This window comes from Butyrivibrio sp. INlla18 (genome assembly GCF_900103635.1).
GTDB lineage: Bacteria > Bacillota > Clostridia > Lachnospirales > Lachnospiraceae > Butyrivibrio.
In genome coordinates this window covers 173,015-288,357 of sequence record NZ_FMXK01000003.1, presented here as the reverse complement: position 1 = coordinate 288,357, position 115,343 = coordinate 173,015, and the positions used below count along the sequence as shown (strand labels likewise).

Here is a 115,343-nt window from a genome sequence, read left to right as displayed (position 1 = left end):
CTCGTTACCATAAGCGTAGTAGCCGCCGATATCATTGATCTCTTCTCTGGCGTACTGAGCCATCTTGGTAACCTTCTCGAAACTGTTATATCCGTTAAGTGCAAGGTTACGTCTGGAAATATCCAAGCTTCCAAGTAAGAGGTAACTAGCACTTGTAGTCTGAGTAAGGTTTACAATCCTACTGATGTAACCAATGTTAGCATCTGGTCCACACAGAAGGATTGAACTCTGAGTAAGACTTCCGCCTGACTTGTGCATACTGATGGCTGCCATATCTGCTCCAGCTGCCATAGCATTAAGTGGAAGGTGTGGTCCAAAGTAAAGGTGTGTACCGTGTGCTTCATCAACAAGAGCCTTCATGCCATGCTCATGAGCAAGCTCCACGATAGCCTTAAGGTCTGAGCAGATACCGTAATATGAAGGGTTATTGATGAGAATAGCCTTAGCATCTGGGTTTTCTTCTACAGCCTTACGAACATCTGCTATCTCCATTCCAAGAGGAATACCAAGCTTGGTATCAACCTTTGGATCTATATAAACTGGAACTGCGCCGCATAGAATAAGGGCGTTTATAGCACTCTTATGGACGTTTCTAGGCATGATGATCTTCTCACCCATTTTTACATGAGAAAGAACCATTGCCTGTACAGCACTGGTGGTACCATTAACCATCATAAAAGCATGAGCTGCTCCAAAAGCATCAGCCATAAGCTCCTCTGCCTCTTTGATAACAGAAACAGGATGGCAGAGATTATCAAGTGGCTTCATAGAATTAACATCTATTCCCACACATCTATCACCAAGAAAACTTACAAGCTCAGCGTTACCGCGTCCTCTTTTGTGTCCAGGAACATCAAATGGTACTACTCGCTGCTTTCTAAATTTCTCTAAAGCCTCATAAATTGGCGCTCTTTTTTGTCTCTCAAGATCCAATTATTCATACCCTCCAAAATTACACTAAACATACGAAAAGGAGTAGCACGCCAACAAACGTGCAACCCCTTATAATATCTAATTTACACAGTAAAGTTATAATACTATAAAACTTAATAATATTAAAGAAGTTTTTTAGTATAAGAAAAAGCTCCCAATGATTTTCCATTAGGAGCTTCTAAAATAACTTACTAGTTACCTTGGTGATAACTCTCAAGCTTTTTTTCGAGTTCCGCTATTCTTATATCTTTCAGACTAAGTTCCTTTGCCTTTTCACTTAGCTCCTTATCCTTTTCACTTATTTCTTTATCTTTTTCACTTATTTCTTTGTCTTTTTCATTTATTTCTTTGTCTTTTTCACTTAATTCACTTGTTTGCTTATCAATCTTTTCTTGAAGCTCATCTATCATGTAAATGACTGTATTTCTATCCATCATCTGCAGTTCTTTTGAAAACATATTCATCACTCCTTCTACATTGAGGCACATGTCATAAAGATGTGAATACAATGGCTCAAATTCATTTACCCATTATACTCTGGATCAACTAGCTCTCTTATAAGCTGCTTTTGATATTCTCTATCATTAGTAGCTTTCTTCAGATCTTCAACCCTACCTGCTACAAGGAGCTTATTATTAAGATCATTGATTACATCAGCTTCAATTTCTCTACCTTCTTCTCTACCTTCTTCTCTACCTTCAATTCTTCCCTCTTCTTTAAAAAGTTCCATAGCCTCAGCTTCGTTGTATTCTGTATCTAGCATTCCCTGTACCTCCTGCTTGTGGATTATGAGAAATTTCTTAATTTCAAATTCATCTGGCATTGAATCTATGGCTTTTTCTGCAGCAGCCGAAATTGTATATTCATCTTTTTGATACAGCTTAATCTCATTTATCAACCATGCATACTCTTTTAGTGGCTGGCATTTGTCCATGAGAAGCTTATTCTTGCCATAGTTTACGTTTATCATTCGTACTTTAACTTCTATATCTGATTTTTCTCTACTTTCTTCTGAGAAAGAATCTGATAGATTTAGCATTGTTTCATCACATTTATCCAACAATCCATTATAGAATGTTACTAGTTTTGGTGTAGGAAGATTGATAAGTTTTTTTCCATATTTGTTATACTTATTTTTCTCAATATAACCTGCATATAAATCTCCAACATATTGGAGCATTCTTAGTGGCATATTGGGATTGAAAGTAGATTGATGCTCATAGACACTCATTATGTCTGAAATCAAAAATGAAGTATCATTCTTCATTCCCATAAAAAGTACATCTTTTAAAGTATTAAACTCTATAAGCATAGGATCATCATAGTCTGAACCATTCACTGCGTTATATAAGCTCAGTGTCCACTTTCTATTTTCATCACTTCCAAAGATGAAATTAAAAAGTCTGTCCTTGTACTTTTGATTAGTTGTCGTGTTGCTTTGTGTCATTAATAAATTCTCCTTAAATTATAGTTTTTCCGACTAGGCCTTTCAAGTCTGTAGTGTGAAAAATGCGTGGCATGAATCTAGTGACGTATGGACACGTCTTATGCCGCAGCATATGCTTCGAATGAAGCAAGACTATGTAAGGATATCAAAATAGAAAAGATATGTAAAGGAGAAAAATAGATTACTTATCGCTCATATAGCGAAATCGCAAGCGATTTCCCTATCGTCCGTTGTCGTCAAGCTCAAAATGGCAATAAATGCGTGCTGACGCACTCTACGTAATAGAAAAACCACGGATTACCAAGTAAACTTGGATCCGTGGTTTTATCTATTACTACCGCTTCGCGGCATTTATTGTCATTTTGAGTTTGACTCGTTATCGCTCACATGCCCATTCCCATGCCTGGGCCACCTGCTGGCATTGGAGGAACTGGCTCTTTTACTGTTGCTACAGCAGCTTCTGTTGTAAGGAAGCTTGATGCAACAGATGTAGCATTCTGAAGAGCTGATCTTGTAACCTTGGCTGGATCGATGATTCCATCCTTAACCATGTCTACATACTCTTCTGAGTAAGCATTGAAACCGATACCCTGCTTAGACTCTTTTACCTTGTTTACGATAACTGATCCGTCAAGACCTGCATTGTTTGCGATGTGGAATAATGGAGCCTCAAGAGCCTTGAGAACTACCTTAGCACCTGTCTTCTCATCACCTTCAAGAGTATCAGCAAGCTTAGCAACTTCTTTAGATGCGTGGATATATGCGCTACCACCACCAAAGATGATACCTTCCTCAACGGCAGCTCTTGTAGCGTTGAGAGCGTCTTCCATTCTGTACTTAGCTTCCTTCATCTCTGTCTCTGTAGCAGCACCAACTCTGATTACTGCAACACCACCAGCGAGCTTAGCAAGTCTCTCCTGGAGCTTTTCTTTATCGAAATCTGATGTTGTCTCTTCAATCTGCTTCTTGATCTGAGATACTCTAGCCTCAATCTCTTTCTTTGCACCAAGGCCATCAACGATTGTTGTCTTCTCTTTCTCAACTTTGATGCTCTTAGCTCTACCAAGATCATCCATTGTTGTATCCTTAAGCTCAAGGCCAAGGTCTGAAGAAATAACCTTACCACCTGTAAGGATTGCGATATCTTCGAGCATAGCCTTTCTGCGGTCACCATAACCAGGAGCTTTAACAGCTACTACGTTAAATGTTCCACGGAGCTTGTTAACGATAAGAGTTGTAAGAGCCTCACCATCAACATCCTCAGCGATGATAAGGAGCTTAGAACCAGTCTTAACGATCTGCTCAAGAAGTGGAAGGATATCCTGGATGTTTGAAATCTTCTTGTCTGTGATAAGGATGAATGGATCCTCAAGGTTAGCTTCCATCTTGTCCATATCTGTAGCCATGTATGCTGAAATGTATCCTCTGTCGAACTGCATTCCTTCTACAAGGTCAAGCTCTGTCTGCATTGTCTTGGACTCTTCGATTGTGATAACACCATCGTTAGAAACCTTCTCCATAGCATCAGCAATCATCTGACCAACTTCATCATCTCCTGATGAAACTGCTGCTACTCTCATGATCTGCTCTTTGCCCTTAACCTTTGTAGCCATCTTGCCGATTGATGCAACTGCTGCATCAGTAGCCTTCTTCATACCTTTTCTAAGTACGATTGGGTTAGCACCTGCTGCAAGGTTCTTAACACCTTCGTTGATCATAGCCTGAGCAAGAACTGTAGCTGTTGTTGTACCATCACCAGCAACATCGTTTGTCTTTGTAGCAACTTCTTTTACAAGCTGAGCGCCCATGTTCTCATAGGCATCCTCAAGCTCGATCTCTTTTGCAATAGTAACACCATCGTTTGTGATTGTAGGAGCACCATAGCTCTTATCAAGAACTACGTTTCTACCCTTAGGTCCGATTGTTACTCTAACTGTATCTGCAAGTTTATTAACGCCCTCTACCATAGCTGTGCGGGCATCTGCACCATACTTAATTGTCTTTGCCATTTTGATCGCCTCCGAAAAAATTTAATAATTATAACTGATCACTACATCACTTTATAATTGCAAGAATGTCGTTCTGCTTAACGATGATATATGTTGTATCCTCAAGCTTAACTTCTGTTCCAGCATATTTTGAATAGATGACATTGTCACCTTTCTTGACCTGCATCTTAACTTCCTTGCCATCAACTATTCCGCCAGGTCCTACTGCGATAACCTCTGCCTGCTGTGGCTTCTCCTTTTCTGCGCCTGGAAGAACGATACCTGATTTTGTAGTCTCTTCTGCCTCAAGCTGCTTAAGAACAACTCTGTCTGATAATGGTTCTAACTTCATTGTAACTGCCTCCTTATATAATCATTTGATTATGTACTTTTTTCATTTGTTAGCACTCATTTATATTGAGTGCTAACTACTAGAACATATATTAGTTTTTTCTAGTATGATATGCAAGTTGTATATTTCTGTTTATTCTTATAAAATCACCATTTTTCTACATTTTTCTTTTATATACTCATTTTTTCTATCTTTTGATAATAATGTAGTCATATTTCCTACTATTTAAGCCATTTATCAAAATCATCCATCCCTCTTTTTCAAAGAAATTATTATTTTATAGATTTTTTATCTTCAAAAAATTGCAAAATCCAGGCTTTTTTGCCATAATATAAGGGCCAAAAGAATGTGAAGTTTTCCCCGTGACATGGAGGTCTATCGGGCTAATATCAAGGAGGTGAATGCTATGAGTGCTAATATCTTTAGCAGCCTTTCCGGATCATATAATTACGTCAATGATATGAGTAGTCTCATTGGTGATTATTCCACTATTAAGAGCGGAGCATATGGTTCACTGGTTAAGGCATATGTCAAAAAAGTTGGTAATCAGAATGCGCTTAATGCATATCGTGAGACCGGTTCTACAACCACTGCTGTTGAATCAGTAACTACCAAAAAAGCCACAGCTACAACCAAGAAATCAAACTTTGTAGACAGTCTTGGAAGAGCAGGTGCAGATAATACTACAAAGACAGATAATACTAAAAAGACTGATACATCAACTGTAACTGCTGACAAATACGCCAAGTACAAATCATCCTGGCTTGATGATCAGTTAAAGCAGTATGACAAGGATGCAAACAAGACAACAGCTGCTGATACTTCAGTTGCTCTTGATACTACAATTTAATGAGCAAAATTTAAGAGGATGCCATCAAGCATCCTCTTTTTTTAGTATCGGGATTTCCTTTCCGTAAAGGTCTATATTGTTTTCCTTTAGAGCAATAGCCCAGTACTTCTCAGGAATATCTGGCCACTTTACATAACCTCTTTCCTGCTCGCATAGTCTCATAGCTCTTAGGAGCACGGTCTGATTAAGGTCTACACCTGTTCTGATGGTGTGCATAGTAACTGCAGCCCAAGCAGGAGCATAGGTGCAAAGGTCAGAAGCCTTAAATTCCCTTATGATCTCTTTTCTATTATATTCAAGCTGAACGTACTCTTCTTCCCAAAACTTACCATCCCCATGAATTATGCTAAACTGCGTCTTGCCATCATACCCCCAGGGAATACCGATGGATCCGGGATTCACAGCTTTTTTGCCCCTATATGTATATGAGCCCTGAATGTGGTTGTGCCCATGAAGGAGCATACCAGTCTTTAAGTGAGTTAGTACCTTCTTGGTATTTCTCTTTTCTTTAAATAAAAGCTCGCTGGTATTAGTTGGTGAACCATGACAATACTCAAATCCAGGAAGTCCCTTTTTCTGGAATATTCCATAGTTTGGAAGAGAATCAAAAAAGTTAAAGTCTTTATCCGTAAGATTCTCATAGGTATAAAGAAGTGATCCGCTGGCGGAGCCTTTTTTCCATCTTCCTTCACCTGTCTTTTTGTAGTTTAAAAGATATTCCTCCCTGTTTCCACGGATTATATAAGTGTTAAAGTACTGCTTGAGTACATAGATAAGCTCCATGGTCTTTTGAGGATTGGGGCAATCTGTTACATAATCGCCCAATAAGACAAAATTAGTGATACCCTTTCCTACAGCGTAATCTATTGAAGCCTGTAGGGCTGAGTGATTGCCGTGAATATCACTAAATACTGCCACATCCATCATATTAAGTTACTCCCCTACAGCTGTGTTAATGCTCATTTCAGCAAATTGTCTGGTAAAGAGCTCATGATAATAGCCTTTTGCTTCCATGAGCTGTTTGTGCGTACCTCTTTCAATTATTTTACCATCTTGTACAACTAATATAATATCCGCATCTACGATAGTTGACAATCTATGAGCTATAACAAAAGAGGTTCTGCCCTTAGTCACTGTAATGATGGCATCCTGGATGGCTTTTTCAGTCACAGTATCAATAGAAGCTGTTGCCTCATCAAGGACAAGGATCTTGGGATCAGCAAGGATAGCTCTAGCAAAAGATAGAAGTTGCTTTTCACCAGTTGATAACATATCTCCGTCTTCACCAACATCACTATCAAGACCTTTTTCCATTCTCTTAACGATTCCATCAGCAGATACAAGCTTAAGAGCGCTCCAGATCTCTTCTTCTGTAGCGTCAGGCTTACCATATTTTAAGTTATCCCTTACAGTACCTGAAAAAAGGTGTGGTGTCTGCAGAACATATCCGATATTACTGTGAAGCCATAACTGAGATCTATCTGCAGCATCTCTGCCATCTATCAGGATCTTACCTGCAGTTGGCTTAAAGAATCTGCACACGAGATTTACAAGTGTGGACTTACCAGCACCTGTCTCACCTACGATGGCTACATTTGTGCCCTGAGGAACATCAAGGTTAAAGTGCTCAAGGACGTACTCATCGCCGTCTGGATACATAAAGGACACGTCTTCAAATTTGATATCACCGTGAAGTGGTTCCCAGTTCTCTTTCTTTGGGTTAAAGGTATCACCGTATTTCTCAATAACTTCAGGCGTATCTGCAACGTCAGATTCTGTCCCAAGCAGCTTAAAGAATCTCTCAACATTTACCTGGACAGATATAAGCTCTGATATAGTCACGATAACGTTCTGAACAGGTTCCAAAAGTCCAAGGGCATAAGAAAGGAACACTGAAAGAGTTCCTATCTCAATGATGCCTTCCTGCTTCATATTACCGCCTCGCCACAGCACTACTGCAAGGGCAATTGATGACATCAAGGTAATCGCCGATGTAAAAAAAGCTGAATAGTGAGTTGCGTGTACAGAAGTCTTGTACATCTTCGTTGTATTTTTTTCAAAATCACCCTGAATCTTATCTTCTACTACCAAAGTCTTGATGGCCTTGGCACCTGTGATACCTTCATTGAAGTTACTTGTTATCTTGGAGTTTATCTCTCTTATCTTCCTGTTTAAGACAACAAGTTTCTTTTGAAAGTATGTGGTAAGAATCGCAGCAATAGGCACCAACACTATAACAAATAGCGCAAGCTTAATATTCAAGATGAGCATCATCAAAAGAACAAACACAATATATGAGCCGTTCCAAATAATATCCATCATTCTCCAGGACACCATTACGCCTATCTTACCTGTATCACTCATGACTCTGGCATGGATGTAACCTACATTATTCTGATTAAAATAAGCAAATGAAAGCTCCTGCAAATGGTTGAAGGATGCATTTCGAAGATCTCTGTCCATTGACATCTCGACCTGACCGCACATATAACAAGCTGCATAGTTATCAATAACCTGTAAAAGAAGTATTACAAGATAAAGGATCACAAAAACAGAAAGTCCATTAAGGGTCCCTTTTCCCACAAAGTTATTGAGAGCATATCTGTTAAAGATCGGATATATTGAGTCAACCAATGAACTTAATATTCCTAGGATCACCATAACTACTATCTTGGGTAAATATGGCTTTATGAAGGGATACAGCTTTGGTATCCCAAATAGTTTTAGTTTTATATTTTTCTCTGTATTCATGTTCCCTGCATCTGAATATCAAATATTCTCTTATAGATTCCGTTGTTATTAAGTAACTCTTCGTGACTACCTATCTCAGAAGTCTTGCCATGATCAAGGACTAATATATTATCAGCTTGCATAAGGGTTGTGATCCTGTGTGAGATAATGATAACTGTGCTATTTCCCTTATTTTCTGAAAGAGCCTTTCTGATCTTGGCATCCGTCTGTGTATCTACAGCTGACAGTGAATCATCAAATACCATGATAGGTGGGTTTGACACCAGCATCTGCGCAATGGCAGTTCTTTGCTTCTGTCCGCCAGATAGTGTCACGCCTCTTTCGCCCACGTAGGTCTCATATCCCTGACCAAAGCTTTCTATGGTCTCATCAAGGGCTGCAATCTTCGCTGCTTCACGTATTTCTTTTTCATTTTTCTCTTTCTGTGTAATACCAATATTCTCAGAAAGAGTTCTTGAAAAGAGAAATGGCTCCTGTAGAACAAAGCCTACATTTTCACGAAGATGTGATCTATTTATTTCTTTTATATCTGTGTCTCCAATAAGGATCCTTCCGCCATCTTCTGGAAGATCATAGAGCCTATCCATGAGATACATAAGTGTGGATTTACCAGAGCCTGTTCCGCCTAGAATTCCAAAGGTAGTGCCTGCTTTTATCTTAAAGCTAACATTATCAAGAACTTCCTCTGAACCGTTGTCATAGACAAAAGACACGTTTTCAAAGGTAATGTCCTGATCCATAGGAGGTTCTTTGGCATCAGCTACGTCTTCTTCCACTTCAGAATTCATGATGTATCTAAGCCTATCAATAGACACTCCTGCTTTACTCATCTCAGAGATGATCCTTCCAAGAGCTCTTACAGGCCATGTAAGCATGGAATTATAGAAAACAAAGGCAATGTATTCACCAACTGTGATAACACCATTTACGCAATAAACTGCACCAAGAACAGTTATGAGCATAACCTGAAATCCTGATATAAAGTCATTGGAAGCCCAGAAAGCAGCCAGTGTCTTCATAAGAGAGATCCAAAGATTTGTATACTCATAGTTTTGATTTTCAAATCTTTCTCTCTCGTAAGCTTCTCTACCAAATGCTCTTACTACTCGAACTCCTGTTAAATTCTCCTGAGCAGTGGCAGAAAGTCTACCCTCTTCGTTATCAGCTTTTTCAAAGCCTGTACTGATCCTGTTGTGGAAAAAGCATGAATATAGCACGATTATCGGAATAAATACAGCTGAAGCTATTGTAAGCTCACCGTTTATCCTGATCATGAAATGCATAGCTACTGCGATCCTGATAATTATCCTAAAAAGTGAAAGAAGCTGCTCAGAAATGAACATCTTGATGGTATCTACATCAGAAGTACACCGCTGAATAATATCACCAGTGTGATTCTCGCCGTGCCAGGTAAATGGCAGATGCATGATATGCTCAAAGAGCTTGTCTCTCATTCTTTTTATAAGTTTTTCTGCTGCAATTGAATTGATAACCCTGAACAGGTATCTGAAAATGGCAGTTAAAATAGCAATAACCGCTACTAACAACGCCACCAGATAAAGATGAGTGCCAAGATATTCCTTGCCACCTAACCTTTCCATTAAAAACAAAATGTAATCAGGAACGCTGCCGCTATTTGTAGCGGCAGCACCTGAAATACAATTATCAATGGTATACTGGACAATCTTGGGACCAATGAGTTCCAAAAATGTCACACAAAATGATACCAATATGGCCAGGATAAAAAATATAGCACTTCCCTTTAGAAAATATAAAACGATACTACTTTTATTTTTAAACCTAGTCTTTTTCATAACTAACCTTATGGTCAATTGGCCATACGAAGGTTATAAAAAGGCATTACTTGATAACTTCTTTGATTGACTGTGCAAGACCAGCAATTCCCTGAATGTTTGAAGGAACGATGATCTTTGTAGCCTGTCCGTTTGACGCCTTCTCAAATGCTTCAAGACTCTTAAGTGTAAGAACTGACTCATCAGCTCCTGCCTCTTTGAGCATTCGGATACCTTCTGCATTAGCCTGCTGAATATTCTTGATAGCTTCAGCCTGACCTTCTGCCTCTCTTATTCTCTTTTCTCTTTCAGCTTCAGCTCTAAGGATTGTAGCCTGCTTATCAGCTTCAGCCTGTAAGATCTTACTCTGCTTCTCACCTTCTGCAACAGTGATCTGTGACTGCTTCTCACCTTCTGCAAAAAGAATCTTTTCTCTCTTTTCTCTTTCAGCCTTCATCTGCTTCTCCATGGCATCACGGATCTGCTCTGGAGGATTGATGTTCTTTAATTCTACTCTTGTGATCTTGATACCCCAAGGGTCTGTTGCAATGTCAAGTGCATCCTGCATCTGAGCATTGATCTGATCTCTTGATGTAAGTGTCTCATCCAGTGTAAGTGAACCGATGACGTTACGAAGTGTTGTAGCTGTAAGATTCTCGATAGCTCCGATAGGATTTCTAACACCGTATGCATAAGCCATTGGGTCAGAGATTCTAAAGAATACGATAGAGTCGATCTGCATAGTAACATTATCCTGTGTGATAACAGGCTGAGGTGGGAAGTCGCAGTACTGCTCCTTAAGATCCACCTGTCTAGCTACTCTATCGATGAATGGAACCTTGAAGTGAAGACCTACATCCCAAGTCTCCTTATAAGCTCCAAGTCTCTCTACTACATATGAATGTGCCTGTGGCACGATCTTGATATTAAACGCAAGTAATATAAGTATCAAGAATATTAAAACTAAAACTGCATAAGCTCCCATGATCATTTAACCTCCCTTTCAACAACTAATTTTGCACCATGAACCTCTTTGATAACAACCTCTTCTCCTTCTTTGATGATCTCATCAGAAGTGGAAGTTGCAAGCCATGTAGAACCGTCAAGCTCTACCTTTCCTGTACCATGGATGTTATCAATATCTGTTTTTACAATAGTCTTCCTACCAACAAGAGCATCTACATTGGTCTTTTTGGTCTTGTTGTTAAGATGTGCTGCAGCCCAAGGCCTCACCACCAGCATTGCACAGATAGATACGATAAGGAATACCGTAAACTGAGCAATGAACGGAACATCAAGAAAGCTTATGAGCATAGCAACTACTGCACCAACTGCAAACCATATCGTGAGAAGTCCCATGGTTGCAAGCTCGATTACTGCTAATACTATAGTAATAATGAGCCAAAAAAACACATAACTGATCTCCATTCTTTTCCCCTCCTTTTAATAAGCGTTAAGATGCGCAGTTTCCCGCATCATCATTAAGAGATATTATACAACAAGTCTAGATTTCTAGGAAGTATATACAACTAAGAAAAACAATATTTATTTAATACTATTTTCATAAAATACTAAACCATATACTGTATTTTTTTTAACTTAATATGATATTATAGAATAGTACAGGTATAAATGTATGTTAGCTTAAAAAAAGCATTGTCGGAGGCTTCTTTTTATGGCAGATAAAACTTATGAGCAATTCAAAATGTTAGTTAATCTGTGCGATATGCCTTGTTGCGTACTATCAGTCAAAAAAAATCCTGATGGAAGCTGCGGTGAGATCTGCATGTTTGCTACCAACGAACAATTCAGCATGACTGGGGAAGATGTTGAAGGGAAGGCATACACATACAAGCTACCAAGGGATCCAAAAATGGAAAAGACCTGGTTTGATGCAGCTTGGAACAACAAAAGTTATCATGGCTACATCGATACAACAAGGTTATATGGTTATTGGACAGATAATTTCATCGTTCCATTAAAACATGATGAAGGTTCAGATACCGGCTACTGTCAGCTTCTATATACTCTTACAAAAGAGATGGATGCTGGTAAGTACTCTACTATCTCTCCTGAAGTAGCAAGCTTTGTTATCAGAACATGCTTGAACCTCAGAAAAGAGGAAGATTTTTATTCCAGCATGGATCTCGTAACTAGAGACCTCAGGAAATTCACAGGTTCATACTCATCCTGCATTATGACCATCTCTCCAGACGCTTACAAATACGAGATCATTAGTGAAAGTGTCAGAAATGACGAAAAGAGCCTTCGAGATATATTCGCAATGATTCCTTACGAAGTCGTTGACTGCTGGGAAGCACTAGTTGCTGAAACCGACTGTATCATCATCACAAATGAAGAAGACTTGAAATACTACGAGCAGAAAGCTCCTGAATGGACCGTAACTCTTAGAGATAATGATGTTCACAGCCTTTGCCTGGTACCATTCATTCATCAGAACACAGTCATTGGATATTTGTACATCACAAACTTTGACACCGATGATACAGCTAAATTAAAAGATACCATCGAGCTTGTATCGTTCTTCTTATCCACAGAAGCTGCTCATCACCTCTTTGTAGACAGACTCAAAAACTTGAGCGCTATGGATACCAGAACCGGCGTACTTAACAGAAACGCCATGAACAACAAGGTCGATGAACTTGCAGCTCAGTTAAGATATGAACCAGCTCCATTTAGCGTAGCATTTTGCTATCTTAACACTTTAAAGACCATCAATATTAAGCAGGGGCACGACGCAGGTAATAACCTGTTAAAAGACGCTGGTAAGCTCCTAAGAGATGTCTTTAAGGGCGACTATATATACAGATCATCTGGTGATGAATTTGCTATCATCTCAATGAACTGTACTGCTCAGGAATTTAAAGAAAAGATCGAACTACTTAAATCTAAGGCCAATGATCCTAACTGGATATACTTTACTGTAGGTTATTACAGTGATTCATCTGAAGGTGAATTACATAGCGCTATGCATTTTGCAAACGAGTATGAACACGAATTCAATGAGGAATTTTACAATTCTTATCCTGATATGGTGAAGTGATTATGGCAAAGATTACTTATGAGTCAATGAAAATAATAGCAAATACCGCTAGCATCCCCTGTACTGTAATGTCAGTCGAAAAAAAGCCTGACGGAAGCTGCGGAGAAGTTAAGTTTTTTGCTATAAATGACATGTTCAAAAAAAGTTATTACGATCTTTTTGCTGAAAACGAATCTGGTGAAAAGCCTTCTTTTGATGACTTTGAAAAGCACATCGAAGGCCAGCTCTACACTGCTCATCTTCCAAAAGAGCCTAATTTTGAAGATGAATGTTTTAAGGCAGCCTGGAACAAAGAGTACATAAACACTTATGTAGATACAACTAAAATGTATGGCTTTTGGACTCAGAATATTCTCCTTCCAGTATGCGGAGAATCTGATGATCCTAACATAGCTTATTGCCAGTTCCTGTACACCCTTAGTAAGGATATGGACAGTGGCAAATACGCTGCTGTTTCACCTGATATCGCAAGCTTTGTAATAAAGACCTGTCTTGAACTTAGAAATGAAAAAGAATTCAGATCAAGTCTTTTCACAGTAACAAAAGATATTCGTGAGTACACAAATGCCACAGCCGCAGCAGTCATGACAATTGACCAGGATCTTAAGGAATATAAGATATTAAGCGGTGATGCCATCGGAGATGCAACAGATCCAGAAAAGGCATTCTCTACTATCTCATATGATATTGTAGCTAGTTGGAATAATTTGTTAAAAGAGACTAACTCCATCATAATCAAAGATGAAAACGATATGGCTGAGATGGAAAAGAAAAACCCAGCCTGGGTTGAGACTCTTAAGCAGTACAAGGTAACAAGTGTATGCCTTTTCCCATTTATTCACCAGCAGGAAATAACCGGCTACCTTTTTATAACGAATTTTGATACCAAGAACGTCATAAGAGTAAAAGAAACAATTGAACTTGTTTCATTTTTCCTTTCATCAGAAATAGCAAATCACTTATTCCTCCAAAGGCTGGAATATTTGAGTAATGTTGACATGTTAACAGGTGTATTTAACCGTAATTGTATGAATGTCAACGTAGATGAACTGGCTCTTAAATTAGAGTTTGATCCAAAACCATTTAACGTCGCTTTCTGTGACCTTAACGGACTAAAGACCATCAATGATACCGGAGGTCATGATAAAGGTGATAAACTCCTTGTAAATGCTGCTGAAGTATTAAAAGAAATCTTTAATGATGATAAGATATACAGAGCAGGCGGCGATGAGTTTACTATTATCTCCTTTAGTTCCAAGTCAGCATTTGAAGACAAGATCAAAAAGTTAAGAGAAAAAGCAAGTGATCCTGATTGGCTTCATTTCGCTATAGGTTATTACCATGATGAAAGCTCAGGAAATCTGAGATTAGCCATGAGATATGCTGATGAAGAAATGTACAAGGATAAAGATAAGTTCTATCAGGAACATCCCGAAAAAAGAAGATAAAAAAGCGAGCGCCTAAGCGCTCGCTTTTGTACTATAACAGTAATAAGGAAGTTCGACTCTCGCTAACGCTCGATCGAACGACCATGCTCACTAGACTCGAAAAAACCTCGTCAAGTGATCAAGGTCAAAACTTTCCAGCCTTTGCAGCCTCTTCGATAGAAACGGCTGTTGAAACTGTCATACCAACCATAGGGTTGTTACCAGCTCCGATAAGTCCCATCATCTCTACGTGAGCAGGAACTGATGAAGATCCAGCGAACTGTGCATCTGAGTGCATACGTCCCATTGTATCTGTCATACCGTATGAAGCAGGACCAGCTGCCATATTATCTGGGTGAAGTGTACGACCTGTACCACCACCTGAAGCAACTGAGAAGTACTTCTTACCAGCTTCTACACGCTCTTTCTTGTAAGTACCTGCAACTGGGTGCTGGAATCTTGTAGGGTTAGTTGAGTTACCTGTGATAGATACGTCAACGTTCTCCTTCCACATGATTGCTACACCTTCCTGTACATCGTTAGCGCCGTAGCAGTTAACCTTTGCACGTGGTGAATTAGCATCCTTTGAGTAGCACTTTCTGAATACTTCCTTAACCTCACCTGTGTAGTAGTCATACTGAGTCTCTACATAAGTGAAACCATTGATACGTGAAATGATCTGAGCAGCATCCTTACCAAGACCGTTAAGGATAACTCTAAGAGGTTTCTGACGAACCTTGTTTGCCTTCTCAGCAATACCGATAGCACCCTCAGCTGCAGCGAATGACTCGTGACCAGCAAGGAATGCGAAGCACTCTGTATCCTCTTCAAGAAGCATCTTTCCAAGGTTACCATGTCCGATACCAACCTTACGACGGTCAGCAACAGAACCAGGGATACAGAAAGCCTGAAGTCCGATACCGATTGCAGCAGCTGCGTCTGCAGCCTTTCTGCAACCCTTCTTGATTGCGATAGCAGCACCTACTGTGTAAGCCCACTTTGCGTTCTCAAAGCAGATTGGCTGGATGCCTTCGATAAGCTTGTAAACATCGATGCCAGCTGCCATTGTAATATCTCTACACTCTTCGATAGAAGAAATTCCATACTCCTTAAGGCAAGCCAGGATCTGGGGCTCTCTTCTTTCATATGATTCAAATAAAGCCATTGTATTTTTTCCTCCTTACCTATTACTCGTGTCTTGGGTCGATGCATCTAACTGCATCTGCAACACGTCCATACTGTCCCTTAGCCTTCTCAAGAGCTGTGTTTGCATCATCACCAGCCTTGATGAAGTCCATCATCTTACCAAAGTTAACATACTTGTATCCGATGATCTCATCATTCTCATCAAGAGCGATGTCTGTGATGTAACCATCTGTAAGCTCAAGGTAACGAGGTCCCTTCTCAAGTGTTCCGTATGTTGTACCAACCATTGAACGGTTACCCTTACCAAGATCCTCAAGACCTGCACCGATCTGAAGTCCATCCTCAGAGAATGCAGACTGTGTTCTACCATAAACGATCTGAAGGAAAAGCTCTCTCATAGCTGTGTTGATAGCGTCACAAACAAGGTCTGTGTTAAGAGCTTCGAGAACTGTAAGTCCTGGAAGAATTTCTGAAGCCATAGCTGCAGAATGTGTCATTCCTGAACATCCGATAGTCTCTACAAGTGCCTCCTGAATGATACCTTCCTTAACATTTAAGGAAAGCTTGCAGCAGCCCTGCTGAGGAGCACACCAGCCAATACCGTGTGTATATCCTGAAATATCCTTTATTTCTTTTGACTGAACCCATTTAGCTTCTTCTGGAATGGGAGCAGCGCCATGATGTACCCCCTGTGTTACAGGGCACATGTTTTTTACCTCTGTTGAGTAAATCATGTAAAAATCTCCTTTCGTATTTTAAAGTAATTTTCATTACTTACTACCTGATTTTTCTTGGCACTCGCAGAGCACCATTTTTATTTTTGCACATCTTCCATCATATTTCAATAAGGAATGACATATTTTTAACAGAACTTTTAGATTATCAGTCTTCTACCTTTTTAACTATGTGATCTTTGTCCTTAAATATGTGATGTGCTGGGATGCATCCTCTTACAGAAGAAAGAGGATATACATTACACCATCTGCCAATTACTGTTCCTGGATTAAGAACTGAGTTGCAACCAACTTCTACGTTGTCGCCAAGCATTGCCCCCATCTTCTTAAGTCCTGTCTCAACCTGATCGTCAGCACCATTCTTTACTACAACGAGCTTTTTGTCACTCTTTACATTTGATGTGATAGAGCCAGCTCCCATGTGTGCCTTGAATCCAAGGATCGAATCACCAACGTAGTTGTAGTGAGGAACCTGAACCTTGTTGAAAAGGATAACGTTCTTGAGCTCTGTAGAGTTACCTACTACTGCTCCCTTACCAACAATAGCTGAACCTCTGATAAATGCGCACTGTCTAACCTCTGCTTCTTCATCGATGATGCATGGTCCACCGATATAGGCTGAATCAAAGACCTTTGCGCTCTTTGCTACCCAAACATTCTCACCGCGCTTTTCATACTTGTCAGCTGGAAGGCTGTTGCCAAGCTCGATGATGTAATCCTTGATGCCTGCAAGAAGCTCCCATGGATATTCCTTGGTCTTCATGTAGTCAGCAGCAATAGTCTCATTTAGATCATACATATTGCTAATCTTAAACTCTTCCATTTCTAAAACCTCCATTTATACAAAGCTATTTAGCTTTCTTTTACTTTCTTTTTTGAGCCATTCTTGGCTGTGCTCTTTGCCACTTCCTTATAATTGGATGAAACGTAGTCAAATCTTGATCTTAAAAGACCTCTGTAGTCATTCTGTTTAACCAGGTTGGTTCTCTTACTTACAAAGTCGTCAAGCTTGGTCATATACTCATTTTCTGAGATCTCACCCTCTGCAACTCCTGTAAGTCCCTTCTCCCAGCTTGCTGTAAGAGCAGGATTCAGCATAGGCTTCATAGAGCACGCTACAGTTTCGTAGACCATTTCTCCCATCTGGGTTGGTGTGATGATCTGAGTCTTTTTATTGAGATTAAGATATCCAATATTAACAAGCTTAGTAAGGATGCCGGCTCTTGTAGCACTAGTACCAATTCCTGAGCCTTTTATCTGAGCTCTAAGCTCTTCATCCTCAATGAACTGACCAGCATTTTCCATAGTCAGAATGATAGTTCCAGAGTTATATCTCTTTGGAGGAGATGTCTCTCCTTCCTTGATTCCAAAGGTATCCACCTTCAAAACATCATTTTTCTTGATCTTCTGAAGATATTCAAAGAGCTCTTCATCTGTAACTGTCTCTTCTGCGTCGTTATCACCTTTGCCTTCAGCCTCTTCATCTTTTGCCTTATTATCATTCTTGTTCTTGGCAAAAGAAAAGTCCATAACGTGAAGATATCCCTTAGAAGCAAGAATCTTGAAGTTTGCAAAGAAATGCTCTTTTTTGCCTTCATCTTCCTTGTTGTTCATTGATATCTCAAGGGCAACCTTCTGGTAATTGGCTGCTGGGTAAAAGACTGCCAAAAAACGCCTTACGATTATCTCATAAACTAAAGCCGATGTAGGGCTAAGTGTTGATAATGCTGATAATCCCTGACCTGTAGGAATGATCGCATAGTGGTCTGTAATAGCCTTATCGTTTACATATCTGGTCTTTTCTATTCCTTTATAGGACTCATGCTGAAGAATTGCCTTTGCAAAGACTGCGCATGGCTCGTAGGATGTAAGGCCTTTGATATTCTGGCTTATGACCTTGGCTATTGCTGATGACATTACTCTGGCATCAGTTCTAGGATATGTTGTAAGTTTCTTTTCGTATAATTCCTGAGCTACAGCCAGTGTCTCATCAGGGTTTATCTTAAAGAATCTTGAACAGTCATTTTGAAGCTCCGCAAGGTTATAAAGAAGGGGTGCATTTTTAACTTCTTTTTTCTTTTCACACTTCTCAACCACAGCATCAAGCGCTGTTTCAAGAACAACCTTCTTGTCATCAGAATCATCATACTTTTTAAGCTCAGCTCCATTCATGCCTACAAGGGATGAAATAAGCCTGTTTGCACTTTCCTCAGTCTTGAAGCCCTTTTCACTATAAAGCTCTGGAGAACCATCATAGTGAGAATCAGGTGTTACTCTCCACTCAGCATCTTTCACCTTGCCTCCAAGGTCAAGACCGGCCAAGACTCTGTAGAAAGGAGTCTTTTCAAAGTTTCTGATCTCTCGCTCTCTGTCTACTATGATTCCAAGAACGCAGGTCATAACTCGTCCCACTGAAATAACACATTTATCAATGTTAAGATAATTCTTGATGGAATATGCATACTTAAGAGTAAGGGCTCTTGAGAAGTTGATACCCATGAGGTAATCCTCTTTGGCTCTTAAAAATGCCGCAGCGCCAAGGTTATCATACTCGCTGTCATCCTTAGCTTCTCTGATACCTCGCAGGATCTCATCCTCAGTCTGGGAATCAATCCACACGCGCTTTCTCTTTTTGCCGGTAACACCAGCCTGCATATCAACAAGACGATAGATGTACTCACCCTCTCGTCCTGAGTCAGTACAAATATAGATCGTATCTACGTCTTCTCTTGTAAGTAATCCTTTTACTATCTTGAATTGTTTTGAGACATTTCCGATAACTTCATACTTGAAGCTTTGTGGAATAAATGGAAGGGTGTCAAGTGCCCACCTTTTATATTTTTCGTCATAGACCTCAGGATAACTCATGGTTACCAGATGTCCGACGCACCACGTGACAATTGCTGTATCTGACTCCAGGTAACCATCTTTCCTGGTAAAATCGATTTTAAGTGCGCTGGCAAAAGCCTGAGCAACACTTGGTTTTTCTGCTATATATACGCTTTTAGACATTCGTTAATTCATCTATCCCGATCAGTCTGATCTTGCCATCTGACTTCGCAGCTGCATCTACGAGCCACTGATCAAAACCAGCCGTTGAAAAGAGATAGTAATAATCTCCCTCTAGTTTTGCTTTACTAGCGCAGGAAATTAGTTTTTCAAAATCGGCATGAGTTATCTGCTGTTGCCAAGAACAGATTGCAAGAGCTGTATCCCCGGTATCGCTCTGCATGATAAGGTCGATCGTTCCGTCCTTACCGATCCATTCTCCATCGTCGCCTATTTCGAAGGGAAAAAGACCTTTTTCTTCAAGTTTAAAGATATATTCTCTGCAAACAGATTTAAAATACTCATTGGCATATTTTTGAATTCCTGCAGATATAAATATATCATAAAATTTCTCTGCCGGCATTAAGGTTAAACTACTTTCATTATGGAAAATAAATCTAAAGTAGAAATCCAGCAGTGGGTCTGCGATCTTGTACACACCCTTCATAACATTTTCTCTTCCGGCGTTACCAAAAGAATACGCTTTATAGGCAAGGTCATGATGAATAAGCGTTTTTAGATATACAGATATCTTGGCTCTTGAAAATCCGGTGGCATGATAAAGGTCATTTAGCTTGTTAACACCTCTTGCCATCTGAGAAAGGATCGTATGATAAACTGCTGTCTCTCTTAGATTGTACTCAGTAAGCCTATAGGGTTCACCATGCAAAAATGAAGCTTCATCAATGATATTTTTGCAGACATTTTCTTTAAAGGAATACTTGTCATCAAAGTATCTCCAAAGGCCTGTCTGACCACCTAAAATGGAATAAGTAAGAACTGCATCCTTATAAGACATATTAGGGAAATGTGCCCTTAGATCAGAGAATGGAAGGGGCTTTATCTTTCTAAAACCTGCTATCTTGGCCGAAAGATTTCCAAGACTTGAAACCATGCTGTTCTCTACCCAGTTGATATCCTGGCTCAATAAGATGACTAATATCTGCTTGCTTCTGCCATTTTTGTCCACAAAAGAAGTAAGTTCTTCCATAAAGCTCTTGGAAGCTCTGACAGCGTACTCAAACGAGTCGATAACAAGGATAGTTGGAACCTTCACAGATGCTCCGATGCAGTTTTCAAGGATCTCAGTATAGGTTGGATATTTTGAAACCTCTATACTTTTTGCCTTTAACTCATTGCCCCACAAAAAGAGCTGTTCTCTCTCTGATACGGAACGCGCACTAAAATAGAAGCTTCTTCTATTTTCCATAAATCTTAAAAGAAGCTCCTTATAAGCGGTATTCCTGTGGCCATAGACCACAAGAATATTTGTTAGACCGCTTTCATAATATCTGTTTAAAAATGCAAGATCTTCTAATCTTTTTTCTTCCATAAGTTCTTTTCCTGGGAACTATTCCCGAAAAAATCACTTCTTGTTGATGTATCCGCTAGCCTTGAGAAGTTCTGCACACTCTACTGCGCCACCTGCTGCGCCACGAAGAGTATTGTGTGAAAGACCTACAAACTTCCAATCATAGATTGTATCTTCGCGAAGTCTTCCGATGCTGACACCCATACCATTCTCATAATTAACATCAAGAGTGATCTGAGGTCTGTTATCTTCCTGCATGTACTGTATGAACTGCTTTGGAGCGCTAGGAAGCTGGAGCTTCTGTGGAAGTCCTGCAAAGTTCTCGAGCTTTTCGATGAGCTGTTCCTTTGTAGGGTTCTTCTTGAACTTAACAAATGCAGCTGCAGTATGACCATAAAGAACTGGAATTCTGATGCACTGGCATGTGATCTTAACATCATCAGCTGGAACGATCACGCCGTTTTCAATCTTACCCCAGATTCTAAGTGGCTCTTTTTCTGACTTCTCTTCCTCACCTGAAATGAAAGGAATAACGTTTCCAACCATCTCTGGCCACTCTTCAAAGTTCTTGCCAGCACCTGAAATAGCCTGATATGTTGTAGCAACTACTTCGTATGGCTCAAACTCTTTCCAAGCTGTAAGAGCTGGTGTATAGCTCTGGATTGAACAGTTAGGCTTAACAGCAATGAAACCCTTCTGAGTGCTAAGTCTCTTTTTCTGGAACTCGATAACATCCATGTGCTCTGGGTTGATCTCAGGAATGATCATAGGAACATCTGGAGTCCATCTGTGAGCACTGTTATTTGAAACAACAGGAGTCTCAGTCCTAGCGTACTCTTCTTCGATTGCCTTGATCTCGTCCTTAGACATATTTACAGCTGAAAGAACAAAGTCAACATCCTCAGAAACGCCCTTAACATCAGTAACGTCTTTGATAACAATATTCTTTACAGATTCAGGAATAGGGTCATCCATCTTCCATCTCTTACCAACAGCCTCTTCATAAGTCTGTCCAGCACTTCTAGGGCTAGCTGCGATAGTTGTAACCTCAAACCATGGATGATCCTTGATAATATCAATGAATCTCTGTCCAACCATTCCAGTTCCACCAAGAACCGCTACCTTCAACTTGTCACTCATAATAAAATACTCCTCCTTTAGGTTTTGAAATAACATTTTAGAAGTATATAATGCCCAAAACTCCGATATTTTTCGTGAGGTAGATTAAATATAACGAAGCACTAAGACACGAAAAATAAATCGTTTTGGTTCATTATATACTTCCAAAATGTTTATGTACGATATCAAAAATGATTATAATATAGAAAAAGATGCGATAAAATCGATATTTTCTTTAATAACCTTTTTAATAGAGTCACTACTTGGCGCGCCGATAGTTAATCTCTTTTCAACACAGGTCTTTAAACTGATTGCGTCGTAAATGTCATCTTCAAAAAGATCTGAGAAGGTCTTTAATTCTTCCAAACTAAGGTCATCGATGGCGCAGTTTTTGTCGATGCAGGCAAGGACTAATCTGCCAATGACTGAATGAGCATCTCTAAATGGAAGACCTTTTTTAACAAGGTAATCTGCTGCGTCAGTTGCGTTAGTAAAGCCCATCATGGCACTCTTTTCCATGTTGTCTTTGTTGAACTTAAGAGTTCTGAGCATATCTGTGAAAAGAGTAAGGCAGTTATCCACAGTATCTATGGCATCAAATGCTGCCTCTTTGTCTTCCTGCATATCTTTGTTATAAGCAAGAGGAATGCCCTTCATAGTTGTAAGAAGTGACATGAGGTCGCCGTAAACACGTCCAGTCTTACCTCTTACAAGTTCCGCAATATCAGGATTCTTTTTCTGAGGCATGATACTTGAGCCTGTGGAATAAGCATCGTCGATAATTACAAATCTGTATTCATTGGAATTCCAGATGATGATCTCTTCGCTAAATCTTGATAAATGCATCATGATAGTAGAAAGAGCTGATAAATACTCAATGAGATAATCTCTATCTGACACTGAATCCATGCTGTTAAGGGTTGGTCCGTAGAAATCAAGTAGCTGCGCTGTATATTCTCTATCAAGTGGATAAGTTGTGCCAGCAAGAGCTCCTGCTCCTAAAGGACAATAGTTCATGCGGTTTCTGATATCCTTCATCCTTAAAAGGTCTCTTTTGAACATTTCAAAATATGCACCTACATGGTGTGCCAAAGTAACTGGCTGAGCCTTCTGAAGGTGTGTAAAGCCAGGCATGTAGGTATCAATATTAGATTCCATGATACCGTTTAAGACCTTTAATGTCTCTTTTAAAAGATCTGCTGTGTGCTCGATCTCATTTCTAGCATAAAGTCTCATATCAAGAGCAACCTGATCATTTCTGCTGCGTCCTGTATGAACCTTCTTGCCGGCATCGCCGATCCTGTCTATTAAGTTAGCTTCTAGGAAACTGTGGATATCTTCGTATTTGGTGGTGATCTCAAGCTTACCAGCCTTAACATCCTCTAAGATGCTGTCTAGGCCTTTTACTATCTGATCCTTTTCAGCTTCAGAGATAATGCCCTGCTTTGCAAGCATAGTGGCATGAGCCTTACTACCTCTGACATCGACTTCTAAAAATCTCTTATCAAAAGTAATTGATGCATTAAAATCCCAAGCAAGTTCATTTATACTTCCTGTAAATCTTCCGCCCCAAAGCTGTGCCATTTCTCCATCTCCATATTTGTATATATAATGATTAAATATTCACTTTGACAAATTAAAGTCTTAAAAAATTATAGCCCACATTTAACAAATATGAAACCCCAAAAAATCAGTTAATATTTAACAAATATTTGGAAGCATAGAATTTATATTTGTACACAAAGACAAATGTCCGCACTAGGCGGACATTTTTATGAATAATGCTTTTTTATTTATATTTAGGCAATCTCTACGTTTCTGGTGGCGATGACGTCAACACCTGTTCCAGCGACGTTTTTTACAAGAACGTCTCCAATATGGGCTGGTGCAGCAACAACTGCAGCGTCAATATCCTTCATAACGTCAAAGATCTTATCCTTAGGAATATCGCTTGCCGTTTTAACTGATATTCTCTCTTTGTCTCCGCCTGTTATCCTGATAGTACTTGTAACGATTCTTGTAGGATTTACTACTTCTTTTCTTGCGTAGATATCACCCTTTTGGCATGTATTTCCTGTAACTTCAGTTACTTCGCCGCCATCCATTGTTACTGTGAGCTGGCATCCCATAGGGCATCCGATACAGGTTAATTCTCTTTTTTCCATAGTTTACCACCTCACTCTTTCTCAATCTTTACAGTAATCTTCTTAAGGCCATCATGTTCTTCTAGCTGGCTCTTTCGAAGGATTATCTGTTCCATCTCACCAGGAGCCATGATCCTCTTTTGATTGTGGAAGACTCTCTCATCATCAAAGTACACACTTACAAAAGAGTTCTTGTAAACATCACCAACTCTAAATCTTACTGTTAAAAGATCATCCATTCTACCAAGATCGATAGTGCTTGGCACTGTATATCTTGCGCCTTCTGTAGCAACTATTTCGATAACCTCTTCATTTGAACCTTCCTTGCAACCGCTATTTATGTACTTAACAGCGTTCTGTCCAGCTCTTTTTGCTTCTTCAGAAACATAGTCTACAAGATCATGAACATGAAGAACATTTCCGCAGGCAAACACTCCAGGAATATTAGTCTCAAGAGATTCATTTACTATAGGACCTGATGTTACAGGGCTCATCTTAACTCCAGCTGATCTTGATAGCTCGTTTTCTGGAATAAGTCCGCAGGAAAGTAAAAGCGTATCGCAGGTATACCTTTCTTCTGTTCCAGGAATAGGCTTTCTGTCTGGGCCAACTTCAGCAATAGTAACTGCTGTCACATGCTCTTTTCCCTCAATATCAACTACTGTATGGGAGAGCTTAAGTGGAATTTTGTAGTCATCAAGACACTGAACGATATTTCTCTTAAGTCCTCCTGAATATGGCATAAGCTCTGCTACAACCTTGACCTTAGCGCCTTCAAGTGTCATTCTGCGGGCCATGATAAGTCCGATATCACCTGATCCCAGGATAACTACTTCTCTTCCAGGCATGTAGCCTTCGATATTTACAAGTCTCTGAGCTGTACCAGCTGAGAAGATACCTGCAGGTCTATAGCCTGGAATATTCAAAGCTCCTCTAGGTCTTTCTCTGCAGCCCATAGCAAGGATAACTGCTTTGGCAGGAATCTGGAACATTCCATCTTCTCTGTTCATAGCTGTTACAGTCTTGTCTGCAGCAATGTCCATAACCATGGTATTAAGCTTGTACTCGATACCAAGATCAAGAACCTGCTTGATAAATCTATATGCATACTCTGGTCCTGTAAGCTCTTCTTTGAAGGTATGAAGGCCAAAACCGTTGTGAATGCACTGATTTAAGATTCCACCAAGCTCGTGGTCTCTTTCAAGAATCAAAATACTGTCATTTCCTGCTTCTTTTGCAGCTACTGCGGCAGCAAGTCCAGCAGGACCACCGCCTACTATTACGATATCGTATGTCTTCATGCTTCGCTTTCCTCCCCTTTAGTTCTCTCGATCACGATATTGGACTTTCCGCCGCTCTTTGTGATCTTTTCGTAAGGAAGATCAAGCTCCCTGTGAAGAATCTCCATTGTTCTAGGACTGCAAAATCCAGCCTGACATCTACCCATTCCAGCTCTTGTTCTGCGCTTAACGCCGTCAAGAGTTCTGGCACCAAGTGGTCTGTGGATAGCATCTAGAATCTCGCCTTCAGTAACCATCTCGCATCTGCAGATGATGTTTCCATATGCAGGATTTTCTTTTATAAGAGCATTCATCTCTTCAATAGAAAGGCCTTCTGTAGACTTTACGCCCTTTCTAGTGCTGATCCAGCCAGCCTTTTCTTTTAAGCCCATCTTTTCTTTTAGCATATCGCCCACCATCTTGCCGATAGCAGGTGAAGCAGAAAGACCTGGTGATTCAATTCCTGCTACATCAATAAAGCAAGGTGCATCCTTAACTTCTTCTATTACGAACTCGTGTCTTTCAAGGTGAGCACGAAGTCCTGCAAAAGAAGTAATGACATTTCTCATAGGAAGGTTTTTGACATTCTCAGAAGCCTTGGAAATAACGGCATCAAGGCCTTCCTGAGTTGTGTTATTTCCTTCCTTTTTTTCTATGTCGATAGCTGTTGGTCCCACAAGAAGATTACCGTGTACTGTAGGTGTTACTAAAACGCCCTTACCATACTTAGTTGGCTGTGGGAATATTGTATGAGAAACATAGCTTCCAACCTCTTTATCAAGAAGGCAGTAATCGCCTCGTCTCTCTATGATATGCATCTTGTCAGCGCTTACCATGTTGTGGATCTTGTCAGCATAGACACCTGCTGCATTTACAATGTATCTTGCTTTATACTCGCCATTATTAGCTCTAACATGCCAGATTCCATCTGCATCTTTTTTGATATCTTCTACTTCAGTGTTGAGTCTGAACTCTACGCCGTTTACGTTGGCATTTTCTGCCATGGCGATGTTAAGTTCAAATGGGCAGATGATTCCACCAGTTGGAGCTAAAAGAGCTCCTTCCACATTGTCAGAAAGATTTGGCTCAAGCTCTAATGCTTCTTCTTTTGACAAAAGCTTAAGGCCTTTAACTCCGTTTTTTACGCCTCTTTCATACAAAACCTTAAGTCCATCAAGCTCTTCCTTGTGAACACATACGACCATTGAGCCATTTCTCTTAAAAGGAATATCAAGATCTTTGGACAGCTGATCCATCATCTCATTTCCTTCTACATTTAGCTTAGCCATAAGAGAGCCTTCAGCAGCATCAAATCCAGCATGTACAATGGCTGAGTTTGCCTTGGACGTTCCCTCACATACATCACTACATTTTTCTAGGACGCAAACATTTATATCGTATCTGGAAAGTTCTCTAGCAACAGCACAGCCAGATACCCCCGCTCCTATAACTATTACGTCTAACATATCTATCCCCTACCTTCTTATCAGATTTCTTTTGCCCAGCCTCTTGTAGAAGCAACTGCCTGCTTCCAGCCGCGAAGCTCTTTTTCTCTCTTTTCTGAGTCCATAGTACTCTTAAACTCCTTGTCTATGGACCAGTTATTTAATACATCCTCTTTGCTTTTCCAGTAACCCACTGCAAGTCCTGCAAGGTATGCAGCACCCATAGCTGTTGTCTCAACGCAGGATGGTCTAAGGACGTCAGTATCGATGATATCTGACTGGAACTGCATCAGGAAATTATTCTTGGAAGCTCCGCCGTCTACTCTAAGTCTTGTAAGCTTTCTGCCTGTATCAAGTTCCATAGCCTTTAATACATCTGCTGTCTGGAATGCCAGAGACTCAAGCGTTGCCCTTATGATGTGATATTTGTTGACACCTCTTGTAAGACCTACAATGGCACCTCTTGCATAAGGATCCCAATATGGAGCACCAAGACCTGTGAATGCTGGCACAACGTAGCAACCATTGGTATCTTTTACCTGAGTTGCAAAATATTCTGAATCTGGAGAAGAGTCAATTACTCTAAGCTCGTCTCTAAGCCACTGTATTGCAGCACCAGCCACATATACTGAGCCTTCGATTGCATAGGTCACCTTTCCATCAATTCCCCATGCGATCGTTGTCAAAAGATCATTTTTAGAATAGATAGGCTTATCACCAGTGTTCATCAGCATGAAACAACCTGTTCCATAGGTGTTCTTGGCGTCGCCTTCAGAAAAGCATGTCTGTCCAAACAAAGCAGACTGCTGATCTCCTGCAGCACCTGCTATCTTCACAGGTCCTCCAAAGAATTCAGGATCAGTCTCACCATATACACAGCTAGATGGCTTAACTTCTGGAAGCATGCTCATTGGAATATCTAAAAGATCACAGAGCTCTTTATCCCATTCAAGGGTATTGATATTAAAAAGAAGCGTTCTTGAGGCATTAGAATAATCTGTCACATGAACCTTCCCCTTCGTGAGCTTATAAATAAGCCAGGAATCTACAGTTCCAAAGCAAAGCTCACCTCTCTCTGCTCTAGCTCTTGCTCCATCCACATTATCAAGGATCCATCTGATCTTGGTTCCTGAAAAATATGGATCGAATTTAAGTCCTGTCTTGCACTGGAATTTCTCTACGATTCCAGGAACTTCTTTTTTCATCTTTTCTGCAAAGTCCGCTGTTCTGCGGCACTGCCAAACAATAGCATGAGAAATAGGCTGTCCAGTTTTTCTATCCCATACAATAACAGTCTCACGCTGATTAGTAATGCCAATAGCCGCTATATCTTCGAAGCTTGCATCGATCTTGTTCATGGCCTCACGGGCTACAGACAGCTGTGTCTGCCAAATCTCGCTAGCATCGTGCTCAACCCAACCAGGCTGAGGAAAAAACTGTGTGAATTCCTTCTGGGCACAAGAACAGATCTCCCCTTTTTGATCAAACAGAATACATCTGTTGCTTGTTGTGCCTGAATCCAATGCCATTATGTACTTTGCCATTTTATAACTCCCTTACCATAACTAGTTTCTTTTAAGAAAAAAGAGCAAAGAAAAGAATCTTCTTTGCTCTTTAATAATATAGCTTTTTTGTGCATTTTACAATAGTTTCACAAATATAGCACTCTATTTTTGTGCATTGTGCACAGGATTTTAATATGCTTTTTGTTGGAAACTGATATAGAAATTTTAGTTTTCGTTTGATTGATACTTATCTATCACTTCATAGATCTTTTCATTTGGATCATCAACCATCTGAACTGTATCTCCAAGCTCTAAAACCTTAGTCTGGATAGCAGTTCTCATCTCCCAGGTAGGAAGCCCTTCTCCATTTGGATCTCCTGTTTTGGCAAAATTAGTCCAGTACCCCACCATCATTTCTGAAAGCTTGTAGTCGTCTTCGTCATATAGACCTGGGTGTCTATATAGATTACCGTAGGCATAGGGTAGTTCTCCTGCGTGATAGTTGGTAAGACTGCCATTTCTCTTAGTGAAGTAATATTCATAGCTTGGAATTCCAAGAGTTACTTCATATCTATTCCATACATGATGAGAATAACTAAACCATAGTGCACTATAAACGGTATTAAGTGCTCCCTTGGCTTCACCAAGAGCATCAATTGCGATATGGTCATCCCTTGGAGGCAGATTCCATGGCACAACCTCCGCCATTTCCTTTGCATAATCTCCAATCTCTTCTGCTATGAGTTCCTCGTAGTTATCTCTGGTAGCTTTGATATTTAGCATGAACACATCAGCTTCTTTTGCATTAAAACCATGTAAAAGAGCTTTCTCGTGATTATTACCCTTCTCATAGGTAAGATAAGGCATCTCGTTTATTGCATAGCCATCGATTGTCATTGCTGTGTTCTTGGAAGATGTACTAAGGAGCTTGTCAGCGCTTATGCTTCTAAGCTCAGCTGATGAAGCTACCCCAAGCTCTTTTCTAAGGATATCTCCCTGTTCTATGGCCTCTTCATAGGTTCTAAAGGTGTGAAAAGGCTTTTTAGCCAGGATAGAACTTGACTCAGCAATAGCATATCTAAATAAACCTTCAGTTAATGGTGATACACAAAGAGCGTTAACACTTGATGAGCCTGCTGACTCTCCAGCTATAGTGATCTTGTTTTTGTCACCGCCAAAGGCTTCGATATTGTCGTAAACCCACTTAAGAGCTGCTATCTGATCAAGAAGTCCGTAGTTACCAGTTGTTCCATTTTCTGATTCAGCCTTTAAGTCATCAGCTGCGTAATATCCAAATGGTCCTAGGCGATATGCAAAGTTAACAAATATCACACCCTCTTTTGCAAAGGTCTCGCCTCTGTATTCTGTATAGTAAGACTGGCCTGTATTTAATGAACCTCCGTGGATATAGAATACTACCGGCTTAAGTTCATCACCTTTCTCAGGTGCGTAAACATTAAGATACAGACAGTCTTCACTCATAGGTTCTACATACTCATCACCAAATCTAACTTTATAATCATGATAACCAATGATCGTGGATAAAGAATCGTAAATAACGGCATTTCTTGGCTGCATCGCCATTGGTCCAAAGCTGTCACAGGCTAAAACTCCATCCCAGGGCTTTTTTGTTACAGGCTCTCTAAACCTAAGCTCTCCAACAGGAGCTTCGGCATAAGGGATTCCAGCAAACACTCTTACTGAATGATCTTCATTGTAAACTCCTGTAATGTCTCCAGATGCTACATGAACAACTTCTGTCACATCAGGATTCTTATTATCAACAGCCGGAACCCTCTTTTCCTCAGGTCCTGTAAATAAATAGTTGATCATTAGATAAGAAATAAAAATAACCCACATTAAGGCCATGCGCTTTTTGTCATATTTGTCCTTTTTCATAAAATATGCTCTGCAAACAAACATAAGCACTATTCCAATAAGAGCAAGGCACCAGCCAATGATCATATTCTTAGATAATTCCAAAAGTGCCAAATATAGCAGTGATACTATTATTACACTAATCGTAAATCCCATATGCATATCCTCATTTCAAAACACTTCAAAAAAAATCTGCGGATCGTTATAGCAAAAGTGTATACCTATCCGCAGAAGAAATCAATGCATAAAATTAAATTGTGCTAAATATTTTTTAGGATGCTTTTTTTAAGCTTACGTAACTTACTGTCCGTCAGGCTTCACTCCACTTTCCACCATCATATTAATGGCTTCCATAGCAACTTCATAAAGGGCAGCCATATCTCTCGCACCTTCATCATCCTTGCTTGCAAGCTTTCTATACTGAGTTGTAAAGTACTGCTTGGCCTGATCAATAGTTACTCTAGTAATAACATGACCATTGGTAAAAATAGTACCACTGTCCACATTATATTTGCCAGAAGTATACTTAGACTTCTGCGCTTCCCCAACTCCCATAGATTTAGCAAGTGAATGTATAAGGTCCTCTCTACCTATCGTCATAGCACCCTCCTAAAAAACTACCATCTCTCCCTCTCATTATACCCCCTTTTCACACCATAAATCCACGTCTTTTTACCCCTTTATTATTAACGGGTTTCGACGGCTTCGTAGGCGGTGTAATAAGTTTCGATGCGGTCGAAACGATAGTAGGCATCTCCTTTTATGGTGCCTATGGAACCAGGGGTGATGCATACTTCGTCTTTGTTGCTGGGGATGAGCCAGATGCAATCAACTAGTTCGTCTCCGTCAAAGAAAAGGACGTAGGCATCAACTTTAACTTTGAGGGAAGTTGGGTTTTCCGCTGCAAGGATGACGGAATTACCATCAATTTTGGTGTAGACGTAAACATCTTCGGTTACATCCTTTTCGTAAGGGGTTCGCTTGCTGATGGTAAATTCGTACATTGAAGGTAAGATGCCGCCAAGTTCTGATTTGTCAAAGCGACCTTCTATTACGAACTTGGCTCCGTCAGGTACTACCTCTGAAGTTCGTTCTGAAGTAGCAATTTCGTTACCGTCTTTGTCACGAGCTGTAAATATGCACTCGTATCTGCAAAGGTCCCCTGTCTTATTTTGAAGGACCAGCACTGGATTGCAGTTGTGATCATCTTCTCTAAAGTACTGAGCCACGATAAGAGTTCCCACTGGAAGACCACCGTAAGATGGCATATCATCGTCAGAAGCTCCTATCTCTGTACTTTTTGCAGTAGTTTCATATTCTTTTTCTATATCTTCAAAGCTCTCGAATATTGATTCAGGGTATTTACTGTTATCAAGAGAAGACTCGCTACTATCAGCTTCTGTAGTTACGATCTCGTTATACCCAGGTTCATCCTGAACTACGCCGTCACTTACATAATAGATTCCATCATTAGATGTAGCTGCAGTTACCGCCACCTGCTCATCTATAGTCTTATAGTCTTTTACCATAAAAGACATATCGAAACCGAAATTGCTATAGTTGTCATAGAGGATCTGCTTGAAAGCTCCATAGCCTTCACCCTTGTCATATGGAAGGTGAAGGCCAAAAGTATTTAGATACATTATTATTGGAACTAAGATGCCCACAAGGGACATCAAAAGAGCTCTGACTGTATTTATAGTCTTTTCCTTTGAAAGGCAATAAATACTCAGTGCAAAAGATATGATCGATGGAAATATACCGATCAATATAAAAGATGATAAAAGTCCGCAAATAGAAAGCACAATTGCTACTACAAGCATCTGCATAGAATACCCCTCGTTTTCTGTGCATAATTTACAAAAACAATTCACTCTAAAATGTCAATACTTGTATCAATATTTTTTTATACTACAATATATTGTAGTTAAAGAATTATCTGTATTTAGTATTGAGGAGGGTGTGTATATGAACAGTGTTGCAACTTTGGAGGCTTCAGATCTACGAATCATCCGCAGCATTCTTCGTTCCATGGCTAATGAGCATTGGTCTGTTCAGGAAGCTCTTGATGAATATGATATTCCAGAGTTCCTTCGTGAAGACTACGAAGCGCAGATCGAAGCCTGTTTTGTAGATTAAGTATTAAAGCATTTCAAGCTTGAATACTACTGGCATATCACTTCTAAAGTCAGTCTTCATATGAAGGCCATCTTCCTTTCTTTCGAAAGCTACTGATGAGCCATCAGCCAGTACACTAATATTCTTGATAATTCCTGAGAAGCCGTTTGAACTAGCGGCTTCTTTTTCAATTCCAAGAGATCTTACAACATATTCTCCACTGTCTGAGCACTTAAGTGCTGTAACATAGAGATTTCCCTTAGCCACTGTAAATCTAAAGTCTTCTGGTGTATACTCGATCTTTTTCTTGTCAGTGAACTGTCCGCCTGCTGCCTTTGTAGGTCCCTCTTCAGCAAATCTAAATGGCTTACTCTCATAGATAGCATCGCCGTTCTTTGAAAGCCACTCACCAATTCCAAGAAGAGTCTTTTTGTCTTCTTCTGAAATTGTTCCATCAGATTTAGGTCCAACGTTAAGAAGCATATTACCGTTCTTGGCTACAGCGTCGCAAAGGTTGCAGATGATCTCCTCTGGTCCCTTGTAATCGTTGTCTTCAATGTAGCACCATGATCTTCTGCCGATAGCAGTATCTGTCTGCCATACAAATGGCTGAGCAGTTGCAAGCTGACCTCTCTCAACGTCAGGTACAGCAACACCAAATGGGAATGCATCGTGCTTGTAGTTGATAACACCAACCTTGCCGATCTTCTCCATCTCATTGTAGTAATACGCTGCCATCTCTCTAAGATATGGCTTAAGGCAAGCTTCCTGGATCCACCAGTCAAAGTAAAGAACCTCAGGATGATACTGATCAATGATCTCCTTTGTTCTATCAAGCCAGTCCTGCATGAACTCAGCTGTAGGTGTTGGCTCAGCGTAAAGATCATAGTGATCTTCAGGCTCCTTCATAGCTGGATAGTAGAGGCTATCCTTAGTCATGCTGTCGTTGATATCGCTCTCAAATTCGCGGCCTTTGCTCATAAAGAACCAGTGCTCGATCCTGTGTGAAGAAGCACCAAAGTGCATACCTCTCTTCTCAGCGCTCTTTTTGAGCTCTCCAAGGTAATCCACCTTTGGTCCCATCTCATAAGCATTCCACTTAGAAAGCTTACTCTTATACATCTGGAAGCCGTCATGGTGCTCTGCTACAGGCACTACATATTTTGCTCCAGCTTTAACAAAAAGATCTATCCACTCGTCAGCATTGAATTTCTCTGCCTTGAACATAGGGATAAAATCCTTGTATCCAAAATCCTTGTGCGGTCCATATGTCTTGATATGGTGCTCGTACTCTTTTGAATCCTTGATATACATATTTCTGGAATACCACTCGTTTCCAAATGCTGGAACGCTATAGATTCCGAAATGAATAAAGATTCCAAATCTTGATGATGAGTACCACTGTGGTACAGTGTACTTTGATAATGATTCCCAATCTGCTGTGTAACTCATTTCTTTCCTAAATTCCTTCTCTTTTTAGTTTTGTTTTTGCTATTGCTAAGAAGATCCATTCCCACATCGTAGACCTTCCCATCAACCGCATCTGATAGCCATTTCGCCATGGATATTCCATCCTGGGTAAATGCTGTAAAGTGAAGCTCTCTGACGCTGGTGTGTACAGTGCCGCCCATGGTTATAAGCGGTATCTTCCAGTTGTTAATAAAGATACCAAAGGCTGGAGTTATCTCTTTTAACTCATGTACCATCTCTATCAACTGGTTATAATAATCTTCCTGTACATCCTGATCAGTTTCATACTTCTTGTTGATAATATCATTATAGTAGGCACTTAATAAATAGTCTCTGTCCGAACTGGAATATAAATACCTGATTTTGTCTCCATATTTCCTAAAAAGTTCTTTGTACCAATCCAAAGTAATATTATCTGAATGGATGGATCTCCAAATGCTATCCTTTGAACGCCATATATTCTTAGCTGTTTTTCTCCAGTTTTTGTATAGGAGCTGGCCACTATCTGAAAATACTGTTATGCTCCTTGCGTTTGGATAATAATCATCTATTATCTCTCCAGCAAGAGCAGGAACAGCAAAAGCTCCAGCAGAATTACCTGCTATCAAAAGCTTGTCAGGAGCAGGGATCAGCTCTTTTGCCACCTTCATACTCTCAAGAAAATTGACATAGCCATGGAAATGAAGGATATCATCCTTGCCATCTTCAGTTTTGTAAGGATAATCATTGTTGCCAACATGGAAGTCTCCAGTGGCATAAGTGATGACCACAAAGCTCCAGTCCTTGAATGGATTCTTGTCCGAAGCAATATCAGTTATACCGATATTGATGTTCATGAGCTGGGTAAAGGGTCTTAGATTATTCCAATAGTAGTTTGGAAGACCTGCTGCCACTTTGCCGCCTGTAACAGGCCTTGCAGCAGTATACTCATTCCAGGCTACACCGCCGCCTGAAAAGAAGATGCAAAGCTTTTTGGGATCAGCTTTTTTGACATAGATATAATACTCAGAACCGTCACCAGATAAGCCCTTATCAAGGGATACTCTGTACCACTTCATGTTCTCTGGCTTTTCTGGGATCTCATCTGCAAGCTTATTTTTGTCCTCCATCACTTTTCCAATGGAGTTTTCCACAAAATCTCCAACCTTGGAGGCAAATACGATTCCTCGTTTTAAGTTTTTTCTGTTTAATCTGTTTTTAAGACTCATAGTAACCGTCACATATTGAACATTTTTTCTGAGGCAACCTTAAGGTCTCTGAACCTAAAGATAAGAACCCCAACAAATATGATAAGATAAACCACAATACTGATAGCTGCTGGCCATGGCTGACCTATCTTGCCATTTCTGATAAAGATGATCTGCAAAAGAGCCATGAAAAGGTCAAAGATGATATACAAAATATACTCATCAAGTCTAAGTTTCATGACCTTGGCAATTATGATAGTTGCAAAGGCAAGGCCAATAAGTGTAAGTGGAACCATCCAGGATATCGACCATCCCAAAAATCCCGTCTTAACATCAATATAGATATCAACGATTATAGCTACGATAACTTCCCAGGTTATGACCTTAAGGAGGTTGTTTCTAAGATACATGGTTGTAAGAAGTGTAACCCAACCTGCTAGTATTCCAAGCATGATAAGACCTATTGGGGCATACTCTCTATTGGTCATGATATTGATAGCAGCAAATATTATCTCTAAGGATGCGCAAATAAATGTGCACATCTTGATAAAGGTTATATTACTGATCTTTTTCTTTTTGAGGCTAGGAAAAGAAGCACCAACCTCACCCTGTACTTCCTTGAGCTGGCCCTGACACAGTGGACAACAGCTCTTTTTACCTCTTATATTAACTTTACATTTAGGACAAATCTGCATATTACTTATTAAATCTCCTCGTCATAATCATTTGATCCAAGTTCAACCTCAATTCCCACTTCTGAAAGGCATCTAAAGAAGTTGAGCATTACTCTGTGGGTCTTGTATGGTGATACTTCGCCAAAGGTCATCTTATCTTTAAATGAGCAGACGCAGACCTGCTGGGAAGCAGCTGTCATAAAGGCACTGAATCTGTCTATATATTCCTCAACCTCTTTTGGCATACTGATCCTTCCAAGATTAGACATAGAAGTTGTGACGCCCTTCTTGGCCGCTCTGTCAAACCTGCCAATGGTGAAATCCTTGATAGGAAGCGGAACCATTTTGATTGCAAGGTTATGCTCAAGAGCTGAATATGAATTCATTGTCTTTTCAATGTTCTCTGAAGAGAGCTTTTCTTTAAAGTCTCTATCTACAGGATCTATGATGCTCTTTAAATTTCCATCATAATCTGCAGGGTTGTAATCGATATTTATTACGCCAAAAAAGTTTCTGGCTGTGCCACTTTCGTAGAACTGACGAAGGTTAACAGGTACGCTCACAACAACATGTTTTTTTCTCTGAGATCTGTTCATGGTCTGGATAACAGCCTTGATATATAAGGCAACGCAGAGAACTCCTACTGTTGTATCGTATTCATGGGCAAGTCCAAGGAATTTACTGCTTGAAACTGTACCCTCTAAAAGATGTGGTAAAAGGTTGTCATCAAGCTCTCCTGTTAACTGATAAGCCTTAACAGATGACATCTCTTTAAGCTGCTTTAATCCCTTTCCCTTACTGTAGTTATCAGTAAAGGCGTCCACATTCTTTTCCTCGATTGAAAACTCATCTATCGGCTTAATATCTTCATTTAGGTTATGCACCTTCTGAAGATACCTGATAATAAGGCTCTTAAAGAACATGAATGCTCCGGTTCCATCAGCAAGAACATGGAACATCTCAAGGTTTATCCTCTTTTCAAAAAAGTTGACTCTGTACAAAAGGTTCTTGTGACCTGGAATGTACAGAGGAAGGCAGGCTGGTGAATGTTCCTCTTCTACCACCGGCTTAAGGTCACTATCTTCCAAGTAATACCAGAAGATTCCCCTGTGAAGAACACAGTTAAAGAATGGAAATTCCTCTATAGTCTCATCTACAGCTGCCTGCAAAATATTCCCATCTACTTCTTCATTAAGCTCGCAGGTAAGTCTGAACACTCTAGTGTTAGCCCCCTTTGCAGTAGATGGCACTATCTTGGCCGCATTATCAAGCTTATACCAGTTCTTATTGTTACTCATACTATCTAATAAATCCTTATCTTTTAAAAATGTTCAATTCTGTCAGTTACTACGTCCATAGACGCCTTACTGATCCTATAGATCACATCCTCAAGGGATATGAACTTCTTGCCCCTTATAAACTTGAGGTACTTTGGAGTAAATCTCATCTTGATACCTCTTGGCTCAATTCCTAGGTTAACCTTTTCCTGAATGGTATTGCAGGTATCCTCAGGATCATGAGCAAGGCTCTTATTCAGGATGCAAAGTAGTGTCCCCGCAGTTCTTACAAATCCCTCTATGTTTGGGTCAAAGCTTACATCAATTGACTGCAAAGCCCCAACAGACCACTTCTTTATATTGTGATATATACCATATTCACAGTCAAGTTCTACAAGCTTTTCATTCATGGCATCATAGAGCCACACTTCATTGCCCTTGACGAACATATCACTTACTATGAAAAGACCTCCATCAAACGGGAATTTGATTCCTGCATCGGCGCAGCCTGTCAGCATAACATTGGCATTTATCTCAGCCACATATTCCTCGTCGTAAACCTGCTTATCCTCAATTCTTTCACTTTCCTGGTGTTCTATCTTATAAGCATATGAAGAAGGGCTCTGAACGTTAAACCTGTCTGTACCACATTCTTCAAATGGTCCAGAAACAGGGTGTATTCCCCTCTTTCTACCAAAGTAGTCAACATCTAGCATGATGCTGCTGCCATCAGTATTTTCAAATCTCTGCTCAGGTTCAAATGCAAATCCCAAAAAGTCAGAATTAACAGGCATTGTGAAATTCCTTGGCAAAAACTCATAAAGATTAGTGTGAAGAGTGTAATTACCTTCATTTTCATCAATATAAAGACTTATCTTGTGGTCCTTATCAACATGAGAAGCCACCTCATGGTCACAAGGTCTTGCGCCGTTAAAATACGCATTACCTCCAAGATATACAGGAAGATGATCATAATACTGGTCTCTATATGCCCTGCTCTTAGTTGTATTTTTACTAAACTTTCCAAAATACTCTGATGGTCCTGGGAAGTTATTATATGGCAAAGTACCGCAGATAAAATTGTTTTTATCTATAGTATCTATGCTCTTTCCTACGCAGTATTCCATAAGGTCCTGTCTAACAGTCTTTTGTACAAAGACATTGTTATAGAACCTTGCATCTCCATGGAGTATAGTCATAAATCCAGCTATCATCGTAGAATGTGGAACATGATATGGCGTGTATCTGTCAGATGCTAGCCTCTTAGTTCCATTATCCGCTCCTTGTCCTACATAGGTAAAAGAGCCAGCGATAAGATTATGTACAAATGCTATTCCTTGAGTGCTGAGCCTAGCCGCAATATCTGACAAAAGCAGATTGTGATCAACAAGTGTTGGGCCATGGGATACTTCGATAAAGATATCTTCTCCAAGTGAAAGCTCAGAATCTATTATAGTTCCTGCTGGAGGAACATTATCATGAAGGAAGTTCTGACTAACTCTTGTGCCCTGTGCTTCCCAATCAAGCCATATACCTCTTGTACAATGATCTATATGGTTTCTCCTTATCTGAGTATCTATTGCTGCATGCAGCTTGATACCAGCAATTTCAGCTCCCTCAATGTCATGCTTGTTATTGATCCTATGAATATGGTTATCCTCTATAACAGCAAAGGCTCCTCCTAAATGTCCCACAATACCTGCCTGTCCGCAGTCGTGGATATCGCATCGTCTGATAATATGCGATCCTACTGTTTCTTTATCCCAGCCATCATTAACAGCCTGACATACACATTCCCTCTGTGTCTGAGTTCCATCCTTTAGGAAGTGCGTTGTCCACTTATTGTTGTTGCCGCTCTGATAGTACTTGCCCAGACTAATACCACAGCACTTTGACTCGTAGATCTCGCAGTCCTCGATTATCCAGCCCTTAGCCCAGCCTGGTCCTACCATACCTTCCTGCATTGCTGTAGGAGGTGCCCAGTTAGTGGCAGCGTTTCTAATGGTGAATCCACTTAAAGTTATATTGTTTATTCCCATATCTGTAGGGAAAAAGCACGCTCTCCTAACACTAAGCTCTACATTTTCAGTATTTGGATCCTTTGAGCCGAAATTGGCATAGATTATGGTGCAGTTATCTTCCTGAGCCGTGAACCAGACATATTCCGTCATCTCAGGTTCCCAGGATCTCTTATCCCTAACTGGATGCATGCAAAGAGAAAGATCAAACACCTCATGCATTGATCTTCCGTTTAGATATAATTCTCCTGTGTGATGTGGATCTGCTTCTTCCTGATACCAGTCTCCTGATATTTCTGTGGTATATGGATTATATGAACCAAAGAAGCTATTTGGAATTCGCACACGCCAAACATTTTCAAAGGCTTCCCAGTCCCTTATCTCTTCTGAACCGGTAATAATAGCCTCTCCTTTGGTGGTGCTCTTATAGACTATTCTATTGTCATCAAGCCCTGAAAATTTAGGCCTGACCCACTCTCTGTATACGCCAGGTGCTACGAGGACTACATCTCCCGCCTTAGCTATATCCGCTGCTTCAGAAATAGTTTTAAAAGGATGTGAGATGGAGCCATCTCCACTTCTAAGGACGTTTCCAGCAACATATATCTGCATACACCCCTCCAATCTGCAAGTAACAACTACTGCAACATGCAAAAAACCTCTGTATACTATATAATTATATCATGTTTAAAGCATTAGAGATTGGAGATTACCATGGCACGAATGAAATTTATCTACGCTATAGCAATACTTTCTGCCTTTATTTTGGCAGGTCTTTTGATCAATTTTATTACTTCTTTGTTCTGATCAATAAATGCCCATTTTCTTTTGTTTGTATAGATCAGAATCCGCTCTTGCTATAAAGGCCTGAAGAGATATTGGTGCCTGATAGTCGTACTGAGCAATACCTACACTAACAGAAATGTCATAAGCCGTTCCAAAGGTTTCTGACAATCTCTTTACGTTGTGTTTGATCTGATCAGCAAGCCATGAGGCTTCTGCTCTATATGACATCTCTGCGATTATCGCATACTCATCTCCGCCATATCTGGCCACAAAAAATCTGCTTCGTGGTCCCTGGCAGGTTTCTTTAATAGCGTTTGCCACTCTTACAAGGGTTCTATCACCTTCTAAATGTCCATAGACATCATTAATATTCTTGAGCTTATCAATATCAACTATCAAAAGAAATAGTGAAGTTCCAGGCTCTTCTGATCTCATCTTCTGAGCAAGATACTTAAACATCTGATTTCTGTTATTGAGCTGAGTAAGTGGATCTAGTGAGATCAGGTTGTCTGTTGAAGTAATGTAAACATAGAGCACAGCCGCAACTGCTCCATAGCATAAAAGAGGTACTCTCCAGAACATTGCCTGTAATACACCAAGTAAAATAGGCGTTATAGGGAATACACCTATCATGAAATAAATGCTCCTGTCAGCGTATCTATCTTTATTCAAAGCTCTGACAAAAGCCTTTATAGAAGCAGCAAGCATATAGCCAAAAGGAACTACTATCAGTATGAGATAGAGTTTGCCACCAACGAGCTTGTTGTTCTCATCTACGTAAAACACAAGTCCTGTCTTGTAAGCAGTAAGACAAAAAGCTCCAGCTATCCATACAGGAATACTAAGAAGCACTCTATTAACAAACTTTTCAACAATAGTATCCTGCTGAAGAGTTTCAGATAAAATAAACCATATATACGACGCCACACTTAGTAGCATATAAGTAAATATGTTGGATAAGTATAGAAGCGGTTTATTACTGGTGATCACTCCGCCATCCACAAGCGCCCAGAAAATCTCCGCAAGAAAATAGAGCATCAATACAAAGATGATGTCTCCAAGATATACTTGAGAAAGCTGTTTATTTACGCCTTTTGCAATCTTATATAGTAATATTGTCAGCAAAAACATGCAGGCAATATGAGCTTCTACATAATAAAAAACATACCCCAAAGCTTAAAACCTCCAACCACCGGCATAGTATAAATTCTAACATAAAACGTTTAAGTTGTAATAAAAAATCGGCAGTTTTTATACATTCTTAAGAATTAAAAAAAGTGAAGTCCCAAGGACTTCACTTTTATACCCCATCTGCAATTGCTTTCAAAGCATCAAATTCTGATTCGTATACACCACCCATTGCCTCAAGATCTTCCCATGTGTACCAAGCCCCGCTAAGCTGCACTCCTCTGATTGAGATATCCGTCGCGATCACCATGAACGGCTTATGATTAACAACGATGTACGCCGTTCGATTAAGGCCAAATGGAGTGACAAAAACGTGGCCAGTCTCTATTAAATGATTTATTTGATCTAAGGATAGATCTTTAGATAATGGCATTGTTCTCAAGATTCAAATCTCCATAAAAAAGAAACACCAGCGAGTATAAAATTATTATACTCTCTGGTGTGTTGCGTGTAAATTCGTTTATATTTATTTAAGATTTGGTATAGTCTCTTTCTCCAAAGATGCCTGTTCCAACCCTCACAAATGTAGCACCTTCCTCGATTGCCACCTGATAATCCCCAGTCATTCCCATGGAAAGAGTATCCATCTTGACGCCAGGTATGTTCTCTGCATTGATCTTATTCATAAGTTCTCTGAGGCCCTTAAAATATACTCTGTTACTCTCAGGATCTTCTGTATATGGAGCAATAGTCATAAGCCCTCTGATGCGTATATGCTCTCTACCACATATCTCCTTAACAAAACCTAGTGCCTCCTCTGGAGAAAGACCAAATTTAGTATCTTCATGGGCCATATTTACTTCGATCAAGATATCTGCTATAAGATCATGCTTGGCGAACTGCTTCTCAATCTCATCTGCAAGCTTAACATTATCAACTGAATGGATCATGCAGACCTTTCCTGGAAGATACTTGACCTTATTGGCCTGAAGATGACCTATCATATGCCAGTTAAGTGGCTCAGTTATCTCTTCTGTCTTATCCCTTATTTCCTGAACTTTATTTTCACCAAAAGTCTTTATACCATATGCCATAGCTTCTCTAATATCCGAAACAGGCTTGGTCTTACTAACTGCAATAAGTGTTACTTCACTTCTATCTCTACCTGCTCTGTCACAGGCCTTTTTGATATTTTCTTCAACAAGATCTAGATTTTCTCGAATCATCTGCACTCCCTAGCTGTCAAAAAGCTCTTTGTTTTTCTTTATTTTTTGTTTGGCTTATTATATCATATTTATGATAAGAAAGTATTAGTATGAGGGGTTAATATCATGAATGTCAATGACATTTCCAATGGCTCAATAGTCAAAATATATGCAGCCATAAACGGCCACAGCATTGTGCTAATGACTGAGGCTATCTTTGGCGTCTCTGCCGGACTCATTGTTAAACCAATGGAATACTTTGGTAAATACATGCAGCTACTTGAGCCTTCTCAGGTTCAGATCCGTAACAAAAGAGATGGCCGCGTATATAAGTTCATGTCTACTACTATTACCCCCGTTAAGACAAGATATGGCAATTTCCATCTCATCAGATGTTCATCCAAGTTAGAGCCCGAGAACTCCAGAAGGGCTGAGAGATTCTACATCGAAAAGCTTGGTCTCATGTCTATAAACGGCAACAACTTGGACCTCAAGAACTGCATAGTTCATGACCTTTCCATGAGAGGCATTTCGCTTATCATTGATAGAGACACCGTCCTTAAGCCTGGCGACAAGCTTGCCGTCATGTTCAGATATGGTGCTTCTTTACACAACTATGAGATCAACACTGTAGTTGTAAGGAACTTTTTCGTGGACCAGAAAAAAGCCGTTGGATGCAGTATCTCTAATGTAAGCGTTGATCTTATAGGTCTTTTATCCCAAAAGAAGCATGAAAAATACACTAAGCTTGACGAAGTACCTGCAACTGATCTCAATCCTGATATTCCAAAGCAGCAGCAGATCATGGAGGTTGAAGAAGACCTTGCCAAGAAGATGATCCCAGAAAAGAAATCTGCTCTCAATATTTCATCTCAGGGCACTAATCCTCTTGATCCTGCAAACTTGGAGCACATCACTGACAAAACTCTTCGTCAAAAGAAACGTGAAGAGCACATGGAGAAGCAGGCAAAAGAAATTGAGAGTCTATTAGATCTTAGAGACGTATAAAAAAGGGTTGTCGTAAATTACGACAACCCTTACTTTTTAATACTTAATATCAGAATCTGATCTGCTTTTCTACCATATGAACAAACTCAACGTTGTTTCTAGTCTTGGAGAAGAGGTTGATGCACTGATCAACTGCATCGTCTGCCTTCATACCATTGAAGCCCTTTCTCAGGCCGTTGATAGCTGAGAGCTCCTCTGGTGTAAGAAGAAGATCCTCTCTTCTGGTGCTGGACTTTGGAATATTGATAGCAGGGAAGATTCTCTTTTCCTGAAGCTTTCTATCAAGAACCATTTCCATGTTACCTGTTCCCTTGAATTCCTCGTAGATAACATCATCCATCTTGGAGCCTGTCTCAATAAGAGCAGTTGCAAGAACTGTAAGGCTTCCGCCTTCTCTCATGTTTCTGGCAGCACCAAAGAATTTCTTTGGCATATGAAGTGCTGCTGGATCAAGACCACCTGAGAGAGTTCTTCCTGATGGAGGAACTACAATGTTGTAAGCTCTTGTAAGTCTTGTGATAGAGTCAAGAAGGATAACAACATCCTGTCCATGCTCAACAAGTCTCTTAGCTCTTTCCATGACCATCTCAGCTACTCTCTTGTGATGCTCAGGAAGCTCATCAAATGTAGAGTAGATAACTTCTGCGTTTGGTCCCTCAACTTCTTCCTTGATATCTGTTACTTCCTCTGGTCTTTCATCGATCAGAAGAATGATAAGGTGCATATCTGGGCTATACTTAAGAATTGACTTAGCAACCTCTTTGAGAAGTGTTGTCTTACCTGCCTTAGGAGGAGATACGATCATACCTCTCTGTCCTTTACCGATTGGGCTGATAAGATCCATGATCCTCATTGCTACTGATGAACCTGGCTGTTCAAGCTTGATCCTTGAATTAGGGAAGATAGGTGTCATCTTCTCAAAATCCCATCTGCCGCTGGCAACTTCTGGTTTGTAACCATTTACTGTATCGAGTCTTGAAAGAGCAGCAAACTTATCTGTCTCTTTTTTGGCTCTGCATCTACCTCTTAAGATATCACCAGTCTTTAAGTTAAACTTTCTGATGATACTAGGAGCTACATATACGTCATTCTCACCAGGAAGGTAGTTCTCACATCTGATAAAGCCGTATCCATCCTGCATAACTTCAAGGATACCATCAGCGCTATCGCCATCAGCCTCATCGAACTCTTCCTCTCTAGGCTCAGACTTCTCAACCTTTTCAGTTCTAGGTCTCTCACTCTTGTCAGCTTCTTCATCTCTTTTGATAGTCTTAACTACCACATTCTTGTGACGAACAGGAGCTTTCTTTTCATCTGCTTCAGGAGCCTCAGTCTTCTTTTCTGACTCTTTTGCTGCGCTTGCAGCCTCCTTTTCATCCATCTCGCACATAAGGTCGATTATCTCTGACTTCTTAAGTGTTGTTGCTCCCTTTATTCCCCTTCTCTTTGCAATCTCACGAAGGTCACTTAATTTTAAAGTCTCATACTTTTCTCTCAAATCAATCTCCAATCTACGGAAAAGTCCGTTATCATAAACTCTCAGTCCTCTATATTCAGGTCATAATTTTTTCTGGGAAATATAAATGACTGCACCAAAAGATGCATTTAAATAAAACACTAGAAAAATTTTTACTTTATTTTATAGTAGTAAAATACAACATATAAATAAAAAAATCAACTATTTCATTTACTTTTTTGAAAAAGTAAAAAAATAAGAGGCTACAGAAAACTGTAACCTCTCTAATGATCGGAATTTTCAATTAATTAAAATTTCCATAAAGAATCTTTGCAAGTTCAGAGTTTTTATCAAGAACCAATGTCTTTTCACCTACAAGAGATTTCTTGAGAGCATCAAGACCTCTGATGTAGCTATAGAACTCTGCCTTATCTTCTGTGTCATATGCCTTTGACAATGTCTCCATGTAGGCTGACTCACCTTCTGCTTCAAGAACTGCCGCATTCTTTTCAGCCTCAGCCTTGATGATAGCAACCTGCTTGTCTGTTTCGTTGTGGATCTTCTGAGCCTCAGCATCACCCTGAGCTGTATAAGAAGCTGCGATATTATTTCTCTCTGAGATCATTCTCTCATATACAGCCTGCTTGTTGTCATCTGGAAGGTCAAGGGCCTTGATCTGAGCCTGCACTACAGAGATTCCGTAGCCTTCCATATCTGAGTTAGCTTCCTGTGTAATGAGCTGTGTAAGCTGCTCACCTCTTGCCTCGATGACTTCGTCCTGAGACATAGATGAGATAGCATTCTTGGTAGCATTATAAACAGATGCTTCGATTCTCTCTTCTGCTCTAGCCTCAATAGCATTAAGTGTCTGAACATACTTAAGAGGATCTTCTACTTTCCAGATTACATATGTATCTGTGATCATGGACTTTTTGTCCTTGGTGATAACATCAGATGCTGGAATATCATAAAGTATTACCTTTGCAGTGATTGACTGTGTACTGTCAATAAAAGGTGTCTTAAAATGAAGACCTGGCTCCTTGGCAATTGCAACGATCTTACCAAATCTTCTAACTGTAACATACTCATTCTGATGAACGATGTATGTTGATGATCCTAGTATGATTGCAAAAACTATGATCAATCCGATTATTATATAACTAACAAATCCGCCTTTTTTCTTTTCCATATTAACTCCTTAATCATTAAAGCTATCAAGTGGTAACATCTGCTGAGTAGTTCCATCAGTAATAATAACCTTGAGATCTGGAAGAAGATCTTCCATTGTCTCGTAGAAAAGTCTCTTCTTGGTTATGTATGGCTGAAGCTTGTACTGCTCATACATTTCATTAAATCTTGCTACCTGTCCTTCAGCTTCTGCGATTCTGGCCTGCTTGGCTGCTTCTGCATCCTGAACGATCTTATCAGCAGCAGCTTCTGCCTTAGGAAGTTCCTCGTTCTGATATTTCTTGGCGTTATTTACTGCAGTCTCTTTGCCCTGCTTAGCAGTCTCAACTGACTTAAATGCCTGAACGATCTCTTCTGTTGGTGGCTCAGCATCCTGAACGGAAATGTTAACTACCATAAGTCCAATGTTCTTGTCTGCAAGTTCCTTCTGAAGTGTCTCTTTTACCTCTGACTGGATCTGACCCTTAGCTGTTGTAAGAACATCATCTACAGCGTATTTGACTACTGTATTTCTGATGCAGGCAAGGGCCATGTTCTTCATGATGGTTTCTGGGTTCTCGCTGTTGTAATATGATGCAACAGGATCACTTACTTTGTATTCAAGGTAAAAGTCTATATCAACAAAGTTGAAATCAGAAGTGATCATCACACCTTCATCATCTACTGTAATATTCTGACCATCCTTGATAACATAGCCGATTCCAATACCATGAGTAGTCATATCAACAAGATGAACCTGCTGAATGAATGGCACCTTAAAATAAAGGCCAGCGGTATCTACTCTAACAACCTTACCAAACATAGTAAGGATAGCCTGCTCCTGTTCTTTTACAGAGTAAAAGCTACCACTGACAATACTTATAGCAAAAATGATAGCAATGACTATAAGCACACTTTTAAAACTAAACTTCTTTTTTACTTCGTTAGCATAAAATTGCTTGTTTTTCTTGTTCCCTAACATATAACCTCTCTACTTTCATAAGAAATATATTGTTACACAAATAACACTTTTTCTATTATACATAATCGCCCTATGGATAGTAAATATCCATAGGGCGATTATCATTATGTTCTCATTAAGTTTTTTGATAAATCCAATCTGAAATTACTGGAAGTTTGTAATAAGAACAACGATCCTTGCTACGAAGAGAACAAATACTCCCCACATGATAGGACTAACATCCTTAGCCTTCTTTGTAGCAACCTTAAGAAGTACCCACGCAAGTACTGCAAACATGATACCTGTAGCGATTGAGTATGCAAGAGGCATCATAACTACTGCAAGGTAAGCACCAACTGCATCTGCAATATCTCCATCAAACTTAACCTTAGAGATACTCATGAGCATAAGCATACCAACATAGATAAGAGCTGGAGCTGTAGCAAATGAAGGAATTGCAAGGAAGATAGGGCTAAGTACGATTGAAACAAGGAACATGCAACCTGTTGTGAAAGCTGTAAGACCTGTTCTACCACCTGCTGCAACACCTGCACTTGACTCTACGAAACTTGTTACTGTTGAAGTACCAAGAAGAGCACCTGCTGTTGTACCAACAGCGTCTGCAATGAATACCTGACCAACTCTTGGAAGATTTCCATCTTTGTCAAGAAGGCCAGCCTTGTCAGCTACACCTACAACAGTTCCAACTGTATCAAATAGATCTACATACAGGAAGCTAAAGGTAATAGCAATAAACTGAATAAGGTGTGAGAATGCCCAACCAAAATTAAGCTTGAATGCTGTCTCAGTAATTCCACCAAGCTGAAGTCCATTTGAGAAATCTGGGAAAAGATTTGCTGTATTATATGCACCACATGCCTGAAGGATCATACCAATGATCCAGATGCTGATGATACCGATAAGAACACCACCAGTTACATTGTAGTGAACAAGAACAGCAATGATGATAAGTCCGATAAGTGCAAGATCCATATCAAGATCTGCGAAACTGCCAAGTCCTACGATAGTAGCATCGTTTGCTACGATAATGTGAGCGTTCTGCATTCCGATAAATGCGATGAAAAGACCGATACCAGCTGATATACCATACTTAAGGTTCTGTGGAATGCTGTTGATGATCTGCTCACGGAACTTGAAGAATGAAAGAATAATGAAAATGATACCCTCTACAAATACTGCTGTAAGAGCAATTGTAAATGGGTTTGCTTCATTTGCAAGCTCGCCAAGGCATACTGTGTATGCAAAGTAAGCGTTAAGTCCAAGGCCTGCTGAAAGACCGATAGGATAGTTTGCAAGAAAAGCCATTACGAAAGTTGCTATTGCTGATGCAAGGGCTGTAGCAACAAATACACCACTTGCGTTCATTACTGTTCCCAGAATATTTGGGTTTACGGCAAGAATGTAAGCCATAGTAAGGAACGTAGTAAGTCCAGCCAGCACCTCCTGTTTAACAGTAGTGCCATGCTCTTTGAGTTTGAAACACTTCTCCAACATCTTTTTTCCTCTCCTTTGAAAAAAAACAATTATATTGTTATTACACTTGAGACTTATCTGTTGAGAATACGTCCTACAGTGTATACAACCTCATAAATATTGTCATAAAACTCAAACAACACATGCGCCATGACAGATATATAGATATTCTTGGTAACAATATATGCGATGGTTACTGGAAGAGCCATAATGATCCACTCTAAGATTCCCAAAGGTCCATGTGCTCTTGTGAGGGCGCATAATATCAAACTAATGATCGTAAATATAACTGTCTGTGACTTACTATCAAAAGATATAAGAGCCTTTCTGAAGAAGAACTCTTCAGCGACAGGCTTCATAACTATCATCATAAGTGCATAAAAAAATGTAGGGATAATATCGTTGTGAACAATAATACTAACTGTATCCTCTTCCACGTAATAGGAAAAGTTCATAGATAAATAAACTCTGAGCTTACTTACAAAAAAAAGACCTGCAAAAGTAAGTAAAACAGGAATCCAAAACTGTACTAATCTTCCAAAATTTTTATATAGTTTTCTGAATGAGAATTGTTTGTAAATGAAGTAGAAGTATATCAGTAATCCTAAATAAAACCCAAAGAATAAGTGAAAGGCCTGTTTAGGCAGTATAAATGTCGCTATAACAAAAGCCAATTCCCATATAAATGGTAAATATAAACGTTTCAAGGCACTCTCCTCTGTTTATTAAAGAAATACTCCATTTATTATAAATATATGCGTTATCAAGGTCAATCCTCTTTTACATATTAAATGTATCATGCTAAAATGTTTTGTCAGACAAAGAAAAACGGAGTTATATTATGATCTTATCAGTACATAATCTATGTAAATCATTCGATGGAAAAGACATTTTAAAGAATGCTTCTTTCCATATGGAAAATAACGAAAAAGCAGCGATCGTAGGTATCAACGGTGCAGGAAAGACAACTCTTATCAAGATGATAATCGGTGAGCTAACTCCTGACGATGGAGAGATCACCTTCTCAAAAGGCATCACTTGGGGATATCTTGCTCAGAATCAGAATATCGATACTACAAACTCTATTATGGACGAACTTACAGAGGTCAAAAGAGACATCATAGAGCTTGAAGAAAATATCCGCGAAGCTGAAGAAGCCATGAAACACGTATCAGGCGATGAGCTAACAGACCTTATGAACAAATATACCCAAATGAACGAGAAGTTCCAAAGAGAGTCTGGATACGCTTGGAAAAGTGAGGTTCTCGGCGTAGCTAAGGGTCTTGGCTTTACCGAAGAGGAATTTGACAAAAAGATAAGTAACCTCTCCGGCGGACAAAAAACCAGAGTTTGCCTTGGTAAGCTCCTACTTCAAAAGCCTGATCTTATCATCCTCGATGAGCCTACCAACCACCTTGATATGAACTCTATCAGATGGCTTGAGAACTATCTTCTCAACTACAAGGGCGCTGTTCTTATCGTATCTCACGACAGATACTTCCTTGATAAGATAGCTGGTAAGATCATTGAAGTTGAAAATACAAAGGTCAGCTCTTTTACCGGCAATTACAGCACCTACGCAGTTAAAAAGGAGCAGGTACGCGCCACACAGTGGCACGCTTACATGAAACAGCAGCAGGAAATAAAGCACCAGGAAGAGGTTATTGCTAAGCTCAAGAGCTTCAACAGAGAAAAGTCCATTAAGCGAGCTGAGAGCCGCGAAAAGATGCTTGATAAGATTGAGGTTCTTGATAAGCCTATCACTATTGATGACAGGATGAAGATATCTCTTAAGCCTAACTGCGAAAGTGCCAATGACGTTCTAAGTGTTGAAGGAATCAGCAAGTCATTTGGCAACGAAAAGCTCTTTTCAGAAATAAGCTTTGAGATCAAAAAGGGCGAACACGTAGCTATAATCGGTGACAACGGAACTGGCAAGACTACAATGCTCAAGATGATCAATGGCGTAGAATCCCTTGATGGTGGCAAGATCGAGCTTGGCGTTAAAGTTCACATCGGCTACTACGATCAGGAGCACCACGTTCTTCATGATGAAAAGACACTTTTTGAAGAAATTTCAGATGCTTATCCAACACTTAACAACACAGAGATCCGAAATACTCTTGCTGCTTTCCTATTTACAGGAGACGACGTATTCAAGAGGATTGGTGATCTCTCAGGTGGAGAAAAAGGCAGAGTCAGCCTTGCCAAGTTAATGCTTTCAGACGCTAACTTCCTGATCCTGGATGAGCCCACAAACCACCTTGATATCACAAGTAAGGAAATCTTGGAAACAGCAATCTCTGGCTATGAAGGAACTGTCCTTTATGTAAGCCATGACCGATACTTCATCAACAAGACCGCTACAAGGATCCTTGATCTCACCCACGGAACTGTTGTTAACTATATTGGAAACTACGATTACTATATGGAGCACGCTGATGAGCAGAATAACAGGCTCTTTGGTGAAAGTGCAGACCTAAGCGGATCTACCCTAGCTTCTGGAAGCTTTAAGTACGAGTCATCTAATGCTGCAGCTACTCCTGTTCCTACCGTTACTACTACAAATGCAGGTGCCGCAGACTGGAAAGCTCAGAAAGAAGAACAAGCAAGAAAGCGTAAACAGGAAGCTGCTCTTAAAAAGTGTGAAGAGGAGATTTCAAAGCTTGAAGCTAGAGACTCGGAGATAAATGAACTTCTGGCTGATCCTTCAATTGGAACAGACCTTGCCAAACTTCGTAAGCTCTCAGATGAACAGGCAGAAATACAAGACAGATTAGCAGCCCTCTATGATGAGTGGGAAGAATTATCAATGTAAAAAAATGGAGTAGCCAATTGGCTACTCCTTTTATATTACTTATTAAACTCTTCTGCTATTGCATCAAGGAACTCTTCACTTCCAAGCTTAACTGGATCTGGAAGTGTTGTGATAAGAGCAAGATCTCCAGTCATGCGACCTGACTCGATGACTGATAATGTTGCCTTCTCCATCTTGTCTGCCCATGAGCAAAGCTCTTTTATTCCATCAAGCTCTCCTCTCTTTCTGAGGGCTCCAGTCCAAGCAAAGATCGTAGCTACTGGATTGGTGGATGTTGGCTCTCCCTTGAGGTACTTGTAATAATGCCTCTGGACGGTACCGTGAGCAGCTTCATACTCGTAAACACCTGTTGGTGAAACAAGTACTGATGTCATCATAGCAAGTGAACCGAAGGCTGATGATACCATATCACTCATAACATCACCGTCGTAGTTCTTGCAAGCCCAGATAAATCCGCCCTTTGACTTCATTACTCTTGCAACTGCATCATCTATAAGTGTATAGAAGTATGTGATACCAGCTTTTTCAAATTCTTCTTTGAACTCTGTCTCAAATACTTCATCAAAGATCTCTCTAAATCTTCTATCGTATGTCTTACTGATAGTATCCTTTGTTCCAAGCCAAAGCTCTTTTTTCTCAGAAAGAGCATATTTGAAGCAGGCTCTTGCAAAGCTCTTTATTGATGAATCTTTATTGTGAATACCCTGGATGATACCAGGCTCATCAAATTCATGAATAGTCTCTCTTACTTCAGTTCCATCAGCTCCTGTAAATACAAGCCCTGCCTTACCAGGTCCTGGAACTCTAATCTCAACGTTCTTGTAAACATCGCCATAAGCGTGACGAGCAAGTGTAATAGGGCTTGTCCATGTGCGGACATTTGGCTCTATTCCCTTTACCATGATAGGAGTACGGAAAACAGTTCCATCAAGAATAGCTCTGATAGTACCATTTGGACTCTTCCACATCTTCTTGAGTCCATATTCCTTAACTCTTTCATTGTTAGGAGTTATGGTTGCGCACTTAACAGCAACTCCATATTTGAGAGTAGCATTGGCACTGTCTACAGTTACCTGATCATCTGTCTCGTCTCTATGCTTGAGACCAAGATCATAATACTCGCTCTTAAGGTCGATATATGGCAGGATAAGCTTGTCCTTGATCATCTGCCATAAAACTCTGGTCATCTCATCGCCATCCATCTCGACGATAGGGGTTGTCATGTTGATCTTACTCATACTCCAAGGCTCCTTTGTAAAAAAATGATTAGTCGAACATTTCCAAGAGTCCCTTATCCACCATATTCTCATAGGCATTGATCATATGCTGATTAGCAAGCTCTTCTGCCTTATCTGGATTCTTTTCCTTGATCGCTTCCATGATGAATTTGTGCTCTACGTTGGAAACTGCTCCTCTGCTGCTAGAAAGAGTCTTTTGTCTAACTCTCCAAACGTACTGATGATAATCCTTGAGAAGGTGCTCAAGCATCTTGGAATTACATGATTCATATAAGATGTTGTGGAATCTGTTATCAAGCTCAGCCATCTGCTCCATATGTCCTCTGGCAGCATGGAACTCAGCAAGATAGATATTCTCTTCCATCTCCTCAAGCTGTTCCTCTGTGATATTGTCGCAAGCCCATCTCGCGCACAGACCTTCGAGCTTGGATCTGATCATGTAGATATCTTCGATGTCCTTGACCTTGATTCCAGTAACATAAGCTCCTCTGTTAGGAATTATCTGAATAAGACCTTCAAGCTCAAGCTGTCTGAAAGCCTCTCTTACAGGAGTTCTGCTGACTCCAAGTTCCTGACCGATAGCTACTTCTTTGAGCTCTTCATGGTCCTTGTATTTGCCGTTCAATATGTCTTCTCTGATTCTGTGGAATACACGCCCCCTCAGAGAATACTTGTCTGTAACTTCCTGTTTTAAATCCTGATTTTCCATGTCTCTCCTTCAGTCTTTAAGAAACTGCTACAATCTCGCCCTCTTTGACAACAATTCCAAGTTCTTTGCCGACACTTTTGATCTCGCTTATAAGCTCTTTATCAGTCATTACTGTAACTCTTCCGTTAGCATATTCATTGTCAACCCACTCTTTTATCTTGACTACAAGTGGTGATGACTTAGAAAGAGCATGCTCATCCCTAAGCTTGTAATGGATATTGATCCAATGAGCTATACCTGCAAGTCCTGATGTATTAGATACCGCACTTACTGGTGGCCTTCTAAGGAATTTGTCTGTATCAAAAATGTTGTAAATCTCTTCATTTTTCAAAAGACCATCTGCATGAATTCCAGCTCTTGTAACATTGAAATTCTTGCCTACAAATGGTGTGTTAGCTGGTACTGTAAAGCCAATCTCTTTCTCGTAGTACTCTGCAAGATCTGTAATAACAGTGGTTTCCATACCATCCAAAGTACCTTTGAGCTGGGCATATTCAAATACCATAGCTTCAAGTGGCGTATTACCTGTCCTCTCTCCAATACCAAATAATGAAGTATTAACGGAAGAACATCCATAAAGCCACGCTGTTGTCGAATTTGTAACAGCCTTATAAAAATCATTATGACCGTGCCACTCTATGAGTTCACTTGGTACACCTGCGTTTGTGTTGATCGCATAGATGATACCCTGAACACTTCGTGGAATAACTGCACCTGAGAAGTTTACTCCATATCCCATAGTATCGCAAGCACGAATTTTGACCGGAATACCATATTCATCTTTGAGCTTCATAAGTTCTACACAGAATGGAACTACAAAGCCGTAGATATCCGCTCTAGTAATATCCTCAAGATGGCATCTTGGGCTGATTCCTTCCTCAAGGCATGAACGAACAATACTAAGATAATGCTCAAGTGCCTGTTTTCTAGTCATCTTAAGTTTCAAGAAAATGTGATAATCAGAGCAGGATACCAGGATTCCTGTTTCCTTCATTCCTATCTCTTTTACCAGTTTGAAATCCTCTTCACTTGCGCGGATCCAGCTGGTAACCTCAGGGAATTCATATCCCCTCTCCATACATTTATAAACTGCATCTCTATCGCTCTTACTATAAAGAAAGAACTCACTCTGCCTGATCATGCCATTTGGGCCGCCAAGCTTATGGAGCATGTCAAAAATATCAACTATCTGTTTGGTAGTATATGGTGCTCTAGACTGCTGTCCATCTCTGAAAGTGGTATCTGTTATCCAGATATCCTTTGGCATGTTATGTGGAACGATTCTGTCGTTAAAAGGAATCTTAGGAACTTCCTCATAGGGAAACATATTTCTGAATACGTTGGGTTTTTTGACGTCATCAAGAATATACATATGCTCTTCGATCTGTAGCAGATTATTCTTGTTGTTCATGGTTACAGGTCGATTCTGAAATGCCGATACTTCGCTCATAATTATTTCCTCACCTACAATAACAATGACTTTGCGTATAATTGTATACAATCATACCAACAAAGTCAAGGAATAAAATTTAATAAGCTAATTGGTTAAAGTGATAAAGAGCCTAGACCATAAAAAGAATGAGTCGCAAAACTCACTCTTAGAAACTGCTCTTCCTTGTAAAATACTTCTTTATCTCTTCTATTGGCTCTGGTTTAGCGTAATGATAACCCTGAACATACTCAAATCCATGATCAACGCTATACTGATTCTGGCATTCATCTTCTACGCCTTCAACCAACGTAATAAAGCCGTTCTTTTTGAAAACTTCTATCATATAAGTAACGATATCGTCCATCTTGTCATCATCAAGAGCTTTATACAAAAGAGTCTTATCAAACTTGATAGTCTTGAAGGGACAATTCATAACTCTTTCTAATGATGAATAGCCTGTGCCAAAATCGTCCAAGTAGAACTGAATTCCCTGATCTGTAAGCGCCCTCATGTTCTTGGTAGCTATATCAAAATCTTCAAACATTGCTGATTCAGTAACTTCCAGCCTTATCTTTGAAGGATCAAAATCATACTGTCCCACAATATCCATTAGGTCGTCAAACATGTTAGCCTGAGACAGTTCTTTTGATGAAACATTTATAGAAATAGCATCAAAATCATAGTAGTTCTCGATGATGCTGATCTCTTTGCATACCTTCGTTAGCATAATGCAGGTCAGAACATGTATAGTACCCATCTGCTCTGCGATAGATATAAAGCTGTCTGGATAAATTAGCCTGTCTCCAACTTTAAGTCTCATAAGAGCTTCAGCAACTCTAAAAGTTCCTGTTCCTACGCTGTAGATTGGCTGAGCATAAACAACAACTCTCTCATCTTCCATGTCCTGTCTTGCTTTGATATCCTTTAATACCTTAGATATCTCATAATGCTCTGCAAAATCATCATAGTCCTGAGGCCCAGTCACATAGAAATGACTGCTGTTCTGCTCTTCAAATCTGTGCCCTATAAATCCAAAGAACTGTCTGACCTTTAATACATTGTCCAGTTCAGGTATTACCTTACCTGAAACCAGAGAATAATTGAATGGAATGTCCATATTGACCTTGGCTGCCTCAAATACGCCGCGAAGCCTGTCTATATACTCAAGCGCAGTCTTGTCATCCACATCTTCAATGACATTTATATACTTTTCATCATCTATCTTGTAGATCCTTATCTTGTCACTTATGGCTTCGATTTTTCTAAAGATTGAGGTGCCTCTGTAGATCATACCATTATCAATGCTGATGATATTCTCAATGTCAGGCATTTTAAGATATGCACATGCCACATAGATATTCCTTTTTCCAAGATACTTATCAAGATGAACATCAAGTGCGTATTTACTCTGGCAACCTGTGAGCTCATCATATGGAATACAGTGAAACAGGAGGAATCCAATAGCTAGTACCGGCACATAAGTTGTCGATGAAAAGACAAAATGACTGGTACCTACTGTAATAAACTGAGTTATGAGGATCACCATGTCTAAAGGAACAAAAAGACATACTGAGTGCCAGATCAGTCTGCTGATATCCTTCTTGTTGTTGACTGTAGCAATAAAGCAGGCCACAGCACAGACCATACCTGCTGCGATATAGTACCTCACAAAATGCGTGATATCTATTCCATCAAGTTCAAAGGTATATAGTCCACTGGCAGCTATCTCAAAAATAATACCTAAAACATAGATTATAGAAAGAACTACATAAAGAATAATGAATTCTTTCCTCTGACTGCGCCTTACAATAGACATCATGTTCACATAGGCAAATATGCAGAACAAAATGCCATTATACGTGATCAAAAATCCGATCAGCAAAAATGCAAAAACTATCTTATTATAAAAAGCTGCCGGATTATTAGCTACCATCAAGATCGTCATCTGCAACATCGACGCAATTATAGATAACACCGTGCCACCCAAAATATACCTATATCCATAAGTCTTCTTAGGTTCCGTATAAAACATCACAAAAAGCAGGAGCTCTGCCATCAGAAGTCCTGCTATCTCACCTATATAATTATATTGTACAAATCCCTCAATCATATTTTTATCTTAACACAAAAGAGAGAAAATCATACACAAATATTTGTAAAAACAATTTTCATCCCATCCCGCCCACAGCCTAAGCCCCACGGGGTGCCACCCTATGGCATATTATTTGTGAATCTCTGAGGATTTTTCTTTGTTCATGAGGGTCTGATTTCATCCTTGAAATTCCGTTTTTGAAACACTGTCTGAGTCTTTGATGCCATTTTTGCTGTAAAGTTTTGTTTTGCCCTCATCAAGAAAACGATACTTTTCTATATGCTCATGCAGTTTTTGTTTAATACGCATGCTCTTGCTGCAAACTTGCAGGGCGGAATTTATAATAAGTGGTCATAGGAGCTACGCTCCAATAACAGAAAAAGAGACGACTCTCCAAGCTAGCTTGAGAGATCGTCTCTTTATTCTGTTAACAAAGCCCGCAAAAAGCGGGCGTGACCACTTATTATAAATTCTTAACGCCCTGCTTCAAACAACGCAAACCGCATGCGTGTCAAAAACTGCTTATGAGCATAAGAAAATGGCGTTTCCTTGAAAATCGTTCAAACCCAAAACTTTACAGACAAAAATGTGCCTCAAAGACGAGTTTGTTTCAAGGAATTTCAAGGATGAAATCAGGCCCCATGAACATAAAAATCCGAAGGATGAACAAAAATATGCCATAGGGTGGCGTCCCGTGGGGACCTAGGCTGTGGGCGGGGATGGGATGAAAATGCCATAAAAAACCCTCCGTTTTACCGGAGGGTTTTGAATTATTCTTCTGCGTTTGCTGCTGCAACCTTTTCAGCTCTTTCTGCAACTTCTTTGTTCTGGACATCGGATGGTGCCTGCTCATATCTGATGAATTCATATTCGTATTCGCCGCTACCACCTGTCATGGAACGAAGCTGTGTGTTGTAGCCGTAAAGTTCCATCATAGGAATTTCTGCCTCGATGACCTGTTTGCCTGTGAGGGAAGGATTCATTCCAAGAACTCGTCCCCTTCTCTTATTGAGATCACCCATTACGTCACCAGTGTAGCTATCTGGAACTGTAACTTTCAGTGAAGCTATAGGTTCAAGAAGTACTGGCGTTGCATCCATGAAGCCCTTCTTGAAGGCGTTGGATGCTGCAACCTTGAAGGCCATTTCTGAAGAATCAACCGGATGGTAAGATCCGTCATAAAGAACTGCCTTAACACCAACTACAGGATAAGCTGCAAGAGGACCTCTAAGAACCGACTCTGCAATACCTTTTTCTACAGCAGGGAAGAAGTTCTTTGGAACAGCTCCTCCTACTACTTCCTGATCAAATATATAAGGAGTTGTTGGATCACCTGATGGTTCGAAACGCATCTTAACGTGTCCATACTGACCATGTCCACCAGTCTGCTTCTTGTACTTGTATTCTACATCAGAGTTCTTTCTGATAGTCTCCCTGAATGCTACCTTTGGCTTTGTAAGATCGATCGCAACTTTGTATACGTTCTGAAGCTTACTCTGAACAACTTCAAGATGCATATCGCCCATGCCATAAAGAAGTGTCTGACGGTTTTCAGAATCATTGACAACTCTAATGGTCTGATCCTCAGCTGCTATCTTGGCAAGTGACTGCGCGATCTTGTCGATATCACTCTTATTCTGTGCATGATATCTCATTGCTGTGTATGGCTGTGAGATGTCCATCTTAGCGTATTGGATAGGTGTAGCCTTTGTTGAAAGAGTATCACCTGTAGCCACATCAAGCTTCTGAAGAGCGCCCAGGTCTCCAGCGTGAAGCTCGGGAACTTCAGTTGTCTTGTTACCCTGGAGCACATAGAGTTTACCGATCTTTACCTCCATGTCTTTTCCTGCAACAAACATCATATCATCTGGCTTTAAGACACCTGAACGAACCTTTATAAGTGAGTACTTACCAATGAATGGATCGATCATTGTCTTGAATACGAAGGCTGTCTTTGGCTTGGAGAAATCAAAGTCAGCTTCGAAGATTTCATTCGTATTAGTATTGATACCAGCCATCTTGCGGTTTTCTGGGCTAGGCATATACTTAACGATATCATCAAGAAGTGTATAAATACCCTGACAAAGAGTACTAGAACCCATCTCGATAGGTACGATGGTTCCGTCACAAACGTTACCACGTACTGCAGCTCTTATCTCAGCTTCTGAGAATGTATCACCATTGAAGTATCTGTCCATAAATTCTTCTGATGTCTCAGCTACTGATTCTAAAAGAGTATCACGGAAAAGCTTAAGGTTTGCCTGGTTGTAATCAGGAACCTCACATTCCACAACCTCTTTTCCTTCCCACTTAAAGCCCTTTTCCTGAATAACATTTACGTATCCAACGAACTTCTCGTTCTCACGGATAGGCAAATTGAAAGGAGCCATCTTCTTTCCATACTTGTCGGTCATATCCTGTACAACCTGTCTGTATGAAACAGTATCAATATCCATATCAGAAACAAATACCATGCGAGGAATCTTATACTTTTCGCAAAGCTCCCAAGCCTTCTCTGTTCCAACCTCGATACCAGCCTTACCTGAAACAACGATAATAGCTGCATCTGCAACACTTATTGCTTCTTCTACTTCACCTACAAAATCAAAGAATCCAGGAGTATCCAGAATATTGATCTTGTGACCATCCCACTCGAGAGGGATTGAAGAGGTGCTGATAGAAAACTGGCGTTTCTGCTCTTCTTTGTCGAAGTCACTTATAGTATTACCATCTTCTACCTTCCCCATTCTTGATGTAAGTCCGGCAAGATAAGCCATCGCCTCTGCTAATGTAGTCTTACCAGCGCCACCATGTCCAAGCAGTACCACGTTTCTAATCTTGTCAGTTGTGTAAACGTTCATATCTTGTCCTCCAGTCGCTTTAATTTGGGTAAAATGTATGAGATATGATACAGGTCCCCAAAAAACTTATAAGTACATTTTACTAAAATACATGTATCAAAACAAGTATTATAGTTTATTTTGCACAAACAATTGTGAACACTTTGTTTCCTGTGCCGATATTGATTTTCGTACATTAAAGTGTTATAGTGAATATCTAGAACATAAGATTTTTAGGGGGGTCTTTAAAAATGTCTTTTAAAAGATTTGGATTTATAGGCCTTGGGCTTATTGGTGGTTCCATCGCAAGAGCTATCAAAGATATTCAGCCTGATTCCTATATTCTTGCATATACACCTCATAAAGAGACTGTAGACACAGCTCATGAAGCAGGTATTGTCGATAAGCCTCTTTACGAGATTGGAAGTGACTTTGGCAGCTGCGACATCATCTTTTTGTGCGCTCCTGTTGAGATAAACAACGATAATCTCGAAAAGTTAAGGCCATTTATTGGCGCTGATACCCTTATCACTGATATTGGCAGCGTCAAGAACGGCATTCATGAGAAGGTAAAAGAGCTAGGACTTGAAAAACAGTTCATAGGCGGACATCCAATGGCTGGAACAGAGCGCATCGGTTTTAACAATTCAAAGGCTAGTCTTTTGGAAAATGCCTACTACATTCTCACTAAGACTGAAGCCACTGATGAAAACAAGCTTTCAGAATACGCAGACCTTGTTAAGAGCATTGGTGCAATTCCTATCATTGTTCCATTTTTGCAGCATGATTACATTACTGCAGCCATAAGCCACGTACCTCACGTGATCTCAGCTTCACTAGTTAATCTGGTTCACGACAACGACTCAGAGGATCAGCTTATGAAGACCATTGCGGCAGGCGGATTTAAGGATATTACCAGAATTTCCTCCTCTTCACCTGTTATGTGGCAACAGATATGCACCACTAACTCTTTTAACATTTCAGAACTCCTTAGCAAATACATAGATTCACTCTATGACATCAAGCTTGCTATAGATGAGCATGATGAAGCTAAGCTCCTTGATTTCTTTGGAAATGCCAGGAATTACCGTGAGTCCTTTGTAGAGACTTCAAGTGGTCCTATTCCTCAGCAATTCACTATTCATGTGGACATTGCAGATAAGCCAGGTAATCTCGCTAAGGTAGCAACACTTTTATCAGACCATTCTATAAACATCAAGAACATTGGAATCGTGCACAATCGAGAATACGAACGAGGCACACTTCGCATAGAATTCCACAACAGTCAGGGTAAGGCAGATGCACGCCAAGTACTGACAGACAACGGTTACACTATTCAAAACAGCTAATACCGGAGGATATCATGATTTCATTAGAAAAAGCACATCACCCACTTAAGGGTAATGTCTATGTTCCAGGAGATAAATCTATATCTCACAGAAGTATAATGTTTGGTGCTCTTGCCAAGGGCACAACAGAGATAACAGGCTTTCTTGAAAGTGCGGACTGTCTGTCCACAATTGACTGTTTTAGAAGGCTTGGTGTCCACATCGACCACACCATAAGGCCTACAAACGGCGTGCCCAAGATCACCGTTCATGGAAATGGTCTTCACGGCCTTTCCGCTCCATCTAGAACTCTTTTTACTGGAAACAGCGGAACTACCACAAGACTTATGTCAGGTATACTGGCTGCACAGTCCTTCGACTGCAATATCACAGGTGATTCATCTATTGAGAAAAGACCTATGAAAAGAATCATCGAGCCCCTTACACAGATGGGTTCTGATATCAGTTCGATCATGGGTAATGACTGTGCTCCTCTTCACATTAATGGCGGCAAGAAGCTTCACGGCATAAACTACAGAAGTAAAGTTGCTTCTGCTCAGGTAAAATCCTGTATTCTACTTGCTGGTCTCTACGCAGAAGGTGACACTGTTGTATACGAACCAGCTCTTTCCAGAAATCACTCAGAGATCATGCTCTCTGCTTTTGGTGCAGATATCCACAATGAAGTTGCAAGAGATGGAAGCGCTGCTGCTATCCTGCATCCAGGCACAGAGCTTAGAGGCATGAGCATAAATGTTCCAGGCGACATCTCATCTGCAGCCTTCTTCATTGCTGCTGCCCTTGTAGTTCCTGGATCAGAGCTTGTTATAAAGCATGTTGGTATAAATGAAACAAGGTCAGGCATCATCACTATCTTCAAGCAGATGGGTGCTGATATCACTCTTGAGAACATCCAAAAAGACGGCGAGCCTACAGCAGACATCGTCGTAAGATACAGTGAGCTTCACGGAAATCAAAATGGAATCTTTGAGATTGGTGGCAAAGACATACCTACTCTCATAGATGAGATTCCAGTAATTGCCGTAGTTGCTGCTACCGGAAACTTTGAGACCATTATCAAAGATGCCGCAGAATTAAAGGTAAAAGAATCTAACAGAATAAATTCAGTTGTAGAGAATTTAAAGGCCATGGGCTGCGATATCGAGGCAACTGATGACGGAATGGTGATCCACGGTGGCAAACCTTTACAGGGAGCAGATATCAACTCCTACAACGACCACCGTCTTGCCATGAGCTTTGCAATTGCTTCTCTTGCTGCAAATGGCACCACAAGGATCCTTGATGAGAGCTGCGTAAACATCTCCTACCCTTCATTTTTTAACGACCTGCTAAGCCTTATCTAAGTATTTTTTATATTGATAAATTAATTATTAAATTCCTTTTTTCGGCGCCATAATTAATATTTTTTTGATAAAATATATTTGTCATTGAAAATACAAAAAGCAGAAAGAAGGGATGTATCAAATGGCTGATAGATCAGATTTAATTAACCAGCTTGCTGCATCTATGGGCGCAGGCGATTTTGCACAAACAAAATATGAAGAGTCTCGTTATGATCCAGAGACTGGCACCCTTTATTGCAAAGGTATGGCTATTTCAGGAAGTGTAGCCGAAAAGGCCATCAAGCATTTTGAAGTACTTGAAAAGAAATGCGATCTCGATGATCCTAATTCAAGACAGATGGCCATGATCTACAGATGCGCCTCTGAATCCATCAAGATGATGCAGAATCCAAGAGTTATGGAGACTATCCGTAAGGAAGCTGAAAATAACACATTGTTTAATGAATAAAAACAAGGACATGACCATTTGGCCATGTCCTTTTATTATGCTTAGTTTTCTTATTCTATTTTTTCCCAAGCTATGCCCTTTTGTCTGGTAAATTCTCTAGTCTCATCCATAGGCATTGGCTTCCCAAAGTAAAATCCCTGTGCTCTTTCGCATCCAGAACTTTTAAGGAACTCGTAGTGTTCCTCTGTTTCAACACCTTCACACAGAGGAGATACTCCAAGGGCCACCGCACCTTTAAAGATAAAGCTCATGAGCTGACCGGTTCTTGGGCTATTGTCATAGCTTCTAAGGAACACCAGATCAAGCTTTAATACATCAAACTCATAGTCTGCTATGGTATTAAGTGATGAATAGCCACTTCCAAAATCATCTATCCAGATATGATATCCCTTATCTCTTATTCTCTTACACTCATTCTTAACAAGTCCTGAAGTATCGTTGAATGCGCTCTCTGTGATCTCTATATCCAGCATATTTCTAGGCATTTCACATGGAATACGAGCTTGCTCAAGGGCTTCAAAAACATCACATATCTCAAAGTCATGTCTTGAGACATTGATAGAAACAGGAACCAAGCTCTCCCCGGCATCTTTAAGCTTCTTGTAATCCTCGCAGACCTTCTTCATAACAAAGGTATCCACAAGATGTATCAAGTGGAACTGCTCCAACGTTTCAATGAAATCTCCAGGATTAAGCATTCCAATATTTGGATCTATCCATCTTACGAGGGCTTCATATCCGCAGATCTCACCAGTCTTTACTCTTATTACTGGCTGGTAAAAGACCTTTATATATTCCTTCTGTATTGCTTCTTCAATATGATCTACTACATACTGCTGCCTTCTTAGTTTTTCTCTCAAAACATCATCATAAACGCAGTAATTAAGGTCATGTCTTCCCTTTATGCTATTGCAGGCAAGTCTTGCGTGATCACAAGCAAGGCCCACTTCTGCCCTAACATCATCAAGAAAATAGATTCCCGCTTTGATCCTTACCTTCTTGTTCACATCCTCAGAAAGAAGCATCTTTTTAAACACAAGCTCTACCTTTGACAGTATCTCGTCCCTACTGCCTGTTGCACATACCATAAAGTGATCATCTGAAAACCTGGCAACAGTAGCTCCATTAAAGGTATCCTTAATGTTTTTTGCTAGATCGCACAAAAGCTCATCACCCATCTTAAATCCGAGGCGCTCGTTATATAATTTAAAATTAGGGATATCAAAATAGACAAAGGCTACGTCTTTTCTCCGTCCTTCTGGTGAAGACATCATATTCTGAACAATATGGTAAAAGAAGGACATGGTAAAGAGACCAGTTAACTTATCCGTCTCTTTATTTCTATACAAAAGCTCTGCCTCAGCAAAAGAATTCCTACTGGTGTTAAAGTATTCGTTTTGATCAACGTCTACAATATAAACATAAAAATAACTCTTTCCATTAATAGAATGGAGTAAATGTCCAAAATCCTCAATAAATCTGATATCACCAGACTTTGTCCTTATTCTGTATCTTACGTAGTCGTGCCTCTTTTCACCAAAAATAGTCTGTGCCTTGATAAGGGTCTCTATCTTCTGGATGTCCTCTTCAAGGACCATTCCGGTAAAAGAGCCGCCAACATACTCCATGAATTCTTCAAAAGTATTGCAACCAAATAGATCTATGACATTAAAATCTGCAAAGACGATATGCTCGTCTCCTTCAGCCTCATAGACAAAAAAGCCACCTGGCAGATTAGTTGGAAGCAAGCCGCACACCTTAGTATCAAAGAATTCTTCCCTCATAGTTTTTCCTCCTACGAGACAAACGCCGTGCAATACTTCGTGAAACTATTTACATTATATCATACATTTTTACGTGAACTTTTTAGTTATACTTTTTTAATAATCGTGCCCTCGTACCCTTTTTCCTTGAAAAGACTCATCATTTCATTGGTAAGGCTATAATCAAGGGGCTGAAGCTCAATATCAGAAGGGCTTACCCACTCTGCGTATTTTAGCTCAGACTCGTCCATTGTAATAGTCCTATCACCTGTAACATCACAGTAAAAGCCAACTAAGATGTCACTGGCAATGCCCCAGGGCTGCGACTTATAGTATCTTACATTTGTAACCTTAAGACCTATCTCTTCCATTACTTCGCGCTGAACTGTCTCTTCTAAGGTCTCACCTATCTCAGTAAAGCCTGCCACAAGGGCATTTAACGCAAATCCCCTTCTATACTTTGTAAGAACTATCCTATTTTTTTCCTTATCAGTAACACCTATGATAACTGCAGGATTGATCCTTGGATAAATGATGTTACCACACTTAGGGCAGATTCTAGCTCTTTCTTTTGGATGATCCTCATTTTTGCTTCCGCATTTTCCGCAATAGTTTGTGACCTTATACCACTCGTCAAGCTGAAAAGCTGTAAATATGGCATATACATAGTGCCTTGGATAAAGAAACTCTTTTCTCACATCCTTCATGGCACAAAATGAAAATCCATCTGCAATATGGTCAGTTAGTTCATTTGGCTGATATAGATAAAAGTCTTCCTCACCAACGTTGAACACGTATTTTAGGTTATCCTTTTCTAGATCTGCAATATCTTTTACCCTTGGAAAGGCTATGCCCTTATCAGCATCATTTATGGTCAAAAGAATCTCTTTGCCCCCGTCAAAGTCCCTAAACACAAGGACAATATCTTCACTTGATGGCTCTTTACCTGCTATAAACTCGTTATGTAAATGGTATGGCTTAATGTCCTGTATCATCTTATGTCTCCTTCATCTTGTTAAAACGGTAGTCCCTTGGGCTTACTCCATACATTGCCCTAAAGGTCCTGTGAAAATAGCTTGTATTCTCATACCCAACAGAGTACGCAATGTCAGTTACTGCAAGGCTAGTGTTCTTTAAAAGATAACAGGCCTGACTCATCTTCTTTTCTATTAAAAGCTCCTTAAAGGTTTTACCTGCTCTTCGCTTGATCATACGACTCATTGTGTAGATGTCAATATGGTTTCTTTCAGAAAAATCCGATAACGAAGCGTCTTTGTACTCACTCTCCATGTAATTAAGTAGCTGGATCATAAGATTTTGCTCATAAGAACTTCCTGATACCTGTATCCTATCTGCGTAGTCCAAAAGGTTCTGAAACAAAAGCTCCATAGTAGACTGGCTCAAAGTACGTTTGTTTCCTGGACTTGTAAGCATGATCCAGATAAGGTTTTCCATAAGATTCTGAATAGGAAGTACGCCAGATACATCAAAATACAGGTAATTACCGCCCATATCCTTGTCTGTAAGGCAGCTGATGATAAAGTCAAGTAGCGCACTAGAGGTCCCCTCAAGCTTATTTAATATGGAGTCAAAAAACTGCGGCAAAATAATAAAGTTGACTGCTATATCATCCTTATCTGCAGGCAGGATCTCCTGTCTTGCATGCTGGTTCATAAAAAGAAGATCTCCTTCATGCAAAGTAAGACGCTGTCCATCTATGATGTGCTTGGTTGAACCACTGCACATATATACAAATTCAACGAAGTTATGGGTATGCTCTGGAAAATGAATAAACCTGGTATGAGGCCTTATATCGATGAGTTTGCCCCTTGCCAAAAGAAGCGACGCGTCAACCTCATTTTGCTTGGACATGGAGCCCTCACTCTTGTAATAAAGGCTTCTGTTGATATCCTGACTTCCAGCTAATATCTCTTTTTCCTCATCTGTAATTAAAGAAAGTTGTTTAAGTAATTTCTTATCCATGCTCCCATTCTATCACAGATTTGCAAATAAGGACGTTAATTTTCTCAAATAGAGACCTATAACTGCAAATTAAGGCACTTTACAATAACCCTATGATCAAAAGAAATATCTAATGAAATAAATAGGAGAAAAAGTATGAAGGTTTTAGATTCTGAGCTATTAAAGGGCTATGCAAGAATGGCAATGAACGGCTTTAATCAGGGCTGGCACGAAAGAAACGGCGGAAACTTAAGCTATCGCTTAAAGGCAGAAGAAGTTGATCTTTTAAAGGATGACTTTAACTTTTCTGGAGACTGGCAGGAGATCGGTTGGCAGAAAAATGATGAGTCTGCCTTCCCAGGTCTTGCTGGCGAATTCTTTATGGTAAGTGGTTCTGGCAAATATTTCAGAAACATCGAACTTGACCCTGCAGCTAATGTTTGCATCATTCAGCTCAATGAAGAAGGAAACAGATTCAAGAAGGTTTGGGGCCTTGTAAACGGTGGACGCCCAACATCTGAGCTTCCAACTCACCTTGCAAACCTTGAAGTATTAAAGAACAGAGATGAGAACATCCGCGTGGTATATCACTGCCACCCTACTAACACGGTAGCTCTTACTTACGTTCTTCCACTTGATGAAAGAGTATTCACAAGAGAGATCTACGAGATGGCAACTGAGTGCCCTATCGTATTCCCAGAAGGAATCGGCATCGTGCCTTGGATGCTCTGTGGCGGCAAGCTCATCGGTGATGCCACATCAGAGATCATGAAGACCAAGGACATTGCAGTTTGGGCTCACCACGGTGCATTCTGCTGCGGCTACGACTTTGACCTTACATTTGGTCTCATGCACACAGTAGAAAAGGCTGCTGAGATCTTGGTTAAAGTAAGATCAATGACAGATACAAAGGTTAATACAATAACTCCTGAGCAGTTCAGAGAACTCAATGCTCCATTTGGAGTAAACATCAATGAGAAGTTCCTCTATGAGAGACATACCTTCAAGATTGGCGAGATGCCACAGGACTAATACTTTTCAGGAGGATAAATAATAATGGAAAATAATTATTATCTGGCTGTTGATATTGGTGCTTCTTCAGGCCGTCACATCCTCTCACATATGGAAAACGGCAAGATCGTTCTAGAAGAGATCTATCGCTTCTCAAATGAAAATGACATTAAGGATGGTCACCGCGTTTGGGATACAGAAAGGCTCTTTAGTGAAGTTGTAAAGGGTATGAAAAAATGCAGTGACCTTGGCAGAATTCCTGTGTCCATGGGTATAGACACCTGGGGTGTTGACTACGTTCTCCTTGATAAGAATGGTCAAAGACTTGGTCCTTGCTATGCCTACAGAGACTCAAGAACTGAAAAGATGGATGAAGAAGTATATAAGATCATCCCTCAAAATGAGCTCTATTCTAGAACTGGTATACAGAAAGCTATATTTAACACTATTTATCAGCTCATGGCTATGAAGCGTCAAGAGCCTGAAGTCCTTGATAAGGCAGAGACTCTTTTGATGGTCCCTGATTACCTGCACTTCCTTCTTACAGGAAACAAACTTCAGGAATACACAAATGCTTCTACTACTCAGCTTGTAAATCCTAAAACAAATGAGTGGGACTATGAACTAATTGAAAAGTTAGGCTTTCCTAAAAAGCTCTTTAATAAGCTGAATATGCCTGGCACGTTTGTAGGTGGTCTCCTTCCTGCCATCAAAGAACAGGTAGGCTTTGATACAAAGGTTGTACTGCCAGCAACCCACGATACAGGTTCAGCAGTAATGAGTGTTCCTTCAAACTCAGAAGACGTGCTTTACATCTCATCCGGTACCTGGTCTCTTATGGGGTGCGAACTTATAAAGGCCAACACTACTCCTGACGCAGAGAAAGCCAATTTCACAAATGAAGGCGGCTATGACCATCGTTATCGCTTCCTTAAGAACATCATGGGGCTTTGGATGATACAGTCTGTCAAAAAAGAGCTTGAAGAAGGCTATCAGTTTGCAGGAAGAGGAAGTGATGAAGACTTTAGTTTCGCTCACCTGTGTGAAAAAGCTTCTTTTGAAACAATTGATTCTCTAGTTGATGCCAACGATTCAAGATTCCTTGCTCCTGAGTCCATGATCAGAGAAGTCAAGGACGCATGCTGGGAAAAGAACCTTGAAGTTCCAGAAACTCCTTGGCAGATTGCAAGAGTCATATACAGATCTCTTGCTGAATGCTACAAAAACGCTGCTATAGAGATCGAACAGTTAACTGGCAAGCACTTTGACACCATCAACATAGTTGGTGGCGGATCAAATGCTAAGTGGCTCAATGAATTAACTGCTAAGACAACTGGCAAGACAGTTCTTGCTGGCCCTGGCGAAGCTACTGCTATCGGCAATCTCGGTGCCCAGATGATCGCAGCCGGTGAATTTAAGGATCTTAAGGATTTTAGGTCCTGCGTATTTGATTCTTTTGGGGTAAAAACATTTAAATAAAATCATTTCCGCCATAAGCGGAAGAAAGGACTACTTATGTTAGTAAATACAAAAGCTAAAGTTGGGGTATTTTCAATTGCACTTGGTGCATATCTTCCACAGTTTCCACAGTTAGTACCTGAGTTTAACGCTCAGTACGACGCTTTCAAAAAGACTCTTCCAGATACAGTAGAGATCATTGACGGAGGTCTTGTTACAACTAAGGAACAGGCTATGGCAGCTGGTGACAAGTTCAGAGCAGCTGACGTTGACCTTGTTTTCCTTCAGATGCTCACATACGCTACTTCTTACAATGTTCTTCCAGCTATCAGAGACCTTGACGTTCCTGTAGTTGTTGTTAACGTTCAGAAGAAGCTTGCTCCAGATTATGAGAACACAGATATCGCTACATGGCTTGGTGAGCTCTATGCCTGCGGCGCTGTAGGTGAGGCTGTAGCTGACCTTGAAAGAGCTGGTAAAAGACATGCTGTTATCACAGGCGTTGTTGAAGGCGGCGATGAAGGTGTTGCTCACGAGATCGAGGACTGGTGCAAAGCTGCACAGGTAAGAAGAAGATTCCGCCAGACAAACATCGCTCAGGTTGGTCGTCCATACCCTGGAATGATGGACCTTTATATTGATGAAACAAACCTCTACAACAGAATGGGTCTTTATACCAAGCAATTTGACTGGGAGGATATGTGGTGTATTGCTGATAACATCACTGATGAAGCTGCTATCCGCGCTAAGGCTCAAGATATCCTTGATACCTTCGAGATCGAAGGTGGTGGTTCTATCGAAGAAGTTTGGGAAATGGCTAAGTATGTACTTGCCTTTGAGCAGTGGGTAAAGGATGAGGATATCGCCCTTGTTGCTTCCCACTATGCAGGTAAAGCTCAGGGCCAGGCAGGTGTCCTTGATTCAATGCTTATCCCAGCATTCTCAATGCTCATCAAACAGGGTACAGCTTGTGCTGTAGAGGGTGACATGAAGGTTGCTATGGCAATGTCTATCCTTAAGACCATCGCTGGAACTGGTCAGCTCTCAGAGATGTACTCAATCGACTTTAATGAGGATATTTGCATAATCGGACATTCAGGATCAGGTGATGCAGACATCTCTCTTGCTCACAAGCCAACAATGAAGATCGTAAAGGTATTCCACGGCAAAGTTGGTGGTGGATATCTTACACAGTTCTATCCTCCTACAGGTGATATCACATATCTTGCTATCACACAGGACAAGGATGGAAACTTCAAATTTATCGTAGCTGAGGGTGAGAACCAGCCAGGACCTATCTTCACTTTTGGAGACACAAACATGCGTACAAAGTTCTCTATCAGCGCTCGTGAATTTGTAAATCGTTGGAGTGAAGCAGGCCCAACTCACCACATGGCTGCAGCAGTAGGACGTCACACTGACACCATCCTTAAGGTAGCCAAGATTCTTGGCATCCCGGTAGAGGTTGTTTGTAGATAAGCCGAGAGGTTGTGATACCGGAAGGTATTGGTTTCCCGGAAGGTTGTGATACCGGACGTAAGATAAGGGGAAAAGTTTCATTGTCGTTGAGATTTTGGGGTGTGAAGTTTTGGTTTGCCCTCGTCAAAAAACGCTTCAAATGCTACTAAAACGTATTTCGTAGAGCGTTTTTTGAAATCGTGCAAATCCAAAACTTCACACTCCCAAAACCAGCATAGATATGACTTTTCACTTATCTTACTGTTCTGGGATGATAATCTTTCTGATAAAGCAATAATTAGTAATAAAGAAAATGCTTAGATTAGCTAAGATGATACTGTAAATAGAAAAAGGGATGTCTTAGTCTAAATAACTAATTAAATAAATGCTATTGTTGAGTGATAAAAAATAAATAGTATAAAAGAATAAAACCGCCAATGTTTACTTTTAATTTAAGATAGACAATGGCGGTTCTTTTTTGTTTGAAAATGTTTTTTTAATAATTGTTTTTATAATATGTATTTTCTAGATTTGATGTTTTTCCAGCAGGCGCTGACGGGGTACCAGTTGCAGTCGCCGCATATGTTCCTAAGGAGCTCATCGTCCTGGCCGGAGGTTAGGTAGGTGTCTAGTTTGGAGATGAGTTCTTGGTAGAGGTAAGTTCCTTCTGTGAGGTTCAGGGCATCGATGACGCCTTTATCGAAGTGAAGGACTTTGGAGTCTGAGTCACATACGCCGTCGGAAAGCTTGGATGGACAGCTTTTGCAAAGGTTATCTGTAGTAAATACTATTTCTATCTGCTCATCCTTGTTAGTTCTAAGGCGCTCTACTACTTCGCTCATGTTTGATACGAAGTTATCTGAATAGCCTTTTCCGCTATAACCTTGAGTACAAAGAAGGTGATGTGGGCGGAGTCTTATCATATCTTTACTCATAAGAGATTTGCCTTACGCATTGCTTTTTTGAGAGTATCTCCCAAGATTCCTGAAAGTATGAATTTGAGTACTGCTGTTGGAATAAATGGAAGGACGCAGGCTGCGAAAGCTACTGCAAATGTTGAATCTGCAACGATCACAAACCATACAGTACCAATAATATAGTTGATGATAACGCCAGCAAGAAGTCCAAGCCAGTAAATAGGACTCTTAACTCCTTTATCTGAAACAAGCCCTGAAATAAGAGCCATAATTGGGAATGAAAGAATGAATCCACCTGTCATTCCAAAAACCACTCCAATGCCGCCAGAAAGTCCCGCAAGGACAGGAACACCAACCATTGCAAGAAGGATATATACAAGAGTAGATAATGTTCCTCTTTTGGCTCCTAATATGATACCTGCAAGAGGTACAGCAAGGGTCTGAAGTGTAAGTGGAACACCTGCAGGAAGTGGTATAGATATCTGCGCCATGATTGCAATGATAGCTGTAAAAATGGCAATATAACAGATATCCTTAACATTAGTTGTCTGTCTTGTTACGATTTTTTCTTTTTCCATGTCTCATCTAGTCTCCTAAATTTATTAGTCTTGTATATTATTATCACTCACAACCCAGATTGTCAACTTATTAATTCTTTTAGTTGACGATTAATCCAAGAAAAAAGTCATGCTTGAATAGCCATGACTTCAAATTATCTTATTAACTATAGCAGCAACCAGCTGATTTTTGGTTATAGTAGCTTTACCTGGCTCAAATAGGCTTATTGCCTTATCTTTTATATCATCGGGAAAAGAGTCTATATCAGAGTCAAAGTTAATACCTATACCTACTACTATCCACTGAACAAGGCCCGTTTCAAATTCTGTTCCAGCCTCTGTAAGAATACCGCAGACTTTTTTATCCCCAATAAAAAGATCATTTATGGGCTTTAGCCTAGGTCTGATACTACAGGTATTCTCGATAGCGTCACAAACTGAATTACCAATAAAGGTTGTGATCTCATCAGGGGTCTTGTAAGAGATCCTGTCAGGTGACAATATCACACTGAAGTACAGACCTCCTTCTGGCGAAAAGAAGCTGTGATTTCTTCTTCCTTTGCCGCTAGTTTGTCTAGCCGAAACTACCAGTGTTCCATGACAGTTACCGGCAATAGCCAGCTCTTTTGCTATTCTATTGGTAGAAGTTGTGGTATCGAAGATATGGATCATATTGCTGCCATCCTGATAGATAGCGGCAATATCTTCATTTAGATAAGACAGGATGCCCCCTGCAGATAAAATATCTTTTTCAAGAGCAAGTCTGTACCCTTTATTGCTGACAGCTTCTATCTCATAGCCACTTTTCCTAAGCTCATTTATAGCTTTCCAAATGGCATTTCTAGAAATACCAAGGAGAGAGGCAATGCTCTCTCCTGATATATATCTGTCCTTATTTGAATTTAAGATTTCAAGAACTTTATCTTTAGAATTCATAGTAATTATTCGTTACCAAAAAGATCTCTTGTATATACTTTGTCTACAACATCTTCAAGTTCTGGTGTGAGGCGGTTTGCAATGATGTAGTCGCACTCCTTCTTGAACTTTTCGATATCTCTTTCAACCTTAGAATTAAAGAAATCATCATCCTTGAGGGTTGGCTCGTATACTACGCACTCGATTCCCCTTGATTTGATCCTCTTCATGATACCCTGAATGGCTGACTGTCTGAAGTTGTCTGAACCAGCCTTCATTGTAAGTCTGTATACGCCGACTTTCTTTGGCTTAAGAGCCCAGATTCTGTCAGCGATAAAGTCTTTTCTAGTTCTGTTAGCATCAACGATCGCAGTAATAAGGTTATTTGGAACATCCTCATAATTTGCAAGAAGCTGCTTGGTATCCTTAGGAAGGCAATATCCGCCATATCCAAAGGATGGATTGTTATAGAAGTCGCCAATTCTAGGGTCAAGGCAAACACCTTCAATGATATTCTTGGTGTTAAGGCCTCTAACCTCAGCATAGGTATCAAGTTCGTTGAAGTATGATACTCTAAGAGCAAGATATGTATTAGCAAAGAGCTTAACGCACTCTGCCTCTGTAGTATTCATGAAAAGAGTCTGTACGTCTTCTTTTATTGCTCCCTGCTTCAATAAGCCTGCAAAAAGTCTTGCCTTCTCGCTTGCCTCTTCACTATCAGTATTGTAACCAACAATGATTCTTGATGGATAAAGGTTATCATAAAGAGCATGTCCTTCTCTTAAAAACTCTGGTGAGAACATGATGTGATCTGTATGATACTCCTCCATAAGTTCTTCTGTATATCCTACAGGGATTGTTGACTTGATAACGATATATGCGTCAGGATTCTCTTTTCTAACCTGATCTACAACGCTCAGAACTGATGATGTATCAAAATAGTTAAGCTTCTCATCATAGTTTGTAGGAGTTGAAACGATAACAAAATCAGCATCAGCATAGGCAGATGAAGCATCTGTTGTAGCATATAATCTGAGATTGTCCTTTTTGAGGTACTCCTCTATTTCTTTGTCAACGATAGGCGAAATCTTGTCGTTGACCATGTCAACCTTCTCCTGGATAACGTCAACTGCTGTAACATCGTTAAACTGTGATAACAATATTGAATTGGAAAGACCTACGTAGCCTGTTCCAACAACTGCAATTTTCATTTTTTATATACCTCTTGAAATCAAAATAATAAAGAAATTCTACCACAAAAAAAGCTTCTATGCACTACCTTCATAAGCGCATAGAAGCCCTTATAATCAAATTATAGTTAGTTCTGTTTTGCCTTTTCTTCTTCTACTGTTTCAAAGACCTTGATCCTAACCTTTACGTCTTCAGGCATACCAACAAACATTCCGCCATAGTGGAATCCATCATCACGCTTTTCAGCACGAACTATCTGAACAAACACATGGAGAACTTCTTTGGTCCATATTGTCAGATTAGCTTCATAATTATCCCCAATAACAAGCTGTTTGTCAGAAATAAAACCAAGCCCTTCTGTAGAAGCATCTGTAATCTTGATATCTACAGCTTCTGCGTCACCACCAAGCTCCTTAATGATGATCTCACCAGTAAGATCAAGTCTTCTTCCTTTTCTTCTTTCTTCCATACTAGCCCCCGTATTCAATTATTTGATGTAGCCGTTCTGACGATAGTAAACATCATCACCATGTTTAACACGGCGTTTCTCTTCGCCTCTGAGCAATTCCTGCATATAAGGATTGTCATTAGCTCCAGAAACAGAAATAGGTGTTGTTTCCTTGTTTACATAGATATCTTTTGATGATTTTCCAAACATAAAAAGCACCTCCTGATAAAAGCAAACACTTACTCTGTACATACATTATATCACGGTTTTTCATATAAAGAAAAAAATAGCACAGCGACAAAAAACTAATCGCTGTGCTACAAAGTTCAAATTAGTATCCGAATTCCTGAGCCCAATACCAACTTCCATCACCAGTCTGGCAAATAGCGATACCTACTGTTTTGTATCCGCCATCCATGATATTAGCTGCGTGTGTTGGAGAATTCATCCAAGCTGCATATACGCTGTCAGCTGACTGATACAACTTAGCAAGGTTCTCACCGTACTGAACATTACTATCAACAGTCCAGAAAGCTGAACCATTAGGTCTTGTATGTGAGAATGAAGTTGTGATCTCGTTTGCACGAACCTGAGCTGCGTTTGTAAGAGCATCGCTCCAAACCAAAGCTGAAAGTCCCTGAGCTGTCCTCTGCTGATTCATAAGATTAAATACAGCAGTGCAAGCATCAAGACAAGCCTGGCTAGATGAAGCAGATCCTGCAAGAGCAATGGCCTCATCATCAATCCATATTTCGCCTTCACCTTCGTGAATACCTCTTGTTGCAGCCTGATCATCGATTGCACCGTCCTTAACAGCTCCACAAGCAACAAATGTAAGAGCTAAAACGCTGGCAACCATAACGGCTACTATACTCTTAAACTTTTTCATTTTTTATCTCTCCTGTTTAAGAAATGAACATAGTTCATCCGTTTAACCATATTTCTAGCTATATGTTACTTTAATGGTTTTTTCTATGCAATAACGTAATCATTACTTTTTTATAAAAAGCACTTATTTATTTCAAACTTAATTAGTCTAAATTGAAATTTTATTTTCACTTATTCATTTCCCAGGCTGAAACTTTAATTGTATGTACAACAAATCTCTTGTTACTTCCTGCTGCTCCGCTACAAGTAGAAAGGGTAAGAATGCTGTTTCCCTGTGTCAGATCGATATCATCAGGTACTGGATAGGACGTATGAGTTTTTATATAGTCTGTAAATGATCTGTACTCATCTGTGCTGTTAACTACTGAATATGCATCACTTCCAACACCAGTTATTGCGTACGCAAATACTCTGTACTGATACACATAATCCCTTGTATATACATATACATAAGGATCCTCTTCCAAAAGAGCTGCTCCATCATTTTGATATAACTTCTTAAGTTTTCCAAACATTGAGCCATCTTTCATATTATGTCCAAAAACAATATCATGAAAGCCGCAAAACTTGGCATCACTAAGCACATCTTCAAAAATGCAGCCAGCTTTATTCTCATTTTTATCAAATGTTAGATAGAGGTACTCGTCTATCTCATTTTCTTTTACCACAGGATAACTGATATCAAGGCATGGAAAATATATCCACGCAACGATATCGCCGTTGATCCTTGATAGCTTATCAAAATCTACGTTAAGCAGCGGATAATCAATTATCTCTGGTGTATCTTCCTTGGGAACATAAGTAACAGCGATATTTTCGAGATCCTGATATTCATCAGCAGCCTCTTTATACTCCATTTTGTTGATACCGATCATGGCCACTTCATAAGCAATAACAACAAGACATATTACTATAATAATGTTACGAATTACTTTAAAATTCATAAATTCCCCCTCCGAATGGCTTGTTTCCTTAATTATAATCTATTTACAAGGTTCAAACAAATGTATTATATTGGAAAGTGTTATGAAAAAAATTGGAGGTGGATATATGCCAGAAAATCAGAATCCTAATATCTTACAGAAGATTCACAATGATAACTTTAAATGGAATGATATTTTTATCTTCCCAACACTTATTTCTCTTGTCCTTTTAATAGCAGGTCAGCTGATAGGTCAGTTTGGAACACTTATCTTTGCTCCTTTTATAACTAAAGAAAACTATGATTATATTATGATCACAGCTCAGTACTTCTCATTTTGGGGAATTTGGGCTGCATTCCTTCTTTATTTCTTGTGCAAATGGAACAGACCTATTTACAAGGCTCTTTGGACAAAGTGCAAAGGAAATAATATCTTCCATCTTGTACTTGGTCTTTTGATCGGATTTGGAACAAACGCTATCTGCATATTAGTAGCTGTACTTCATAAAGATATCTTCATCTATTATGATTCATTCCAGCCACTTAGAGTCCTTCTTATCTTTGTATGCATCTTCATTCAGTCATCAGCCGAAGAGCTTATGTGTAGAGGATTCCTCTATCAGCGTCTTAGAAAGAGCTACAGACATCCTGCTGTTGCCATCATAGGAAATGCCGTTTTATTTGGTTTCCTTCATATCTTCAACAGTGGTGTTACTCCTCTTGCTATCGCAAACATTGTATTAGTTGGAATAAGCTATGCGCTTTTTGTTTACTACTGCGACAGCATTTGGCTTCCAATGGCTGCACATGCTGCATGGAACTTTACACAGAACATTTTATTTGGACTTCCAAATAGTGGAATTGTTTCACCATTTTCAATCTTCAAGCTTGACGCAGCAACAGCTAAGGACAGTTTTGCATACAACGTAGGTTTCGGCGTTGAGTCAACTATCGTAGCTTGCATCGTACTTATCATCTGCTGCGTACTCACAATCTGGTGGGGAGAAAAGAACCACAAAAAGCCTACAGACATCTGGGCAGAGTAATTGGTTTCCCGGTAGGTTGAATGGCTTCCCGGTAGGTTGAATGGCTTCCCGGTAGGTTGTTGATTACGGACGTATAAGTTGGTAAAACTCATCCTCCGCTCCGATATTTTTTGTAGGGGATAGGCTTAAGAAAACGTATGCTCTACGCAATAACTACAAAAAATAAATCGCGGCGGCTAAGTTTCACCAAGCTTATACTGACTGTGATTAATAACATTCCGCAAAATCAAAAAGACATCTTTCTGTATTTATGAAAGATGTCTTTTAAAATACATAATAATGTGTGAGATGTAATCTGAATTATATTTTTACGCCTGTTTGCTATATTTTCTAGTTGATGGCGTATTTTCAAATATTCATTTACGTCTCTCTACCAATAACACACTATCCTGACGTAAAAAATGAAAATATATTACGTCTTTTCAGTAAAACAATCACTATAGACTTAAATCATCAATTTATTTTACGTCTCATCAGTAGAACAATCACTATAGACTTAAATCATCAAATTACTTTACGTCTTATCAAGAATAAGCTCGAATTAAGCGTAATCCCTCTCAAATACACTATGTCAATATCTAATAGACAAGTATTATAGACGTAAAATGCTGCTCACAACTTTCCTATATTCCCTTGTGAATAGTATCTTTTCCGAAGGCATCATTTAACTTTCTTGTCATTTCATCAAGCTTCTTGCGCTTTTCATCGGAAATAGCTGTAGATTTGATTGCAGATGAAACATCTTTTATTTCCTTAAAGTCATCAAAAAGATTCATCTGACGATAGGAACCGTCATCGAGTTTGGTGACGCCTACGCCTACAAGACGAACAGCATAGCCTTTGATAAAAAGGCCGTCATCCCCAAGAAGGAGCTTGTCTGATAGTTCCTTTGCGTAGCGAAGGATCTTGTCTGTATCGTTAATGGAACTTTCAATCTGCATCTGGCAAGAATGGCGTTTAAAATCTGTTGTCTTAACAGAAACGGTAACTGTTCTGCCATAGACTTCATCTCTTTTTAGGCGGTTTGATACGCTTTCTGAAAGATGCCTTAGTATAGGTATGATCTCTGAATCATAATTATCAGAATTAAGGTCAAAAGAAATTGTGGTCTCATTGGAATAGCTCTTGGCATCATCGTACTCTCCTGAGACATTGGTACTACCTATGCCGTTGGCACTGGCGTAGATATAGGCTCCGCCATTTTCACCAAGGATATTTGTGATAAATATGGGATCAGCCCCGGCTGCGTCCCCAATTGTCTTGATGCCAACACTTTTAAGTCTCTCTGCTGTTGCCTTGCCGCAGCCAAAGAGATCTCCTATAGGAAGTGGCCACATCTTCTCAGGTATTTCCTCTGGAAAAAGAGTATGTATCCTGTCTGGCTTGGTAAAATCACTTGCCATCTTGGCAAGGAGCTTATTGCAGGAAATGCCTACATTTACAGTAAAGCCAAGAGTATCTCTGATCTCGTCCTTGAGCTTTCTGGCTACGCAGATAGGGAAAGGCTCTTCTGGCGTCTCAAGGTCTTTGTAAACAGACCTAGTACCTGTCATATCCATAAATGCCTCATCTATAGATACCTGCTGGATAGTAGGTGCATATTTCCTAAGTATCTCGATGAAAGCATGTGAAAATCTGCGATAAGTAGCAAAGTCTCCCCTAACCATAACAAGCTTTGGACACTTCTGAAGTGCCTTAACAACAGGCTCACCTGTAACAATGCCGTACTTCTTGGCAGGTATAGACTTAGCTGTTATGATGCCATGCCTAGTCTTAACATCTCCTCCAACAGCCGATGGAATTGTGCGCAGATCAACGCTTCCTGGCTCTTCCTCTAGCTTTTTTAGAGCAGACCAGGACAAAAATGCAGAGTTGACGTCCACATGAAATATGATGTTGTCGTACTTACTTGCATCAACTTGATTCATATAAACATAATATTACAAACATTAGTTCGATACAAGTGATATTGCATTTTTCATATCTTCAGGAAGCTCAGCTTCAAAGGAAAGAGCCTCATTTGTTATTGGCTGTAAGAATTCCAAATGTGCAGCATGAAGGGCTGCACGCTCCATCCCGTGGTTATTTGATATCTCTTTTCCATAAAGACTATCACCCAAAAGAGGATGTCCAAGATAAGACATATGAACTCTGATCTGATGGGTTCTTCCAGTATCAAGAACCAGCCTTACCATGGCAAAGTCATCAAATTGCTGAACCACTCTATAATGAGTAATGGCTTCTTTCCCATCAGGACGTACTTCTCTTATCATTTTCTCTTTTGGATTTTCCCAGATTGGCTCATTTACCGTGCCTTCTTTTTCCGCAAACATGCCCTCACAGAGAGCCACATACTCTTTTCTCCTGGACATGTTCATGCACTGATCAGATAAAAGAGCTGCACTATGCCTGTTCTTGGCAAATATTAGAAGCCCTGAGGTCTCTCTATCAAGGCGGCCTATGACTCTCATGACGTGGTTCTGCCCAGTCTTTTTGTAGTAGCCCGCAAGGTAATTACTAAGTGAATCAGTGTAGTGGCAATAGGATGGATGAACCACCATATTTCCTGGCTTGTTGATCACAATAAGGTCTTCATCCTCATAAACAATGTCAAGAGGATGATCGCTTGGAATGATCTCTGAACCATTATCTATATCTTCATAGATTCGCACATATAACGTATCGCCCACCATAAGCTCATCTTTTAAAAAGATAGCTCTTTTCCCCAAAGGATCAGAATTTCCTGCATCATGACACATAACGCCATCCTCAAAAAGCTTACAGCGAGTGATCTCTCTACTTGATAACTTCATCCTTTGCTGCATGATATCACGGGCTAGCATTGGTCCATCTTCAGTTGTAACTGTATAAAAAAGTTCTCTATAATCGCTATTCATAAAACAAATAATAAATGATGATGCTAAAAAAAGTCAAAGAAAAGGACATGGTGCCTAGTCCATGCCCTTCGTGATGCTTTATTCATTATTGATCTCGATCATATCGATCCTGTTAACTACTCCGATGTCCTCAAGAACTCTGATCATCCTGTAAACTGTGGCCATTCCTACAGTCTTGTCCTTGGCCATTACCTGATAATAAATGTCCTTACAGGAGCTGTGGTCATTGCCCATTATCACATCAACTATAAGTCTTCGCTGCTTGGTGATACGGCAGCCGTTATCTTTAAGTCTGTCGATTACCTGTTCACTACTCATACTTTACTCCCCTTATCTGTGCTGCCAAAAATCAAATACGCCCTTCTTGTCATAAGGTATAGTCTCAGAATCCAGATAATGATAACCGGTTCTATCTATAGAATCTCCCAAAATACTTAAATCTATCACATCATCTGTAATAAAGGTTGCTTCTTTCTTTTTGCAACTAGCTGTAACCTTCTTTGCAGATGGAAATGTCTTTCTAATTGTTTCTTTGATATGTGTCTCACACATGGAGCACATCATGCCATCTATCTTAACTGTCGTCTTATACATAAGCTTTGTCCTTATACTTTTTCGAACTGCTTACTTCTTGGTTCTATGCTCTGTACCGCAACTACTACATCCTGAACAGTGACCATTACATCCACCAGAACATCCTGCACATCCACCAGATTTGATCTGGCCTAAAACATTCTTTCCACAAATATATACAAGTACACCTACGAACAGTATTGCTACTGCATTTCCTATAATTGTCGCCATATTCGCTCCTTTCTAGTACATCCCAGAGCTTTAAATATATTACACTTTCATTTCTTAATCTTGTTCTTATTAAAGCTTATCATTTCTGCCTATTTTCTGGTTTTCATTATATATAAGCAGTAATTCTTATTAGCAAATCTAAGACTTATATACAATTTTGCAGGAAATACATATTTCACGAGGATGTGTTAAAAAACGTCGGCACTTAGGCACTGTTTTTTAGTGCCTTAGTGTCCGTTACGTTTTTTACCAAGCGAAAGCGTCATCCAAGTGGAATATGTATTCCGCAAAAATCATTCATAGCCTTTATGCATTAGCCTTTACAGCCATTTCTCTGCCTTCGTTTTCTGAAGCTACATAGCCCTTTCTGAAAAGGAGGTAAAGAAGTGTTCCAAGAAGGATCACTGCTACGATAGTTCCAAAACCGAATGCAACTTCTCCAACAATAAGTCCACCTAAATTATAAACGATAAGTGCAAGTACATATGCCCAAACTGTCATGTAACCAATTGCTGCCCATGTCCACTTTGCATTGTTCATCTCACGCTTGATAGCACCGATTGCTGCAAAGCATGGAGCACAAAGGAGGTTAAAGATCATAAATGAGAATGCTGCGATTGGTGTGTAATCTGCTGCTACTCTCTCCCAGATCTGCTCACCTTCTTCGCCAAGTTCCTCTTCTGCATCATCATAAGCATAAAGAACACCGAAAGTTCCTACAACTTCCTCTTTTGCTACCAGACCAGTAACTGTTGCTACTGTAGGCTTCCAATTGCCAAATCCAAGTGGCTTAAATACAAAAGATACTGCATTACCAACGCTTGCAAGAAGTGAAGCATCCATAGCGTTTACATCTTCTTCTGGAATGTCCATCTTGTCTGCAAGCTCTGCCACATACTCATCTGTAATTACTGTCTCATCTTCAAAGAGATTATCAACAAGTCCAAAGTGTCCATTTACTGTACCAAATGCTGATAAGAACCAGATAATGATTGAAGAAATAACGATAACTGATCCAGCTCTCTTAATGAATGACCATCCACGCTCCCATGTAGCTCTGAGAACACCTACACATGAAGGAACATGGTATGCAGGAAGTTCCATAACAAATGGTGCTGGCATTCCAGCAAATGCCTTGAATTTCTTAAGGATGATACCTGAAAGAATGATTGAGCCAATACCAATGAAGTAAGCTGATGCAGCGATAAGTGGTGATCCACCAAATACGGCACCTGCAATAAGTCCAATGATAGGAAGCTTAGCTCCGCATGGCATAAATGTTGTTGTCATAAGAGTCATCTTACGATCACGCTCATTCTCAATTGTACGGCTGGCCATAACACCAGGAACACCACATCCTGTTGCAACAAGGCAAGGGATAAATGACTTACCTGAAAGACCAAACTGACGGAAGATACGGTCCATAACGAATGCTACACGAGCCATATATCCGATATCCTCAAGGATTGAGAGGAGGAGGAAAAGAACTAACATCTGAGGTACGAAACCAATAACAGCTCCAACACCTGCTACGATACCATCCTGAATCAGTCCGTAAAGAACTGTTCCCTCTTCTACGTGAAGAGCACCAAGAAGAGTATCAAAGAATCCTGGAACCCACTCGCCAAAGATAACGTCATTTGTAAAATCAGTAGCTCTTGTACCAATTGATACGCTCCAACCACCCATTGCAATTGCGTAGATAAGGAACATAACAAGAGCAAAGATTGGGAGGCCAAGGATTCTGTTAGTTACAATCTTATCGATCTTATCTGATACAGAAAGTTCGCCCTTTGCACGTCCTTTTTTAACTGCCTTTGATGTTACGCCTGTAATATATGTATATCTCTCATTAGTAATGATAGACTCAGAATCATCATCAAGTGATTTCTCGCAAGCCTTGATAACTTCTTCGATCTCAGACTTTCTAGCTGCAGAGAGCTCAAGAGCTTCCATAGCCTTCTCATCACGCTCAAAAGCCTTGATTGCATTCCATCTAAGGAAGTTATCATCAACTGAACCCTTTAAGATCTCTTCAATCTTTTCTACAGCTGCCTTAGCTTCGCCAGTAATCACTTCCTTGGCTTCAGCCTTTTTCTTGTTCTTTGCTAGGTCAACAGCTTTTTTAACAAGAGCATCTGTACCCTCGCTCTTAAGTGCTGAAAGCTCAACAACCTCGCATCCAAGAGCATCTGAAAGAGCCTTTACATCGATCTGGTCACCATTCTTACGAACAAGGTCCATCATATTAAGAGCAACTACCATAGGGATGTTAAGCTCAAGGAGCTGTGTTGTAAGATAAAGGTTACGCTCGATATTAGTACCATCAACGATATTGATGATAGCGTCTGGCTTCTCAGTTACAAGATATGTACGAGAAACAACTTCCTCAAGTGTATATGGTGAAAGAGAATAGATACCAGGAAGATCCTGAATAACTACATCCTTGTACTCGGCACCCTTAAGCTTACCTTCCTTCTTTTCTACTGTAACACCTGGCCAGTTACCAACATACTGCCTGCTACCTGTCAAATCATTAAATAAAGTGGTCTTACCACTGTTAGGATTACCCGCTAAAGCAATCTTGATTTCCATTTCTGCCTCCTAAAATAAACTTTTTCTTGTTAGCCCACGCTTACATGTGTGCAAAAAATCTTACTCAACCTCAACAAACTCAGCATCAGCTTTACGAACAGACAGCTCATAGCCGCGTACAGTAAGCTCGATAGGATCACCAAGAGGTGCTACCTTTCTCACATAAACTTCTGCGCCCTTAGTAAGACCCATATCCATGATACGGCGTCTTGTAGGTCCTTCCCCATGCAGCTTTACAACTGTAGCTGTTTTTCCAATTTCAACATCTTTTAATGTCTTCATTGAATCTCAATTCTCCCTTCAAATATGTATTTAGATAAAAATGCGGTTTGCAAGGCTCTTATCAAGAGCTATACGACTGTCTTTAACATTAACAATCATATTTCCACCATTCTTATTCACAACGTTAACCTTCTCACCAGCAACAAATCCAAGGACAGCAAGGTGCTGCTTGACTTCATCTGTTCCTGTGATCTTTTTGATAGTAACTAGTTGTCCAATATCAGCCATTGTTATAGGCATCATATTCACCCCTTTTCATATTCATAAGTTAGGCTTAGCTAACCCGCACGCGTTAGTAATTGCTAACTATATTTCGTAGTTAGATATAACTAACATTCGATAAAACGCCTTTAAATCTATATTCGCTTGTTACCCTTTGCTAACTCATGTATAGAATATTCTTTTTGATAATAAATGTCAATTGCATTTTTCTTAATATTTACAAAAAAAATGAGCCACTACCCCGTCCCCATGGCTCAAAAAATGGCTTACGCATTTTACTGCGTAAGCCATTTAATCTACATATTATATTAGAAGTATTTTTTATCCTTCATTCTCTCGATAGCATCCATTGCAAGTCTACTTCTCTCACATTCTGCAGCTGAAAGAGATATCTGCCATGCAAGTGGACTTCCCTTCATGTGCTCAGCGGCATAGGAAAGACCGTTAGTCCTCTCATCAAGGAAAGGCCTGTCTATCTGATTTGGATCACCAAGAAGGATGATCTTGGTATCCTTACCTGCTCTTGTGATGATACCCTTAGCCTGAGTAGGCGTCATGTTCTGGGCTTCATCAATGATGAGGTAAGTTTTAAGGATCGATCTTCCTCGAATGAAGTTCAAGGCTTCGCACTGAACTATTCCTCTTTCAAAGACTTCGTCAGTCTTGTCCTGAAGCTCTTTTTCATCCTTGTAGCGTTCTTCCTCATTGGAATCAATGAGCTGCTCAAGGTTGTCGATGATAGGCCTCATAAGAGGAGATATCTTTTCCTGCTCATCACCAGGTAAAAATCCGATATCATCATCAAACTGGGAATTTGGTCTGCAGACCAAGATCCTTCTGTACTCTCCAGTAGGTCTGTTGATCATCTTCTCAAGACCAACTGCCAGAGAATAGAATGTCTTGGCTGTACCAGCCATTCCCTTTACGATTACAAGCGGTGCCACATCAGCTGGCTGCATAAGCGCTTCCTGAAGAAAGTACTGTCCTGCATTTCTTGGCTTAACACCGTAGGGCTGACTCTTTTCAAATTCCAGCTTCTTGATAAAGCCTTTGCAAACACGGCCCATCTGAGTCTTATTGGTAGACTGATCCGCTCTTACAATTACAAACTCATTCTCATAGAGTTCAGGTGCATATTGATTGCCATTTTCATCACAGCAATAAACCTTGTCCACAGGAATTCCCTTTTTCTTAAAATCCTTGAAGACATCTTCGGGAGCAAAGACATCAATACGTCCGCTGTACTGCTCTCCGTGATCTGCCACCTGCTCTGTGGTAAAATCTTCTGACCTGATATTAAGGAGCTGTGCCTTAATCCTCATCAGAATGTCCTTGGTAACAAGAATTACCTGTTCCTTGGACTTGTCACTTAGACCCTTACACACTTTCAAGATACGGTTATCAGACTTGTAGTCTGCCATATCCTTGGGAAGCTCCACATCCTTAAAGTTCTTTTCAACTCTAAGAATTCCTCCATTGTCAAGCTTAACCCCTGCAACCAGATCGCCTGCTCCCCTTAGTTGATCGAGGATTCTGATCGCCTCACGTACATTCGCTCCTCTCTCGCCCTCATCTCTCTTGTGGGCGTCCAACTCTTCCAAGACTACCAGCGGAAGAACGACCTCGTTATCATCAAAGCACTTCAAGGCGTGTGGTGCCTGAATCAAAACGTTGGTGTCCAGTACGTAGATCTTCTTCATGCGTAGGTCCCCCTCTATTTGTATGACTTGTTATCTTATTATACCACATATTGTGGTACAGCAAGCATAAATATTCAATTTATCAAATGTCACTTAATAAGGAAAGCTTTTGCTGAGAAGTCCTTGTCAGCACTACCAAATACTACTTTTTCACCTGTTGGAATCTGGATTCCATTACGTTTTGCAAAGTCTTCAAGGCTCTCTGAATTCTCAAATCTGTGATATACCACAAGGCTCTCATCCCCAAGGGTTCTGATCACAAGCTGAGCGCTAGTTGGAGCGTTATAGCTCTCTGTTTCCTGCTTGAGAACAGTAGTCTTTCCATCCTTAATAATATGAGAAACCTGCTTATAAAAGGCTATAGCATCATCTACGATCTGCCACTGATGGTCACTTAGATCATAGATGTCGCCGCTAAGTCCCATCCTGCCTAGGAATGTTGCGCAGAATGAGTAAAAGAGTCTTTCATCAGAATCATCTTTCCTCATTACAGCCCAGATCTGGCTCTGCTCTGGCTTAATAACTCTCTGAACATTTGCTGCAATAATAGGAAGTGACTTAGTCTCATGAGCATCTGAAAAGCTTGCCATGGAAGCCTTGCTCATAAATGTAGGCTCTAGTCTGTGTCCGCCGCTTGAACAGTTCTCTATTACAAGCTCAGGAATCTCCTCTTTCATCTTGTCAAAGAATTCAAGAGTTCCAAGAACTTTTTTCCTGATATTCTCTCCCATGGACTCGTCGCCATCACAGCCCATTCCCATGGTGTCGTTGTAGTCAACCTTGATATATCCAAAGCCGTTATCCTTCAATGTATCGATAACATTAGTCTTTAAGTATTCCTTAACCCAAGGATCTTCCATATCCCAGAATCTCGTTGATGCAACAGTAAGCGGATAGCCGTCTTTTTTGACCATGTGGTCTGTTTCGGTCTCATAGTACTTGGTCTTTGGGCTTACTACCTCAGGCTCAAACCATATTCCAGGAATCATGCCCTTGTCTCTTACATAATCCGCAAGTTCCTTGAGTCCTCCTGGGAATCTGTCTAAATTAGTCTCCCAGTTGCCACGGTTTTCGTACCACTCTCCATTGTCATCAGCATACCACCCTGAATCCATCACAAGGTACTGTATGCCCTTTCCCTCAAGGCGGTCAGCAATCTTCTTGAGATTATCTATAGTAGGATTGCCCCAGGTTGTGCAGTATTCATTGAATGTGATTCCCATCTTGTCGTCAACAGGGCTGATGTTAGGGCTCTGAGCCTTTACCAGCTTGTCGCATACATCTTCAAGGGAGTCTCCCTCTGCAATAAGTGCCTTTGGCGCGGTAAAAGAGCTGCCTTTTGCAATAACCTTTGTCCAGTGGCCAAAATCTCTATCTGCAATACCGCCGTGGACAGTAACCACATCTCCAGACTTAACAAGTACCTCGATCTGCCAAGAACATGGTGAATATAGCAAAGCCGCTGTAAACTTACCAGTCTTGCTGTTTTCAAGTGCAACAAATGGGAAATACTTTCTGATAGGCATTGAGCCTACATTTCCAAACTTCTCGATTCTATATCCGTGGTCGCTCCAGGAATGCTCCATGTTAAGACTCTTGATACTATCTACGCGAAGCTTACCCTCTGCGCTCCAAAAGGACATAAGTCTATAAATCTTGTCTGCTTCTAACTTCTTTAACATAAAAGAAGTCATGAATTCAAGCGTGATATCTTTGTCTGAATCATTGATAACAGTGGTCTCAACTTCTGTCACATCAGACAATTCACTCTGTGTATGCGAAACCTTAAGAGAGAGCCCATCCTCAGTCTCATAAACTGTCATATCCTCTTCATCCATGACAATCTTTAGCCTGTCTGCAGTTCCGCTTCCAATCATGGACATACCACCAGTGTAGTTACCCTGGTATTCGTCCCCAATAATCTTGATTTCCCCGTAAGATCTGATTATTAAAAATACCTTCCAATACTAAAATTTAAACTATTTTAGATTTTAGCACAAAGTTCTTTAACATGAGAAGACCATCAGGAGTCATAATTGATTCAGGATGAAACTGAAGTCCGTATATTGGATATCCCTTGTGTTCCACCGCCATGATCTCGCCATCATCAGCAGTAGCTGTGACTTTGAGGCACTCTGGAAGAGTCTCTGGCAAAAGAGCCAGTGAATGATATCTAGCAACTTTGGCCCTCTTTGGAAGCCCTTTAAACATAGCAGACTCTGTATCAAGGTCTGTCTCTGACTGTTTGCCATGCATCAGCTCTTTTGCATGAGCAACTGTTCCGCCAAAGGCTTCGCAGATAGCCTGATGACCAAGGCACACCCCAAGGATCGGTATCTCTTTTCCCAGCTCTTTTACAATATCCTCGCAGATACCGGCTTCAGAAGGCTTGCCCGGTCCAGGAGAAAGAACTATCGCATCCGGATTCATATCCCTTATCTCATCTACTGTATAGGCGTCATTACGAACTGCCTTGATATCAGGAGTTATGGTTCCGATCAGCTGAAAAAGGTTGTATGTAAAGCTATCGTAGTTATCAATTATCAAGATCATAGTCGCTCTCCCTTTCTTTATTCGTTGGTATCACAGGCTTCTTTTATGGCATTTACCACTGCCTTTGCCTTATTTACGCACTCTTCAAACTCTTTTTCCGGAACAGAATCAGCAACTAGTCCAGCTCCGCTCCTTACAAATACTTTGCCGTTTTTCTTGTAGGCAAGTCTGATGGCAATGCAGGTATCAAGGTTTCCTGTAAAGTCCACGTAGCCAATGGCTCCGCCATAGATTCCTCTCTTGATGCCTTCAAGCTCATCAATGATCTCGCAGGCTCTGATCTTGGGAGCTCCTGATAGGGTACCAGCTGGAAGCACGCTATCTATAGCATCTATTGCTGTGAATTTATCTGAAAGCTTACCCTTAACAGATGATCCAATGTGCATAACATGGGAGTATCTTTCAATTTCCATATACTTTTCCACTTCCACAGTACCAAATTCACAAAGTTTCCCCAGATCATTTCTTCCAAGATCCACAAGCATGTTGTGCTCAGCCTTTTCCTTTTCGTCTGCAAGAAGCTCTTTTTCTAAAGCCTGGTCCTCTTCAAAGGTTGCTCCCCTTGGCCTTGTTCCAGCAAGTGGGAAGGTTCTGATCTCTCCGTCCTGTACCTTAACAAGGGTCTCAGGTGATGCTCCTGCGATCTCTGTATTGCCAGAAAAATAGAACATGTAAGGAGAAGGGTTTGTGGTCCTTAAGATCCTGTAGGTATCAAAAAGACTTCCCTCAAAATCTGCTTCCATGGGATTTGATAAAACAAGCTGGAAGATATCGCCTTCTACGATGTGTTCCTTTACCTTTAGAACCTTCTTACAATACTCTTCCTTTGAAAAGACATGCTTCATTTCGCTAAGAAGCTTTCCTTTTTCTACGTCCTTCATCTCACCATTTAAGATAAGGTCCTGCATTTCATCTATTCTTTTAATCGCTTTGTTATAGGCTTTTTCAAGGGCGTCTCCACCTGAAACTACTGGTGGCACCTTTACATTGGCTATCAGAAGTATCTTTTGCTTGAAGTTATCAAAGCAGATAAGGCTATCAAAGAGCATGAGATCCATATCATTAAAGTCATAGTCATTTCGAGCCTTGAAATGAAGGGACTTCTCTGCATACTGCATGTAGTCATAGGAAAAGTAACCTACAAGACCGCCTGTGAATGTAGGTGCGTCCTGTAATTTTGGAGCCCTATTTTCTTCAACAAGCTTCCTGATATAGGTACTTGGATTTTCTGTATCCATGGAGGTCTGTGCTCCATTTTCATCAGTTATCAAAAGCTCTTTTCCCTTGCTGGAAATCTCAAGTGTAGGATTGTAGCCAAGAAATGAATATCTGCCCCACTGCCTTGAATCCTCAACACTTTCAAGCAAAAACACATGGTCACTTACGTTCTTTAACTTCCTTAGGACCTGCACAGGCGTTGCCACGTCAGATAAGATCTCTCTGATGACTGGGATCAGTCTGTATTCGCCGCCTTCAGCTATTTTCTTTACTTCCTCTAATGATGTCTGGATCATACATGCCTCCTTTTCTCTTTGCCTTTTGGTACTATTGCAGACACACGCAAAGAAGCCCCCAGTAGAACTAAATGTTCTACTGAGGGCGAGTAATTAAAGTATACCCGTGGTGCCACCTCTATTTGTGTCGTACACACGCTCTTAAGGATACCAACATATCCCCGGCTGGTAACGGCAGCCAAACCGTCATAGGCTACTTGGTAAAAGACCTTTCGCTATGCCCTCAACGGACCATTTGCAAATCAGCGTTCTGCCCGGCTCGCACCTACCCGGACTCTCTGTGAGTGCCCCTTTCGCATCTTCCCGTCTCATCGGTTTTTAGTCTTATATTAAATTGAATTATACAGACCACCACTTAGTAGTGTCAATCACTTTTTTGTGATAAAGCAAAAAAGTATTATCTTTTCATAATTTTCTTTTGCTCCAAATAGTTATGAAAACTCATAAATGCCATCGATTAACCGTTTGTATTTTTCTTAATCAGTAAGTTAAAGCACTATCAAATTTGCCCTCATTCAGTTACAATATCACTTGGGAATTTTTCAATAACAAAAACGCTTATATTGGGAGGAAAAAATATGTATACTGTCATGCGTTACAAAAAGTACGCACACGCACCAGCCTGCACTTTTCTTAGCTGGATAGGAGGCTTTTTAGTTGCCATCGGAATTCCATGTACTATTCTTGGTGTCTTCTATCTAATTACTTCAGCATCAACCAGAGATAAAAATGACGCTACATATATCACTGTCGCAGGTATTGTCGGATTAGCATTAGGCTTTGCGATTAAAAAGCTTGCTGATTACCTAGCTACTGGCAAAGCCAAGAAAATCATATTAGCAAGAGGTCCTGTAAGAGATATCAGCATCTCTCCTACACGTATCGATGGTCGCTGCCTTTACATCAGCTGTCCAAAATGTGGCAACGAAGTAGAAGTTACAAACACATGTAAGGTTTGCGGCTCAGATATCTGGCATACAGATGTCTTATACAAAAAAGATATTGAGAACATCTGGAGTAGTCCTAATTACATCCAGATGCTAGAAAACAAGAACGAACAATACAAACAACAGAACGCATAATAAAAAGGCTAATGTGATTTAAAATCACATTAGCCTTTATTTTCACTTTATCATATGTCCACGATTATCGTACCAATGTCTGCCATCAGTAAGAACGTAATCTTCGTGATTCTTTATCCTATTCATATAATCTTCTATTGATCTAAGCGGTGTTCTAAACGCTGTTCCTCCACCAAATAGACTTGTGCTGTGCTGATCAGAGCCTGCAGTTCCAGGAAGATTATTGTCGTTAGCAAGTTTAACAGCCTTCTCATTCCAGATGCTGTGATCAACTGCTCCTTCTCTGTGAGAAAGGTGCCCTGCATTAAACATCTCTATACCATCTGCGTACTGTTCAAAAGTAAGTACTTCATCAATATAATCAGCTTCACGATATGGATGAGCATTTATCACCATTCCGCCAACTGAGTGAATAAGTTCATACTGCTCAGGAATTCCAGCTTCTCTTAGTTCTGGATGTTTTTTCATCCAATCAATAGTAAATCCATAAATAAGGAAATCATGACCACAGCCCTGCGTAGCCTCATATCCAAGGAATACAGGAAGTCCGATCCTATCGCCTTCCGCCTTGGCATTATGATACCCCATAAAGAACTTATCAAGCCACTCTTCCCAAGGAAGATTCCTGTCTACTGCAGTATTGCCTTCCCAGTTATGGTCAGTTACCATAACTCCGGCATATCCTGCTTCCTTATAAGCTCTCACCATTTCTTCTGCCGGACACATGCCGCACTTACTTCCCTCTGAAGTGTGCATATGTGTCTCATACAAATAAGGATAATCCGAAAGTAACTCAATCTTATTCATGTCTGTCCCTCGCTGTCTATCCATATAGTTTAATAAAAAACGGTTCATAAACGATAATAAACCATTTATGAACCATTTTCATCATATATATTGAGATTAAATCTCAGCTGCTCTCTTTAATGCATCGTCGATGTGTGGCTGGAAGTTTTCACGGCCAACAAGGTCTACGAAACCATCTTTTTCCATGGTGTTCATAGGCTGCTCGTTTACGTGAGAAAATACAAGCTGAACGTTGTTCTTTTTGCACTTCTCGTAGAGCTGCTCGAATGAATGCATAGCTGTTGCATCGATAGCTGGTACACCACGCATACGGATTACAAGAGCTCTTGTGAACTCTTTAAAACTGATTTCAGCGATCTGCTCTGCATCACCAAAGAACATAGGTCCGCTGATCTCGTAAACTCTTACGTGCTTAGGAATATCCTTAAGTCCAAGTCCGTCTGGATCATCTTCTGGATCATAGTACTTCCATCCGCGAACTCTTGATTCCTCGCTCATTCTCTTCATGAAGAGAAGGCAAGCAAGAACCATACCGATCTCGATAGCAACTACAAGGTCGAATACTACAGTAAGGATAAATGTAGTTACAAGTACAATGATATCGCTCTTTGGAGCTGTCTTAACAAGATGAGTAAATACCTTATACTGGCACATGTTATATGCAACCATGAAAAGAATTGATGCAATAGTTGGCATAGGAATAAGTGCTGCAAAAGGCATAAGTACAACAAGTACAAGCACAAGGCAGATTGAATGGATCATACCTGCGATAGGTGTTCTACCACCATTCTTGATGTTAGCTGCTGTACGGGCAATAGCGCCTGTTGCCGGGATACCACCAAACAACGCTGAACCGATATTACCAACACCCTGAGCTACAAGCTCCATGTTTGATCTGTGCTTGGAATCGATCATGCTGTCTGCAACTACGCAAGACAAAAGAGATTCAATAGCCGCAAGGATTGCAATTGTAAAGCCATCTCCTGCTACAGACTGGATAGTCTTAAAATCAAATGATGGAATATGAGGAGTAGGAAGTTTTCCACTTATCTCATAAAGATCACCAATTGTATTCACATTTAGTCCAAGGAACTTAACCATAAGGATTCCAACTATTACTGCAATAAGTGAACCAGGAATCTTCTGGTTTATCTTTGGCCATACGATCTGGATTGCAAGACAAACAAGTCCGACAACTAAAGCCCAGATATTAAGAGTTCCAATATTTGAAGCAATAGCCTTCACCTTATCAACTGTCTCAATTGTTGTAGTTCCAGCTGGGTATGTGAGGCCAAGGAAGTCTTTTACCTGACCAATTGCAATAGTAACAGCAATACCTGCAGTAAAGCCAGTTGTAATAGTGTATGGGATGAACTTGATAAGTGAACCAAGCTTGAACACGCCCATAAGTATCAGCAAAATACCAGCAAAGATAGTTGCAAGTGCAAGTCCCTCCATGCCCTTAGTAGCAACAATTCCTGCAACTATAGTTGCAAAAGCCGCTGTAGGACCTGCAATCTGTACTCTACTACCACCAAGGAAAGAGATGATAAAACCAGCAACGATTGCTGTGTAAAGACCTTCCTGCGGACCAACGCCAGAAGCAAGGGCAAGGGCAATTGAAAGAGGCAGTGCAATGATCGCTACAATGATACCTGAGATCAGGTCAGTAACAAACTGCTTGCCATTGTACCCTTTAAGTACAGTAAATAACATCGGTTTCAATCTTTCGTTTTCCATAATTTCCTCCACATAAAGCTTTTATATTAACCTATTCCATAGGTAGCTTTAAAATCCTCAGACATCTCAATACCATCAAGCATCTTGCGTCCTCTCTCAATAAGTTCTTCAAGAGTATATCGCTTGAAACAGCCAAGGCTCATGTCCCATTCCTCACTTTTTGAATAAACCACAAAGCTATCAGATCCTTCATGATAACCAATACTGTAAGGAATCGTTCTGATGTTGATCCATTCAGATGTATCAATTATATCTGTCAAATTCTTTGTAGTTACATACAAAGAGCTATTTTCAGAATCAACATACCAACTTGCTTTTTGCTTATCCCCTGAATACATGGATACTTCATAGATATCGTTGTATCCAATGTAGCTTCCATCTGCATAACTATATCTATTAAGTCTTCCATCAGAAAGAGCTAATAAAAGATATGCATCCTCTACATTTCCAGTTGGATCATAAACAAATGGTTCAAAGAACTTAACCTTTATTCCATCTATCATGAAAACAGTATTTCCATCTAGATCTCTGACAAGAACTGTATCTTCATCCGTAGTCATCACTCTGTTGTTCTTGAAATCAAATACTATTCCATCTGTTACATCCCAGTTATCAGGTAATGATACTTCTTTTGCTTCACTTGTTTCAAGATTGATAAGATGATCCTTTGTTCCACCAACATATACGTAACCATTTTCAGCATCATATTTTAAGAGATTCTTTGTACTGTGTATCAAAGAGCCTTCTTCCACAAAAGGATACTCTCCAATGACCTCATCTTTAGCAATGTCATATATGTGGACCTTATCCCCTGAATTTATATAGTATACAGCAAGTTTTCCATCAGAATAAGACACAAGAGGCGCTGAATAAGCTTGTCCACCACTTATAAGGGTGTTTCCTGTAGCTTCACCAGTATAAACATTAACTGTATACACATTGTATGTTTTATCGATCCAGCTACCAACATAAGCATAATCACCCTTAGTACCAAGAATCTCTATATTATAGTATTTTTCTTCATCATCATTTACATCTATATCATTAATGAGCTTTTTACTATTTGGATCATATACCATTAGGTGGATTCCGTTTTCTTTTACCAAACTCAGAATTTTATCATCATACAAGAAGTCCTTGTGTGTTCCTGTCGTAACAGGTGCATCCTCGTATCTTAGCCAGTTATCATCATATACAGACACATCATAGTAGACAATCTCGCTACTATTGTACTGACAAGTATAGGCCCCTCTATTAAACGCTGCTAGTCTGATATTGTCTGTAAAATAGTTCATAACCGTAACAACATCATTTCCTTTAGTAGCACTTACATCTGTCATTCCACCGTTTGCTGTAATGCCATAAGGATAAGTGTCAGAGCCTCTCATACAAACGAATGGCTCGTTAACGTTATGTGAAAAGAGAATTTCTCCAGTATCAATATCCATTATTTCGCAGATGTTTCCTTCGTAGTAAGCAACACCATGACAATACGGAACCTTAACAAAACCATCATCGATCACTAGATCAGAATACTCAAATTCATTTTTCCAAAGAAGTGACATATCTGTAGCATTTATACAGTACAAAGTAGTGCTATTTGTAGCATAGGTATACATGTTAAGAAATCTTTGATTACTTACTGAATCATCATATTTGTCACAAGAAACGCAAAGATGTTCATCATCAACCCAATAAAGATTATTAAGGTAGTCGTCTTCATCAAATTTATCAATTTCTGTCATATCAAAAACAGAGAAATCCCCACCTTCATAATTCCAGATAACAATGACTCTTTTCTCTTCTTCACCAAGCTTTGCAAGAAATGCTATTCTTTCTTTTGATGGCGAAATAACTGGTCCAGTAAGAAGCACATTTTCTTGCTTTTCTTCATCAACAATTATTTCATAGTTTTTTTCAACCTGACCAGTTAAAGTAGATATCTTATAAATAGTATGGTTGTAATCCTGTATTATAAAATGCTCGTCATCAATAACAACTATTCTACTGGTAAGTAACTCATCAGTTATACTGTCATTGTACCAAAGCTCTTCACCAGTCTTTGAATTTATACATCTAAGATAATGTGATCCTCTTAAAAGAAGCGTATTATCTGCAAGATATATAAAATCATCAATTTCCGTTTCATAATCATTGGATGCAAACTCATAGACCAGTTTATGGTCATCCTTATTCCACACTCTTACATTGTCATTAAAATCAATTGCAACAAGTGATGTTCCATCAGGATCCACAACAAACTTTTCCACAGTATCTGGCATGTTATACACCCAACCTGAAAGGATATTTGAGCTTGTTCTTGGAAGGTATGCAACTGATGCATCACAAAGAGCACTTACAGCCTCAGGAATAACCGGTCTATCCGGATAATCTTCACTTGGTAGAGCCGCCAGTGCAAGCTGCAAAGCTGGAATTCTCTGCTCATCGTTTAAAAGAGATGCTGACTCCTTAGCAAGATATCTGGACTGATTGATAAGGGCCTGCCTGTAGTTCTCATTGATTCTCTGGTTGCTATATAACATATATCCACCAAAGCCAAGAGAAAGCATCATAACAGCTGCTGCAGCCGCAGTAAGCCTCTTCATCTTGTACTGACGCTGTCTGTCCATAAGCTCGTTGTAATTGCAGCCGATCATGGCAGAAACAAGCCTTGGAACTTCAGTGGACTTAACCTCTTTTCTGCTAAGTCTGTAATCACAGGCAAGAGGCTCAACATCCTCAATAACTGTCTCCATCTCGCCATCAGTTGTAGTTCTTATAACTTCCCTTGTCTGCAATACCTTTGGCATTACATCATGGGGCTCACCATCTGCAATTACAGTAAATATCTGATCTCTTGTATGATTTCTTAAAAAGATCTCAATTTCCCTCTCAACCCATGTTGAAAGATGTGTATTAGTTGAACACAAAACGATCAGATACTCAGAATTAGCAAGTGCCTCCTCAATAGTGCTACTAAGGTCACTAGTGATAGGAAGCTCATCCGTATCCCTAAAGATTCTCTCAATCTTCTTATATCCCGTTTTTTTCTGTAATTTCTTCGGAATATGATAGCGCTCTAAATCCTTTTCAATAAGCGCTGCCACCTTATTATCCAGGTCCGCATGCTTATACGAAATAAACGCGTTATAATGTGTACTCATTAACTCTTCCCTTTTCCTATTAATAGTACGTTTCCCCAAACGTTATATAGTATATCACAAAAAGAGCTATGACTTTATGAAAAGTCATAGCTCTTTAAATAATTATCTTATTATATTATTCTGCTACTGAGCAGTACATGAAGTACTTGTATCCAAGTGGGCTTGAGAAGAAGCCTGATACCTTGTCAGAGATCATGTAGAGGTCTGTGTAGTAGTAGATTGGGCAGATGCAACCTGTTGACATAAGAAGGTCTTCTGCTCTGTGCATAAGCTCATAACGTGTCTTTGTATCTGTGCATGTCTTAATGTCGCCGATAAGTACATCGTATGTCTCAGCCCATGTTCCGTTCTCTACCTTTGTGTCATATCCAAGATCTGTAAGATCAAGTGAGTATGCTGCAACCTTAGCGTTGTCGCCCTTACCAAACTGAACATCGTTGTTACCTGATGCTGTTGTCCACATATCAAGGAATGAAATAGGATCGTTGTAGTCACCAAGCCAACCATTACGAGCGATTGAATAGTTACCAGCTTTTCTTGTATCAAGGAATGTAGCCCACTCCTGGTTCTCAAGGTTCATTGTGATACCGATACCAGCAAATGTTGACTGAATAGCCTCACCAATTGCCTTGTGTCCCTCTGATGTGTTATAGAGGTATGTAAGTGTTGGGAAGTCTGTGAACTGCTGAGTTGCTTCATCAAATGTGTAGTACTTCTTGAGTGTCTCAATAGCTGCTGTCCAGTTAGCTTCATAAGCAGCATCTGTTACATCATAGTAACCTGTAATGCTCTTGTCAGGACCAGCATTCTGGTAGAACTGTGATCCATCAGCGTCTGTAAGACCCATAGCTACGAATGAAGAAGCAGGAACCTGTCCACCCTGTGCAATATCGTTAACAATGTAGTTTCTATCGATAAGAAGTGCAAGTGCGTTACGGATCTCGTTCTCAGCGTTAGCCTTCTCAACACCTGTAAGTGTGCTTGATGAAGGAAGGATCTCTTCGTTGATGTTCCAGCATACATAGTATGTACCAAGCTGTCCAGCTGTTACAAACTGTGTAGGATACTTATCCTTAAGAGATGCGATCTCGTTTGTAGGAACGTCATCGATGAACTCCCAGTCACCATTCTCAAAGTTAGCAAGCTGGTTGTTAGCATCATCTGAAAGGTAGAAGTTGATCTCGTTCATTGTAACCTTGTCAGCATCAACGAACTTATCATTCTTTGTAAGAGTGATAACTGAGTTGTGCTCCCAAGAAGACATTACATATGCACCGTTGTTAACATATGTTGAAGGATCTGTTGCCCATGACTCGTTAGCAACTACATCCTCACGAACTGGCATGTATGTAGGGAATGCAAGAAGCTCATTCCAATATGCAACCTGGTTAACAAGAGTAACTTCAAGAGTCTTGTCATCAATAGCCTTAACGTTAAGAGTCTCATCACCCTTAGCATCATCAGCCCAGATATCAGCGTATCCGTCAACTACTTCGAACATGTAACCGTAGTCAGCTGCAAGAGCCTGTCCTGCTGCACGGTTCCAAGCAAATACGAAATCACCTGCTGTTACAGGCTGTCCGTCTGACCATGTAAGGCCATCCTTAAGTGTATAAGTATAAGTAACTGTTCCGTCCTCATTCTCTACACCTTCTACAAGTTCCTCAGCGCAATCTGGCTGAAGTTCAAGATTACCACTAGCATCAAGTCCCCACTTAGCAAGACCTGAGAAAAGGTGGTTGATCATTGTAGCACCATCAACAGCTGAGTTAAGTGCTGGATCAAGAGTAGCTGGCTCAGAAGCAAGACAAACATTGATAACACCTGTGTTTGTTCCAGCTGTTGCGCTGTCTGTTGCAGTTGCATCAGATTCTGTTGACTCTGTTGTCTGCTGTGCATTATCTGTGCCATCTGATGCAGGTGTCTCAGAAGAAGCACCACATGCAGCAAGGCTTAAGACCATGCATGAAGCAAGTAATACTGATAATAACTTCTTTTTCATAATTATCCTCCTTATAAGATAATAAAGTGTTTTTTATAAAAAATGCTCTTGCATCTTTTAACGATTTAGTTAGCTTTTTCCATATGATGACATGCTACAAAATGTCCCTTTGATACCTCTTTGAACTCTGGCATTGAGCATGAGCACTGCTCGTCTGCATATGGGCATCTTGTTCTGAATGGGCATCCAGATGGTGCATTTAAAGGACTTGGTATATCACCTGATAACACAATTCGCTTATTTGCTCTTGCAATCTTTGGATCAGGAACTGGAACTGCAGAGAGAAGCGATTTACTGTATGGGTGAAGTGGGTTTTTGTAAATCTCTTCTGCATCTGCGAGCTCTACCATTTTACCGAGGTACATAACAGCAATTCTGTCACTGATATGCCTCACCACCAAAAGATCATGAGCAATGAACAAATATGTAAGTCCAAGTTTGTCCTGAAGCTCATCAAACATATTGATAACCTGTGCCTGAATTGATACATCAAGAGCAGATACAGGCTCATCACACACAATAAACTCCGGATTAACTGCAAGAGATCTTGCAATTCCGATACGCTGTCTCTGTCCACCTGAGAATTCATGAGCATATCTTGAAGCATGCTCTGAGTTAAGTCCTACATAACTCATAAGTTCAAGGATTCGCTCCCTTCTCTCTTCCTTGGTCTTGTACATGTTGTGGATATCGAGAGGTTCTCCGATGATATCAGATACAGTCATTCTAGGATTGAGTGAAGAATAAGGATCCTGAAAGACCATAGTGGCTTTCTTTCTAAATTCCTTGATATCTTCATTTGTCTTTATAAGCTTGCCGTCATACCAGATCTCACCAGCTGTTGGCTTGTAGAGATTAAGGATGGTACGTCCAACGGTTGTCTTACCGCAGCCTGACTCTCCTACAAGTCCTAAGGTCTCACCTTTTTTGATGGTAAAAGACACATCGTCTACTGCCTTAAGTGGTCTGGTCTTAAAAAATCCAACATTTACATTGAAATATTCCTTGAGATGCTTGATCTCAACGAGGTTCTTTTCGTTTGAATCACCCATTACTTTGCACCGCCTTCCATAAGCTTTTTAACATTCATCCAGCAGCCTGCAGCATGAAAATCATTGATCTGCATACGCTCACATCTTTCTCTGAGGCATATCTTCATAGCTGCGTCGCATCTAGGTGCAAAAGGGCATCCCTTTGGCATGTTCAAAAGATCTATAGGTGTACCTGCAATAGGCTCTAACTTCTTACCCTCTTTTCCCTCAGTAGGGATAGAACGAAGAAGACCTTTTGTATACTCGTGGCAAGGATTGTAGAATATCTCATCTGCTGTTCCCTGCTCGCAGATCGAACCTGCGTACATAACAATAACTTCGTCACACATCTGAGCTACAACACCAAGGTCATGTGTGATCATGATAATAGCCATTCCAAGCTCTTCCTGAAGTGACTTCATAAGGTCAAGGATCTGTGCCTGAATTGTAACGTCAAGAGCAGTTGTAGGCTCGTCAGCTATCAGGATATCTGGTTCGCAGGCAAGAGCCATAGCGATCATTACACGCTGTCTCATACCGCCTGAGAACTCGTATGGATACTGATTCATTCTCTTTTCAGGCTCATTTACATTAACGAGCTTTAACATCTCGATAGCTCTTTCTCTAGCCTGTTCTTTATTTCTATCTGTATGGAGCAAGATTGCCTCCATAAGCTGATGTCCAATTGTATAAGTAGGATTGAGTGATGTCATAGGATCCTGGAAGATGATAGACACCTTGTTGCCGCGAACGGTCTTCATAACCTTCTCGCCAGCTCCAACGAGTTCCTGTCCATCAAGCTTTATTGATCCTGATACGATCTTGCCTGCTCCAGCCAAAATCTGCATGATCGAATATGCAGTAACTGACTTACCAGAGCCAGACTCTCCTACTATTCCAAGTACTTTTCCCCTATCCAGGTCAAAAGATATTCCATTAACTGCCTTAACCTCTCCTGCATCAGTAAAGAATGAGGTATGCAGATCTCTTACTTCTAATAAATTCATCTTTTTAATCTCCCATACATTCTTAATGTAGTTCTGCTCTCGTGCTCTGCACTCGCCAGAACAAAGTAGTACACTAGGCTCGAAAAAACCTCGCCAAGTGATTACTTTATGTATCCAGCTTTGGATCGAACGCATCTCTAAGTCCGTCACCAAAGAGGTTAAGTGAAAGAACTATAAGTGAAATAACAAGCGCTGGAATAACCAGTCTGTATGGATATGATGAAATACCATTAAGTGCATCAGAAGCAAGTGAGCCAAGTGATGGCATAGGAGCATTAACACCAAGTCCCAGGAATGAAAGGTAACTCTCAGTAAAGATTGCACTAGGAATCTGAAGCGCTGTTGAAATGATGATCACTGAGAAGCAGTTAGGAATAAGGTGCTTTAGGATGATCCATTTGCCCTTAGCACCTGCAGCCTGTGAAGCAAGTACATATTCCTGCTCTCTAAGTGACAAGATCTGACCTCTTATAAGTCTTGCCATTGAAACCCAGTACAGAACACCGAATACAATGAACAAACTGATGATATTTGATCCGATCTTGGCAAGGACCGTTCCGTCCAGTGCTCCCTCCATTACTACCTTAAGTACTGAGGATAAAAGAATAACCATCAGCATGTCAGGTAATGAATAGATGATATCTACGATTCTCATTATGATAAGGTCAACCTTGCCTCCCGCATAACCTGCGATGGAACCGATGGTCATACCGATAATAAGAACGATGATGCTGGCAAAGAATCCAACTGCCAGTGAAATACGTGTTCCATATACTACTCTTATGAAGTAGTCTCTACCCTGTGAGTCTGTTCCAAAGATATGTGGAATAACTGACTCTCCAGCTTCCATTCTCCTTAACTCTGATCTGCCGTACTCAAAAGGCTTAAGATCATTAAAAGTGTTATCAACTGGCTTACCAGGTGTCATTCCAAGCATCTGGTCATATGAATATGGCCAAAACATTGGAACAAAAATAGCTGCTAAAGTAATAAGTATTATGATAAAGAAGCAAACTGTTGCTACTCTATTTTTAAGAAGTCTCTTGACGCTGTCCTTAAAGAATGTAGATGAAGGACGCATCTGGACCATATATTCTTTTTCTTCATCTGTTGCAGGGTTGAAATCTTCAAGATTAACCTGCGCGCTTAACTTTGTGATATCCATCTGTAATCGTCTCCTCTTCCTTACTCTAATGTGATCCTTGGGTCAACAACCTTATACAAAATGTCACCAATAAGGTTCATGATTACGATAAGTGTTGCAAGTACAATGGTTGTGCCCATTACAAGTGGATAGTCACGTCCAGTGATACTGTTAACAAACGCTCTTCCTATTCCAGGTACAGCAAAGATCTGCTCAACTACCAGAGATCCTGTTGTGATACCTGCAAGCATAGGTCCAAAGTATGTGATAACAGGAATAAGTGAATTCTTGAGAGCATGTCCGAAAATTATCTTCATTCCTGAAACACCCTTTGCCTTAGCTGTTCTGATATAGTCCTGACCAAGAACTTCAAGCATTGATGATCTTGTAAGCCTTGTGATATAAGCCATCGGATAAAGCGAAAGTGTTATTACAGGAAGTACCAGTCCGTTCCTTGCTGCTCCGTTAGCTGGGAAGATTCCAAGCTTGATAGCAAACAAGATCAGGAAAAGAGATCCCATAATGAATGATGGCATTGATACAAAAGCCGTTGTGATGATCATGATGATCCTGTCTATTAACTTGTTTCTGCGAAGTGCTGCAATAGAACCAAGGACTACACCGCAAACAAGTGCGATGACCGCAGCAATGAGACCAATCTTAGCAGATGTCTTCATACCATCAGCGATGATATCGTTAACTGTTCTGCCTCGTTGTTTAAGTGATGGGCCAAATTCAAATTTGGTCACTACATCCTTAAGATAAGTTAAATACTGTATTCCAAGAGGCTTGTCCAGACCATACTTAGCTTCCATAGCCGCTTTAACGGATTCAGTGACTGCCTTCTCACCAGTGAATGGTCCTCCTGGTACAGCGTGCATTACAAAAAAGGTAACCGTGATGACTACCCAGATCGTAACTATTGCCAAAAAGATTCTTTTGACAATGTACATTAGTGTCTTTGTGTTCATACCCTAGTTTCTCCACCCATTTTTTTGATCTTTTTTGAACCATTGTCGTGGTTCAAAGTTGCATAACTTCAACGCGCTAAACCCTATAAAAAAATTGCAATGACAGCCAGTAAATGTGCGTCATTGCACTAATAATTCAAGATTGTATACACGCATATAATCATGCAACAACACTAATGTTAACGAAATGATTACTTTATGTCAAGTATATGGGGTTAAAATCGCTCTATCTAATTAAAATAGATCAAGATTCTTTGACTAAAATACATATGTCCGTCTGTGGCGTACACATTTTGTCAAATTGTTTTTTCGATTATTTAGACACATAAAAAAGAATCTACGAAAATTATATCACATTTTCGTAGATTCTTCTTATGTTATAGTGTTCAGTTTTTTAGATCAAGCAAATACCATAAGTGACTGTCTTTCGTTGTTTTCCTGCTCTTTCTTCTGTAAAAGAGTCTGATAGGAATTGAGCGCCTGCTGAGTCTTCAGCTGTTGAAGAGCCTTAGTCGCATTGTCCTCTTCCTTGTCCATCTGGTATCCGTTAAGTTCCATAGCTGCATGTGAATTGTAAGTAAGTGCATGCTCAACACCGTTTGTCTGTGCACCAGCATTTGATCTGCTTCCTGTTACTTTCTCAAGAGCTTTGTCGATGTCGTTTACATCGAAGTCGCCTGTAACATTGTAATCTTCAATTCCAAGAGCCTTTAATGTTGTATTGTAAGTAGAAACAGTCTCTTCTGAACCATTGTTGTCTGTAGCTACTGACATATCCTGTGTCTTACCGTTTAACAGCTGCTTTTCATTGTATGTTGTGCCATTAGCTATGTCTTCAATTCCCTGCTTATACTGCTCTATCTGATCCTGAATGTACTGCTTGTCATCATCTGACATTGTTCCATTCATAGCTTTTACTGAAAGCTCTCTTATTGACTGCAGATAATCGGTAATACCATCCAGCGCACCATCTTCAATATTAAGAACAGATTTTGCAGAAGTAAGATTTTCACTTCCTGCATCAAGTCCGCGAACCTGAGACTCTGTCTTTTCCTGAATAGCTAGCTCTGAAGCACCCTGAGAAGCACTAGTGTATGTTCCGCCAGCAGTTATGGTGGAGTATGGTGAGTAACTAGAGTATCCACCAACTGATGAAATGCCGCTCATTTTGCCCTCCTTTTCTTAAAAACAAAACTACGCCTTATAAGGTCATAATAGCATCATAATTAAGAAGTGCTAGCCCCAAATTTATGTTTTTTAATCAATTTTGAAAGGAAATTACATTCGAGTGAATGAAATAAAGAAAAGAAATTATATTTATACTATTTTTTCCACATTTTTTTCACTTTTTGTACACATTTTCTGTTTATAGTATTAGACAAGGTTAGTGATGCAATAATTCTCTAAGCCGTTTAGAGATAATCACTATCTCCCCCTCATAAGAAAATCGCAGGCACTCACGTCCCCCCGTGGGTGTTTTTGCGTTAAAGGATTAATTCTTATAATCATTCATTTTTCATACTTTAGTCAGCATATTTTCCGTAGATTTCCATAAGCTCCATAACTTCTTCTGGTGAAAGATTTTCTGTAGCGTATTCAACAAGTCCCTGCTGATCTCCATCAGTTACGTATTCCATAACTTCCGAAACAGTTTCTGCATCCATATGTTCAGCTACTATCTCAGTAACAGTCTCTCTATCCTCTTCAGACATATTTTCAAGAGTCTCTGTAAGCTTTTGAGCTTCTGGGCTATCGCCAGCAATCTTCTCGATATTCTCACTTAAGATATCAACAGTTTTTTCTGCTGCAGCCTTCTTAAACTTCTCTTTTACAATTGGAAGTGCCACATTTATGAATAACAAGATTACGATTCCAAGAATTATCATTGCCAGCATAAAGCGGCCAAATGCTCCATTTGGATCGTATTCCTTCTTTTTCTTATTTACTTTTTTGCGATTATTTTTTGACATATTTTCTAATGCTCCCATATTTATTTTAGAAATGGTTATATTTCTTTTATAGTTCAGTCACAATTTAGCAACAGTTACATTGTAATATAGTACCTATCAGAAGGACAACTTCTGAACCCCCAACAATACTTTTTTTCATACACGGGTTGTCTGGTTCCCCACTAGGCAACCCCTCCTCCCAAAAACACACCAGCTTCTATAGTAATATAGAAGCTGGTTTTTTGTGTGAATATATTATGATTTAAATAGTGTAGATAAAAGTCCTCTACCAAGACTTGAACCAAAGTTTCCGCCAAGTGTCTTTCCAAACTTACCAAATTTACCGCCTACAGTCTTTCCAACTTCACGTCCAACTGTGCCTGCTACAGAGTTACCAACACTCTTTATTGCCTGCTTTTTCTTTCTTGCTTCAGCGGCCTCTGCTTTTTCTTTTTCCTTTAAAGCGGCAGCTTCTTCTTTTGCCTTAGCCTTGGCTGCAGCCTCTTCCTCTTTTGCCTTCTTGGCAGCTTCTGCATCAGCTAGGCCCTTTCTCTCCAGGAATTCATAAGCTGAGTCAGGATCTTCTGGCTCGTAGTACTTGCTATACAGAACGCTTCCCTTTATCTCTTTGTCCCTAAGAGCTTCATCGATTCCGCCCATCTTGGACTGAGGAGGCAGGATGAATACCCTCTCACAAACTGTAGGTGTTCCAGTCTCATCAAGGAATGAGCAAACGGCTTCGCCAGTTCCAAGCTCCTGGATAACGTCTGCTGTCTTGAACTCTGGATTAGTTCTAAAGGAATCAGCAGCTGCCTTAACAGCTTTCATATCTGAAGGAGTGTATGCGTGAAGTGCATGCTGGATCTTGTTTCCAAGCTGAGCAAGGACTCCATCTGGAATATCCCTTGGATTCTGGGTTACAAAATAAATGCCAACGCCCTTTGATCTGATGAGCTTAACAACCTGCTCGATCTTGTCCATGAGAAGCTTTGGTGTATCGTCAAAAAGAAGATGCGCCTCATCAAAGAAGAATACCATCTTTGGCTTATCAAGGTCGCCAACTTCAGGAAGAGTCTCAAAAAGCTCTGACATCATCCACAAAAGGAATGTAGCATAAAGTGTTCCGTTGTTGATAAGGCTTGTGCTATCAAGGATATTGATCATACCCTTTCCGCCCTCGCCAGTTGTAAACCAGTCTCTGATATTAAGAGCTGGTTCAAAAAAGAACTTATCTCCTCCGGCAATCTCAAGAGAAACAATAGCTCTTACGATAGCAGCTACAGATACAGGGCTGATGTTGCCATAATCTGCTGCAAATTCGTTTTTATTTTCGGAAATATAATTGAGCATAGCCTTTAAGTCCTTGGTATCAACAAGGAGAAGACTATTGTCATCTGCAATCTTAAATGCGATCGAAAGAATATCCCTTTGAAGGTCGTTAAGACCAAGAATCCTACTTAAAAGAAGTGGTCCCATCTCAGATACAGTTGTTCTAAGAGGAATACCATTTTTGCCAAATACATCCCAAAATGTTGCAGGATATTTCTGGAATTTAAAGCCAGCCTCATCAAGGCCAAACTTCTGTATTCTCTTCTGCATATCTTCAGAATCAAGGCCTTCTGTAACCATACCAGAAAGATCCCCCTTAACATCTGCAAGAAATACAGGTACTCCCATGTCACTGAAGCTCTCAGCCAGCACCTTAAGTGTTACAGTCTTACCAGTACCGGTTGCACCAGCTATGAGGCCATGGCGATTTGCCATTTTAGATAAAAGAAATACATTCTCACCCTTTTCGTTATTTGCTACCCAAACTTTACCGTCTTTAAGCATTTTGTCCTCCTCCAACACGAATACTAAATTCCCTTCAAATATTGTATCACAAATTCCCATGGGTAAAGAGAATTTGACATCTCGAACTTCTGTTCGATATAATAAAACCATGGCAGCAGAAAAAGAAAGAAACTATATATGTATAGACCTTAAGTCCTTCTACGCTTCTGTTGAATGTGTCGAAAGAGGGCTTGATGTTATGACTACACGTCTTGTCGTAGCTGATCCCGAGAGATCCGACAAGACTATTTGTCTTGCTGTCTCTCCTGCCCTCAAGGCTCTTGGCATACCAGGTAGATGCAGAGTCTTTGAGATTCCAAAGGGAATCGATTACATCATGGCTCCGCCCCGCATGCAGAAGTATCTCGACTACTCAGCAGAGGTGTATGCCATCTATCTTAAATATATTTCCAAGGACGATATTCACGTCTATTCAGTGGATGAGGCCTTTATGGATGTAACGGAGTATCTGTCTTTGTATCACATGACTGCAAGAGAACTTGGGCAGACCATTATTGATGATATATTCGCAACCCTTGGTCTTCGTGCCACCTGTGGCATAGGCACCAATCTTTTTCTTACCAAGGTTGCCCTTGATATTACTGCCAAGCACTCTCCTGATTTCATTGGAGAACTTGATGAAAAGAGCTACAGGGAGACTCTATGGGAACATCGCCCCCTTACTGATTTTTGGCGCGTAGGTCCTGGAATTTCTAAGCGTCTTGCCACCTACGGCATGATGACTATGAAGGATATAGCCCATGGCAACGAGGATCTTCTATATAAGCTCTTTGGCGTCAATGCTGAGCTTTTGATTGATCACGCATGGGGCCGTGAGTCTACTACTATTGCAGATATTAGGAACTATAGTTCACAGTCCCGCTCTCTTACTCAAGGTCAGGTCCTTATGAAGGACTACTCCTTTGAAGAAGGCCTTGTCATTGCCAAGGAGATGATGGATGTAATGTGCCTTGATATGGTAGACAAAGAGCTTGTCAGCAAGTCTTTTACCCTGTCTGTAGGCTACGCCAAGAATACTCCTGTTCCGGGAGTTCACGGTTCTTTTTCACTGGATACTGAGACTAACGCCTCATTTATCCTGATTCCTGAGATTGCTAAGCTGTACAGCCAGCTTGTAAATAAGGACTATCTCATAAGGCGCATGTACATTGTCAGCAACAATGTGGTTCCTGAAGAGTTCATGCAGTACTCTTTCTTTGTGTCTCCTGAAGATATAGAAAGGGACAAAAAGGTTCAGAAGGCTGTTCTGGAGATCAAAAATAAATTCGGCAAAAATGCCATTTTAAAGGGTCTTAACTTTGAACCTGGCGCCACCACCAGAGATAGAAACAATCAGATTGGAGGACACAAAGCGTAATATGGCTAGACAGAAAATGTCACCCGACAAAAGAGCTGCTCAATTCCTCCCTTTCCAGGCTGTCAAAGGGCTAGACGAGGCTCTGAGAGCAAAAGAAAAGATCACAGTACCAAAAATCGAGCTCTCCGAGGAAATGTTCGAAGAGCTCGATAAAAAGATGCACGATATTAGAAAAGGCAGCATCATCAGCTGCGTCTACTTTCACAAGGGCGAATACCTGAAAGTTACAGGTATGGTCGCAAGACTTGATGAAGTAGCGAGGATACTTCAGATCGTTAATACCAAAATATCCTTTGATGATATATTAGACGTTACTTTTGAATGATCAAATTTCTTTTACCCAAAGTCCGTGGAGATTGCAGTACTCGTATGCAGCTACCGCCTTCTCGCCGCTTGCAAGAACAAATTCTGCGCATGGCTTCTCGCCTGGCTTCAAGTTCTTGATCATACATCCCTTGTCCGTCTCAAGACATACAAACTGGATATAATGTTCTGGCATCATAGGATGCTCAACTTCGCCGACTTCCACGATTACTTTGCTGCCATCCACAGTAACCTTAGGAACGTGCTTTTCAAATGCACCATCAGTAGCTCCTGGAACGAGCTCTTTCATAGGCTCTCCACAGCAAACTACAGGAACACCTGAATCATTTAGCTTGGTAATAATATTGCCGCAATGCTCACATCTGTAAAATTTCATAGCGAAACCTCCTGACAAAAACCGAGTTTGCCTGCAAAATAACGCAGTAAGTTCACTAATAATTTTAACATATATGCGTCAGCAATTATACTTAATAATATTACTTTTCAAAATATGCAAAAGCGATAGCTCCAGGGCCTGTATATGTGCCTATGGTAGCTCCTGCAACGGCATACTGAATGTCATTTTCATGACCTTCATATAAGGCCTTAGAATCTTCCACATATTTCCTTAACATCTCATCTGAAAAGCCAGAATAAGCAAGGCATGTTGGTTTGTCGTAGTCTATGCCACCAGTTTTTTTGACAAATTCCATGAGCATATTATGACCGTTCTTGGAACCTCTGGCCTTGCCAATTACTTTAACAACACCCTCTTCTATGGTTATGACCGGCTTGATCATAAGAATGTTGCCCGCAAAAGCCGCAGCAGAAGATATTCTTCCGCCAAGCTTTAAGTATTCAAGGGTGTCAAATACTGCGATAACATGAGCCTTTTTGAGCTCCGGTGTGATGGTCTCTAGGATCTCTTTGGCTGAAAGCCCCTGGTCTCTAAGCTGAACTGCTCTTTGAACTATTACATATTCTGAAATGCAGAACTGCTTGGTATCAACTATATGAATGTTATCAGAGAAATCCTCCGCTGCTATGCATGCACTCTGATAAGATCCAGATACCCCCGAAGAAAGGCTAAAATATATGAGTTCCTCTCCCGCTTCATCTGCTTTTCTGAATTCCTCTGAATAATCATATGGAGATATCTGACTTGTTTTTGGTATCTCATCTGTCTCAACAAGCTTTTTATAAAAATCAGTACTTGAAAGAGTTACACCATCAAGGAATTCTTCATCTCCAAATCTTACCTTTAATGGAAGTACTGTTATGCCCCATTCTTTCGCCTTTTCCTGTGGTATATCACTTGCTGAATCTGTAATTATCCTTACTGCCATTTTCCTACCTCTTCTCGGAAACAATCACATATAGTTTCCGTTACTATATGCATTTCTCTCATTTTATGACCATTAGTCACATTTGTAGTTTCCGTAAACATAAGTTGAAGAATAACATAAAAAAATAGGAGTTGCAACTTTTTAGTTACAACTCCTACTAGGTGCTATATAGCTGTGGTTTTACATTAGCCTCTAGGAAAATCGTCGTGAATAAGTCCAAGATCATCATTGTTTATCATTTCATTTTCTTCATCTTCTGCTAGTTCTTTTGCAAATCTCTTGTCCACTAAGATATGTCTAAAAAGTCCATGGCATCCGTCAGAACAGTCTCTCCAAGTAGCATCAAAATTACCTGTATACCAAGGATCTGCCACATCACCGTCTCTATCAGTAAAATCAAGCATTTTGAATACCTTGTGATCTGGATCACCGCTAAAGATACGATTAAGATCTCTGATATTAGCACTATCCATGCCGATTATATAATCAAACTTGTCATAATCAGTTCTGGAAGTAAGTCTTGCTCTCTTCTCTGCCACTCCAAGTTCATTATCATCTGTCCCTATGCCATGCTCACGAAGTTTAGCCCTTGCCGGAGGATATACCGGACTTCCAACTCCATTCCAGATCTCATCTGTATGTGTGGCTGAAGATTCAATGTGAAACTTGTCCCAAAGGCCTTGTTTACTCACAATGTCCTTCATTATGAACTCCGCCATTGTAGAACGGCATATGTTGCCGTGGCAGACGAAAAGTACTTTTATCATAAGCTTTAACCTCAGTATTTATCAGTGTTTCAGGATTGCACAGCATCGTGCATTCAGGATTATATCCCTGTAATAAAATCCCGTATTTTCGCAATTCTTCTCATATCTTTTCAGGCAAAAGTGGTAAAAAAAGTGGTAAATATATACAGCCTTACCACTTAAGTTTTTCACCTGTTTTACAGGGCTTTCATGGATTCACTCATTTGCAGCGGATCTCATTTCCTGCATTCCGGAAATACGATTCATCTCTTCCATAGCGTCATCAAATCCGATATGGGTGTAGGTATTCATCGTCACAGAAATATCAGAATGTCCCATTATATATTGCAATGTCTTAGGGTTCATTCCCGATTTTGCCATATTGGAGCAGAACGTGTGCCTGCAGACATGAGGTGTAACCTTCGGCATCTGAACCTTATAGATGCTGTTATACTTCGCACAGATATGCTCAAAGTATTTCTCCCAGTGTAGGGCTACCATCGGCATATCGTTCTTATCAAGGAAAAGAAAACCTGTACAACCATCCACCATCGGTTCAACCTTCGGTGATTTCCTGTTCCTTATAATTCTGCGAAAGCATTCCGCCACCTCTTCTGTCATCGGTACATAACGACTGCCGCTTTCAGTCTTGGGCTTTTCAATGATATATTTCATATCACTGGTACGCAGGAGCTGATGATCCACGCCTATCCTCATGTTTTCAAAATCAATGTCATGAGTTGTCAGACCGCAGAATTCCGAAATGCGAAGTCCTGTTTTGAAGAGAATATAAATCCCATCATAATACCTGCAAAAATGCATGTCATCCTGAACAAATTTTAATAAGTCTCTTTCCTGCTTTCTTGTGATTGCTTCCCTTGTAACACTGTCATTAACAATCACCGAAGCAAGCTCGAAATCAAACGGATTTTTACGAATCAGATCATCATTCAGAGCCATACGAAATGCCGGACGCACAACTCCTCGAATTGTATGGATAGTGCTGTAGCTCTTCTTATCCGACTGCTGCAGTTTTATTAGCCATGCCTTTGCATCCGAAGTCTTCACCTTGTCAATTCTCTGAATAGCAAAGGATTCCTTACGAAGTATATTAAGCACTGTCTTATATCCGGCTGCGGTACTGCTTCGTACACCGGTCTTTAATGATACATACTTCTCACAGAGTGTCAGAACTGTATAATTGCCGCCCTTGGGAACAATTGCATCAAACAGATCCTGCGTGACCTGTTTTTCTTTCTCCCTCAGTGACAGGTCATATTTCTTACCTTTGGGTGTGGGATCATTATGATCCAGCCTCCAGCTGTAAAGATTCCTTTCCTGACCATTCACATCGATGTATTTAAAACGATATCTTCCGTCTGATCTCTGGCTCTCTCCATTGTGGAGAATGCGATTCTTATTATCTCTTCGCTTCTCGCTCATGTTCTCTCCTTTCTGTATAAAGAAGAGAGCCCGGATTCATGAGGATATTTTACCATGAAATACAGCTCTCTTCTATAAAAGCAGCGCATATTTGTACGGTTACAGCGTAGTCGCCATATCCAGAAATTCTTCGAACTTCCGTCTTTTAATCAGCACCCTGTTTCCATTCATGATTGCAAAATCAGAATTCGAATGTTCATCTACAAGTCTTCGCAGTTTTGCCTCTCCGATATGGTAGTAGCTTGCAGCTTCTTCAATGGTCAGAGTATAGCGTTTCCAGGTTGGTATCTCATTCATTTCCGGTATCCTCCCCATCTGCAATTACACGTTTTACAAGCTCCATATTCTTAGCTGCAGTAATTGTCCTTTTGCTTTTACCTGTTACCATAACAGGCGTACACATCCCGAGAATGCGGTCATAAATCCTCTGATACTGTAAATCATCCGACGATGCCATTTTTCTGATCTGCTCAATTGTCAGGTTGGTCGTGATGATGAGAGGTTTCCCGGATTCCCATCTTCTGTTGATTACCTGAAATACATTCTGAAGAGCAAACTCGCTTTTTCTCTCCGCACCGAGATCGTCCAGGATCAGTAAATCATACACTGAAATTGTTTTCACGAACTCTGCTGAATCAAACACCGAGATATTGCTTATTTCAGCAAAATCCCTCATAAGGACACTTTTCCCTTTGTCAAGCAGGGCATTCGCAATACAGGCAGCCATATAAGTCTTACCGCTTCCGACACTGCCCCATAAAAGAAGTCCTGCACCTTTCTCCCTCATTTTATTCCACGCCGAAATATATGCTTTTCCTTTTTCCATCGATGGATTACTCCCATCATCAGCATCAAATGTCCAGTCATTCATACTCTTATCATGAAAACAGATGGCACGATTTCGAAGAACCTGATTTCTGAATTCCTGTTCTTCATGCTCTTTCCTGACTCTCTGCTGACGCTCCTGTTCACATGAACACAGGACGTGTACTGTTATCTCTCTTCCCATGAAAAGAAATCTTCCCTGCCGGGGAGTATGACACTTGCTGCAATATTCCAATCCATCCTCACCAATATAAAAATCCTGCTCTTTACCCATCACAAGCTCTCTCCCTCCTTGAACGTATATTTATCAGTTATTTGATCATGTATCTCTGTATAGTTATTAGTGTGCAGTTTTCTGAATACTCCATTGCCGCTTTTCTGAACTGGTTGAGAACGGATTTCTGAAATAGCCTGATTGTATTTCCGAAACTCCGATGGAATCTTTACATATATGCAATATCCATCCCTGCCGCTGTATTCCCTTATAATCAGCTCTTCATGCTCCAGCTTCTTAAGTGCTGTTCCTATTGTCGTCCTGCCTCTGCCGATTAATTCTGCAAGATCATCCCATGTATAACGCTCAAATATCCTGCCATCAGAATCGCCCCAGCCATTCTTCTGTGAAAGCAAAGCCCTGTTTAGCAGCATTCCGTATATCAACAGTTCCGTACTTCCAAGACTGCTATTCAGCAGGCATAACGGAACAGGAATATAAGCTCCTACCTTCGTGTCCTTATAGATAAAATCCGTTTCCATGTGTTTTCCCTTTCTTTGTCACCTGTAATCTGCAGTATCACAGATGGATTTCTTTCTTCATACGTTATGTGGGACACATAAAAGCATAATCTGAAACTTTTGAGCAAAAAAATACTGTTCCAAATTTTGGAACAGAACTAAAAAATACTCCAACGAAAATACGCGTTTTTCCAGAATTTGGAACGCCAAAAGCCTTGATATTACTGTTTTTTCCAAACTTTGGAATTTTCAAAAATCAGCCAAAAATGAGTGTAAAATTTCCACAGGGGAGGATTTCGATTTTTTCCAATTTTGGAACGCCGGAGGTCTTGAAAACAGAGACTTTTCCAAAATCTGGAATTTTTTCCAAATTTGGAAAAACCAGAGAAAAAAGATAACAGGATACGCGGAAAGTTGCAGGTCACTTTCCGCCATTACCATGCATTCTTAATGCATGGGTTAGGGCTCTGCCCTATAACCCGGATTCACAACAAAGTGGCATTTCAAATATCATTTATCTCAGACTGCAAATCCACACCGACTTTATAGCAATTCGTCACAAAACAAAAGTGACGTCAAAACGACGCCACCTTAGCTTTCACATTGACGTCAAAATGACGTCTCGTGATATATACACTACTCCCTGCCTATAATTTCCAGATACTCCACCGGAACATGCTTCGTAAGCCATACTCCATTTACCGACAGATAAAATTCCGTTCCCGCCTGAGCCATCTCCCCAGCACGAATCTGGAATACCACCGGCTTACCATGTCTGCTTCCGACTTTGACCGCGGTATCATAGTCCTTTGAGAGATGGACATAAAGCCTGGATTTTGGAACCAGTCCCTGATTCATAATAGAATCCACATACTTTTCACCGGTTCCATGGTACAGGATTTCAGGTGGCTCTTTTTTCTCAAGTTCCACGTCCACCGGAATGGAGTGTCCCTGATTTGCTCTGATCAGGGTCTTGTCTTCATTGAAAGAATATCTCTGCTTCTCGTCATCTGCCACAATTTTCTGCAATAGCTGCATATCAATGGCAGTCCCGGCATGATTCATACCATCAAGTAATTCCTTTACATCCGCCCATCCATGCTCATCAAGTGTAATTCCAACTACTTCCGGCTTGTGCCTTAAGATCAGACTTATAAATTTGCTTGTCTCTTTTTCGCTCATATCATATCCTTATTCATTTCAGTCTTCGCGCACTGAATCCTCATCAAATATGCGATCAAGCTCGCCATTGCTCGTTATTGCGCGGACTTTATTCCTGATTTCAAGTTTTGACAAGTCCAGCCTGTAAAAATGATTTTTTCCATCTACACCTGTCTTTTTTCTGATCAGCTGTATTCGTCCGAACTTATCCCAATGTTTCTCGGCAAACTCTGCCAATCCCACTGCTTTAGGGCAGTTATCCTTGCGGCTGTCATCATGAGGCTCCAGTATATCAAAAACATATCCGTTTTCATCAGCTCTGACCGCTATAATATCCGGATACATTGGCCTATAAACACCATCTGCTTTATATGGTATCTCAAGTGCCCATTTCTTACGGTCTACATTTCTCAGCCAGCATATAATTCCGTTTTCAAGCTCTTCCCGAATAACGCCGTCCTCCCAGTTATTCAATGATGTCTCGAATACCCCATCATGTCCTATATACATATGTCTATCATACCTGACAGCATCATCTGTTTTCGAAAAGTCTATGGACTGGGGCAATTGCCACGGTATAGCAATCGGATTTGCTGAAGAAGAAGTAAGTCTTGAATATACCTGTTTACGATTTTCCGGGAGAGCGGATATTTTCCTTTTCTTGGCTTCATACATATCAACAAAGAGTTTATCTGCATATGCAGATATTCTTTCCCTGAAATCAGTTGATTGTGCCAGAACTATAACTTCTATCTGTACATCATTCTTTTCTTTTTGAGCATTTTTTACCCAATAGACAGTATTCAAGCCTTCGCCAAGCATCTTACCTGCCTGATCAAAATGCCTTTGAATGTCAAAATCTGTAACCTGCACCTGCTCTGTAGCATCATCATACGTATATGCATTATCTCCATAGTCAAAAGTAAATGTTCCCATAGAGAATCCGGTAATAGCCTCAGCCTTCTTATCAAAATCTCCTGAAGCTTTCAAATCCTGAATTTCCTCAGACATTTTTGACACAATGGCATTCTGCGTATTGTCCAGAGCATTCAGATCCACTCCATCCATAGTCAATGCTCTGGAAAGCTGCACCGCCAGTTTAAGCGGAGGTTGTTTGCGGACAGAATCAATATTGTAGG

General features: G+C 40.2%; 101 protein-coding genes (2 of these 101 running past the window's edge). 16 read left to right on the top strand and 85 right to left on the bottom strand.

Annotated elements, in window-relative coordinates; translation table 11 throughout:
* The 5 genes from BLS24_RS01315 to BLS24_RS01295 all read right to left on the bottom strand — a co-directional run.
* A protein-coding gene (locus BLS24_RS01315) for an aminotransferase class I/II-fold pyridoxal phosphate-dependent enzyme (protein ID WP_091755373.1) crosses the window boundary here: on the bottom strand, positions 1 to 933 show its 5' portion. It extends 516 nt beyond the left edge of the window; the window shows 933 of its 1,449 coding nt (coding positions 1–933); it begins with the start codon at positions 931 to 933; its stop codon lies beyond the left edge, outside the window.
* Positions 934 to 1,124: 191 nt separating this feature from the next.
* Positions 1,125 to 1,391 carry a hypothetical protein gene (locus tag BLS24_RS01310; protein WP_091755371.1) on the bottom strand — a complete coding sequence of 89 codons (267 nt, stop codon included), beginning with the start codon at positions 1,389 to 1,391 and terminating at the stop codon, positions 1,125 to 1,127.
* Between the two features lie 65 nt (positions 1,392 to 1,456).
* Positions 1,457 to 2,380 (bottom strand): hypothetical protein, encoded by a 924-nt coding sequence (locus tag BLS24_RS01305; RefSeq protein WP_091755369.1) that lies wholly within the window; start codon positions 2,378 to 2,380, stop codon positions 1,457 to 1,459.
* A 383-nt stretch (positions 2,381 to 2,763) separates the two neighbouring features.
* Complete coding sequence (gene groL / locus BLS24_RS01300; protein WP_091755367.1) at positions 2,764 to 4,389, bottom strand: chaperonin GroEL; 1,626 nt, start codon at positions 4,387 to 4,389, stop codon at positions 2,764 to 2,766.
* Between the two features lie 46 nt (positions 4,390 to 4,435).
* Positions 4,436 to 4,720: a co-chaperone GroES gene (locus tag BLS24_RS01295; RefSeq protein ID WP_091755365.1), complete on the bottom strand. Its 285-nt coding sequence runs from the start codon at positions 4,718 to 4,720 to the stop codon at positions 4,436 to 4,438.
* A gap of 406 nt (positions 4,721 to 5,126) precedes the next feature.
* Here BLS24_RS01295 and BLS24_RS01290 point away from each other — a divergent pair, with 406 nt between their 5' ends.
* Positions 5,127 to 5,570 carry a hypothetical protein gene (locus BLS24_RS01290; protein WP_071175860.1) on the top strand — a complete coding sequence of 148 codons (444 nt, stop codon included), beginning with the start codon at positions 5,127 to 5,129 and terminating at the stop codon, positions 5,568 to 5,570.
* Between the two features lie 24 nt (positions 5,571 to 5,594).
* Here BLS24_RS01290 and BLS24_RS01285 read toward each other — a convergent pair whose 3' ends face one another.
* From BLS24_RS01285 to BLS24_RS01265, 5 genes are read right to left on the bottom strand one after another with little or no spacing between them, the layout of a single operon-like run.
* The gene (locus BLS24_RS01285) at positions 5,595 to 6,497 is read right to left on the bottom strand and encodes a metallophosphoesterase family protein (RefSeq protein ID WP_091755363.1); all 903 of its coding nucleotides are present in this window, start codon (positions 6,495 to 6,497) and stop codon (positions 5,595 to 5,597) included.
* A gap of 6 nt (positions 6,498 to 6,503) precedes the next feature.
* Positions 6,504 to 8,321, bottom strand: coding sequence for an ABC transporter ATP-binding protein (locus BLS24_RS01280; RefSeq protein WP_091755361.1), 1,818 nt, complete (start codon positions 8,319 to 8,321; stop codon positions 6,504 to 6,506).
* Complete coding sequence (locus tag BLS24_RS01275; RefSeq protein WP_091755359.1) at positions 8,318 to 10,135, bottom strand: ABC transporter ATP-binding protein; 1,818 nt, start codon at positions 10,133 to 10,135, stop codon at positions 8,318 to 8,320. The genes BLS24_RS01280 and BLS24_RS01275 overlap by 4 nt, the downstream gene beginning before the upstream one ends.
* A 46-nt stretch (positions 10,136 to 10,181) precedes the next feature.
* Positions 10,182 to 11,105, bottom strand: coding sequence for an SPFH domain-containing protein (locus BLS24_RS01270; RefSeq protein ID WP_242872200.1), 924 nt, complete (start codon positions 11,103 to 11,105; stop codon positions 10,182 to 10,184).
* Entirely contained in the window at positions 11,102 to 11,542 is a 441-nt protein-coding gene (locus BLS24_RS01265; protein ID WP_091755356.1) for an NfeD family protein, read from the bottom strand. The genes BLS24_RS01270 and BLS24_RS01265 overlap by 4 nt, the downstream gene beginning before the upstream one ends.
* Positions 11,543 to 11,789: 247 nt before the next feature.
* Here BLS24_RS01265 and BLS24_RS01260 point away from each other — a divergent pair, with 247 nt between their 5' ends.
* Together BLS24_RS01260 and BLS24_RS01255 are read left to right on the top strand one after the other, a co-directional pair.
* On the top strand, positions 11,790 to 13,178 hold the full coding sequence (locus BLS24_RS01260) for a GGDEF domain-containing protein (RefSeq protein WP_091755354.1): 1,389 nt from the start codon (positions 11,790 to 11,792) through the stop codon (positions 13,176 to 13,178).
* A gap of 2 nt (positions 13,179 to 13,180) precedes the next feature.
* On the top strand, positions 13,181 to 14,626 hold the full coding sequence (locus BLS24_RS01255; protein ID WP_091755352.1) for a sensor domain-containing diguanylate cyclase: 1,446 nt from the start codon (positions 13,181 to 13,183) through the stop codon (positions 14,624 to 14,626).
* 124 nt (positions 14,627 to 14,750) lie between these two features.
* Here BLS24_RS01255 and BLS24_RS01250 read toward each other — a convergent pair whose 3' ends face one another.
* From BLS24_RS01250 to BLS24_RS01185, 14 genes are all read right to left on the bottom strand, one after another.
* Positions 14,751 to 15,770 carry a GGGtGRT protein gene (locus BLS24_RS01250; protein ID WP_071175854.1) on the bottom strand — a complete coding sequence of 340 codons (1,020 nt, stop codon included), beginning with the start codon at positions 15,768 to 15,770 and terminating at the stop codon, positions 14,751 to 14,753.
* 22 nt (positions 15,771 to 15,792) lie between these two features.
* Positions 15,793 to 16,485, bottom strand: coding sequence for an iron-sulfur cluster assembly scaffold protein (locus BLS24_RS01245; RefSeq protein WP_091755350.1), 693 nt, complete (start codon positions 16,483 to 16,485; stop codon positions 15,793 to 15,795).
* Between the two features lie 148 nt (positions 16,486 to 16,633).
* On the bottom strand, positions 16,634 to 17,308 hold the full coding sequence (locus tag BLS24_RS01240) for an LbetaH domain-containing protein (RefSeq protein ID WP_091755348.1): 675 nt from the start codon (positions 17,306 to 17,308) through the stop codon (positions 16,634 to 16,636).
* A gap of 29 nt (positions 17,309 to 17,337) precedes the next feature.
* Complete coding sequence (locus BLS24_RS01235; RefSeq protein ID WP_091755346.1) at positions 17,338 to 19,497, bottom strand: DNA topoisomerase; 2,160 nt, start codon at positions 19,495 to 19,497, stop codon at positions 17,338 to 17,340.
* A complete protein-coding gene (locus BLS24_RS01230; RefSeq protein WP_091755343.1) occupies positions 19,490 to 20,866 on the bottom strand; it encodes an ATP-binding protein in 1,377 nt (458 codons plus the stop codon). Before BLS24_RS01230 ends, BLS24_RS01235 begins: the two co-directional genes overlap by 8 nt.
* Positions 20,867 to 20,899: 33 nt before the next feature.
* Positions 20,900 to 21,985, bottom strand: a complete 1,086-nt coding sequence (gene asd / locus BLS24_RS01225; protein WP_091755340.1) for an aspartate-semialdehyde dehydrogenase — start codon at positions 21,983 to 21,985, stop codon at positions 20,900 to 20,902.
* A gap of 174 nt (positions 21,986 to 22,159) precedes the next feature.
* A complete protein-coding gene (gene argH, locus BLS24_RS01220) occupies positions 22,160 to 23,548 on the bottom strand; it encodes an argininosuccinate lyase (RefSeq protein ID WP_091755338.1) in 1,389 nt (462 codons plus the stop codon).
* A gap of 215 nt (positions 23,549 to 23,763) precedes the next feature.
* The gene (locus BLS24_RS01215; protein ID WP_091755336.1) at positions 23,764 to 24,129 is read right to left on the bottom strand and encodes a DUF1667 domain-containing protein; all 366 of its coding nucleotides are present in this window, start codon (positions 24,127 to 24,129) and stop codon (positions 23,764 to 23,766) included.
* Between the two features lie 11 nt (positions 24,130 to 24,140).
* On the bottom strand, positions 24,141 to 25,409 hold the full coding sequence (locus tag BLS24_RS01210) for an NAD(P)/FAD-dependent oxidoreductase (protein WP_091755334.1): 1,269 nt from the start codon (positions 25,407 to 25,409) through the stop codon (positions 24,141 to 24,143).
* On the bottom strand, positions 25,406 to 26,854 hold the full coding sequence (locus BLS24_RS01205) for an NAD(P)/FAD-dependent oxidoreductase (RefSeq protein ID WP_091755332.1): 1,449 nt from the start codon (positions 26,852 to 26,854) through the stop codon (positions 25,406 to 25,408). Before BLS24_RS01205 ends, BLS24_RS01210 begins: the two co-directional genes overlap by 4 nt.
* Positions 26,855 to 26,874: 20 nt before the next feature.
* Entirely contained in the window at positions 26,875 to 28,377 is a 1,503-nt protein-coding gene (glpK, locus tag BLS24_RS01200; protein ID WP_091755330.1) for a glycerol kinase GlpK, read from the bottom strand.
* Between the two features lie 186 nt (positions 28,378 to 28,563).
* Complete coding sequence (locus tag BLS24_RS01195; protein ID WP_091755328.1) at positions 28,564 to 30,372, bottom strand: carboxylesterase/lipase family protein; 1,809 nt, start codon at positions 30,370 to 30,372, stop codon at positions 28,564 to 28,566.
* A 144-nt stretch (positions 30,373 to 30,516) separates the two neighbouring features.
* The gene (locus tag BLS24_RS01190; RefSeq protein WP_091755326.1) at positions 30,517 to 30,816 is read right to left on the bottom strand and encodes a hypothetical protein; all 300 of its coding nucleotides are present in this window, start codon (positions 30,814 to 30,816) and stop codon (positions 30,517 to 30,519) included.
* Positions 30,817 to 30,902: 86 nt separating this feature from the next.
* On the bottom strand, positions 30,903 to 32,045 hold the full coding sequence (locus tag BLS24_RS01185; protein WP_091755324.1) for a hypothetical protein: 1,143 nt from the start codon (positions 32,043 to 32,045) through the stop codon (positions 30,903 to 30,905).
* A gap of 139 nt (positions 32,046 to 32,184) precedes the next feature.
* On the opposite strand from BLS24_RS01185, the gene BLS24_RS15180 reads away from it, so the two are divergent.
* Entirely contained in the window at positions 32,185 to 32,355 is a 171-nt protein-coding gene (locus BLS24_RS15180) for a hypothetical protein (protein ID WP_176764296.1), read from the top strand.
* Positions 32,356 to 32,358: 3 nt separating this feature from the next.
* On the opposite strand, the gene BLS24_RS01180 is transcribed toward BLS24_RS15180, so the two are convergent.
* The 8 genes from BLS24_RS01180 to BLS24_RS01145 form a co-directional block, all read right to left on the bottom strand.
* Positions 32,359 to 33,786 (bottom strand): alpha-L-fucosidase, encoded by a 1,428-nt coding sequence (locus BLS24_RS01180; protein ID WP_091755322.1) that lies wholly within the window; start codon positions 33,784 to 33,786, stop codon positions 32,359 to 32,361.
* Complete coding sequence (locus tag BLS24_RS01175) at positions 33,783 to 35,012, bottom strand: pectin acetylesterase-family hydrolase (protein ID WP_091755320.1); 1,230 nt, start codon at positions 35,010 to 35,012, stop codon at positions 33,783 to 33,785. The genes BLS24_RS01180 and BLS24_RS01175 overlap by 4 nt, the downstream gene beginning before the upstream one ends.
* 8 nt (positions 35,013 to 35,020) lie before the next feature.
* Complete coding sequence (locus tag BLS24_RS01170; RefSeq protein ID WP_091755317.1) at positions 35,021 to 35,686, bottom strand: DUF6320 domain-containing protein; 666 nt, start codon at positions 35,684 to 35,686, stop codon at positions 35,021 to 35,023.
* Between the two features lie 8 nt (positions 35,687 to 35,694).
* The gene (locus BLS24_RS01165; RefSeq protein ID WP_091755315.1) at positions 35,695 to 36,963 is read right to left on the bottom strand and encodes a hypothetical protein; all 1,269 of its coding nucleotides are present in this window, start codon (positions 36,961 to 36,963) and stop codon (positions 35,695 to 35,697) included.
* Positions 36,964 to 36,986: 23 nt separating this feature from the next.
* Positions 36,987 to 39,572: a right-handed parallel beta-helix repeat-containing protein gene (locus BLS24_RS01160; protein WP_091755313.1), complete on the bottom strand. Its 2,586-nt coding sequence runs from the start codon at positions 39,570 to 39,572 to the stop codon at positions 36,987 to 36,989.
* Between the two features lie 195 nt (positions 39,573 to 39,767).
* Entirely contained in the window at positions 39,768 to 40,919 is a 1,152-nt protein-coding gene (locus BLS24_RS01155; RefSeq protein ID WP_091755311.1) for a GGDEF domain-containing protein, read from the bottom strand.
* A 127-nt stretch (positions 40,920 to 41,046) separates the two neighbouring features.
* The gene (locus BLS24_RS01150; protein ID WP_072701813.1) at positions 41,047 to 41,316 is read right to left on the bottom strand and encodes a hypothetical protein; all 270 of its coding nucleotides are present in this window, start codon (positions 41,314 to 41,316) and stop codon (positions 41,047 to 41,049) included.
* A gap of 88 nt (positions 41,317 to 41,404) precedes the next feature.
* A complete protein-coding gene (locus BLS24_RS01145; RefSeq protein WP_091755309.1) occupies positions 41,405 to 42,100 on the bottom strand; it encodes a YggS family pyridoxal phosphate-dependent enzyme in 696 nt (231 codons plus the stop codon).
* A gap of 105 nt (positions 42,101 to 42,205) precedes the next feature.
* Between BLS24_RS01145 and BLS24_RS01140 the strand changes: the two genes are divergently transcribed.
* On the top strand, positions 42,206 to 43,087 hold the full coding sequence (locus tag BLS24_RS01140; RefSeq protein ID WP_091755307.1) for a PilZ domain-containing protein: 882 nt from the start codon (positions 42,206 to 42,208) through the stop codon (positions 43,085 to 43,087).
* Between the two features lie 49 nt (positions 43,088 to 43,136).
* Here the strand turns inward: BLS24_RS01140 and rho are convergent, their stop codons facing one another.
* The 5 genes from rho to BLS24_RS01115 all read right to left on the bottom strand — a co-directional run bounded on the left by rho (position 43,137) and on the right by BLS24_RS01115 (position 48,620).
* Positions 43,137 to 44,585 (bottom strand): transcription termination factor Rho, encoded by a 1,449-nt coding sequence (rho, locus tag BLS24_RS01135; protein ID WP_091755305.1) that lies wholly within the window; start codon positions 44,583 to 44,585, stop codon positions 43,137 to 43,139.
* A 262-nt stretch (positions 44,586 to 44,847) separates the two neighbouring features.
* Positions 44,848 to 45,732 (bottom strand): protease modulator HflC, encoded by an 885-nt coding sequence (hflC, locus tag BLS24_RS01130; RefSeq protein ID WP_091755303.1) that lies wholly within the window; start codon positions 45,730 to 45,732, stop codon positions 44,848 to 44,850.
* A gap of 9 nt (positions 45,733 to 45,741) precedes the next feature.
* A complete protein-coding gene (gene hflK / locus BLS24_RS01125) occupies positions 45,742 to 46,692 on the bottom strand; it encodes an FtsH protease activity modulator HflK (protein ID WP_091755301.1) in 951 nt (316 codons plus the stop codon).
* 144 nt (positions 46,693 to 46,836) lie between these two features.
* Positions 46,837 to 48,186: an NCS2 family permease gene (locus tag BLS24_RS01120; protein WP_330388150.1), complete on the bottom strand. Its 1,350-nt coding sequence runs from the start codon at positions 48,184 to 48,186 to the stop codon at positions 46,837 to 46,839.
* A 53-nt stretch (positions 48,187 to 48,239) separates the two neighbouring features.
* Positions 48,240 to 48,620 (bottom strand): CPBP family intramembrane glutamic endopeptidase, encoded by a 381-nt coding sequence (locus BLS24_RS01115; protein ID WP_091755298.1) that lies wholly within the window; start codon positions 48,618 to 48,620, stop codon positions 48,240 to 48,242.
* A 386-nt stretch (positions 48,621 to 49,006) separates the two neighbouring features.
* Between BLS24_RS01115 and BLS24_RS01110 the strand changes: the two genes are divergently transcribed.
* Positions 49,007 to 50,983, top strand: coding sequence for an ABC-F family ATP-binding cassette domain-containing protein (locus tag BLS24_RS01110; protein WP_091755296.1), 1,977 nt, complete (start codon positions 49,007 to 49,009; stop codon positions 50,981 to 50,983).
* A 35-nt stretch (positions 50,984 to 51,018) separates the two neighbouring features.
* On the opposite strand, the gene BLS24_RS01105 is transcribed toward BLS24_RS01110, so the two are convergent.
* The 5 genes from BLS24_RS01105 to BLS24_RS01085 form a co-directional block, all read right to left on the bottom strand.
* Positions 51,019 to 52,221: an NADP-dependent isocitrate dehydrogenase gene (locus tag BLS24_RS01105; RefSeq protein WP_091755294.1), complete on the bottom strand. Its 1,203-nt coding sequence runs from the start codon at positions 52,219 to 52,221 to the stop codon at positions 51,019 to 51,021.
* Positions 52,222 to 52,249: 28 nt separating this feature from the next.
* Complete coding sequence (locus tag BLS24_RS01100; protein ID WP_071175825.1) at positions 52,250 to 52,930, bottom strand: GntR family transcriptional regulator; 681 nt, start codon at positions 52,928 to 52,930, stop codon at positions 52,250 to 52,252.
* Between the two features lie 16 nt (positions 52,931 to 52,946).
* Positions 52,947 to 54,380 carry a 2-isopropylmalate synthase gene (locus BLS24_RS01095; RefSeq protein ID WP_091755292.1) on the bottom strand — a complete coding sequence of 478 codons (1,434 nt, stop codon included), beginning with the start codon at positions 54,378 to 54,380 and terminating at the stop codon, positions 52,947 to 52,949.
* A 148-nt stretch (positions 54,381 to 54,528) separates the two neighbouring features.
* Positions 54,529 to 56,472 carry an EAL domain-containing protein gene (locus BLS24_RS01090; protein WP_091755290.1) on the bottom strand — a complete coding sequence of 648 codons (1,944 nt, stop codon included), beginning with the start codon at positions 56,470 to 56,472 and terminating at the stop codon, positions 54,529 to 54,531.
* A 752-nt stretch (positions 56,473 to 57,224) separates the two neighbouring features.
* Positions 57,225 to 59,315 carry an elongation factor G gene (locus BLS24_RS01085; protein WP_091755288.1) on the bottom strand — a complete coding sequence of 697 codons (2,091 nt, stop codon included), beginning with the start codon at positions 59,313 to 59,315 and terminating at the stop codon, positions 57,225 to 57,227.
* A gap of 230 nt (positions 59,316 to 59,545) precedes the next feature.
* On the opposite strand from BLS24_RS01085, the gene BLS24_RS01080 reads away from it, so the two are divergent.
* From BLS24_RS01080 to BLS24_RS01070, 3 genes are all read left to right on the top strand, one after another.
* Complete coding sequence (locus BLS24_RS01080; RefSeq protein WP_091755286.1) at positions 59,546 to 60,643, top strand: prephenate dehydrogenase; 1,098 nt, start codon at positions 59,546 to 59,548, stop codon at positions 60,641 to 60,643.
* Between the two features lie 14 nt (positions 60,644 to 60,657).
* Entirely contained in the window at positions 60,658 to 61,986 is a 1,329-nt protein-coding gene (aroA, locus tag BLS24_RS01075) for a 3-phosphoshikimate 1-carboxyvinyltransferase (RefSeq protein ID WP_091755284.1), read from the top strand.
* Between the two features lie 121 nt (positions 61,987 to 62,107).
* Positions 62,108 to 62,434, top strand: coding sequence for a hypothetical protein (locus tag BLS24_RS01070; protein ID WP_091755282.1), 327 nt, complete (start codon positions 62,108 to 62,110; stop codon positions 62,432 to 62,434).
* Positions 62,435 to 62,484: 50 nt separating this feature from the next.
* Here BLS24_RS01070 and BLS24_RS01065 read toward each other — a convergent pair whose 3' ends face one another.
* From BLS24_RS01065 to BLS24_RS01055, 3 genes are all read right to left on the bottom strand, one after another.
* Positions 62,485 to 64,218, bottom strand: a complete 1,734-nt coding sequence (locus BLS24_RS01065) for a GGDEF and EAL domain-containing protein (protein ID WP_091755280.1) — start codon at positions 64,216 to 64,218, stop codon at positions 62,485 to 62,487.
* Positions 64,219 to 64,304: 86 nt separating this feature from the next.
* Complete coding sequence (gene nudC / locus BLS24_RS01060) at positions 64,305 to 65,192, bottom strand: NAD(+) diphosphatase (protein WP_091755277.1); 888 nt, start codon at positions 65,190 to 65,192, stop codon at positions 64,305 to 64,307.
* Position 65,193: 1 nt separating this feature from the next.
* Positions 65,194 to 66,180, bottom strand: coding sequence for an AraC family transcriptional regulator (locus BLS24_RS01055; RefSeq protein WP_091755275.1), 987 nt, complete (start codon positions 66,178 to 66,180; stop codon positions 65,194 to 65,196).
* A 135-nt stretch (positions 66,181 to 66,315) separates the two neighbouring features.
* Here BLS24_RS01055 and rhaD point away from each other — a divergent pair, with 135 nt between their 5' ends.
* From rhaD to BLS24_RS01040, 3 genes are read left to right on the top strand one after another with little or no spacing between them, the layout of a single operon-like run.
* Positions 66,316 to 67,191 carry a rhamnulose-1-phosphate aldolase gene (gene rhaD, locus BLS24_RS01050; protein WP_091755273.1) on the top strand — a complete coding sequence of 292 codons (876 nt, stop codon included), beginning with the start codon at positions 66,316 to 66,318 and terminating at the stop codon, positions 67,189 to 67,191.
* Between the two features lie 24 nt (positions 67,192 to 67,215).
* On the top strand, positions 67,216 to 68,649 hold the full coding sequence (gene rhaB / locus BLS24_RS01045; protein WP_091755271.1) for a rhamnulokinase: 1,434 nt from the start codon (positions 67,216 to 67,218) through the stop codon (positions 68,647 to 68,649).
* Between the two features lie 36 nt (positions 68,650 to 68,685).
* On the top strand, positions 68,686 to 70,107 hold the full coding sequence (locus BLS24_RS01040) for an arabinose isomerase (RefSeq protein WP_091755269.1): 1,422 nt from the start codon (positions 68,686 to 68,688) through the stop codon (positions 70,105 to 70,107).
* A 488-nt stretch (positions 70,108 to 70,595) separates the two neighbouring features.
* Here BLS24_RS01040 and BLS24_RS01035 read toward each other — a convergent pair whose 3' ends face one another.
* From BLS24_RS01035 to BLS24_RS01005, 8 genes are all read right to left on the bottom strand, one after another.
* Positions 70,596 to 71,021: a DUF1284 domain-containing protein gene (locus BLS24_RS01035; RefSeq protein WP_242872199.1), complete on the bottom strand. Its 426-nt coding sequence runs from the start codon at positions 71,019 to 71,021 to the stop codon at positions 70,596 to 70,598.
* Positions 71,018 to 71,581 (bottom strand): biotin transporter BioY, encoded by a 564-nt coding sequence (locus BLS24_RS01030; RefSeq protein ID WP_091755267.1) that lies wholly within the window; start codon positions 71,579 to 71,581, stop codon positions 71,018 to 71,020. Before BLS24_RS01030 ends, BLS24_RS01035 begins: the two co-directional genes overlap by 4 nt.
* A gap of 129 nt (positions 71,582 to 71,710) precedes the next feature.
* Positions 71,711 to 72,496 (bottom strand): biotin--[acetyl-CoA-carboxylase] ligase, encoded by a 786-nt coding sequence (locus BLS24_RS01025; RefSeq protein ID WP_091755265.1) that lies wholly within the window; start codon positions 72,494 to 72,496, stop codon positions 71,711 to 71,713.
* A gap of 5 nt (positions 72,497 to 72,501) precedes the next feature.
* Positions 72,502 to 73,686 (bottom strand): nucleotide sugar dehydrogenase, encoded by a 1,185-nt coding sequence (locus BLS24_RS01020; protein ID WP_091755263.1) that lies wholly within the window; start codon positions 73,684 to 73,686, stop codon positions 72,502 to 72,504.
* A 107-nt stretch (positions 73,687 to 73,793) separates the two neighbouring features.
* Positions 73,794 to 74,135 (bottom strand): PilZ domain-containing protein, encoded by a 342-nt coding sequence (locus BLS24_RS01015; protein WP_071175808.1) that lies wholly within the window; start codon positions 74,133 to 74,135, stop codon positions 73,794 to 73,796.
* 18 nt (positions 74,136 to 74,153) lie between these two features.
* Positions 74,154 to 74,324 (bottom strand): hypothetical protein, encoded by a 171-nt coding sequence (locus BLS24_RS15175; protein ID WP_161487301.1) that lies wholly within the window; start codon positions 74,322 to 74,324, stop codon positions 74,154 to 74,156.
* A gap of 121 nt (positions 74,325 to 74,445) precedes the next feature.
* The gene (locus BLS24_RS01010; RefSeq protein WP_091755261.1) at positions 74,446 to 75,003 is read right to left on the bottom strand and encodes a CAP domain-containing protein; all 558 of its coding nucleotides are present in this window, start codon (positions 75,001 to 75,003) and stop codon (positions 74,446 to 74,448) included.
* Between the two features lie 166 nt (positions 75,004 to 75,169).
* The gene (locus tag BLS24_RS01005) at positions 75,170 to 75,946 is read right to left on the bottom strand and encodes a class B sortase (protein ID WP_091755259.1); all 777 of its coding nucleotides are present in this window, start codon (positions 75,944 to 75,946) and stop codon (positions 75,170 to 75,172) included.
* Positions 75,947 to 76,028: 82 nt separating this feature from the next.
* On the opposite strand from BLS24_RS01005, the gene BLS24_RS01000 reads away from it, so the two are divergent.
* Positions 76,029 to 76,970, top strand: coding sequence for a CPBP family intramembrane glutamic endopeptidase (locus BLS24_RS01000; RefSeq protein ID WP_176764295.1), 942 nt, complete (start codon positions 76,029 to 76,031; stop codon positions 76,968 to 76,970).
* A gap of 623 nt (positions 76,971 to 77,593) precedes the next feature.
* Here BLS24_RS01000 and BLS24_RS00995 read toward each other — a convergent pair.
* The 12 genes from BLS24_RS00995 to trpE all read right to left on the bottom strand — a co-directional run bounded on the left by BLS24_RS00995 (position 77,594) and on the right by trpE (position 89,537).
* Positions 77,594 to 78,898 carry a DNA polymerase Y family protein gene (locus tag BLS24_RS00995; RefSeq protein WP_091755255.1) on the bottom strand — a complete coding sequence of 435 codons (1,305 nt, stop codon included), beginning with the start codon at positions 78,896 to 78,898 and terminating at the stop codon, positions 77,594 to 77,596.
* Positions 78,899 to 78,919: 21 nt separating this feature from the next.
* Complete coding sequence (locus tag BLS24_RS00990) at positions 78,920 to 79,867, bottom strand: RluA family pseudouridine synthase (RefSeq protein ID WP_091755254.1); 948 nt, start codon at positions 79,865 to 79,867, stop codon at positions 78,920 to 78,922.
* A 78-nt stretch (positions 79,868 to 79,945) separates the two neighbouring features.
* Positions 79,946 to 80,185, bottom strand: coding sequence for a Fur family transcriptional regulator (locus tag BLS24_RS00985; protein WP_071175803.1), 240 nt, complete (start codon positions 80,183 to 80,185; stop codon positions 79,946 to 79,948).
* 12 nt (positions 80,186 to 80,197) lie between these two features.
* Positions 80,198 to 80,461 carry a heavy-metal-associated domain-containing protein gene (locus tag BLS24_RS00980; RefSeq protein ID WP_091755253.1) on the bottom strand — a complete coding sequence of 88 codons (264 nt, stop codon included), beginning with the start codon at positions 80,459 to 80,461 and terminating at the stop codon, positions 80,198 to 80,200.
* A 30-nt stretch (positions 80,462 to 80,491) separates the two neighbouring features.
* Positions 80,492 to 80,671, bottom strand: a complete 180-nt coding sequence (locus tag BLS24_RS00975; RefSeq protein ID WP_091755252.1) for a hypothetical protein — start codon at positions 80,669 to 80,671, stop codon at positions 80,492 to 80,494.
* A 306-nt stretch (positions 80,672 to 80,977) separates the two neighbouring features.
* Positions 80,978 to 83,266, bottom strand: a complete 2,289-nt coding sequence (gene feoB, locus BLS24_RS00970; RefSeq protein WP_091755251.1) for a ferrous iron transport protein B — start codon at positions 83,264 to 83,266, stop codon at positions 80,978 to 80,980.
* 60 nt (positions 83,267 to 83,326) lie between these two features.
* On the bottom strand, positions 83,327 to 83,548 hold the full coding sequence (locus BLS24_RS00965; protein ID WP_071175799.1) for a FeoA family protein: 222 nt from the start codon (positions 83,546 to 83,548) through the stop codon (positions 83,327 to 83,329).
* Positions 83,549 to 83,578: 30 nt separating this feature from the next.
* Positions 83,579 to 83,791 (bottom strand): FeoA family protein, encoded by a 213-nt coding sequence (locus BLS24_RS00960; RefSeq protein WP_072701758.1) that lies wholly within the window; start codon positions 83,789 to 83,791, stop codon positions 83,579 to 83,581.
* 287 nt (positions 83,792 to 84,078) lie between these two features.
* Entirely contained in the window at positions 84,079 to 85,470 is a 1,392-nt protein-coding gene (locus tag BLS24_RS00955; RefSeq protein WP_091755250.1) for a PhoH family protein, read from the bottom strand.
* Between the two features lie 89 nt (positions 85,471 to 85,559).
* Complete coding sequence (locus BLS24_RS00950; protein ID WP_242872198.1) at positions 85,560 to 87,347, bottom strand: glycoside hydrolase family 36 protein; 1,788 nt, start codon at positions 87,345 to 87,347, stop codon at positions 85,560 to 85,562.
* Positions 87,348 to 87,444: 97 nt separating this feature from the next.
* A complete protein-coding gene (locus BLS24_RS00945) occupies positions 87,445 to 88,023 on the bottom strand; it encodes an anthranilate synthase component II (protein WP_091755248.1) in 579 nt (192 codons plus the stop codon).
* A 17-nt stretch (positions 88,024 to 88,040) separates the two neighbouring features.
* The gene (trpE, locus tag BLS24_RS00940; RefSeq protein ID WP_091755247.1) at positions 88,041 to 89,537 is read right to left on the bottom strand and encodes an anthranilate synthase component I; all 1,497 of its coding nucleotides are present in this window, start codon (positions 89,535 to 89,537) and stop codon (positions 88,041 to 88,043) included.
* A gap of 578 nt (positions 89,538 to 90,115) precedes the next feature.
* On the opposite strand from trpE, the gene BLS24_RS00935 reads away from it, so the two are divergent.
* Entirely contained in the window at positions 90,116 to 90,619 is a 504-nt protein-coding gene (locus tag BLS24_RS00935) for a hypothetical protein (RefSeq protein WP_091755246.1), read from the top strand.
* 42 nt (positions 90,620 to 90,661) lie between these two features.
* Here the strand turns inward: BLS24_RS00935 and BLS24_RS00930 are convergent, their stop codons facing one another.
* The 11 genes from BLS24_RS00930 to BLS24_RS00880 form a co-directional block, all read right to left on the bottom strand.
* On the bottom strand, positions 90,662 to 91,426 hold the full coding sequence (locus BLS24_RS00930; protein ID WP_091755245.1) for a PHP domain-containing protein: 765 nt from the start codon (positions 91,424 to 91,426) through the stop codon (positions 90,662 to 90,664).
* Between the two features lie 96 nt (positions 91,427 to 91,522).
* On the bottom strand, positions 91,523 to 93,166 hold the full coding sequence (locus tag BLS24_RS00925) for a SulP family inorganic anion transporter (RefSeq protein ID WP_091755244.1): 1,644 nt from the start codon (positions 93,164 to 93,166) through the stop codon (positions 91,523 to 91,525).
* A gap of 26 nt (positions 93,167 to 93,192) precedes the next feature.
* Positions 93,193 to 96,330 (bottom strand): TIR domain-containing protein, encoded by a 3,138-nt coding sequence (locus BLS24_RS00920; protein WP_091755243.1) that lies wholly within the window; start codon positions 96,328 to 96,330, stop codon positions 93,193 to 93,195.
* A 115-nt stretch (positions 96,331 to 96,445) separates the two neighbouring features.
* Positions 96,446 to 98,332, bottom strand: coding sequence for a peptide ABC transporter substrate-binding protein (locus BLS24_RS00915; protein WP_091755242.1), 1,887 nt, complete (start codon positions 98,330 to 98,332; stop codon positions 96,446 to 96,448).
* A gap of 65 nt (positions 98,333 to 98,397) precedes the next feature.
* Entirely contained in the window at positions 98,398 to 99,384 is a 987-nt protein-coding gene (locus BLS24_RS00910) for an ABC transporter ATP-binding protein (RefSeq protein WP_091755241.1), read from the bottom strand.
* A complete protein-coding gene (locus BLS24_RS00905; RefSeq protein ID WP_071175781.1) occupies positions 99,384 to 100,370 on the bottom strand; it encodes an ABC transporter ATP-binding protein in 987 nt (328 codons plus the stop codon). Before BLS24_RS00905 ends, BLS24_RS00910 begins: the two co-directional genes overlap by 1 nt.
* Before the next feature lie 106 nt (positions 100,371 to 100,476).
* Positions 100,477 to 101,535, bottom strand: a complete 1,059-nt coding sequence (locus BLS24_RS00900) for an ABC transporter permease (protein ID WP_091755240.1) — start codon at positions 101,533 to 101,535, stop codon at positions 100,477 to 100,479.
* 20 nt (positions 101,536 to 101,555) lie between these two features.
* Positions 101,556 to 102,485: an ABC transporter permease gene (locus tag BLS24_RS00895; protein ID WP_091755239.1), complete on the bottom strand. Its 930-nt coding sequence runs from the start codon at positions 102,483 to 102,485 to the stop codon at positions 101,556 to 101,558.
* Between the two features lie 399 nt (positions 102,486 to 102,884).
* Positions 102,885 to 103,652, bottom strand: a complete 768-nt coding sequence (locus tag BLS24_RS00890) for a flagellin (RefSeq protein WP_091755238.1) — start codon at positions 103,650 to 103,652, stop codon at positions 102,885 to 102,887.
* 356 nt (positions 103,653 to 104,008) lie between these two features.
* The gene (locus tag BLS24_RS00885; RefSeq protein ID WP_091755237.1) at positions 104,009 to 104,455 is read right to left on the bottom strand and encodes a hypothetical protein; all 447 of its coding nucleotides are present in this window, start codon (positions 104,453 to 104,455) and stop codon (positions 104,009 to 104,011) included.
* 234 nt (positions 104,456 to 104,689) lie between these two features.
* Complete coding sequence (locus BLS24_RS00880; protein ID WP_091755236.1) at positions 104,690 to 106,267, bottom strand: helicase HerA-like domain-containing protein; 1,578 nt, start codon at positions 106,265 to 106,267, stop codon at positions 104,690 to 104,692.
* A 109-nt stretch (positions 106,268 to 106,376) separates the two neighbouring features.
* On the opposite strand from BLS24_RS00880, the gene BLS24_RS00875 reads away from it, so the two are divergent.
* A complete protein-coding gene (locus BLS24_RS00875) occupies positions 106,377 to 107,645 on the top strand; it encodes a Y-family DNA polymerase (protein WP_091755235.1) in 1,269 nt (422 codons plus the stop codon).
* A 1-nt stretch (position 107,646) separates the two neighbouring features.
* A complete protein-coding gene (locus BLS24_RS00870) occupies positions 107,647 to 107,970 on the top strand; it encodes a YolD-like family protein (RefSeq protein ID WP_242872197.1) in 324 nt (107 codons plus the stop codon).
* Here the strand turns inward: BLS24_RS00870 and BLS24_RS00865 are convergent, their stop codons facing one another.
* The 9 genes from BLS24_RS00865 to BLS24_RS00825 form a co-directional block, all read right to left on the bottom strand.
* Positions 107,971 to 108,345 carry a desulfoferrodoxin family protein gene (locus BLS24_RS00865; RefSeq protein ID WP_091755234.1) on the bottom strand — a complete coding sequence of 125 codons (375 nt, stop codon included), beginning with the start codon at positions 108,343 to 108,345 and terminating at the stop codon, positions 107,971 to 107,973.
* A 100-nt stretch (positions 108,346 to 108,445) separates the two neighbouring features.
* Positions 108,446 to 109,294, bottom strand: a complete 849-nt coding sequence (locus BLS24_RS00860) for a DegV family protein (protein WP_091755233.1) — start codon at positions 109,292 to 109,294, stop codon at positions 108,446 to 108,448.
* Between the two features lie 185 nt (positions 109,295 to 109,479).
* Entirely contained in the window at positions 109,480 to 110,061 is a 582-nt protein-coding gene (locus BLS24_RS00855) for a low molecular weight protein-tyrosine-phosphatase (RefSeq protein WP_091755232.1), read from the bottom strand.
* A 195-nt stretch (positions 110,062 to 110,256) separates the two neighbouring features.
* Complete coding sequence (locus BLS24_RS00850; protein WP_091755231.1) at positions 110,257 to 111,483, bottom strand: tyrosine-type recombinase/integrase; 1,227 nt, start codon at positions 111,481 to 111,483, stop codon at positions 110,257 to 110,259.
* A 99-nt stretch (positions 111,484 to 111,582) separates the two neighbouring features.
* On the bottom strand, positions 111,583 to 111,780 hold the full coding sequence (locus tag BLS24_RS00845) for an excisionase (RefSeq protein WP_176764294.1): 198 nt from the start codon (positions 111,778 to 111,780) through the stop codon (positions 111,583 to 111,585).
* Positions 111,773 to 112,582, bottom strand: a complete 810-nt coding sequence (locus tag BLS24_RS00840) for an ATP-binding protein (RefSeq protein WP_091755229.1) — start codon at positions 112,580 to 112,582, stop codon at positions 111,773 to 111,775. The genes BLS24_RS00845 and BLS24_RS00840 overlap by 8 nt, the downstream gene beginning before the upstream one ends.
* The gene (locus BLS24_RS00835) at positions 112,582 to 113,064 is read right to left on the bottom strand and encodes a replication initiator protein A (protein WP_091755228.1); all 483 of its coding nucleotides are present in this window, start codon (positions 113,062 to 113,064) and stop codon (positions 112,582 to 112,584) included. The genes BLS24_RS00840 and BLS24_RS00835 overlap by 1 nt, the downstream gene beginning before the upstream one ends.
* 615 nt (positions 113,065 to 113,679) lie before the next feature.
* Entirely contained in the window at positions 113,680 to 114,225 is a 546-nt protein-coding gene (locus BLS24_RS00830; RefSeq protein WP_091755227.1) for an RNA 2'-phosphotransferase, read from the bottom strand.
* An 18-nt stretch (positions 114,226 to 114,243) separates the two neighbouring features.
* A protein-coding gene (locus BLS24_RS00825) for a DEAD/DEAH box helicase (RefSeq protein ID WP_091755226.1) crosses the window boundary here: on the bottom strand, positions 114,244 to 115,343 show its 3' end. The gene runs 1,411 nt beyond the window's last position; the window shows 1,100 of its 2,511 coding nt (coding positions 1,412–2,511); its start codon lies off the right edge, out of view — the gene reads right to left on this strand; its stop codon occupies positions 114,244 to 114,246.

Bases quoted from the DNA above. Each gene is read 5' to 3' on its own strand.
- BLS24_RS01160 (WP_091755313.1), bottom strand. From the start codon at position 39,572: ATGCAGATATATGTTGCTGGAAACGTCCTTAGAAGTGGAGATGGCTCC.
- BLS24_RS01095 (WP_091755292.1), bottom strand. From the start codon at position 54,380: ATGAGCGAAGTATCGGCATTTCAGAATCGACCTGTAACCATGAACAAC.
- BLS24_RS01115 (WP_091755298.1), bottom strand. From the start codon at position 48,620: ATGAACTTTTCCTATTACGTGGAAGAGGATACAGTTAGTATTATTGTT.
- BLS24_RS01055 (WP_091755275.1), bottom strand. From the start codon at position 66,180: ATGGATAAGAAATTACTTAAACAACTTTCTTTAATTACAGATGAGGAA.
- BLS24_RS00925 (WP_091755244.1), bottom strand. From the start codon at position 93,166: ATGGAAAACGAAAGATTGAAACCGATGTTATTTACTGTACTTAAAGGG.
- BLS24_RS15180 (WP_176764296.1), top strand. From the start codon at position 32,185: ATGAACAGTGTTGCAACTTTGGAGGCTTCAGATCTACGAATCATCCGC.
- BLS24_RS01090 (WP_091755290.1), bottom strand. From the start codon at position 56,472: ATGATTGAGGGATTTGTACAATATAATTATATAGGTGAGATAGCAGGA.
- BLS24_RS01285 (WP_091755363.1), bottom strand. From the start codon at position 6,497: ATGATGGATGTGGCAGTATTTAGTGATATTCACGGCAATCACTCAGCC.
- BLS24_RS00985 (WP_071175803.1), bottom strand. From the start codon at position 80,185: ATGAGTAGTGAACAGGTAATCGACAGACTTAAAGATAACGGCTGCCGT.
- BLS24_RS01120 (WP_330388150.1), bottom strand. From the start codon at position 48,186: ATGTTGGAGAAGTGTTTCAAACTCAAAGAGCATGGCACTACTGTTAAA.
- BLS24_RS00855 (WP_091755232.1), bottom strand. From the start codon at position 110,061: ATGATAAAAGTACTTTTCGTCTGCCACGGCAACATATGCCGTTCTACA.
- BLS24_RS01040 (WP_091755269.1), top strand. From the start codon at position 68,686: ATGTTAGTAAATACAAAAGCTAAAGTTGGGGTATTTTCAATTGCACTT.
- BLS24_RS01005 (WP_091755259.1), bottom strand. From the start codon at position 75,946: ATGAATTTTAAAGTAATTCGTAACATTATTATAGTAATATGTCTTGTT.
- BLS24_RS01260 (WP_091755354.1), top strand. From the start codon at position 11,790: ATGGCAGATAAAACTTATGAGCAATTCAAAATGTTAGTTAATCTGTGC.
- BLS24_RS01305 (WP_091755369.1), bottom strand. From the start codon at position 2,380: ATGACACAAAGCAACACGACAACTAATCAAAAGTACAAGGACAGACTT.
- BLS24_RS00900 (WP_091755240.1), bottom strand. From the start codon at position 101,535: ATGGATATCACAAAGTTAAGCGCGCAGGTTAATCTTGAAGATTTCAAC.
- glpK (WP_091755330.1), bottom strand. From the start codon at position 28,377: ATGGCAAAGTACATAATGGCATTGGATTCAGGCACAACAAGCAACAGA.
- BLS24_RS01145 (WP_091755309.1), bottom strand. From the start codon at position 42,100: ATGATTCGAGAAAATCTAGATCTTGTTGAAGAAAATATCAAAAAGGCC.
- BLS24_RS01280 (WP_091755361.1), bottom strand. From the start codon at position 8,321: ATGAATACAGAGAAAAATATAAAACTAAAACTATTTGGGATACCAAAG.
- BLS24_RS00890 (WP_091755238.1), bottom strand. From the start codon at position 103,652: ATGAGCGGCATTTCATCAGTTGGTGGATACTCTAGTTACTCACCATAC.
- BLS24_RS00880 (WP_091755236.1), bottom strand. From the start codon at position 106,267: ATGCTTAAAGACGGTAAAGTTTGGGTAGCAAATAACGAAAAGGGTGAG.
- BLS24_RS01110 (WP_091755296.1), top strand. From the start codon at position 49,007: ATGATCTTATCAGTACATAATCTATGTAAATCATTCGATGGAAAAGAC.
- BLS24_RS01100 (WP_071175825.1), bottom strand. From the start codon at position 52,930: ATGGAAAATCAGGATTTAAAACAGGAAGTTACAGACAAGTATTCTCTG.
- BLS24_RS00950 (WP_242872198.1), bottom strand. From the start codon at position 87,347: ATGATTGGAAGCGGAACTGCAGACAGGCTAAAGATTGTCATGGATGAA.
- BLS24_RS01175 (WP_091755320.1), bottom strand. From the start codon at position 35,012: ATGAGTCTTAAAAACAGATTAAACAGAAAAAACTTAAAACGAGGAATC.
- BLS24_RS00995 (WP_091755255.1), bottom strand. From the start codon at position 78,898: ATGAATCAAGTTGATGCAAGTAAGTACGACAACATCATATTTCATGTG.
- BLS24_RS00860 (WP_091755233.1), bottom strand. From the start codon at position 109,294: ATGGCAGTAAGGATAATTACAGATTCAGCAAGTGATATACCACAGGAA.
- BLS24_RS00945 (WP_091755248.1), bottom strand. From the start codon at position 88,023: ATGATCTTGATAATTGATAACTACGATAGCTTTACATACAACCTTTTT.
- BLS24_RS01035 (WP_242872199.1), bottom strand. From the start codon at position 71,021: ATGAGTAAAGATATGATAAGACTCCGCCCACATCACCTTCTTTGTACT.
- BLS24_RS01080 (WP_091755286.1), top strand. From the start codon at position 59,546: ATGTCTTTTAAAAGATTTGGATTTATAGGCCTTGGGCTTATTGGTGGT.
- BLS24_RS01185 (WP_091755324.1), bottom strand. From the start codon at position 32,045: ATGCAGATGCTTGTAGTAGCAATTGTGCTTTCTATTTGCGGACTTTTA.
- BLS24_RS01105 (WP_091755294.1), bottom strand. From the start codon at position 52,221: ATGAGTAAGATCAACATGACAACCCCTATCGTCGAGATGGATGGCGAT.
- BLS24_RS01255 (WP_091755352.1), top strand. From the start codon at position 13,181: ATGGCAAAGATTACTTATGAGTCAATGAAAATAATAGCAAATACCGCT.
- BLS24_RS01215 (WP_091755336.1), bottom strand. From the start codon at position 24,129: ATGGAAAAAAGAGAATTAACCTGTATCGGATGCCCTATGGGATGCCAG.
- BLS24_RS00960 (WP_072701758.1), bottom strand. From the start codon at position 83,791: ATGATGCCTATAACAATGGCTGATATTGGACAACTAGTTACTATCAAA.
- BLS24_RS01245 (WP_091755350.1), bottom strand. From the start codon at position 16,485: ATGATTTACTCAACAGAGGTAAAAAACATGTGCCCTGTAACACAGGGG.
- BLS24_RS01085 (WP_091755288.1), bottom strand. From the start codon at position 59,315: ATGAACGTTTACACAACTGACAAGATTAGAAACGTGGTACTGCTTGGA.
- BLS24_RS00930 (WP_091755245.1), bottom strand. From the start codon at position 91,426: ATGAATAAGATTGAGTTACTTTCGGATTATCCTTATTTGTATGAGACA.
- BLS24_RS00845 (WP_176764294.1), bottom strand. From the start codon at position 111,780: ATGAATGAGATACCAACCTGGAAACGCTATACTCTGACCATTGAAGAA.
- BLS24_RS00850 (WP_091755231.1), bottom strand. From the start codon at position 111,483: ATGAGCGAGAAGCGAAGAGATAATAAGAATCGCATTCTCCACAATGGA.
- hflK (WP_091755301.1), bottom strand. From the start codon at position 46,692: ATGTTAGGGAACAAGAAAAACAAGCAATTTTATGCTAACGAAGTAAAA.
- BLS24_RS00910 (WP_091755241.1), bottom strand. From the start codon at position 99,384: ATGGGTGATTCAAACGAAAAGAACCTCGTTGAGATCAAGCATCTCAAG.
- BLS24_RS01000 (WP_176764295.1), top strand. From the start codon at position 76,029: ATGAAAAAAATTGGAGGTGGATATATGCCAGAAAATCAGAATCCTAAT.
- BLS24_RS00920 (WP_091755243.1), bottom strand. From the start codon at position 96,330: ATGAGTACACATTATAACGCGTTTATTTCGTATAAGCATGCGGACCTG.
- asd (WP_091755340.1), bottom strand. From the start codon at position 21,985: ATGAGTGACAAGTTGAAGGTAGCGGTTCTTGGTGGAACTGGAATGGTT.
- BLS24_RS00990 (WP_091755254.1), bottom strand. From the start codon at position 79,867: ATGAATAGCGATTATAGAGAACTTTTTTATACAGTTACAACTGAAGAT.
- rhaB (WP_091755271.1), top strand. From the start codon at position 67,216: ATGGAAAATAATTATTATCTGGCTGTTGATATTGGTGCTTCTTCAGGC.
- argH (WP_091755338.1), bottom strand. From the start codon at position 23,548: ATGGCACAGCTTTGGGGCGGAAGATTTACAGGAAGTATAAATGAACTT.
- BLS24_RS01190 (WP_091755326.1), bottom strand. From the start codon at position 30,816: ATGACGATAGGTAGAGAGGACCTTATACATTCACTTGCTAAATCTATG.
- BLS24_RS01020 (WP_091755263.1), bottom strand. From the start codon at position 73,686: ATGAAAATTGCAGTTGTTGGAACAGGCTACGTAGGTCTTTCCAATTCA.
- BLS24_RS00955 (WP_091755250.1), bottom strand. From the start codon at position 85,470: ATGAAGAAGATCTACGTACTGGACACCAACGTTTTGATTCAGGCACCA.
- BLS24_RS01295 (WP_091755365.1), bottom strand. From the start codon at position 4,720: ATGAAGTTAGAACCATTATCAGACAGAGTTGTTCTTAAGCAGCTTGAG.
- BLS24_RS01180 (WP_091755322.1), bottom strand. From the start codon at position 33,786: ATGAGTTACACAGCAGATTGGGAATCATTATCAAAGTACACTGTACCA.
- BLS24_RS01275 (WP_091755359.1), bottom strand. From the start codon at position 10,135: ATGAAAAAGACTAGGTTTAAAAATAAAAGTAGTATCGTTTTATATTTT.
- BLS24_RS01270 (WP_242872200.1), bottom strand. From the start codon at position 11,105: ATGATCATGGGAGCTTATGCAGTTTTAGTTTTAATATTCTTGATACTT.
- BLS24_RS15175 (WP_161487301.1), bottom strand. From the start codon at position 74,324: ATGTTTGGAAAATCATCAAAAGATATCTATGTAAACAAGGAAACAACA.
- BLS24_RS00875 (WP_091755235.1), top strand. From the start codon at position 106,377: ATGGCAGCAGAAAAAGAAAGAAACTATATATGTATAGACCTTAAGTCC.
- BLS24_RS00865 (WP_091755234.1), bottom strand. From the start codon at position 108,345: ATGAAATTTTACAGATGTGAGCATTGCGGCAATATTATTACCAAGCTA.
- nudC (WP_091755277.1), bottom strand. From the start codon at position 65,192: ATGATACAGGACATTAAGCCATACCATTTACATAACGAGTTTATAGCA.
- feoB (WP_091755251.1), bottom strand. From the start codon at position 83,266: ATGGAAATCAAGATTGCTTTAGCGGGTAATCCTAACAGTGGTAAGACC.
- trpE (WP_091755247.1), bottom strand. From the start codon at position 89,537: ATGATCCAGACATCATTAGAGGAAGTAAAGAAAATAGCTGAAGGCGGC.
- BLS24_RS00870 (WP_242872197.1), top strand. From the start codon at position 107,647: ATGGCTAGACAGAAAATGTCACCCGACAAAAGAGCTGCTCAATTCCTC.
- BLS24_RS00835 (WP_091755228.1), bottom strand. From the start codon at position 113,064: ATGGAAACGGATTTTATCTATAAGGACACGAAGGTAGGAGCTTATATT.
- BLS24_RS01065 (WP_091755280.1), bottom strand. From the start codon at position 64,218: ATGAGGGAAGAATTCTTTGATACTAAGGTGTGCGGCTTGCTTCCAACT.
- BLS24_RS01030 (WP_091755267.1), bottom strand. From the start codon at position 71,581: ATGGAAAAAGAAAAAATCGTAACAAGACAGACAACTAATGTTAAGGAT.
- BLS24_RS00965 (WP_071175799.1), bottom strand. From the start codon at position 83,548: ATGAAGACATTAAAAGATGTTGAAATTGGAAAAACAGCTACAGTTGTA.
- BLS24_RS01165 (WP_091755315.1), bottom strand. From the start codon at position 36,963: ATGAGTAACAATAAGAACTGGTATAAGCTTGATAATGCGGCCAAGATA.
- BLS24_RS01140 (WP_091755307.1), top strand. From the start codon at position 42,206: ATGAATGTCAATGACATTTCCAATGGCTCAATAGTCAAAATATATGCA.
- BLS24_RS00840 (WP_091755229.1), bottom strand. From the start codon at position 112,582: ATGGGTAAAGAGCAGGATTTTTATATTGGTGAGGATGGATTGGAATAT.
- BLS24_RS01195 (WP_091755328.1), bottom strand. From the start codon at position 30,372: ATGGGATTTACGATTAGTGTAATAATAGTATCACTGCTATATTTGGCA.
- BLS24_RS01010 (WP_091755261.1), bottom strand. From the start codon at position 75,003: ATGAAAAAGTTTAAGAGTATAGTAGCCGTTATGGTTGCCAGCGTTTTA.
- rhaD (WP_091755273.1), top strand. From the start codon at position 66,316: ATGAAGGTTTTAGATTCTGAGCTATTAAAGGGCTATGCAAGAATGGCA.
- BLS24_RS01240 (WP_091755348.1), bottom strand. From the start codon at position 17,308: ATGGAAGAGTTTAAGATTAGCAATATGTATGATCTAAATGAGACTATT.
- BLS24_RS00915 (WP_091755242.1), bottom strand. From the start codon at position 98,332: ATGAAAAAGAAGTTATTATCAGTATTACTTGCTTCATGCATGGTCTTA.
- BLS24_RS00885 (WP_091755237.1), bottom strand. From the start codon at position 104,455: ATGTCAAAAAATAATCGCAAAAAAGTAAATAAGAAAAAGAAGGAATAC.
- BLS24_RS01290 (WP_071175860.1), top strand. From the start codon at position 5,127: ATGAGTGCTAATATCTTTAGCAGCCTTTCCGGATCATATAATTACGTC.
- aroA (WP_091755284.1), top strand. From the start codon at position 60,658: ATGATTTCATTAGAAAAAGCACATCACCCACTTAAGGGTAATGTCTAT.
- BLS24_RS01210 (WP_091755334.1), bottom strand. From the start codon at position 25,409: ATGAAGACATACGATATCGTAATAGTAGGCGGTGGTCCTGCTGGACTT.
- BLS24_RS01235 (WP_091755346.1), bottom strand. From the start codon at position 19,497: ATGTCTAAAAGCGTATATATAGCAGAAAAACCAAGTGTTGCTCAGGCT.
- BLS24_RS01265 (WP_091755356.1), bottom strand. From the start codon at position 11,542: ATGGAGATCAGTTATGTGTTTTTTTGGCTCATTATTACTATAGTATTA.
- BLS24_RS01015 (WP_071175808.1), bottom strand. From the start codon at position 74,135: ATGGAAGAAAGAAGAAAAGGAAGAAGACTTGATCTTACTGGTGAGATC.
- BLS24_RS00895 (WP_091755239.1), bottom strand. From the start codon at position 102,485: ATGAACACAAAGACACTAATGTACATTGTCAAAAGAATCTTTTTGGCA.
- BLS24_RS00935 (WP_091755246.1), top strand. From the start codon at position 90,116: ATGTATACTGTCATGCGTTACAAAAAGTACGCACACGCACCAGCCTGC.
- BLS24_RS01250 (WP_071175854.1), bottom strand. From the start codon at position 15,770: ATGGCTTTATTTGAATCATATGAAAGAAGAGAGCCCCAGATCCTGGCT.
- BLS24_RS01310 (WP_091755371.1), bottom strand. From the start codon at position 1,391: ATGTTTTCAAAAGAACTGCAGATGATGGATAGAAATACAGTCATTTAC.
- BLS24_RS01070 (WP_091755282.1), top strand. From the start codon at position 62,108: ATGGCTGATAGATCAGATTTAATTAACCAGCTTGCTGCATCTATGGGC.
- BLS24_RS01205 (WP_091755332.1), bottom strand. From the start codon at position 26,854: ATGTTAGACGTAATAGTTATAGGAGCGGGGGTATCTGGCTGTGCTGTT.
- BLS24_RS00830 (WP_091755227.1), bottom strand. From the start codon at position 114,225: ATGAGCGAAAAAGAGACAAGCAAATTTATAAGTCTGATCTTAAGGCAC.
- BLS24_RS01230 (WP_091755343.1), bottom strand. From the start codon at position 20,866: ATGGAAGAAAAAAGATTAGAAGATCTTGCATTTTTAAACAGATATTAT.
- BLS24_RS00905 (WP_071175781.1), bottom strand. From the start codon at position 100,370: ATGAATTTATTAGAAGTAAGAGATCTGCATACCTCATTCTTTACTGAT.
- BLS24_RS00975 (WP_091755252.1), bottom strand. From the start codon at position 80,671: ATGGCGACAATTATAGGAAATGCAGTAGCAATACTGTTCGTAGGTGTA.
- BLS24_RS00980 (WP_091755253.1), bottom strand. From the start codon at position 80,461: ATGTATAAGACGACAGTTAAGATAGATGGCATGATGTGCTCCATGTGT.
- groL (WP_091755367.1), bottom strand. From the start codon at position 4,389: ATGGCAAAGACAATTAAGTATGGTGCAGATGCCCGCACAGCTATGGTA.
- BLS24_RS01170 (WP_091755317.1), bottom strand. From the start codon at position 35,686: ATGCAGATTTGTCCTAAATGTAAAGTTAATATAAGAGGTAAAAAGAGC.
- hflC (WP_091755303.1), bottom strand. From the start codon at position 45,732: ATGGAAAAGAAAAAAGGCGGATTTGTTAGTTATATAATAATCGGATTG.
- BLS24_RS01025 (WP_091755265.1), bottom strand. From the start codon at position 72,496: ATGAATTCTAAAGATAAAGTTCTTGAAATCTTAAATTCAAATAAGGAC.